The following is a 115,343-nucleotide window of genomic DNA, read 5'->3' as shown; positions in this document are numbered from 1 at the left end:
ATCCACATCAAAAGGATGAGCAAAATATCTACTTTGTGCAAACTCAAATGTTAAATATCCTGCATAACCGTTATCATGTAATCTTGATATATCCTCTAAAACATCTCTTTTACCTTCTCCCCAAGAAAGATGACCAGTAGGATTACCATCAACAAAATGGCAATGTCTAATACTATCTGGAAATATTCGATAATAATCGTCAATTGTTTCGTTAGCTCGAGACATCGCTCCAAAATCTATATTAATAAAAACATTATCACTACCCACTCCTTGTATGTATCGTTGTAAATCAGCCAACGAATTAACTATGTTTGATTCTTCTGGCTGAAGAGCTTCAAAAACAATTGCTACATCAAACTTTTTAGCAAAATATGCTAAATAACTCATGTTCGACATAGATCTTTTAAAAGCCTCATCTATATTTTCATTATAAAAATTCCATCCTGAATTCATTGATATGTAAGGACTTTCCAATTCAGAAGCTACCCGAATCGTATTTTCAAAGTAACTAATGGCTTTTTTTTGCAGTAATTCATCTTTCGCTGCAAGATTGTACGGCTTTGGGTTACTCTGTTCTGGCGTCACACATATAGTTTTTAAACCATATTTTTTCTGTTTTTTTAAAAATCGTTTGGTATCTTGGTAAGTAAATTGATTAATATCAAAATGCTGAGTACATGTCCATAATTCTAATTGTGTAATGCCATTTTTATTAAGCGACTCGTAAAAATATTCTATAGGGTAATAACGATAATAATAATTCATACCTGCTATCCTTGAAAACCAATCAAATTCACTCATTTTAAATAACATCACTTGCCATTATTTTTTTATCAGATGGAACTTGTCTTATTTCTACTTCAACATTGTTAGCTAATAATTCATGTATTAAATCTTTCTCATGCGGTGTGACGTTTACTGCTTTAGAAATATTTTCCTTATCTGCGCTGGCCTTAGTTCCTCCTAAATTAATTTGCTTAATATCTGGATAAGCTTTAGCTAATTTATAAGCATCTTCTATCGATTCAACAACAATGAACAATTTATACTTATCAGTTACCCCACTTTTTAGTGCTTTAATTGAGTCCTCTATATTTTTTATAACTAACTTAACTCCTTGTGGTTTAGCTAACTTTATTGTCGTTTTTCTTAAATCGTTATTAGGGACATCATCATTAGCTATTAAAATGCAATCTGTTCCTAAATCTTGTGTCCACGTAAAAGCCACTTGCCCGTGTAATAAACGGTGATCAACTCTTGTCAGTAATATCATGTAAATCCCTCCTAAAATTCTTCTTCTTTACCTTGTAATTCATTTTTTAAAATGTTATTACAAAATTGAATAGATACTTTACTATTTGATAATGCTTCATTTATGCAGTCTTCTAATGAGTGAACAAATTCAATTTGTGTGACTAATTCAACAAGAAAAGGGAGATTCATCCCTGCCACTAAAAAGAAATGTGAATTATGGATATATTGCAAAAATTCATTATTCACACTACCGCCAAAGATATCTGTAACTACGATAATTTCTTTTTCTTGATTATTATTTATTATCTCACTTACTTCACTAGCTAAATCAAATGACTCTTCTGTATAACAATCCAATGCTTCAATATTTGTTTGTTTACCACAAATCAATTCTAAAGATGATAAAATACCTGAAGCAAAGGACCCATGAGATGCTAGAATAATTCTTCTTTCCAATGTTCCACCTCCTTACATAAAAATAAAAGCAAATAGCATGCCAAAAATAATCGGCAAACTATTTGCTTTTTAAAAATCAGATTCAATCATTGATATATCAGATTTTTTGAAAATAATATCATAAACGTAGGCTACTTCTGAATTTGGTACATTGACACTATAATCACTTTCTATGACACTAAAGGCTTTTTTAATCAAAGATAACTCTCTTTGATGACACTGAGCTAATTCATCATATTGACTATATGTTTCTATAGGAATATTTCTAATTAACCTTTCAATCAAACAACTAATATGAACATACAATGCTATTTTTACATTATTACCTAATAATAGATTAAAAAGAAACTCTATTTCTCTAAAGAAATCTTCTATTTCATGAATCACTTTATCCGTATCTAAAATTGTTACAGACTGAATCACCTTCTCTAAAGAAAATGAGCGAATAATTCGTTTATTGAACAAGTCTTTTTCTTCTTTCGTCATAACAGAGGATAAACCATCCATCAATCGATTTGTATCTTGACCTGAGATCAATTCCTCAAGTGAGACATACATTAAATTTTCTATGTTTGGATTTTCTGTTCCTACAATACCTAAGACATCGTAGACTGAAAAAATAGTGTCGTCTTTTTTGTTTACATGTAGGGATTCATAGGAATAAGGCATAATCTTCAAGTCGCATGATACTGGTAAGCTCTTTTCTAATAGTTGATTAATTTGTTTAGCTGTACCTATACCCGTTTGACATACAGTTAACAGTACTTTTTTTCTATTTTCTTGAGGATAGATAATTTCCCAATCTAATTTTGCTGAATCAACAGATTGTTCAATCATTTCCTCAAAAGATAATTTTTTCTGTATATTTTCTCCTATAGACAATGCTAATGGTGTACTAACGTTATTTACGACAACAATAGGTGTCTCAATTTGTTTGGGAAAATACTGATATAATTCCTTTAATGATCCCATATCAACAAGAATAATCAATCCATTGGATAAATCATTTTGCGTACAATAATCTATAATTTCTTCTGAAATTTGCTTCGCAGTAGTTTCAAGTGGCATGTCAAATGCTTCAAAAATTTCTTTCTCCAACAAACGATTCACAACATTTGAAATACTACTTGCTGTCGCATAACCATGGGCAACTATAATTGCTTTAGGTATTCCTTGTTCTTTTTTCCAATCAATTTTTTTAAAATATAGCGTTAAAATAATATAATCCATTAAAGTAATATCCAAATCAATAAGAGGCTGACAAATATTTAGAATACGACTAACATAATGATAACTGTCAGGATATAACACTTTAATTTCTTGATTAAGATGTGTAATCATTTCCGATAATTCATCATTTTCTGCATACCATTTAGTTGAACCTCTTTGTAATAAATAGTAACTTAAAGCGTATACACTGTTACCGTTAAACTGGATACCATAAGCTGTTCTCATTTGACGAAATGTTTCTCTAATATATTGTGTAACATATACTAGTAACTCATACTGTGAATAACGTTGTTTTGAAAAAAACAATTCATCAAATAATTTATTGATATGTTTCTTTATCTCTTCTTCACAGATTGATAAATCTTGATGATTTTCGCGATAGATTAGAAGTACTTTTTCAAACGTCTCAATAACACTTTTTTGAGTTAATTGATTTATTTTTATCATTTGTTGCAAAGTAGTATCTGACTTAATTAATATCTTGTTTTCATCAATATTATAAACTAATTGCTCTGTATCCCTTAACAAATAACTTGGTAAGTAATGTATAGAAATATTAACAACTTGCTCTGATTTTTGTTCCATAAATGCTTTTGCAACTGTTACTTTAACGCAATTTTTCAACTCACCTATATTCCCTTTAAAATGATTTCCAGCTAAAAGATTTATTACTTGAGACGAAATACTAATATCTTTTTGAATAATATGTCTTTCTGAGATAAAAAAAGAATAGATTAATTCGATTCGTTCATTTCGGCTTCTTTCTTTAATGGATGGTAAAGTTATTTGAATAGGAATTCGTCGTATAAAGGTTGTTAAAAAATTACTTTCAAGATCTTCTGTAGTAGCAAAAAATAATCGTGTATTAACATGAAGTGGATGGCTATTATCCCCTAATCTATATATAATATGTTGATCTAGATATGTAAATAATTTCTCTTGTGCTTCCGCATTTAACCGATGAACCTCATCCAAAAATAATATCCCCTCGTTTGCTGATTCAAATATTCCTTGTTGCGTTTCATTAGCTCCTGTAAATGCCCCTTTAACATAGCCAAATAAATTACTTGTTAGAAGTTCTGGATTATTCGCGTATTGAGCACAATTCAATGTAATAAACGGTGCATCTTCTTTAAGAATATCATTTTCAATACAATATTCATAAACCAATCTGACCAGATAACTTTTCCCAGTACCACTCTCTCCTGTAATAAGAACAGGTAAGCCATTATTAGGATAAGCTAATGACATTTTGATTTGGTCTATCGCTCTATTTAGGCTTTGATTATGTCCAATCATTAATGAAAAGAAATCTCTCTCTTTTTTAAAATAAGGCTTCTCATTTAATATCTCTTGAAAAGAAGAATAAATATTCTTCTTCAGCTTAAAATTTTCTTCTTCAAACGTTTTTTTACTCAAATAAAAAACTGGTCTAGAGTTAACTTTGATAAGTTTCCCCTCTGAAGTTAATTGATTTAGATAGTGACTAATTGTGTTTCTTTTCACATGAAATATTTCAGCAATTTTTGATGCAGTGAATACATCACTTACATAATCAAAACTAAAAAATGAGGTTTGATTATCTAAATAAACTATTATTTTTTTTTTCATCAGCTTACCTCCCGATAATAATCATACAATAAAAAAGTATAGAAATCAGTTTAAAATAACTAATTTCTATACTAAATCTTCATTAAAAATCTTGTTTTCTTGCTTTGCGTTTGCTTCTATTTGATTGACGTTGCTCAATTTTACGTTTTTGTTTTTGATCATCAGCAATTGCGTAACGAATTTTTTTCTTGTAACCTGGTTTGACTTTTTTCTTCTGTTTTTTCACCATACCAATCATCGTTGGGTCTAATTGTTTTTGCGTACGTGAACGTTGCTCACGACGATTGCGATCATAATGATCCACAATTTCCCCTTTTTTGATGGTTTTTGGTTCAAATCTAATACCAAGTTTTTCCAATTCAGCCAATGCCGCTTCATCTTTTGGCTCATATAATGTAATCGCAATACCTGGAAGTCCATTACGACCAGTACGCCCCACACGATGAATAAAGAATTCTAGATCTTTTGGAATTTCCGCGTTAATCACATGAGAAACTCCCTCAATATCAATCCCTCTTGCAGCTAAATCTGTCGCCACGACAAATTGATAATCTAAGTTTTGAATGCTTTTCATCACACGTTTACGTTCACGTGGTGGAATATCCCCATGAATTTTCGCCACTTTTAAGCCTTTTTCTTTTAAGAAATCAGTGATTTCATCGACTTTTTGTTTCGTGTTCGCAAACACCATTGCTAAAAATGGGTGGCCAATCGTTAATAAATCATACACGACTTGCTCCACGTCTTTACTTTTTGTCGAGATAACCCAGTTGTCAATCGTATCAGAAATAACAGATGTGGGTTTGATATGTTCCACAACAGGATTGTCCATGTATTTTTTCAAGAATGGTTTTAATTTCACTGGAATTGTCGCTGAGAAGACTAACATTTGTAAGTTACCAGGTAATGTTGCGGCAATTTTATCGACATCTTCTAAAAATCCCATGTCAAGTGTCATATCCGCTTCATCCACGACAAAAGCAAATGCTGTATGTGTTTTTAGTGCACCACTTTCGATTAAATCTAAAATACGACCAGGCGTTCCAATCACAACATGAGGTTGTTGGTTTGCTAACTTGTCCATTTGGCGTTTTTTATCTGTTCCACCAACATAGTTGCTCACACGTAGCTCATCATCATAGTGACCAGCCAATTGATTGGCTGCTTGATAGATTTGTTCTGCTAACTCACGACTTGGTGCTGTGATAATGACTTGAACTTCTTCTTTTTTGGTATCTATTTTATTCATCAGTGGTAATAAAAACGTGTGTGTCTTTCCTGAACCTGTCTGTGATTGTCCAACAACACTTTTTCCTTTATTTATCACTGGAATCAATGTCTCTTGAACTTCTGTTGCTTCTTTAAATCCTATTTCGTCTAATGCTTGGATTAAGTTATCGTTTAATCCGAATTGGTTAAATTTTGTCATTGTATTCACCTTCCTTTACGTTCCTTTGGCATTATAGCACAGTTTCAACTAAAAAAATAATGTTAAAATGACGAATATAAAGGCAGTATATAAAATGATGGAATAAGTTAATGATGTTGTCGCAAATTCTGCATCTGCTCCGTAACCTTTTGCTAAAATGGGTAACGCATTTTGAACTGGCATGGCAGATTGTAAAATAAAGACTTTTAACATCAAACTAGGTACAGGAATAATAAAAGATAACCCATATACCACAAGCGGTGAAATAATATAGCGACCAAGCATCACACCCGCGACATCTTTATCCATTTTTAAATTTTTAAATCCTGTTTGATAAATGATAATGCCAATCACAAAAAGAGACAGAGCGGTTGTCATCCCACCAACATAAGAAGAAAAATCAATCATCGGTTTTGGCACGGCCATATCAGTCAACATCCATAAAATTCCAACAAAAAACCCTAAAATAGCCGGTGACAATAATTGCTTCAATAATTTTTCAAAACTAAAATTGGCTTTTTCTAAACGGTTATCTGGGTTATCTCGACTAATCAACATAATACCAACTGTAAAGAAAAACGTGGTATTACAAATATAGTAAAGCAATGCATAAGGAATGGCTTTTTCACCAAAAATAGCCATATTGACAGGTAATCCCATGAAAATAGTATTAGCCGCCGTAAACATGGTACGAAACGATCCCTTACGCGTATCTGGTACACGTGTAAAACGAGAATACACCATACTAATCAAAAACGTCACAATAATTGAGACAAATGGTAATGCTAATCCTGTGAATAGTTCTAAAAATTCTGCTCGAGTAAATTTTTGGGTCATATTTAAAAACATACTTAAAGGTAACGTGATATTTAACACTAATTTTGAAAATACATTAGCGATATGATTATCAAACCATTGTTTTTTAGTCAGCATATAGCCTAAAAAGATCATCGCAAATACCACTAAAATATTTAAATACGCCGTAATCATCTAATTGTTTATCCTTTCATTTAGATAATAACGTGGCAATCGATCCGTTAAGCCACACACGATTTCATAATTAATCGTGTCAATAAATTCAGCAGCGTCATCTAATGTGTTTTCTAGCTCACCATTTTTTCCAAAAATAGTCACCGGTGTCCCAACAGCGTATCTTTTTGACAAACGAATCATACATTGATCCATACACACGCGTCCCACTATTTCAGCATATTCTCCATCAATAATCACCTTATAACCTTGGAATTTACGAATCAATCCATCCGCATAACCAATGGGAAGTGTGCCAATCCATTCTTCCTTTTCAGCAGTATAAGTCGCACCATACCCAATTTTTTCTCCGGCAGACACTTGTTTAACATGGATTAGCTCGGTTGTAAGAGACAACGCTGGTTTTAACTCATAAGGCAGATCAAGGACTTTCCCTGAAGGATTTAAGCCATATAATGCATCACCAAAACGAATCAAATTACTATTCCACGCATCATGCCATAAAGCTGTCGCCGAGTTTGATGTGTGAATGTAGCGAATGTCTAAATCAGAGAAAATATCCATTGCACGAGTAAATCGTTGTTGTTGCAATTCAAAATACGTCGTGTCTTTCGTATCTGCACAAGAAAAATGCGTGAAAATACCATCTAACGTCATGTGATTGGATAAAACAAATAATTCTTTTGCTTGAACCATTTCATCTTCATCTCTTAATCCAATGCGTCCCATCCCTGTATCAATTTTTAAATGCACACTTAATGGATTCATCATAGGTTTTTCTGCTAGAGTCTCTTCAACTTGTTTTAGCCATTCAAGTGAAGGAGCAGTTAAAGAAATGCTTTGTGAGATAGCTAAATCGATATAGTTTGGCGACACATAACTCAATACTAAAATCGGTAACGTGATGCCGGCTTCTCTTAATTCCAGTGCTTCATCCAAATTTGACACGCAAAAACCTGTTGCACCGGCTTTTTCGGCTGCTTGTGCGACTTTGATTGCACCATGACCGTATGCATTGGCTTTAACGACTGCAAATAAGACTTGCTCATCATTTAATCTAGCTAATTCTTGTTTAATATTGTATTCAATGGCAGATAAATCCACCACAACTTGACTTGGTCTATGTGTACTTTCTATCATTATTCTTCACTCTTTTCCATTAAATTTATTAAAAAAGAAGGATAATTTAAATTATCCTCCTACCATGTCACTATTTTTTAGGAATAACACCTATCCCGATTGATTTTTCCCCCAGATGGGTCCCAATAACTGGACCGAAATCACATAAAATGACTTCTAATTGGCTATCTCTTTTTAGCATGTCTTCTTTTACGTGTTCTGCTACCTCTATGTTATTGCAATGGATCACATAAAACATACTGTCATGTGGTTTACTTGGCACTTCCTCAAGCACAATATCAATCACGCGAGACAAGGCTTTTTTCTGAGAACGAATTTTTTCTGATAAAATAATGTCACCGTCTTGGAAACGTAAAATAGGTTTGATTTTTAATAAGGTTCCAATAATTGCTGCCCCATTTTTTAACCGTCCACCACGAACTAAGTGATTTAAATCATCCACGACAATATACCCTTCTGCAAATCGTCTCATTTCTTCTAAATGTTGAATCATCTCTTTAGGGTTTGCTTCCTTATGTTCAGTCATCTCCAAAGCGACTTCAACCATTCGACCCATTGGACCACTTGTAATATAAGAATCAAATGGATAAATATCGATGTCAGAAAAATCTTTTGAAATACCATTTAATGTCGTAATAAATCCAGATATCCCAGTTGATAGATGAATACTAATTACTGCATCATATCCTGACTTAGCTAATGTTTCGTAAAGTTCATAAACTTCACCCAGTGCAGGTTGGCTAGTTTTAGGAAATTCTTTGGCTACTTTTAATTTTTCATAAAATGCTTCGTCTGTAATATCAATTCCTTCTTGATAAACCACATCATCAATGATTAATGGAACAGATAAGACAAATAAATTTTTATGATTTTGGTACTGCTCTTGTATATAAGCGGTGCTATCCGTCACTATTGCAATCTTCATTGTATTTCCTCAATTCTATTTACTACGCTAAGTTCACAACTTACATTATAGGTTTCTTAGAGTTTAAAGTAAAGTCTGAAAACTATTTTATTTACTGAAAAATTTCTGTATGGCTTGCTTATTCATTTCTTCATTGATTTCCAAGACACTTCCGGCGTAGTCATAGTAGCCATTGTTCCATGAACCTTCGACTGGAACTGTTAAGATTTCAAGTGATTTATGTGAACTGAATAAATAACTACTTCCAACCGACAGATAAGTAGACATTGGTACGTCCGTTTGCGTGTAGCCAACAACCGCTCCTAACATCTCTGGTAACTTCCATGCATGAAGTGGATTTGTTGCTTGTTTCGTGATAGCACTCATGACTTGTTGCTGACGTCTCACGCGACCAAAGTCTCCTTCAGCATCTTTTCTAAAACGAGCATATTGCAAGGCTTCATGACCACTTAAATTAGTCTGCCCTTTTTTAATCACTGTTCCTTCAACTTCTAAATCTTTTTCAGCTGTAATTGGCAAGCCACGTGGTGCTAACACGTCAATCATTTTAGGAAACGAATCAAAATTAACGACCGCATAATATTGAATCGGGATACCAAAATTAGTTTCAATCGTTTGTCTCACCATCTCTGGTCCACCATATGAATACGCTGCATTGATTTTATTGTATTCAAGTCCATCATGTGTCGGTATCCCAACAAACGTATCTCTCATAATTGATACAATTTGAGGTTGCTTCGTTTTTCGATTATAATGGGCAATCATAATCGAATCCGAACGACCTTGGTCTTCTCCACGCGAGTCACTACCTAGTAATAAAATATTGATGCTATCGTCGTGACTTTTTTGACCATTAAAAGCTGTCATGTTAAACTCTTTATTATCTTTATCTACCTTAGCTGTAAAATACCCTTTAGCATACCCCACACCAGATAACCCAATTAATGCAACGAGTACGATTAATACCTTGAAAAGAAACGATTTTTTCTTCTTTGGTTTCTTTTTCGGCGTAACGTCTTGGCTCGTGGGTCGTTGTGTGTCACTAGGTTGTCGTCTGTCACTTTTTTTATCTTTTGGTGCATATTTTTTGGCTTCCTCTTGTCTTCTTTTATCCATCCGAGACATTCCAGGCATAAGACTCTCCCCTTATCATAAAGAAAAGATACCCTCTATCTAGTTGATAGGATATCTTTTCACGTTTCTTTCTTATCCTTCTATTTGATTTTCTTCTAAATCTTGAAAACCAAAGAAATCATTCATTTCAATTGTAATTACTTTATCTAAACCCATCGTGATGGATTCGACAAAATGAGGTTGGTTCATTAATTTCGCTGTGGCGTCGGTTAACTTAAACATAATAGGCGAAAATTCACCAAACTGTGTCTTCAAACAAATAATTGAAACAAATTCATCATTTGTCATTAAGGTAAAATAATCCGCATACTTATTATCAAATACAATGTTCCAATCGTGCATTGTGTGCCATTTCATACTGAATTACCTCCACTTTTTCATCTATTATAGCACATATAGCACAAAAAAAATCAACAGTCTGTTAGATTACAGACTGTTGATTCATTGATTATTTCGCACGTTTCATGTAGTTTCCTTCAGACGTGTTAATTTCTAATTTATCGCCTACTTCGATAAAATCAGGAACGTTTACTACTAAGCCTGTTTCCATTGTCGCTGGTTTACCAGAACCTGAAACAGTTGCCCCTTTAATAGAAGGTTGAGTTTCTGCTACTGTTAACACAACAGATGATGGTAAAGATACCCCAACAACTTCTGTATCGTAAAATTGGATTGATACCTCCATGTTGTCTAACAAGTAGTTTAATTCATGTTCAATCACTGATACGGGAATTTCATATTGTTCATATGTTTCTAAATCCATAAACACTGCCATATCATCTTGGATATATAAGTATTGTACAGCTTTTGTATCAATATGTGCTTTTTTTACTTTTTCATCAGGACGCATCGTTGTTTCAACGGTTGAACCTGAACGTAAATCTTTTAGTTTCATACGCATAACCGTATTACCTTTACCAGGTTTATGATGGCTTGCTTCTAAAACTTTGATTAATTTACCATCTTTTTCAAATGTGTTTCCTGCTCTTAAATCAACTGCTGATATCATTTTTCAATCTCCCTTAATAGTTACTAATCGTATCATAGCATAAAATGAGCCATAATAAAATATTCTTGTGGTAAAAACGACTAAAAAACACGTCCTAGACACGTTTATAAACTGACTATAAACCAAACTTAGATTATTCATGAACCAAATATACGATTATAAAACGAGATGCCTTCTGTCATCTCTGGCTTTAATTTTTTCATCAGCAAGTACTCACTTGGCACGTCAAGTGGAATCCTCACATGAGAATTCTTAGCTGATACATAACCAAATCGACTATAAAAGGATGGATCACCTAAAATCGTAATAAAGGTATGTTCCGTTTCTTTTGCTCGTTTTTCTAACTCTAATAACACGTGGCTACCAATTCCTTGATTTTGATAATCAGGTACTACTGAAAGAGGTGCTAATACCAAACCTTTCAAGTCATTTGTATCATTTTTAACCACTGCCTCACTTAACAAACCATGTCCCACAATATCACTATCTACAAGAGCCACCACTTCCAACTCTTGGTTGTAAGTTGGTAGTTCTCTAATTGTTTCGACTAATGTTGCTTCACCATTATGACCATGATCACTTTGCTCAAAAGCCTTAGTAATCACTTCTTTAACGTGTTTATCATCTTCAGTTTGGATTGTTCTTAACTTCATTGGTTTAACACCTTGATTTAAAAACAAATCTTTTTTGAAATGATGCCATTCATTTTATTTGCTGACGAATTTGACCACAAAAATACAACTTTAGTTGGATATCCTCACATAAATTTAAGTATAAAATAGATAATGTAAGAACAATATAACCAAAGGAGATTGATCACATGCTTATTACAACAACAGAAAATATCCCTGGAAAAAACTATGAAATCATTGGCGAAGTATTTGGTTTAACAACAAATTCTAAAAACGTGGTTCGCAATATCGGTGCCGGCCTTAAAAATATTGTCGGTGGAGAAATCAAAGCCTACACTGAAATGCAAGAAGAATCTCGTGAATTAGCAATTCAACGATTAAAAGAGAACGCAAAAAATATGGGAGCTGATGCGATTGTGATGATGCGTTTTGATTCAGGCTCTATTGGAACTGATATGCAATCAGTTGCTGCTTATGGTACAGCGGTCAAATTTATATAACCATTCCCACTATGACAATAAACACAAAAAAACTTGCAACCAGTTTGGCTGCAAGTTTTCTTTTTTTAATACATTTCTAAATATTGCTCGCGTTCCCATTCAGAAACTGATTGACGGTAAGCATCCCACTCCATACGTTTTGCTTCAATAAAGTTATTGAAGATATGACTTCCTAATGCTTCTTTAACCATTTCATCGTCTTTCATTGCCTTAATAGCATTATGTAAAGTAGATGGTAAGTCAGTGATATGTGCGGCTTCGCGTTCTTCTTCCGTCATCACATAAATATTACGATCCACAGCTTTAGGTGGATTAAGTTTACGTTTAATCCCATCTAAACCAGCTTGTAATAACACTGCCATTGCTAAATAGGGATTAGCCGTTGGATCAACTGAACGTAATTCTAAACGGGTTGATAAGCCACGAGAACTTGGGACACGTACTAATGGCGAACGGTTTTTACCACTCCATGCCACATAAACAGGTGCTTCATAACCAGGTACGAGACGTTTGTATGAGTTAACAATTGGGTTACATACGGCTGTATACCCTCTAGCATGTTCTAACAAACCACCTAAGAAATGATAAGCAGTTTCACTTAATTGATCGTCACCATTTTCGTCAAAGAAGGCATTTCCTTGCTCGTTAAATAAAGACATGTTGATGTGCATGCCACTACCAGCAATGCCATGCAATGGTTTTGGCATAAATGTAGCGTGTAAGCCATGTTTTCTAGCAATGGTGCGAACAACTAATTCAAATGTTTGGATATTGTCACACGCTTCCACTGCATCAGCGTATTTAAAATCAATTTCATGTTGTCCTGGTCCACATTCATGGTGAGACGCTTCTACTTCAAATCCTAAACTTTCTAATTCTAATACAATATCACGACGACAATTTTCACCTAAGTCAACTGGCGCATAGTCAAAGTAGCCACCTTGGTCATTTAATTTTTTCGTCGGGTTGCCATTTTCATCTAATTTAAATAAGAAAAATTCAGGTTCAGGTCCAATATTAAATCCAGTAAAACCTAATTCTTTCATTTATTTCATAATACGTTTTAAGTTACTACGAGGATCTCCAGCAAAAGGTTTGCCGTCTGTTCCATAAACATCACAAATCACACGGGCTACTTTTCCTTTTTCACTTTCCCATGGAAAAACCATCCATGTGGCAAGATCAGGATATAAATACATGTCACTTTCTTCGATACGCACAAATCCTTCGATGGAAGATCCGTCAAACATCATTTTGTTGTCTAAAACTTTATCTAATTGGCTAATTGGAACTTCTACGTTTTTAATTCTACCTAAAATGTCAGTAAACATTAGTCTTAAGAATCGAACATTTTCTTTTTCTACAACTGCTTTGATTTCTTCTTTTGTTGAATAATTTGCCATTGTTTTCCACCCTTTTAATTAAAGTTTTAACACCTAGTATCTGTTAAAGCGACTTTCTTTCATTAAATCATTGTATAAAGCAATCCGGATTTTTTCTTCTGATAATTTTTCCTGTTTTCTTTTTTCCTTATCAAAAGATGCTTTAATGTCTTTAATGGTATACCCATCGTCTAACATGTCTTTTATGTCCAGTAGAAGATCAATATCATTGAGAGAAAATAATCGATTGTTTCCTTCATTTCTTTCAGGATGAATTAATTGTTGTTCTTCATAGTAACGAATTTGCCTTGCAGTCAGTTCTGTTAGTAACATCACCGAGCCAATCGGAAACACAGATTTACTACGTTTTAAGTCTCTTTTATTCATTTTTCTTCTCCTTTCATAAAAGGTTAAAAACAGGATAACAATAAAAAAAAAGAAAGTCAATTAATCATGTTAGATTATCTAACACAATTAACTAACTTTCTAAAAACTTTAGAAATAGATACTATTGACTGCTTCACAGACGGCAATTTTAACATGTTCATACGTTAATCCACCTTGAACATACAATTGGTATGGTTCTCTTATTGGCCCATCAGCTGTTAGTTCCAAGCTACCACCTTGCACAAATGTTCCAGCAGCCATAATCACATCATCCTCGTATCCCGGCATATATGAAGGGATTGGCAAAACATGTGCGTCAATTGGTGAACATGTTTGAATGGATTGACAAAAGGCAATCATTTTTTCCTTATCATTTAATTCAATCATTTGAATTAAATCCGTGCGTTTATCGTTCCATTTTGGTGTTGACTCTACATCAAACTTTTCTAATAATCGCGCGGTAAAAATCGCCCCCTGAATGGCTTGACTGACGGCATGTGGTGCTAAGAAAAATCCTTGTAGCATCTCATGTGTGCTATAAATCATCGCACCACCCTCACCACCAACTCCAGGCGTGGTTAAACGATACGATACTTTGTCAACTAAGTCTTCTTTTCCGACAATGTATCCACCCGTTTTGGCAATACCACCACCAGGATTTTTTATTAGAGAACCTGCCATAATATCTGCCCCAACATCAGTTGGCTCGATTTCTTCAGCAAATTCGCCGTAACAATTATCAACAAATACCACCAAATTCTCATCAATTTGCTTAACAAATCGAATCATCTCACCAATTTGTTCGACAGTAAATGATGGACGAGAATCATAACCACGTGAGCGTTGAATGGCGATAACTTTTGTTTTATCAGAAATAGCTTCTTTTATTTTTTCAAAGTCCACCAAGCCATTTTCTTTTAATGCCACTTCTTTATACTCAATGTTGTATTCTTTTAACGACCCAATGCCATCTCCAGCGACCCCTATCACTTCAAGCAATGTGTCATAAGGTGTGCCAGTAATGTAAATCAATTCATCATTTGGACGAAGCAAACCAAATAGAGTCATCGAAATCGCGTGCGTGCCTGAGACGATATGTGGTCTCACTAACGCTTTTTCTGCATGAAATACTGACGCGTAAACTGCTTCTAATGCATCTCTTCCAATATCATCATATCCATACCCCGTTGATGGGACAAAATGACTTTCTGATACGTGATGTTCTCTAAACGCATCTAACACTTTTGCTTGATTAGCTAATGCAACATCTTGCATTTTTTGACGTTCTTCTAATATATCTTTATCCACCTCTTCGATGGTTTCTACTAACTCTGGATGTAACTTACCACTCCAACTCATCTTCACTATCCCCTTTTCTCCAACGTGCCACATTTTTTGCGTACCCGATTAATTCATATTCATTCAAAGATTCATCATATTCATAACTTTCCAATAACGTCGCATCTTTTAATTGATTAAAATCTTTCATTTCTGCTGGTGAATAAAATAAATGGTACTTGGTTAAGTTTTCTTTTAAAAATGTCATAATATCTTGTGTTAATTTCTCTTTATCCTCTAAGCGTCTAGCTGATACTAAACAATTTGGAAAGAGTGTTGGCACAAATTCTGTTTCCAATAAATCCGCCTTATTGTAGACAGTCAGCACTGGAATATGGTCCATATCCAACTCATGCAACAATTTTAGTACGGTTTTTTCTTGCTGGTCACGATTAGTTGACGTCACATCGACTACATGAAGTAAAAAGTCCATGGCTTTACTTTCTTCAAGAGTTGATTGAAAAGCTTCAATTAATTGTGTCGGTAAATCTTGAATAAACCCAACTGTATCAGTCAATGTCACCTGTGTTCCTGTTGGCAATTCCCATTTTTTCGTTAATGGGTCAAGAGTCGCAAATAATTGATCTTCTGAATACGTATTTGCTTTCGTCAACAAATTCATAATGGTTGATTTTCCAGCATTGGTGTAACCAATCAAGCCCACTTGCATGGTGTCAGATTCTTGACGTTTTTTACGACTTCTTTCGCGATGTTTTTCAATTTCTTTTAACTCTTGTTTAATCTGTGTCATCTTAAATCTGATGTGACGTCGATCTGTTTCAAGTTTTGTCTCCCCTGGTCCACGTGTCCCAATACCCCCACCAAGACGTGACATACTGGCTCCTTGTCCACTTAATCTTGGTAAAAGATATGACAACTGCGCCAGTTCAACTTGCAACTGACCTTCTTTTGATTTTGCTCTTAAGGCAAAAATATCTAAAATTAATTGCACACGGTCAATCACTTTTACTTTCACGGCTTCTTCAATCACAGCTGTCTGTCTAGCAGTTAACTCATGATTAAAAATCACCATGTCCGCATCGGTTGATGCCACAAGTGCTTCAAGTTCAACTAATTTTCCTTTACCGACAATGGTTCTACGGTCAATTGTTGGTCTTTTTTGTGTCATTGTCCCAACGACTTCACCTTGTGCCGTCTGTGTTAGATTTTCTAATTCCTTCATTGATTCGTCAAAATAATAAAAATTTTCTTGGGTTTCAACCCCCACGGTTACAACGCGTTCTATCATGTCATTCCTTCTTTCATATCCAACCACTTAGAAACATCCTCTTCTAGTTTACTCATATTGGTCTCGTCTAAAACAATATCCCACCACTCAACAGGCATTCGATTTCTAAACCAAGTCAATTGGCGTTTAGCATACTGTCTTGAATGTTGTTTCACTTCCTCCACTGATTTTTCCAGTGAACACTTTCCTTCAAAATAAGGAAAAAATTCTTTGTAGCCAATGCCTTGACTTGCTTGTGGGCAATCTAACTCGTAGACCATCTTGGCTTCATCTAACAAACCTTCATCCATCATGATGTCAACTCGCTGATTGATTCTATTATACAAAACTTCTCGATCAGTGGTTAACCCAATCAGTTTCACATCAAACGAACTTTTTGACAAATCCATTAAATCAATCTGTTGTTGCTCACTGATACTTTTTCCCGTTAAATCAAATATTTCCAACGCACGTATCACACGTTTTCGGTTATTCGGGTGAATAGTATCTGCCCCTTTTTTATCCATTTTTTCTAATTCTTGCCATAATTCTTCATTAGATAAGTTTTCAGCAAACTCTTCCCACTTTTTACGGCTTTTCTTTTCCTCATCGCTTACCTCTGATGAGCCTAAATGAAAATCATAAAGGAGCGACTGAATGTAAAGACCTGTGCCACCTACTATAATAGGCAATTTATTTTGTAAGGCTAATTCATTTATACACTCTGTTGCATGACGTTTAAATTCATGAGCGGAATAGGTTTCTGTTGGTTCCTTAATGTCAATTAAATGATGTGGCACACCTTGCATCTCTTCTGTCGTTACTTTCGCTGTGCCAATATCTAATTGTTTGTAAACTTGTAGTGAATCCCCACTAATAACCTCGCCATTAAAGCGTTGACTTAGTTTGACTCCTAGAGCCGTTTTTCCAACTGCAGTCGGCCCAACGATAACAAGAACTTTTTGTTTATCCATTATCTCTTACCTCTAATGCTTTTTTAGGAAAATCTGTGAACATCCCTGCCAAATGGTGCTTCATACAAAATTGCATATCGGCTTCTTTATTCACTGTCCACGGTCTAATCGTTTCAATGTCTGTCGTTTGATCCATATGTCGTTTCAACCATCGAATATCTGGATGAAAACTATTTATCCCTCGTTGTTTATCTAACCATGCAACATCTCTTTGATTTCCAAATGAAATAAAGGCTGTTTCATAAGTATCATCCAGTGCTTTAAGTCGTCTCACTGTATCACGATTAAAACTAGATAACACAACTGTACAAGACAAGTCAGCTTGTTCCAAAGCTCGCAACACTTTTTGTTCGATACCTAAGTATTCTACTCTATCTGTTTTTAATTCGATATTCAACAACCCACTAAACCGATTATGTTTTAATAAATTTAAAACTTCTTCTAATGTTGGGATTCTTGTATCTTTGTATTCTTCAGCAAACCAAGATCCTGCATCTAGTTCTTTAATTTCTGCTAAAGTTAAATCCTTTACCCACCCTTTTGCATTCGTGGTTCGGTTTAATTTTTCATCATGAATCACAACCAACTTACCATCACATGTTAACTGAACATCTAATTCGATTCCATCTGCCTTTACATCAATGGCTTCTTGAAACGCCGGTAGTGTGTTTTCTGGATGCGTTCCTTTACTTCCTCTATGTGCGATTACTTTTATCATTTTATCACTTCCATTCACATACAATTTTACCATTTTAAAATGAAATTAATAGATGTTGTATGCCTTATCACTAGATTTTTATTATAAAATGCGTATAATAAAGGTATAAATTCAGATAAGGACGTGAGGTACTATGAAGAAATTTTCAAAAGGATTTTTAGTAGGAACTGCAACCACTTTAGCCGCTTTAACAGGTGTGGCTTTAGGCGTTAAAAAAGTTCTAATTGAACCAATCGAAGAAAAAGAAGAATTAATTGAAGATAACCGTAAAAAAGCAATGAGAAAAAGTAGAGCAAGATAGTATTATTTGACCAAAAAATAGCTAATGTTATTTTTTGGTTTTTTTATTACCACCGAAAGGAGTTTTTTACATGACTATTGAAGAAATCAAACAAGAAATCATCTCAGACCCAGAGAATAAAGAATTTACCGATAAAGGATGGCAACCCATCTTTATGGCTTATCCTGAAGCAAAAATTTTAATAATTGGACAAGCGCCTGGTATTAGAACGCAAGAAAAAGGACAAGTCTTTCGCGATAAAAGTGGTGCAAAACTACGTGAATGGATGGGTGTAACAGACGACATATTTTATAATTCAAAACAAATTGCCGTATTGCCACTTGATTTTTATTTTCCAGGAAAAGCAACTCATGGTGACTTACCACCTAGAAAGAATTTTACTGCAAAATGGCACCCAGCTTTAATTGACTGCATGCCAAACATTGAGTTAACTATTTTGATGGGGACATATGCTCAAAAGTATTATTTAAAAGATAAAGCGAAAAAAACATTAACCGAAACAGTTTTTGCTTATGAAGAATACTTACCAACCTATTTCCCTATTGTCCACTCATCTCCACTAAATTTTCGTTGGTTTGCCAAACATCCAGAATTTCAATCAGATATTGTTCCCGTTTTTAAAGAACACGTCCAACAATTAATAAAATAGTTAATAAATCTTCATAAAAAATTCATTGTTATAAATATTTTTAGCATTATACTCATAGTATATTTTATTTAGGAGATGACAATATGTGTACATCAGTTAGTTTTAATGGAAACCATCATTATTTTGGACGAAACCTTGATTTAGATTACACATTTAATCAAGAAGTCGTCATTACACCTAGAAATGTCGTGTTTGAATTAAGAAACGGGCAAACTTTATCCTCTCATTTTGCGATGATTGGCATGGCTGTAATTTCAGATAACTACCCACTTTATTTTGATGCGACCAATGAAAAAGGCTTGAGTATCGCTGGATTGAACTATCCTAAAAATGCTTTTTATCAACCAGACGAAAAGACAGAAAAAAGTATCGCATCTTTTGAGTTGATTCCTTATGTGTTGTCTCAATGTACCACCATTGATGAGGTTAAATCACTTTTAGATGATCTCATTATCACTGATGTGGCTTTCAGTCCTGAGTTTCCAAACTCTCCACTGCATTGGATCATTGCTGATAAACATGCTGCTATAACAGTTGAGTCTGATAGAGATGGTTTACATGTCTATGACAATCCTGTCGGTGTTTTGACAAACAATCCACCATTTCCCACTCAACTATTTAATTTAAACAACTACAGACATTTATCTTCTAAAACAAGTGCGAACTTATTTGCACCAGAACTAGATTTAGATATCTACAGTAATGGTATGGGAGCAATTGGTTTACCAGGAGATTTATCCTCTATGTCACGTTTTGTTCGTGCAACCTTCACTAAAGAACACAGCCTAAAATTTCAAACTGTGGAAGAAGATATCAATCAGTTTTTCCATATTTTATCTTCTGTGTGGCAAACAAAAGGGTTATGCGACGTTGGCGAGGAACACTATGAATATACTATCTATTCTTCTTGTTGTGATACAGATACAGGCATTTATTACTATAAAACCTATAATAATAGCCAAATTAGTGCCGTTTACTTGCATCATGAAGACCTTGACGCCTCAGATTTAATCCATTATCCATTAGTAACCAAAACAAGTATTCATTCAGTCAATTAAAAAAGATGTCGGACCTTTCCGACATCTTTTTTTAATTATTTTTTCTTTGTCTTACCTGTCCAATTCATATAGCCACCTTTTAAGATATAGATATCTTTGTATCCTTCTTTTTTTAGTAAACCAGCCATATAAATTGCCATACTAGTACGATTGTCATATAAATACACAGGAGCGTCTTTACGAATAGCCAATAAATATTCTTTATGAGCTCTAGCAATTGTATAAGGAACACTTCTTGCTCCTAAAATATGCCCACGATTGTAATCTTCTTTTTCTCTGACGTCAATCACTTGAGCTGTTCTCATCGTTTCTTGAAACTTGTCTTGTTCAATCCACTCAGCTGCTCTCTTTCGTTTAATAAAAAAGAATAATTTATATAAACCATAACCAATAATAACAATAAGTAATATAATATTTAACGTTGCAAAAAAACTCACAGGGCATTTACCTTTCTTTAATTAATTATTTTTCTTCTTTAAATTTTAACGCAAGAGATGCTGCACCAATCACACCAGCTGAGTTTCCTAACTCTGCTAATTTTATTGAAGTACTTTTTGTGACTTGTGGGAATGTAAACTCTTCAAAATAATCTTGAACTTTTTCTAATAAGAAATCTCCAGCTGCGGATACACCACCACCAATGACAATCTCTTGTGGGTTAAGCATATTTCCAATATTACCACAGGCTAAACCTAGATAGAAGCACACTTTATCCACAACTAATAAAGCAAAGTGATCATTGTCTTTAGCTAAGTCAAATACATCTTTACTTGTCACTTCTTGTCCATCATCAATCATTGTTTTTAATTTTGAATCACCAGAGTATTCTTCACTTAACTCTCTGGCTAAACGAACCACACCTGTAGCTGATGCCACAGTTTCAAGGCATCCTTTTTTTCCACATGTGCAATCAAATCCTGTTGGATCTACTGTTAAATGACCAATTTCTCCAGCTGCCCCTGCTACGCCATGTAATAATTGCCCTTCTGCGATAATCCCGCCACCTACACCTGTTCCAAGCGTAATGAATGTCACATCAGGTGCATTGTTTCCAGCACCTTTCCATCGTTCACCAAGTGCTGCAACGTTTGCATCATTGTCTAAATCAAACGGAATACCAAATGTTTCTTCCATTGGTTTTTTTATTTCTTGAAGCGTTGACCAGTTTAAATTATAGGCGCCAATCACCGTTCCTTTTTCTTTATCGACTGTTCCTGGTGTTCCCATACCAATTCCGATAAAATCAGATGCTGTCATGTTATATAAATCTAGTCTGTGTTTGATGGACTCAATAATATTTGGAACAATATGAGCTCCATCATCTTCAATATTTGTTTCCACACTCCATCGTTGTTGGATGTCACCATCTTCAGTTAAAATCGCTAATTTTGCTGTTGTTCCACCCAAATCAATTCCAATTAATTTATTTTTCATTATTGTCCCTCCTGATAATCTTCTTCAAGATGATGTTCATGTTTTAAAACAAGCATCGCCTTTACGTATTCCTGTTTATCAATTAATCCGGCTTCTTCAAGTTGTTTTAATTCAATCATCATTAATTCAATATCCCATAATCTATTTCCAACATAAATAAAGATACCAAATCGTTTAAATAACTGTTGTACATCATACATTGTTCTCAATTTTCACTACCGACCTTATTATACAGATAAGTACCAGATATTCCTAGTCTCGTCTGAATTTATTTTTATTTTATCTACTAAATCCTTTATAAAAACATCCTACGAACAATACGACGAAGAAAACAAGTGCTATCACACGCTTTTTCCAATCAATGTTTTCATTAAAACCTAATCGACTAGACGGTACGCCAACGACCATCATCACAAGTAATCCACCTAATGCACCACCAAAATGCCCCATAATATCCACACCTGAATCAAATAAATTCATAACTAAATTCATGAGTATAAGAAGAGTCATATTGCGTGACATGTATTTAATACCAGGATGATGTTTATAAATCTGACCTAGAATAATAAATGCCGCAAAAATTCCAAAAAGTGACGTACTCGCTCCTGCTGAAATAGAATTAGATGAACCAAAGGCAAAACTCCATAAATTACCAAAAATTCCACTTAACATATAAACAAGGAAAAATCGAGTGTGACCAATTAAAGGCTCTAAAATACGGCCTACAAAATATAGTCCCAACGAATTTAATAATAAATGGAAAAAACCAATGTGGACAAAAATAGGCGTCACAAGTCGCCAAAACTCGCCATCTAAAATAATGGCTGCATGGGTCATAGCACCAAATTGATATAATATTCCCACATCTTCTGATCCAGAATAAATCCCTTGTTTTATACCAACAAGTTCCATCAAAATAAACACCACTATTTGAATGGCTAAAAACGTATACGTAAAGTATGGGCCTCTTTTGAAATGCATCCAATAACTTGTATTATATTCCCTCATAAAGTTCCCCCTTATGTGCACAAATTAATGCATCAACTAACTTATCATGTTCTTCTATTTCTAATTCTTCTAATAACTGTTCATCAAAAACCAAACTAATGGTATGACCTTTAAAATCAGTTAAATATCGGTCATAAAATCCGCCGCCATAACCTATACGTTTGCCTTCTTGTGTAAATCCCACCCCTGGAACAATCATCAAATCAATTGATTTTTTATCATAGAGTTGACTGCCCACTGGCTCATACACGCCAAATGGTGTTAATTCTAACGCAACGTCATCATGATAGGCATAAAAATCCATCTCACCACGCTTTTTTGTTTTCGGAATAACAATCGTTTTTCCTTCTAAAAAAGCTTGATTCATCAATTTTATTGTATTAAATTCATGCGTCATTGGGTAAGTCGTGGCAATCACATTTGCTTGTCTCCACTGGTCAGTTTCATATAAACGAGACAGCATATCCTCTTCTAAGGCATGTTTTTTATCTTCTTGTGTTGCTAGATGCTTTAATTTAGCCAATATACCTTGTCTAATCGCTTGTTTCATCTCAACACCCCCTTAAACAATATACCAAAATATTATAACACAAGTTATTTGTAAACTTTATCTAAATAGTCTATTAAAAATATTTTGATGCAAACATTATAATTTTTTAAAAATTTTTAGTAAGACATCAAGACTCTCATTAAATTCTTTCATATCTTTTTGAGTTAAACGACGAGACAAGTCCTCTTTTAAATCTGTGGTATCGAATGGATTTTTTTGCAAATACATTCTACCGTTTTCTGTAATTGAAACATGCGTAACACGCTTATCTTGTTGGCTCACTACTTTTTCAACAAATCCGTGTTCGAGTAATTGATTAATAATGCGCGTGGTTTGTTGTTTCCCAAAATAAAAATCCGTCGCTATTTCTTTCATCGTAAGAGAGTTGACTTTTGTGAGTCCTAATAAACAATAATAACTTTCATACGTAATATTCAGTTCATTTTTTTGTTTGATTCGTCTTTCGACATTAAAATGCCAATATGGTAATAGTTTTAGTAATTTATTTGAAATATCATCCATTTTTCATCCTCCTAAATTGACTTTTTTATCCTCTTCATGATACCTTATTAGTACATATTTGTGTACTAATAAAATGGAGATGACTGATTCATGCTAACTAAACTAACCACACATATACAAAAAAATTTTCATAACAATTTGATTGATTATACGAGTAATTTACTTTTTATCTTACTATTTACACTGATTTTCGGTCAAGAAAATCTTCTTCCCATTGTTGCGTTAAGTGTTGGATTTTTAATGTTTCCAAAAATTAATTTTGGTGTAAAAGATAGCGTTCTGACACTCACCAACTTATTACTCTTTCCTTTAGGTGGGATCGTATCCCAATTGCCACATGATAGGCCACTTGGTTTATGTGTTATTTACGCTGGGTTTACGTTTCTGATTTTATTATTAACTGCTGAACCCATTGTTTTTCAGTATTCAATCCCTTATTTAATAAATTTTTTATTCTGTCAGGCAACACCTGTAGAGTCATCAAATGCACTAAACCGAATCATTTGTTTGCTTGTAGGAAGTATTGTACTAAGTGTATTAGCTACTAAATCAACTAAAAAACAACCTTTAAGCAACTCACAACTTACACTAAAAGAACAAATCACTCGCTCACTAACACATCCTTTTTATTTGTTCAAGATGACGTTAAGTGTCTCAATAGCGATGACAATTGCGATTTTACTCCATGCACCTAAGCCACTTTGGATTAGTATTGTGGCGATGTCATTGACTGAAATTCATTTCAGTGAAACGGTCAAAAAAACACGCGAACGCATTATTGGAACAACGTTTGGCGTGATTGTCTTTTATTTGTTTTTAGTTAAACTAATTCCAACACCTTATGCCATTGTCTTTATTTTAACAGTAGGATTCATCAGTTACTTTTTAGTTGACTATCAACACAAAACGGTTGTTAATTCGATTGCTGCCATGAATGCAGCACTCGTTATTTTCCCAAGTGGTATCTCGATTGCTAACCGATTTATCGGATTATTTATTGGAATCGTAATTGCTATGATAGTCGCGATGATAGGTCACGTGCTTCAAAAACTAATCATAAGATAGAGAAAAGCTACAGTCATTATCAAAATGGCGTAGCTTTTTTAGTTTATTTACTCTTCTCTTTTCTCATTTGCTTACTTCTAAGTTGACCACATGCTGCATCAATATCAGAGCCAAATTCTTGTCTGACCACACAATTAATGCCATTTTTCTTTAAGATATCATAAAAAGCCAATGTATCTTTTTTTGTACTTCGTTGATACAAGTCATGTTCTTCCACTGTATTATAAGGAATCAAGTTGACATAAGTGAGTTTTTTCTTATCTTTCAATAAGTCTGCCAATTGTTGGGCATGCTCTGGTGTGTCATTAACCCCTTGAAGCATAATGTATTCAAACGTGATACGACGATTGGTTTCTTTTAAGTAATAATCCACTGCATCCATTAAACGCTCTAATGGATACGCTCGATTAATTTGCATGATAGATGTGCGTGTGTCATTATTTGGCGCATGAAGTGAGATAGCCAAATTAACTTGTAAGCCATTTGTCGCAAACTCCTTGATTTTTGGTACAAGACCACTCGTTGAAACGGTCATATGTCTTGCTCCTATTTGTAACCCTTTTGGATCATTCATAATGTGTAAGAAGTTCATAACATTGTTATAATTATCAAACGGCTCACCAATTCCCATGACCACAATATGACTCACCCTCTCGCCTTGCCCTTGTTTGTCTAGGTAGTGCTGCACTTTCATAATTTGAGCAACAATTTCGCCTGTTGTTAAGTTACGTTGTTTTTTTAGTAACCCACTCGCACAAAACGTACAACCAATGTTGCACCCAATTTGTGTCGTCACACAGACAGACAAACCATACGCTTGACGCATCAACACTGTTTCAATCATATGATGGTCTGGTAACTCAAATAAATATTTTATCGTTCCATCTTGACCTTCTTGAACGACTACTTCTTTTAAAGGATCTAATACAAAATGTTCTTTTAATAATTCAATTGTTTGTTTTGATAGATTACTCATCTCTGAAAAATCAGTCACTCGTTTTTCATATAACCATTGCCACACTTGGGCTGCTCTAAATTTCTTTTCACCATTTTTCACAAACCAGTCAACAAGTTGAGGTTGTGTAAAATCATAGATTGATGGTTTCATTATTTATTCCTCTTTTCTACTTTGTACACTTAATCACTATATAGGATTTAAGTCTAATTTGCAATGACAAACTCACTATCCATGCACAACAAAAAAAGCAAAAGAACGAATTGTTCTCTTGCTTTTACTTTATTGATTTATAGCATGTAATGCTTGTTTACTTAATTGTTCTAATCTCTCTGATAATGCTTGAGCCGTTTCTTGTGAATACACAATCGTTTCAACTGGTGTTGAAACAAAATCAAGTAATTTCACAGCTTGCCATGTATCTCCTTGCTTTTCGATTGTGATCTGTGGGTGTACACTGGTTGCCCCACACGCATCCGCAACTAAAAAAGCAACCTCATAAGTAGTCTCATCTAATTTTCTTAAACGATAATACCCATCATGAATAAACTGTTTGTCTGCTGATAAATGTTGTGTCAACACATCCATTTCTTCTTGTGTCATATTCACACGCCTCCTTTATTAGCCTTGATTAGTTAGTAAAGTTATCAAAGTAGCCTTGAATAAAGACAATCGGTGTTCCTTTGTCTCCACTACCTGACGTTAAATCTGATAATGAACCGATTAAGTCAGTTAATTTTCTAGGTGTTGTTCCTTGTGCTTCCATTAATCCTGTTAAGTCATCTGCTTTTGAATCAATGTGTTTTTTGATGGCTTCTTCTAATGCTGCTCCACGTAAGTCAGAGAAGTTGTTGTCCGCAAGATATTTTAACTTCACTTCATTTGGTGTGCCTTCTAAACCTGATGTGTATGCAGGAGACACAACTGGGTCAGCTAATTCCCAAATTTTTCCAACTGGATCTTTAAACGCGCCATCACCATAAACCATGACTTCCACTTGTTTACCAGTCAACTCTTTTAGTTTACGTTGGATATTATCCACTGTTTCTTGCGAGTTTCTTGGAAATAATTTCACACCATCGTCTGTTGATTTGTTTGAACCAAGTAAGCCATATTGCTCGTTAAAGCCACTTCCATCAACCGATTCAGATAAGACATCGTCCAAGGTGTACACTTTTTCCGCACCATTTTGTTCTAAGATGCGTTTTGTACGGTAACGTGTGTGAATATCACATGTTAAGATATTTTTTGTATAAGATAAAATCGTTTTAGGCTTTTGAGAGAAAATGACTTCACACTCAGCACCTTCTGCTGCGATTAATTCTTTATAGTATTCAATATAGTCAACACCTGTAAAGGTATGTTTTTGATAACCAAATAGCTCTCTAAATTCTGTTTCAGTTAACGTATCTGTCCAAGGATTCACTCCTTTTTCATCTAATGCGTCAAGTGAAATCAAATGATTTCCCACTTCATCTGATGGATAACTTAACATTAAGACAATTTTTTTGCTTCCTCTAGCAATACCACGTAAACAGTTTGAAAAACGATTACGGCTAAAGATTGGGAAGATAACCCCAACTGTCTCATCATTAAATTTTTGACGAATATCTTCTGCAATTTGATCAATCGATGCATAATTTCCTTGAGCTCTAGCAACAATCGATTCTGTTACAGCCACAATATCTTTGTCTTGAATTGAGAAGTTTCCTTCTTTAGATGCTTCAATGACACTGTCAATAACGATTGATTCTAAATCATCACCTTCATTAATAATTGGACAACGTAATCCCCTTGATACAGTTCCAATGATTCTTGACATAATTTTACTCTCCCTCATGAATACAACTCATTTTTAATTTAGTTCCATAAGTACTATACAGTGTTTTAAGCGACAAGTAAAATTTAGACGCTAGAAAAAATAAAAAAAGATGATTAAACGGGTATTTAATCATCTTTTTTACTTTTAATTGATTAAGTCTTTAGCCAATACAAAAGTATAATCTTGGCTTTTTAAAAACTTAATGACATTTTCCAAACTATCTGCTGAGTCTTGATGGATGTCATGCATCAACACAATACTATGAGGCTGTAATTCTTTTTTAACTTCCCCTAGAATAGCTGTAGGATTATGTGTTTTCCAATCTAATGTATCGATATTCCACAACGCAATGGACATATTTGGCTCAACTTTTGTCACACGCTCATTATATGCCCCATATGGTGGACGAAGAAGCGTTGGTTTTTCACCTGTTAGTTTTTCTATTTTTTGATTGGTTGAATCAATTTCTTGCTTGATACTTGCTTCATCTAATTTCGTTAAATCCTTATGATCATAAGTATGGTTCCCAATATCATGTCCTGCTTCATGAATTTTTTTGACAACATCTGGGTAAGTGTCAACCATTGAACCCAACATAAAGAACGTAGCCTTAATATTGTATTTTTTTAACGTATCTAATATTTGCAATGAACTGGTATTGTTTGGTCCATCATCAAACGTTAACGCCACTTTTTTATCATCGTTTAAAAGAGTTGGATCATTTTTAATAACCTCTTGCTCTAGAAGTGATAACTGACTAGCATACGTTTTTTTGAGTTTATCATTTTTTAACTCGCTAACTGCTTTATCTAACTTTTTATATTCATCAGATGACGGAACAGTTTTAATCTTATCTTTTTGAATATAAGTTGCCATCTCTTTATCAAGGGTTGCTAACGCTTGATTTTGAGTCGTCACTTCTTTCAGTCCTTCTTCAAGAGCTGACTTTTGCTCATCTTTTGGTAAAGCACTTACCTGTGATGTTAAATCATCCTGTAAAGTAGAAGAAACACTTTTTGTCATGGCTAGATTTTTAACCAACGTATTTTTTCTAAAGGGTGTTGTACCAAAGATATCCCTCATCTCTTGAGAGACTTTTATTTTATGTTGAACCAATTGAATCGCTTTTGAATCTTTTTGCAATTCAGTTAACAACTGACTTTTTTGATGCTTTACTTTTCCAGAGATATTAGAAATCTCATCCACTTTTTTGATACTTGTTTCAACCTGTTCTTGCGCTTTATTGGATGTGGTTAATAAATCTTTGCTAGTAACATAGTTTTCTAACGTATTATGAGCAAGCGAATTTAGTGACTCATCAATCATCTTTTTTTCACTTGTCACACTAGCCAATGTTTGTGATGCTTTTTTATCTAACGTCATACGTCGAACTAAAAAAACGACCTCTACAACCAAAATAAGTAATAAAAAAATTAATATGAATTGCTTTTTTCTCTTTTCAGCCAATTTTAAAATCTACACCTTTCTAAATATACCAGTTCTATTCTAACAGTAATTCTAAAAATTGTTTATTATTTTCCCGACTTTCTTACAACAAAATACGTAGGTTTACTTTATTTTATCAAAATTACATAACATTTTATTACTTTTTGTTCATTTATTTAAATATTATCACTTTTCATTTTTTAATATTAACAATCAAGTGACCAGTTAAACAGTTATGTTTCTGGTTAAGATAACATGAATTATCCAACTATCAATACAAATAACGGCACTTTTTTTAAATAACTATGATAGAATAGTGAGGCATAAACTATCATGAGTAGGAGGAATTTATAATGGACATTCAAGATTATATGAAAGAATTTATTGATACTTTTTATGACAATATACATACCATCCAACAAGGAAAACCAATCGATATTATTCCAGAAAAAACAATCAAACAATTACAAACTTTAAACTTTACTGAAGAAGGACGAGACCTATCTAGTTTACTCACAACTTTAGAAGAAAGTGTCTATCCTTTTAGAAATGTTAGTGAACATAAACGAAATTTTGCTTTTATTCCTGCACCCGTTGTTGATATTTCAAAATTAGGTGACTTATTTGAATCATTTTATAACCCAAATGCTGCAGGATTTTATTCTAGCTCTGGAACAGCTGTCATCGAAGAAGAAATGATGGCTTATTTATGTGAAAAAGCTGGATATAATCCCAAAAAAGCAAGTGGCACATTTTTATCAGGTGGTTCAATGGCCAATCTAAATGCCACTATAGCTGCCAGAGATAAATATTTATCGTTAGATGACATCACAAGAGGTGTGGTTTATATTTCTGATCAGGCACATCATAGTGTCCATAAAGCACTTCACGTGATTGGTATTCCAGATGAAAGAATTCGTCGTGTAAAAACAGATGACCAATTAAAAATTGACCCAACAGTACTACAAGAAACAATCAAAGCTGATAAAAAGAATGCATTACATCCATTTATCGTCATTGCGACAGCTGGAACAACAAATGCGGGGGTGATTGATCCATTACCTGAATTGGCTAAAATTTGTAAAGAAGAAGATATATGGCTGCACGTGGACGGAGCATTTGGCGCATCGGTTTTATTATCAACAAGTCACACTCACTTACTTAAAGGGATTGAACAGGCTGATAGTATCACGTGGGACGCGCATAAATGGCTCTTCCAAAGTTACTCTTGTGCGATGTTATTAGTAAAAGATAAAACCGATTTATTGCGAAGTTTTAGTGAAACGCCTGAGTATTTAGAAGATGCTTCTGAAAACGAGCACATCAATACATGGGATTTAGGACTTGATTTATCTCGTCCAGCTCGTGGCGTGAAGCTATGGTTATCTATACAAGCACTTGGAACGAAAAAATTAGGTGACACGATTGATTACGGAATCAAACTAGCTGAATACACTGAGTCTGTCGTGCGAAACACACCAAAACTAGAGATTATCACACCAGCTCAAACAGCGATTCTGAACTTTAGATATCACCGTGAAGGCTTAAGTGAAGAAGAATTAAATTCATTCAATACAGCCCTTTCAAATATGATTGCTAATCAAGGTTTTGCTCAAATTTTGACAACAAAACTTCAAGGGAAAACGGTATTACGTATGTGTACCATATCGCCTGAAACGACACAAGAAGACATTGATAAAACAATCGAACACATTTCTTCTTGTATAGAAAAATTAGAAACTAACTAAAAAATAAGCCGAACACGATAACTTAAAACGTCGTGTCCGGCTTTTATTATTCAATTGATAAGAGTTGTAGATGATTGACTCCTGTTAATTTTTCTAGTTCTGCTAAGAGTTCATTCACTGACACTGATAGTTCTTTAATATCAATCCCCATCACAACGGTTGCTGTATCTTGAATGGGAATATTTTGATTAATAGTTAACACATTTCCACCTAACTCTGACAGACGGTTTAATACAGAAGACAACAAGCCTTTTTTATCGGTTAAGTTAAATGAAATGAGTGTTTTTCTGATTTGTGCCGTTTTATCAGCGACAAACACATGGTCTTTGTACTTGTAAAACGCACTTCGAGATAGGCCAACTTCATTGACAACCTCACTCACATGTTTAAAATCTCCTGAATTTAATAATTTTTTTGCTTCGATTACCTTTGAGAAAACCTCAGGTAATACGTCTTGATTGACGATTAAATAGTTCTGTGACATACTTCTGCTCCTTTATAGTCCACTGATAAATCAAGAGCCTTCCATTTATGTTTCAACGTGCTGAGTGATATGTTTAATCCTTTCAAGTCAACTTGTGACGTGAAAACGCCCATTAATGTTGAGCCACTACCAGAAATATAAAACCCTTTTGCTCCTGATTCTTTTGCGATATTTTCTACTATATCATATTCGTCAATTAATGTTTTGCGGTATGGCTGATGAATGCCATCATCTAAAAATTTATCCAAATTAGCCGCATCTCCTGTTTTTAATGCGTCTAATAAAAACAATAATTTTGCTTGATTGGCTACCACTGTTTTTAGTGGATAACTTTCAGGTAACGCTCCTCGTGCGACTGATGTTTCCAACGTAAAATCGGGAACAAAAGCTACAAATTGATACGACTCATCAACTGGATAATGTTGGAAAAAAATATCGTCATTCATTTGATAAGAGGCACTTAATCCCCCTAATAAAGCAGGTACCACATTATCAGGGTGCCCTTCAATTTGAGTACAATACTTCACCAACTCATCTTGGCTTAAATGAAGCTGATGCAACTCATTGGCTGCTAACACACCTGACACGATACACACTGCACTACTACCCAAACCGCGTGCAAATGGAATATCACTATCTATCTGTAATTTAATTGGTGTCACAGGTCGTTTTAAGTCATCTAGCACGTATTTGTATGACTGATAAATTAAATTATCTTCTGTCTGAAACGCCACAGGACACCCTGTAATCTCCAACTTGTCTGATAATTCAACCTCGCACTCACCATAAAACGTCACAGCTAGCCCTAATGTGTCAAACCCGACACCGACATTGGCAGATGTTGCCGGAACTTTAATACGAACCATTAGGACTCACCTACCTGTTTAATAATAATATCCTTCATCTCATCAATATCAATGACTTGATTATGTAAAATTGGCGCATTTTTTAAGTCTTTCAACTGACGTGGCGCATAGACGTTTGTTTTTTCTTCTAATTCATCAATTAGTTTGAATTCATCTTGCGCGCTATCAATCGCAAGTTCTGGAATGTCTTTACTCACTTCTTGGACAAATTTGTACGGAGAAGCTGTTGATAAAATCACGGTTTTTTCTTTCTTCTCATGACTATTTTCCAATACATAGGAAGCCACTGCTGTATGCGGATCAAGTAAATACCCTTTTTCGTTATACACTTTGTCAATTTGCTCAGCCACTTGTTTATCCGTTGCATATCCCGTTCCAAATGTTTCTTGGATCGTGTGTAATAAATCATCAGAAATTTTGAATTTCCCTGTCTTTTTTAATTGATTCATCAAGTCAGCAACGTAATTTGCATCCCCTCCACTTAAATGAAACAGCATTCTTTCTAAGTTTGATGAAATTAAAATATCCATACTTGGTGAGCTAGTCTTTTTAAACTCACGATTGGTGTCATATTCACCTGTTTTTAAGAAATCATATAACACGTTGTTTTCGTTTGAGGCACAAATGAGTTTATTGATTGGTAGCCCCATTTGTTGTGCGTAATATCCGGCTAAAATATTACCAAAGTTTCCTGTCGGCACAATGTAGTCGATCTTTTCACCTAGTTTAATCTCACCTATATTAACAAGTTCTACGTATGACGCAAAATAGTAAACCACTTGTGGAATCAAACGACCAATGTTTACTGAGTTCGCACTAGAGAATTCAATGTGATGCTCTTTTAGTAACGCCACTAATTCTTCATCATGAAATAAACGTTTCACATTACTTTGCGCATCATCAAAGTTTCCGTTAATTGACACAACTGACACGTTTCCTCCATCTTGTGTTTGCATTTGTTTTTCTTGAATGGTTGATACCCCGTTATTGGGGTAATACACAATCATATCCACCAATGGATCATTTTTAAACCCTTCTAAAGCCGCTTTACCAGTATCACCACTTGTAGCGGTTAAAATTAATCGTTTGTTGGTATTATGTTGTGTTTTCGCTGACAAATTTACTAATTTTGGCAACAGTGATAAGGCAACATCCTTAAATGAACATGTTGGCCCGTGGAATAATTCTAAAACATAATCATCGCCTACTTTTTTTAGTGGCGTGATTTTGTCATCGCTAAACGTGTTTGTATAAGCCTCTTTCACACATTTCTTAATGTCATTTTCTGAAAACTCATTGAAAAACTGAGTGATAACTAGTGAAGCAATCTCTTGATAATCTTTATCTAAAACAGTCGATACGTCTAAATTCACCTCATCTAAGTTAGGCAAAACAAACAACCCTCCATCAGGACTTAACCCTGCTAAAATCGCTTGACTAGCAGAAAATTGAATCGTGTTATTTCTTGTACTTTGATATTTTTTTTCCATCATAACACTCCTTGTCTTTCATTTTAGTCTATGATACAATGTTCACCATATAAAAACAAGTGTATTTTACAGGAGGACTTATTATGAAAATTGCCATACTTGGTTATGGGACTGTTGGTTCAGGTGTTTATGAAATTTTACAGAAAAAAAATTTAGCAAAAGCAATTAGTGTAAAAAAGATATGGTCACGACCCAAAAAAAATATCAATATTCCTAATTTTTGTCCAGATATCGACGACATTATAAACGATAAAGAAATCGAATTAGTCGTTGAAGTTTTAGGTGGCATTGATGTGCCGTTTGATTTAATCTCTCGCATGTTAAAAAGTAAAAAACATGTGGTCACTGCAAATAAAGCCGTTATCGCAAGACATTATGACGCATTAACGGATTTAGCAAAAGAAAATGGTGTGTCACTTAACTTTGAAGCAAGTGTTGGTGGTGGAATTCCATGGATTAAAAACGTGGAATTAGCTTCAAGAATCGATTCTATTTCAAAATGCTATGGTGTTTTAAATGGCACATCAAACTTTATCTTAGATACCATGTTAAAAGAAGACCAAGATTTTGATGATGTATTAAAAGAAGCCCAAGATTTAGGTTACGCAGAATCTGACCCAAGTGCAGATATTGATGGCTTTGATGTGTTAAATAAATTAATTATTTCTGCTAGAAAAGCATTCAATAAAAAACTCGATCCAGATGATTTCTTTGTTCACTCAATGAGACAAATCACAAAAAACGATATTCATTACTTCAAACAAAAAGGCCATATTGTAAAATACATCGGTGAAATTACGCATGACGAAGGGGTTATCTCGTTACATGCTGTACCAGAAACATTTGTTGAAGCAACCATTCCAAGTAACAATAATATCGCTAGCCTTGAAGGAAAAACAATTGGAACATTAAAATTCTACGGACAAGGTGCAGGTAAATTACCAACCGCTAATGCCGTTGTGCAAGATATTTTAGATATTTCAAAAAATATTTCTTATATTGATACTGACAACGTTGAAAATAATGATATAATTGAAAAAAAAATAAATCGCTATACATTCTTTATTCGAACAAACGAAACAATTGATGATGCGCTAATTAAAGAAAAAGATGGTGATTATTTAATTACTCATCCTATTACATTAGCTGACATCAAAAAACAAACACAATTAAATGATTCTCTGATTGTAAGAGTGATTACTCAGGAGGACTGGCATGATTAAAGTAACAAAATTCGGCGGAAGTAGTGTTGCGAATGCCACTCAGTTTAAAAAAGTTAAAAACATTATTGATAGTGATCCAACAAGAACAGTTGTGGTCACAAGTGCCAGTGGGAAAGAACAATCAGATGATCATAAAATGACTGACTTATTATATTTATGCTATGAACATAAACGATATGGGATGCCATTTGATGATTTATTTCAAATGATTCGTGATAAATTAACTAGAATTGAGAGCGAACTTGATTTAACCTCTAATATCTCTGAAGATTTAGACTTTTTATATGCTAAAATGCAAGATTCTATTGATATAGACTATTTAGTCAGTCGTGGTGAATATTTAACAGCTAAATTATTAAGCAATTATTTAGGATTTAAGTTTGTTGATGCAAAAGACATTATCATCTTTAAACCAAATGGCCAAATTGATGAAAAACGCTCATGCAAAGCCATTCAAAATCATTCTGATAAAATCGTCGTACCTGGTTTTTATGGGGCTTATCCTGATAAGTCCATTCACTTGATGTCTCGTGGTGGCAGTGATATTACGGGAAGCTTTTTAGCTAGCGCAATGGATGCTGTCTGTTATGAAAACTGGACAGATGTGTCTGGTATTTTAAAAGCCGATCCAAGAATCGTGAACAATCCAAAACAAATTGAAACCATTACCTATGAAGAATTACGTGAATTAGCCTACATGGGAGCTAATGTTATCCATGAAGAAGCGGTTAATCCTGTTAGAGAAAAAGGGGTTCCTATTCATATTTTAAATACAAATGATCCTGATAATCATGGGACAGTAATTACAGCTAAAGACGAACAAGAAAAGCGTCAAGCAATCACTGGTATTACAGGTAAAAAGGATTTTTCCATTATCACAGTAGTGAAATCCCATATGTCCAATGACTTTGGTACCATCAGAAAAGCATTAGAATGCATGGAAAAATACCGTATCATTGTTGAACATATTCCAACTGGTGTGGATTCATTTTCTTTAGTGGTTGAAACAGCAAAATTAAAACCATTTTATTATGAAGTTATCTCTGATTTAAAAGCGAGTACACAAGCAGATAAAGTCAGTGTCATTCACGATTTCGCCCTTATTGCGATTGTGTCTCGTTTTATGAAAAACAAAACAGGTATGAGTGGTCGTTTATTTAGCTCTCTTGGAGAGCAACACATCAATATCTCACTGATTTCTCAAACAAGTGATGAGTTGACCATTATTATTGGGGTCAAAAATGAAGATTACAATACAACCATTCAAACTATTTATTATGAATTTGAAGGAGACGATAGTTTATGAGCGAGTTAACTGTAGCAATTTTAGGAGCCACTGGCGAAGTTGGAAAAGAGATGTTAAATTCTCTGTTAGAACGCCAGATTCCCATTAAAGAATTAAGATTATTTGCCTCTAAACGAAGTACTGGACAAAAAGTTGCGTTTGGTGACAAAGAATTAGTAATCGAAACATTAACAACAGACTGTTTTGAAGGAATTGATGTTGTCTTATGTGCGTTAGATGACGATATTGCTCGTATCTACCTGCCTGAAGCCAAAAAACAAGGTTGTTTAATTATTGATAATTCAAGTATTTATCGACTAGATGAAGACGTACCTTTAGTTGTACCAGAAGTGAACCCTGATGATATTTTTACCAATCAAGGGATCATTGCAAACCCTAACTGTTCAACAATTATTGCACTTGTTGCCATTGCCCAACTACACAAAAAAGCCACTATCAATTCAATGATTGTGTCAACTTACCAAGCTGTTTCAGGTGCTGGTAAACAAGGGATTGAAGAACTTGAAACTCAAGTCGTTGATATTTCTGAAGGAAAAAGTGTGACTCCTCATGCCTTCCCTTATCAGATTGCCTATAATTTAATTCCGCAAATTGGTGGATTTAATGCTGAAGGGCATTCAAGCGAAGAAATGAAATTACAAAATGAAGGACGTAAAATCCTCCATCATCCAACACTTGATGTAACATGTACATGTGTGCGTGTTCCTGTCGTTCGTTCGCACTCAGAAGCGATCACTCTTTTCTTAGATAATGATTTGAGCGTTGAAGAAGCCCGTCAAATCATTAGCGAAACTGATGGCGTGAAGTTAGTCGATGACTTAGACAACCAAGGTTACCCAATGCCACTTGATACATCTAACCAAGATTTAGTTTATGTTGGGCGTATCAGAAAAAGTAAAGTCGGTAATCAATCAGTCATAACTCTGTGGTGTTGTGGGGACCAAGTAAGAAAAGGTGCTGCAACAAATGCCGTACAAATTTTAGAACACTACATAAAGCATTCTAACTAAACATACTGGCTTGTGCTTGTAAAGATAAAGAGGTTTGACTAATTCATGATTTTATTTTGCCGAGTTTGTACTATCATAATAAAAGAGGCTGTACACTAAATCGTATTGATAGATTAAATTCTATCAATGCGTTTTTTTATTTGAGGCATAGAAAAAGGGGCATTCTTATTGGTAAAATTAAGTCGTCTATAACTAACATTACAAAGGAGAATACTCCTATGGATAATAGTACAAGAAAACTACTCAATTTAACAGATGATTCTCTTATTTTTAATGAGGATTGGTTGTCTCGCGAAGCGAGAAACAACCGCTCTGTTAACATGATGACAGGAAGATTAGTGAATAAAGATAAGCAATGCCAGAAATGTGGATGTTATCAATCCGTTAAAAACGGAACGTATCAAACCATCAGTCAATTGCCTGAAGTTGAACGTCGCCCAACTTATCTGAAACTTCACAGAGAACGTTACCTTGCTTCTACTTCTCTAGTAGATGACTATTGTCACATTTCTAAACAGCTTAAATACTAAATTGCTTTTGACTTAAAAGAGAATCAATTATGTAAAAAAATCGCAGCATGCCACAGTGTCTTTGAAAATACTGTTAAACGTGTGTTAGTCTCATTTACGAACAATCAGCAACCGAATGTTAATTTCTTGCCCACGGCTCTTTGTGTAGATGAGTTTAGCTCTACTTTTGATTGTCATGCTGGAATGAGCTTTATTTGTGCTGATGCGACACCTAAAAAAATAATCAATATCTTACCTGATAAAAGATGACATAAATTGGTTTCTTACCTTATGAAGTATTCCAAAAAATCACGTTTAAAAGTAAGATTTTTGGTCATGGATATGAATGCAAGTTACGGTCAACTATTAAAAACAGTCTTTCCAAACGCCGCAATCGTCACAGATCGATTTCATATCATTCAACAGATTAACCGCTCTTTCAACACCTTAAGAATAAAAGAAATGAATCAACTAAAACACCACAATCAAGAGGAAGGAAAGCAGTATCGAAGATTAAAGCGTTATTGGAAACTCCTTTTAAAGGACAGCTCTGAATTAAACTATAAACACTTTTATTATCGTCCTTTATTCAAGAGAAATGTGTCATCTACCGAATTGGTAGATGAGTTACTTTCTTATAGTTCTCTATAAAAAAAGCGTATCATTTTATCCAAGAATTGAAGTATGCTTATAGAATCAACGATTATGTCTTATTTTTTGAGCGATGTTCAAAGATACCTGTTGAATTACCAAAGTATGTTAAAGATAAATTCAAGATATTTGGTAAGTTCTCCCAAGGAGTCATGAATACCTTTAAATACTCCTATTCAAATGGTTTCTTAGAAGGCATTAACAATAAAATTAACGTGATTAAACGTGTGACCTATGGCTATCGAAACTTTCTACTATTCAAACGACGTATCTTTTTGATTCAAAATGAAGTTTTTCAGGTTAATTAAAAAAGCGAGAGAATTTCTTCCCTCACTTCAATTAATTCTATTTCATTTTTGAGACTTTTTCATCAATATTATTGTCCATCAACACGATTTGACATAGAGCCGCAAAAACCACAACCTTAATTGATTGTGGTTTTCTCTTTAAAAGAAGGTTGAAACAAGTGCTAGAATGGCTAAACCACCTTGTGTTAAAATAATCTTTTTATCACTTGTTAAACTACCATATAAAGCAACTAAAATTATATAAACTAATAATACTCGACTAATTTCAAGTGAAGCCTTTGATAAAAATACACTATACAACAATCCTACACCAATTAGACCATTATATACCCCTTGATTTTTAAATAAGGTACTTACAGAATTTCTTTTCAATTCTTCTTTTGTCATATTAAAAACTCTACTCGTTACACCTGATGTAGTTGCAAAAGTCTCTAGATACATGATATAGAAAAATTCCAAAGCAACAAATACGATTAAAACAGTTGAAATTATAGACATCTCTATTCCTCATTTTCTGTGATAATTAATTCTGTTTTCTTCTCAGCATATTCTGACATTTTTCCAAATAAGTTTATTAATAGTGGATTTTGGTTATGTTTATCAATTGATTCTTGGTTTTTCCAATGTTCAATCATCACAAATTGATTTTTCTTTTCCACTGATTCATATAAATCATATAGCAAGCAGCCTTCTTCCAATCGTGTAGAAGCAATTAAAGGTACTATATCCGCTAAAAAATCTTCTCTTTTATCATTTTTTACATAAAAATTTGCTTGTATAATTTTCATTTTTCTCCCTCCTCTCATTTAAATTCAGTGATTTTTTCAGCAGCCAATCGAACAGAAGTATATCCAGCTTCTTTCTCTTTTCCGATAGATAAAATCATTACTGGTACATATCTCTCTTTATCTAACCCAAAAGCTTCTGCTAACTGGTCAGACTCGAATCCTCCAATTGGATTCGTTTCATATCCATGTGCCCGAGCAATGAGCATGAATTGCATCGCAACTAAACTTGAATCAATTTTTACTACATCATTCATTTGTTCTTTAGTAAAATTTTTGTAATATGGAATAATTGCAGCCAATTGTTGGTCTCTTACTTCAGCTGGCATTTTACCTTCTTCAACTGCTTGGTTGTAAATATCTTCCCCTAATTCATAGCATTGCATGTCACCAAAAATCAAAACCATTGCTGAGGAAGTATCATTTTGCTTTGTATTAAAACGAATTAATGGTTTTAGTTTAGATTTTTGTTCATCACTCTCAACAACGACAAAACGCCAAGGTTGCATATTCACTGATGATGGTGCAGTCGTTGCTTCTTGAATCATTTCAAGCATTTCTTCATGAGATATTTTTACTGTTTCATCATATCCACGAACAGACTTTCTTCCAAATATAATTTCTGAAAAATCATTGTTTACCAAATTTTTTGACATATTCTTTCCTCTTCCATTTCATATTTACAATTTTTAAAAACCAATTTATGCTATTACGCTTTTTATGAGTCTTCATTCTACTCATTTCTCTCTTTATTCGTAAAATCAACTACAATTTTCCTTTTCACACGTCCGCTGCTTATTTCTTTCATAGCAGTATTAATCTCTGAAATAGGGTAAATCTTTTGAATTGAAATAATCAATTTTTCCGATTCAACAAAAGAACGATTTTTTGATGCTTTTGCTATATCATTTTCACCAACAACAACGTATTCTTGGAAAGCCCCTGTCATCGGTGTTCTTCCGTATACAGAATCACCTACTCTAAATTGTGTAATTTTTGAATCCACAGCTTCTATATCGCCTGAAAAATCATGCCCCAGTGTCAAGCGCATTGAATAACGCAAAACAAATTTTGCATCACCATTGCGAATTCTGTAATCAACTGGATTCAAACTTGCTGAATGAACTTTGATTATTATACTATTCTTAGACAGTACAGGTTTTTGTATTTCATTCAAAAAAAGTTATTCTTGCTTTCCGTATTGCTTTATTTGATACGCAAACATCTGTCCTCTCCTTCATTCGCCAATCTAATTTCCTATATTTATTTCACTAATTTTGTTAATAAATTTAGTAGAGTATTTTCTTCTTCCTCATTCAATGGCGACATCATCGTTTTATTTGGATGACTAAATTCTCTTTCACAATGTTCCAGTTCTTTTGTTGCCTTCTCTGTAATTCTAACAACAACTTCTCGATTATTATTTTTGTTTCTTTCACGTATAACATAATTTTTTTCTTCTAAAATCTTTAAATGTCTAGTGACCGCAGCACTATCTATTTTCAACTCATTTTGCAAATTTGTTTGCGAACACTGTCCATTCTCTTTCAGAAACAACATTAATTCATAACGTGTAATACTAAATCCTGTTTCTTTTTCAAATTTAGTAGTCATTTCTTGATTGGCAAGTTTAAGTTGATATAATAGTTTGCTAAATTTTCTTAAATTCATCTATTACTCCTTTCATGTGTGATTAATCAATAGTTGACCAGTCAAATATAAATCATTTTTAATACTTTGAAAAGTAGTTTGCTTAAATTAACTCTAAAATTTATTCATTATTATCAAATCAAAACCTCCAGTGTGAACTGGAGGTTTGTTCTTCGGCTGAAAGCCTCTTTTCCCGGCCTAAGCCTAAAAGGCTTACCGAAGGGTTTCCCCTCGTGCACCACGTTTACTCGCTAATCCTAAAAAGATTAGCTATTATTTCTTTTTATTTTTTTCTCCAGTAAATGGATCACATTCTTCAAATAATGTAAGCTGATCTGCTACATAATCTTCTTGAATTTGATTTCTTATGTATTCTTCAATTTGCCTTTTATTTCTTCCAACCGTATCTACATAATAACCTCGACACCAAAATTTTCTGTTTCCATCACGATATTTTAGCTCTGCATGTCTATCAAAAATCATTAAACTACTTTTTCCTTTTAAATAACCTATAAAACCAAAAACACTAAGTTTAGGTGGAATGCTTACTAACATATGTATGTAATCCTTACAGGCATTAGCTTCTATGATTTCAACACTTTTATTATATTCTCCATAAATTATTTGGCGTCTATACTTCGATGCGAAAACTATGTGATACTTACATTTCCATGTTGTGTGTGATAAACTTTGAGTGTCCTTTTTCATAAGGAACCTCCTTGTGATTTGATAGTTTGTGGTCGGGAAAACAAGCCTATCTTATCATTTTAAGAGGATTTTTTAATGCCGCGCTGGAAGCTTTTTAGAACCACCCGCATAGCAGGTGGTTTTCAATACATATAAAAAAGATGATAAATCTGAGATTACCCTCAAATTCATCATCTTATAGATTTAACTCATCAGTCCTATTTGACAAAGAGCCGAAAAAACTGGTTGTCACGTCAAAAATAACAACCAGTTAAATAATTATTTATGTTCTTTAATCCATGATTCTACTGAATCAATTGCTGATTGTAACCCTTCTGGATTTTTACCACCCGCTTGAGCCATGTCAGGACGACCACCACCGCCACCGCCAACAAGTGGCGCGATTGCTTTGATTAAATCACCTGATTTTAATCCTTGATCATTCATCTCTTTTGTCATACTGACAAGTAAGTTAACTTTCTCGCCTTGTACTAATCCTAAGACTAAAATATCAGATAGTGATTTTTGTTTCCATTGGTCAGCTAATTGACGTAATTGGTTCATGTCTTTGACAGCGACTTTTGACGCAATATAAGTCACGCCATCTACTTCTTTGATGTCCTTAAACACATCTTCTGCTTCAGCGTTAGCTAATTTTGCACTTAATTGTTCTACTTCTTTTTGTGCTTGTTTTAATTGTTCTTGTAATTGTTCCACACGTTGAACAGTATCTTTTAGTTGAGGTGCTTTAACACATTTAGCTACTTGACGGAGTAATCCTTCTTCTTCTCTAAAGGCTTCATAGGCTTCTTTACTTGTCACAGCTTCGATACGTCGAACACCTGCACCAATTCCTGATTCAGAAACAATTTTGAAAACCCCAATATCAGAAGTGTTGCTTACATGAACCCCACCACATAATTCGATAGAGTAACCATCAACATTTACCACACGAACATTTTTACCATATTTTTCACCGAATAGTGCCATCGCGCCCATCTCTTTTGCTGAATCAATATCTGTTTCAACTGTGACAACTGGTAAGTGTGCCCAAATTTTTTCGTTCACGATTTCTTCCATTTGTTTTAACTCGTCAGGAGTCACTTGTTCAAAATGAGTAAAGTCAAAACGTAAATAACCTGGTGCAACAAGTGACCCTGCTTGATTAGCATGCTCTCCCAATACATCTTTTAACGCACGATGTAATAAGTGAGTCGCTGTATGATTTTTTGTGATGCGTTGACGTAATTCTTTATCAATCACTAATTGATATGTGTCGTCTGTTTTTAATTCACCAAACACTTCCACTTGATGTAATGATTGGCCATTTGGTGCTTTTTTAACGTTTACCACATTGGCAACCAAATCACCTGCTGCATTATAAATTGCCCCTTTATCAGCCACTTGTCCACCCATCTCAGCATAGAAAGGTGTTTGACCAAAAATTAATTGCGCATTACCTTCAGTTGTCGCCTCTTTAATCTCATCATCTTGGATAATCACCATTAATTTAGCATCCACTGTGTCTTCCGTATAGCCCACAAATTCACTCACTACTTTAATATCAGTTAATAGAGAAGATTGAACAGACATTGACTCTTCTTTCGAACGAGCCGCACGAGCACGATCTCTTTGAGCCGTCATTTCGACTTCAAATCCTTCGTGATCCACACTTAATCCTTCGTCTTGAGCCATCTCTTCCGTCAATTCTACTGGGAAGCCATAGGTATCATATAGTTTAAAGATATCTTTACCAGATAAAACAGTTTGATTAGCTGCTTTCATGTCTTTGATTAAGTCGCTGATAATGGATAAACCATCATTAATTGTTTCGTGGAATCTTTCTTCCTCTGTTTTGATGACTTTTTGAATAAAGTCTTGTTTTTCGACAATTTCTGGGTAATAACTTTCCATAATTTGTCCAACAACAGGCACTAAATCAACTAAAAAGGCTTTATCAATTCCTAGTTTTTTACCATGCATCACCGCACGACGAATTAATCGACGTAAGACATAACCACGCCCTTCATTTGATGGCAACGCCCCATCGCCAATTGCAAATGATACCGCACGAATATGATCAGCAATGACTTTGAAAGACGTATCTGTTGCGCTATCTTTACCATATTCTTTGCCATCAGACATCTTTTGAGTTGCTTCAATGATTGGAATAAATAAATCTGTTTCAAAGTTTGTTTTAGCATCTTGGAAAATAGACACCATACGTTCTAATCCCATCCCCGTATCAATGTTTTTATGTGGCAATGGTAAATACTCATTGTTTTCAGTATGATTAAATTCTGAGAATACTAAGTTCCAAATTTCTAAATAGCGTTCATTTTCGCCACCTGGGTAATTTTCTGGGTCATCTTCTGCCACATCATTGTATTCTTGTCCTCTATCAAAAAATATTTCAGAGTTTGGACCACATGGACCAGCCCCAATATCCCAGAAGTTCTCTTCTAATTTAACAATAGACTCTTTTGGTAAACCGACTTCTTCATGCCAAATACGAAATGCTTCTTCATCATCAGGATGAACCGTCACATATAATTTATCTTTGTCCAAACCAAACCATTTTTCACCTGTTAATAATTCCCAAGCCCAATGGATCGCTTCGTTTTTAAAGTAGTCTCCTACTGAGAAGTTTCCTAACATTTCAAACATCGTATGATGACGCGCTGTTTTCCCAACGTTTTCAATATCATTAGTACGAATACTTTTTTGAGCGTTGGTAATTCTTGGATTTTCAGGTACAACAGACCCATCAAAATATTTTTTTAATGTCGCCACACCAGAGTTAATCCATAACAATGTTGGATCATCAATTGGGACAAGAGAGGCACTTGGTTCAATTTTATGCCCTTTTGTTTCAAAAAAATCTAAAAATAATTGTCTAACCTGACTACTTGATAATTGTTTCATTCATATTCCTCCTAAAAATAATAAAAAAGCACCCATGCAGTCAAGGACGTTTACCGCGGTACCACCTTGATTGCAATGATGCTTTGACAGTCATTACCTCTTTTACTTTCTTAACGCGAAAACACGTGATAGGTTACTATCAAAGTCATAAGGGAGCATTTTTAAATTAGTTGCACTCTCTCACCAAACAAGCGCTCTCTGATTCATTTAATCATTTAAAAATATGTCCTTAAGTTGCATATAAATTATAATGAAAAAACCTCTACCTGTCAATGCGTCTTACCTATTTTGGCAGATACTTCGCTAAAAAAGTTTCGATTGTTTTTTTGTATTCTTCCGGGTGTTTTTTTAACGAATCTGCATGTTTTGCTCCTTCGAAAATAACTAATTCTTTCGGTCCTTTTGTGGCATTATATACCTCATAAACCATTTCTTTGGGAACAAAATCATCTTGATCTCCATGGATAAATAACATTGGTAATCTATTTTTTTCTAATTGTTTGACAGCACTCGCTTCACTAAATGAATACCCAGCACGAAGTTTCGTGTAACCAGAAGCTAGTGGAATCATTGGAAAAGATGGCAGATGAAACATATCGTTTAACTGAAAAGCCAACTCATTGTTTACTGAATCATACCCACAATCTTCAATGATGACCTTCACTTGCTCTGGTAACTTCTCACCACTTGTCATCATAACAGTTGCTGCTCCCATGCTTAAACCATACAGAACAATGTCAACCTGTTCACCATATTCTTTTATCACTGTGTTAATCCACTTCACATAATCGTTTCGATCTAACCAGCCAAATCCCACATATTTTCCTTCACTCTTCCCATGAGCACGATTATCTGGCACCAATACATCAAACCCATCATCATAAAACAGTTGAGCATATTGCCCCATAAGATCACTTTTCCCCATATAGCCATGAGCTACAATCGCAACTTTTTTACTTGGTGTATCATGTGTGACTTTTTTAGCGACTAACTTTAATCCATCATCACTGTTTATTGTCCATTCACTTAAATGATTTGCTGAAAACTGCCAATCTTTGTCAATTTTTTCTTGTTTTACGTCATTAATAAAATCTTTTTTCCCTGCTACAACTGCATAGTTAAATAAATAATTAACTCCTGCACCTAGCCCTATAATAATTACAACAACTAGAATCACTAGTCCATAAATTAATACCTTTTTCATACTTACCTCCAACATTCAGATAGTAGTATGATACACTGAAACTATCTATTTGAAAAGGAGAGAATCATATGATTCAAATTGTCTTTAATAACGCCCCTTGGAACAAAGCTGCTGCATTTTATTTAAGAACACTGGTCTTCGTCCAGGAACAAGGCATATCCTTAAAATCTGAATTTGATGACCTCGATATCGATAGCACCTTTTATCTAGTCATCTATCATGATAAAAGTCCTGTTGGAACGATTAGATACCAACAAGATGACGAGACTACTTTACGTCCAGATAGGTTATGTGTCCACAAAATGATGCGTAAACAAGGACTTGGTAGGCGACTCATTTTAGAGCTAGAACAAATTGGTAAAAAACAACACTGTACGCTGTCTCGGGTTCATGGTGAAAAGCAAGCCATTGGTTTTTATCAAAAATTAGGTTACCAAGTGGTCTCTGATGAATTCATCGAAGATGGTATTATCTGTGTGTTACTAGAAAAAGAACTCAACTAAACACCCCTTCAGTTACTAAATAGCTGAGGATGTCGTATTATTCTTTTACTCTATGTTACTTCACATACCAGATAACTATCGCACTAATCATAAGGATAACTAATTCACTTATAAAAGTAGAATATCATTCTTTTCACCAGTGTTTGGTAGACTATTATGGGACTTATTATTTAAAGTATTGGTAATAATGATGTGACCAATATTCGTGTCATTCACACTTGTTGTATAACCTGGTACTTTCCTTATTTCTTTCACTGTATAATCAATTGTTTTTCCATTTACTTTTTTGACGAATTTGTTCCATGTACATGTCCAACGATTACCCTCATTCAATTCAACAGCTTCATCACTTTTCTTACCATCTGCATAGAGTTGAACTTTAATGCTCGTTGGGCGTGTATTGTGTTTATCTTGATTATCTTTCCAATATTTTGTCACACTAATATCAATATAATAAAGGTATTTGCGTGTTTTTTAATTATTTTTTCGTGCATTTTTTTAGAGTTCCTTGTGAATTTAAAAACATAAAAAAGAGTTATGTCAAAGTGACATAACTCTTTAACTAAACATAATTTAATTTTATAAAAATTCTCCATAAACCTCATCAACTGATTTTTTTTCATCAATAACAATATATAAATGACCATTTTTAGATATTTTTGTTGTTTGATGAACATTATCTAATCCTTCTTGACCAGGTGTCTCTTTATCTTTATATGGGAAGTAAATTAAATCACTTGTTCCATCATCAAAAACAATATCCATTTTTTCAATATCTTGATATTTTGTCGCACGTTCAAACATACCTGACTCTAATCCACCTAAGTTAATGTCATCTGTTTGGACATGATCTGCTTCACTTAAAATCTCAATTTTAAACCCTTCACATGGTCTAATTTTTTGAAAATCACTTCCATTGATACGTCCATAACTTGTTGATACTTTACTAATCCATAAATCGCCAATGCATTCACGGTCTATTGTCCATGTTTCACCATTTCTGAAATAAAATTTAAAACCTGTCATTGTTTTTGCCATAAATGATCTCCTCTTTCCAATTAGAAACTTATCATCTTTCTTACACATTTATTGTAACATGATTAATAAAAAAAATAAACAACTTTATTAATCTTTTCACAAATTATATCTATTACTATTTAATACGTTCCATAAATGTCATGGTATTTACTTTAACACGAGTATGCTTTCCTGTAGCTATCAACCTATCTTGGTCATATGCTTTATAAGTAAAATGAAAAGATTTTTCATCAGATTCTTTCAATGTCGCAATGATTTTAATTAATGCCCCTGTTATGGAAGGTCGCATATGATTAATGTCAATTGAAGAGCCCACAGAGGTATATCCTGTTTCTAAATCTTTTTCAATAGCATTCATGCAAACATTCTCAACCATTGCAATAAGACCAGGGGTGCCTAATACATTCAATGTTCCTGATCCTAATTCTTTTGCTGTGTATCGTTTTGTGACTTCAAATATCATGTCATAATCCATCTAATCCACCACCATTTCGTTGATATTTTTTAATAACGTGGCTTTATCATTTTCCCAATGGCCATTCAACACTTGTTTTTCACTAAATGATAAAACATTTCCTAACCAAGGTCCTGGCTTTTTATTAGTAAATGATAAAATATCACGACCTGAAATACTCAAATCAGTCATTGATTTAATAGGTAATTGATCATATGTTTCTAAATACAATGTTTCATCATTTGACAAGCTAAAGAAGGCTCTTGCTTGTTCAACTAAAGAAATAACTTCTACCCCTGCATCATATAAAGATTGAGCATCCCAGTCTTTTTCCAAACGATGATTATAATACGTGACTACTTGACTAACTACGTTAGATAAGTGTTTTGATGCTTTCCATTTTGTAAAAAATGATTTAATCTTTGTCTCTTTTAATGCAATTAATAGGCAACTCCAAGCTAATTCTTCACTTGTTAACAACATCGTAGGGTTAATATCTGAAAAACTCATCAACTCATCTTTTTTATTCGATAATTCTGGGCAACATTTATAACAATTTGTTTCAACGAAAGGACGTAATCCTTTTTTCCGATGGGACCCCATTAACAATTTAACCCACTCGATATAAATGCGTTCAATGGCAATTTTTTCGAGTAATAAATGATTTTTGGCTATCGCCTCTTCCGTTTTCACTTCAATATTAAAATCCAATTGACTAGCAAATCTCAAGGCGCGCATCATTCGAAGAGCATCTTCACTAAACCGTTCATCAGGATTTCCGACTGCTTTAATCTCTTTTTCATGAATGGATTCGATGCCTTCAAATAAATCGACAATCTCTCCATCAAGTGTCATAGCTAAGGCATTCATGGTGAAATCACGTCGTTTTAAATCTTCTTCAAGAGTTCTAACAAACGTCACCTTATCTGGTCGTCGATAATCCTGATAGGTTGACTCCGTACGAAATGTGGTAATTTCATATTGATCTTGATGATATAAAACAAGGACTGTACCATGTTCAATACCAACATCAATTGTTCGTGGAAATATCTCTTTAATTTCTTCTGGAAACGCACTGGTTGCAATATCGACATCATGAATGGTCTGATGTAGAATCACATCTCTGACACTTCCACCAACAAAATAGGCTTCATAACCATGACGATTAAGTTCTTTTAAAACCGGTAAAGCATGTTTAAATTCGATTGGTAACTCATTTATTTTCATTTTTATCAACTTTCTACTTCATACTTTTTCCCTCATCCACTCGTTCAAAGCGATGACTATCTCTAGCATAAAACTTTTTCATGTTATCTTCAAATACTTTTGTTAAATCAATGTCTAAAGAATTCGCCATGATTAACAGAACAATGAAAACATCGCCTAATTCTTCTTCTACTGTTTTTGGCTTCTCAGTTAATTTTTTTGGTTTTTCTCCGTAGTAATGATTAATCTCTCTAGCTAATTCTCCCATTTCTTCGGTTAATCTTGCCATTTGAGCAAGAGGGGAAAAATAGCCTGTTTTAAATTGTTGGATGTAATCATCCACTTCTTTTTGCATTTGAGTTAACTTCTCTATTTTTTCCATGACAAACTCCTTTTAAAAATATTCCAAAATACACCTAGTTTTTATTATCTGTTGCCCTTGTTGCCCTCCTTAGACAATAATGATAAGATGAAACTAAATGATGTAAATATGGTTTTTGGGGGCAAACTATGCGTATAAACAGGCAATTTTTTATTAATTGTATCATGATTTTTATTGGAGCGAGTATTTTTAGCTTTGGTTTGGTTAATTTTAATATAGCAAACAAGTTAGCTGAAGGCGGGATGACGGGAATTGCATTGATTGTCTATAATCTTTTTCATGTTGACCCTGCACTGACTACCCTTATTTTAAATATTCCGCTTATTTTGGTTGGACTAAAGTTACTCGGATTAGAACCACTTATTTTAACATTAGTCGGTTCCTTATCCTTGTCATTAAACTTGTGGGTTTGGCAAAAAATACCTTTAAACATTTCTGTTGATAACGATATTTTAATTGCCGCACTTCTTGCAGGGATTTGCGGTGGAATTGGTAGTGGAATCGTGTATAAATATGGTGGGACAACTGGTGGAACAGACATTATTGCTCGTATCATCGAGAGACGTTTAGGTATGACGATTGGACGATCGTTGTTTACATTAGATATATGTGTCTTACTGTTGTCTCTAAGCTATTTATCACTTAAAGAAATGATGTACACGCTGATTGCTGTCTTTGTATTCAGCCGAGTGGTGGATTTTGTACAAGATGCGTCCTATGGTGCTAAGGCCGTTTTTATTGTCTCAGACCATGATAGACAAATAGGCGATACCATTATGAAAGAATTAGATCGCGGTGTAACCTATATTAATAGCGAAGGTGGCTTTTCAAAAGAAAGTAGACAAATGGTTTATTGTGTTGCAAGCATTATTGAGATGAGTCGTATCAAAGAAATTTGTTATGAGATTGATCCGCGTGCCTTTATGACTTTTTTCAACATCAATGAAGTCTCAGGAGAAGGCTTTACTTATAAAGAATTGCAAGAGTTACATGAACAAGCAAAAAAACAAAAGTAAGGGAGATTATCCACCACTTTTGTTTTTTCTTTTTTGGTATTCATCTGACCAATAAATAAACTCTTGTTGATTGTTTGAGTCAATCGCATCATTTATTTTGGTTAATAAATATTCCTCTTCTTTTTCGGATTGTTTTTGTTTAAAATCGTTTTCTATACGATGAAACATCTCTGTTGGAATCAAATCAAACGCACTAAGAAACGGATTATCTTCTGTGACTGTTTGATACAATTGATTGAATTCACGATGTTCGAAATAAACTTCGATGTATAAGGTATCTTTATAATTCATTCTAATCTCATGAAATATTTGTTGGGCATCAGTAAAAGGCTGGGTTTCTTTAAATAAAACGAGTCCATCCTGATTTTCCCTTGTAGCGGCTATCACAAGACCTCTAGGCGTTTTATCTGCTTGTTCAACAAACACGACGCGATTAAGTATGGCATCATGATTAAGTAAATAATTTAAAATCCAATAAGCTTCTTTTTCTTTTAGCGTAATAGTTTCCAATAGCCAGGTGATAAAGGCTCGTTTGTCCTCTAAATTAATCATATTCTTCACTACTCTTCCAACATTGTAACAATCATCAAATCATCTGGAACCATTGTCAAATAGGCTTGTAATACCTCTTTTGATTTGTCTAATTGTCCTTCTTCTCGTAAAAAGATACCATAATCTTTTAAGAAATCAGCGTCAATATCCATATATGGATGAGCTAACTCATAATATTTTTTCGCATCTGCATACTCTTCTAAACCATTATAAGCTTGTGCTAAGTACCAATAGGCTTCACCTTGATCTAAAATATCTAATGTCGAAACTAAATGGATGGCTTCTTCATATTCTTCCTCTTTCAATAACAGTTCAGCTAGTTTTAGTTTTGAAATATCACTATCTAATTCCAATGAGATAACTTCTTCTAAATACATTTTTGCCTGGTCTTTTTGATTTAGTTGATAAGATGCTTCTGACGCTAAATGATAGACAGACACATCATAAGGATTAACATGAATTCCTTTTTCAGCTACTTCTAATGCGTCATCATATCGTCCTTCATCAAACAGGATTTGTGCCAATGGGTAATAAACTTGATTAAATTCAGGATTCATCTCGCTAACTTTTGTTAAAAGTTGAATACTGCGTTCATTTTCTCTAATTTGATAGTAACAAAGAGCCAACTGAAACAATCGCTCCACTGTTTCAGATTGTTTAATAGCAGATTCTAAAAAGGTCACTGCTTCTTCATACTCCCCAATTCTTGACAAAGATACTCCTATACGCTCATCTAAATCAATTGGCGACTCAAAGGTTGGGTACGTTTCTTTTATCATCTCATACGTTGTAATAGCATTTTGATAGCTTTCAGTTGAGAAATATAATTCTCCTAGTGCTAAATCAATCAATGGCTCATTTGGCAGTATCGTTTTAGCTTCTTTTAATTTTTGTTCGCTCACTTCAGGAATGTCCATCATTTGATAAATATCGGCTAACGTCAATAAGCTTTGTGCGTATAATTCGCTGCTTGGCTTAATTTGTTCTAACCATTCAAACGCTTCTTCTAGCTTATCTTCTTCAATCGCAATTTCTCCTAAAGATATTTTCAAACTATCCTCATCAGGATAAAGACTCAACAAATCTTTAAACAACGTGCTCGCTTCTTCAAGAAAGCCTAGTTGATACAAATTATCTGCTAATTGTAATTTTTCTTCTGGTAAATCCTGTGACAAAGCTTCATTAAAATAAACCGTCGCTTGAGCTAAGTCTCCAGATGATAATGCTTCTAACATTTGTTTACTATATGACATATTTTTTCTCCTTCATCTGTGATGTTCTATTTTTTTTGGAAAATAGAAGCAATGGCAACAATAATAATGGCTCCTAAAATAGAAGGAACCAACGCCATACCAGCTAATTGTCCTCCCCAATCATCACCAAACATTTTTTGTCCGATTGCAGAGCCTAATAACCCTGCCACAAGGTTAAATAAGCAACCTTGTGAGTCTTTTTTTCCTGTTATTAATGTTGCAACTGCACCAATAATACTTCCTACGATTAATACTGAAATCCAATGCATCATAATCACCCTCATTCTATTTGTCTAATCCATTCTATCTGATTTCTATGTTTTTTCCTAGAAATTCGTTTAACTTTATAAAAAAAAGCAAGTATCAAAAATTCGATACTTGCTTTAACAGTTTTATTTAACTGCATCTTTTAACGCTTTACCTGGTTTAAATGCAGGTACTTTACTTGCAGCGATTTGAATTTCTTCACCTGTTTGTGGGTTACGTCCTTTACGGGCAGCTCTTTCACGTACTTCGAAGTTTCCGAATCCGATTAATTGAACTTTTTCACCTTCAGATAAAAATTCTTGAATTGAAGTAAATACAGCGTCTACTGATGCTGTCGCATCTTTTTTAGTTAATCCAGTTGCTTCTGCAACTTTTTCGATTAATTCTGCTTTATTTGCCATTATTAATTTCACCTCCTCGAAAAAGATTCGATGTTTTATGTGACATCATGTTTTCTAAATCATACTTTTGAATCACTCAATAGGCATGAGTAGAAATATTCGATTACAATATTTCTTAAACAAAGATACCATAAGAACATTGATTTAGCAAGGTTAATCAAAGAAATGATTGATATTTTAGCTTTTTTAATTTTTTTTGCAAAAATAAAAATAGTATGTTAAAATAATCTATTTTCTTCGTCTTGTAAGGATTCGAATAGGCGTTCCTTCAAACTCGAAAGCACGTCTTATTTGATTTTCTAAAAATCTTGAGTAAGAGAAATGCATTAATTCTTCTTCATTAACAAACACAACAAAGGTGGGTGGTTTGATGGCAACTTGTGTCGCATAAAATATCTTCAAACGTTTCCCTTTGTCAGTCGGTGTTGGGTTGATTGCCACTGCATCCATAATCACATCATTTAAAATAGATGATGGAATACGTAATGTTTGATTTTGACTCACGGTCTCAATGATTTCAGGTAATTGATGCAAACGTTGTTTTGTCTTAGCTGATACATAGACTATTGGGGCATAATCAAGGTATCTGAATTCAGAGCGAATGTCTTCTTCAAATTCTTTCATCGTATGATTGTCTTTATCTAATGTATCCCATTTATTGACAACAATCACAATACCTTTCCCTGCATCATGAGCAAATCCGGCAATTCGTTTGTCATACTCACGGATTCCTTCTTCTGCGTTCAATACAACTAATACCACATCAGAGCGGTCAATCGCACGCATTGCACGCATCGCACTATATTTTTCCGTATTTTCATAGACTTTACCTTTTTTTCTCATACCAGCAGTATCAATCATGATAAACTCTTGGCCAGTATTTGAGACAAAAGACGTATCAATCGCATCACGTGTCGTTCCAGCAACGTTAGAAACAATTACTCTATCTTCACCTAGCATGGCATTAATAAGAGATGATTTCCCAACATTTGGTCGACCAATCAAACTAAAACGAATAATATCGTCTTCTTCCTCAGCTTCAACTGGTTTAAAATGTTTGATGGCTTCATCTAACACGTCCCCTAAGCCAATACCGTGACTTCCTGAAACAGGGATTGGTTCGCCTAATCCAAGTGAATAGAATTCATAAATATCACTACGCATTTCAGGATTATCTACTTTATTTACTGCTAAAATGACTGGTTTATCACTTTTATATAATATCTTAGCCACATATTCATCCGCATCAGTGACTCCTTCACGACCACTTGTCACTAAAATAATCACATCTGCTTCTTCAATAGCTATTTGAGCTTGGTGTTTAATTTGATCCATAAAAGGCTCATCACTCATCTCGATTCCACCAGTATCAATAATGCTAAATTCACGTCCCAACCATTCAGAATGGGCATAAATTCTATCACGAGTGACACCAGGAACATCTTCCACGATAGAAATTCTCTCTCCAGCCATACGATTGAACAGGGTTGATTTTCCAACGTTTGGACGTCCAACAATCGCTAGTGTAGGGATTGACATAGTCATTCCTCCTTTATCCTTTTACTTTTTTATCCTTATGTAGTTTAACCCGAAGCCACGGTTGGTGCAAGGTAAATGTCAAATAATTCATAAAAAAAGTCAGCTCGTAAGCTGACGTTTTTTTATTTACCTGTTAAATCTTCACCTAACACATCACCTAATGTAAAGCCTGTTGACTCTTCTGGCATAACATAATCGTCTTCTTCTACGACTACTTCGTCTTCTTTTTCTTGTAGGGCTTTAATACTTAGTCCAATACGTCTATTTTCTTCAGACACATCAAGTACTTTCACTTGGACTACGTCACCTTCATTTAATTCTTCATGAGGTGTTGCAATATGTTTGTGTGAGATTTGAGAAATATGAACCAATCCTTCAACGCCTGGTAATACCTCAACGAATGCCCCAAACGTTGTCAATCGTTTCACTGTTCCTTCCAAGACTGAACCAACACTTGCTTTTGATTCAATATCATCCCATGGTCCAGGCAATGTTTCTTTAATTGACAATGACACACGTTCTTTTTCTGGGTCAACGCTTAATACTTTTACGGTCACTTCTTCACCAGAAGTTAAAACATCGGATGGTTTTGACACATGAGCATGTGAAATTTCAGACACATGAACTAATCCGTCCACTCCACCTAAATCAACAAAAGCTCCAAAGTCTGTTAAACGAGCCACTTTACCAGTCACCACGTCACCGGCAACTAATTTACCAAAAACTTCTTCTTTTGCGTTTGCTTTTTCTGCTTCTAATACGGCTCTATGAGAAAGGATTAGACGGTTTTCTGATGGTTCAATTTCAACAATTTTAAACGTTAAGGTTTGACCTTTGTATTCAGAAAAATCTGATACAAAGTGATCAGATACCATTGATGCAGGAACAAATCCTCTCACACCAACATCAACAACTAACCCACCTTTAACAACATCTGTGACAGGTCCTTCGATTAGTTCACCATCTTTAAATTTATCTTCAATTTCTTGCCATACTTTACGTGCATCTAAGCGACGTTTAGACAATAGATAGCTACCATTTTCTTTGTCTTTTCCGATTTCAGAAATAACAACTAAATCCATAATATCACCAATTGAAACAACGTCTGTGACGTTTTCCACTGGAATCGTTGATAATTCTTTTAAAGGAATGACACCTTCAACTCCAGCACCGATAATGCCAACAACAGCTTGCTTATTATCATCAACGGCTAAAATTTCACCTTGTACTAAATCACCAACTCTTACATCTTGAACACTTTCAATTGCATCTAACATTGTTTCATCTGCCATAATATCCTTATCCTCCTAAGCAACACTTACTTGATTTTTACTACTTACTTATATTCTACATAAAATAAAAAGACTTTACTAGTATTATCTATTATTTTGAGATGAAATTACCTTTTTAAGTTCATTTTCTATAACTTTTACAACTTCTTCTATAGATAATCCTGTTGTATCCACTTTTATTGCATCATTTGCTTGAACTAAAGGAGACTCTTTCCGATGTGAGTCGTAATAATCCCTATCTTCTATTTCTTTTTGTAGTTCGTCTAGGCTTGTCATAATGCCTTTTGTTCTATTTTCTTTATAGCGACGTTCCGCTCTTTCTTTAACACTTGCAACTAAAAATATTTTTAAATCCGCATCCGGTAATACAACCGTTCCAATATCTCGACCATCCATCACAATATTTTGCGAAGCTGATATATTTTTTTGACGATTAACTAATTCGTGTCTGACTTCTTTAATAGCCGCCACTTCAGACACATGGTTTGTTACGTCTGGCATACGAATCGCATCTGTTACATCCACTCCATTAGCATAAACATGTTGAATGCCTTCAACATAATCAAAAGAAATGTTTAGATGAGATAAAGCATTCATTAATTCGTCAGTGTTTTTTAAATTAATTTTATGTTCTAAAGCATGATACGTCACAACGCGATACATTGCGCCTGTATCACAATAAATATATCCCATTTTTTTGGCTAAAATTTTTGCTACCGTACTTTTTCCAGCAGATGCTGGTCCATCAATTGCCACTTGAATCTGTTTACTCATCGACGTCTTTCCTCTTCCTTTTTACACTAATCAAAAAGCCGCCCTAAGACGACTTAAATGATTATTATTTCACTCTAATTGCTTGCCCTGGTTGGACATTTTCAGCTGTCACACCTGGATTTAATTGATAAAGTTGGTCTAAAGTAATACCAGCTTCTTGAGAAATTTTCCATAATGATCTTGTGCTATCTCCTTGACCATATGACACAGTTCCACCACCAGGGGTTTGAGATGCTGGTTGACCTTGATTTTGTGTATTAGTTTGATCATTTTGATTTTGCTCTGTTTCATTTTGAGTAACTTGACCTCTTGTTGATGGGTCATTTTTAGGTACTTCCACATCACTAAATGTTTCAGAAGTGCTTTCTACAGTAGTAGATGAAGATTCTGTCATTTCAGTACTAGATTTTGCTGACTCGGTTGATTTTGTTTCAGATTCTTTTGTAGTACTACTACTAACAACACTCGTTGAACTAGTTGGTGATGCCGTTTTCCCACTATTTAAGTTTCCACTCATTTGAGAATAAATAATGGCACCAGTAGGAATTAAGACAATCAAAAATAATATCACAATAATACTGACTACAAACCAGGTTCTTTTTTCAGATTTAGAACGTCTATTAGTTCTTGAACCATCATCTTCATATATTTCTTGATCCCAAGATTCTTGCTCGTTTAATTCTTCTTTTTTATCTTCTGTTAAATTATTCTTATCCTTACTCAAAAATACTACCTCCTCAAAATATCTGAAACCATTTTATCATAATTAGCACAATATGTCGCTCTAAAACCTTAAAAAAAACATTTTTTCTAATTTATCTTGTGAATTTATGAATGTTCCTACTTTTTTTTCTTCTGTTCTAAACACATTGATATCAGGTTGTTCATGTTGGCAATTATCACAACAATTCTGCTGTCCATTATCTTGGTATTCACCAAAATAATGTTGTATTAACTCACGCCTACAATGGTTGCTCTGACAATATTCTATCATGTTATAAAGGTTTAATTCATGTTGTCTCTTCTTTCTCATTAAGTTTTCTTTATAAAAAAGCCACCCTTGATGGGTCATGTCAATTTGATTCAACCATTTTTTTTGTCCTTCAGTCATAGCTAACTCAAATAGTTTTCGTTCTTCAACAGATTTATTTTCTAAAAATAATAAATCCTCTTTTTCTTGATATGTTTGCTCCTGCAAGAAAAAATGGATCTGTTCATCACCAGGTTGGTATAAAATTAAAGATAAACTTTGGTGACCATCTCGACCCGCACGACCTGATTCTTGAACAAAATTTTCTAAGCTATTTGGCAAATGATAATGAATCACAAATCGAATATTCACCTTATTAATTCCCATACCAAATGCACTCGTTGCACACAATACACGTACCTCGTCATAAATAAATTGCTCCTGAATTCGAATACGATCATCATTAGACAAATCAGCATGGTAGCTTTGTACGGTATAGGGAAGCTTTTGGTTGAGCCATTCAGCCACTCTATCTGCTTCTTTTTTACTAGAAAAATAAATGATTCCCGGTACTTGTTTATCTGCCAAAAAAGACTCTAAGTAAAGGAGTTTATCATCTGTTTCAACTACTTGGTAATAAATATTTTCACGATTCACCGACTCACAAATCTCGACATACTGATTTTCTTCAAATAATTGCTCACAAATATCTTTTTTCACTTCAGCAGTCGCCGTAGCAGTCAATGCTAAAATCAAAGGATTTCCCAATTGATTTTTAATCGTTTTTAACGCCAAATAACTTGGTCTAAAATCATGACCCCATTGGGAAATACAATGTGCTTCATCAACAACAAGTAAGCTGATATGTAATAATTTAAAATACGCGAGTATATCAGGTTGGCTTAAGGATTCTGGACTGATAAAAATAAAACGATAGTGATTGAGATGAGTTAATACATATTTTTTTGACCGTTTTTCTAATAAACTATTTATTGCTATAACTGATTTTTCACCTTGTTTTCTTAAAAGGGATACCTGATCTTCCATTAAAGAAATTAGAGGAGACACAACAATCGTTTGTCCATTATTTTGATAGTAACTTGGAAATTGATAACACAAAGATTTTCCAGCCCCTGTTGGCAAAATAGATAGAGTTGATTGTCCATTTAAGATAGACTCAATAGTTTCTTTTTGTCCCTGATGAAACAGGTCAAATCCAAATCTTTGTTTTAAAAATTTATCTAATGCCACTACTTATCCCCCCTTTTTTTTCCCACAAATAAAATTGATAAAACTTAAACTCATAAAATGTTAAGGTCGGTATCTTTGAGACGACTTGCGAATACTTCCAACTCTTATAATTGGGGTATTCTTTAAGATAATCTTCTAAGTGTTGACACACTTCTTTTGGTATGTAAGACATGTATTCATCAGACGGCTTACTCATATTTATTTCAATAAAATGATCCATAATAGTGCTTTCCTTCAGACGTCTCATATGTGCCACTTGTTTAATAGTATGCCCTTTTGATAGTAAATAATCCGTTAAATCAACTGTATCTTGCTCTTTTTCTTTTTCTACCATATCAACTAGCGAGTTCATCAATATATAATAATCACAAGAGTCATTTATCTGTATCAACATTTTATGAAGTGCACTTTTATAAAGTAGATACGCATATACTTTATCATAATTTTTTTGTAAAGCTAACTGGGACAGCGTATAACCAACCACCTCATGGCCAACTAATTGTCCTACCAACATATCTTGCTCCTCTTCAGTTAAGTGTTTGATTAATTGCTCCCATTCGCTAAAAAATTCTTTTACTAGCTGATCACTATTATGTTGAAATAACCATTGTTTGACTTGTAACTGGTGTATAGGATCATTATCAATTGGTAAATAATCTGCGTTCTGATAGCTTTTATAAGAAATAACCTGTGACACGAACAATAAACGTTGCCAAAAGACGTCATCATATTTATAAAAATGAAATCCTTTGATAGAAAGTTGAGACAATACGTTATATTTTAATATGTCTTTACCCTGATTCGTTATCTTAGCCAATTGACTATCCATTTGCTGTAGATGACCCTTTTGAATCAGCGAATGAATACTTGAATTAAATTGCGGCTTAGATAATTTAGGAAACAAACAAAAATAATCTAGTAGAGTGTATAATTTTCCGTAACTCAAAACAGAGGTTGTTTTCTTACCTTTTAAAAGATGGTACAATGTAGAGTAGCGCATCACCTCACCTGATTTAAAACAATATAATATCACATCTTCTATGAACAAAAACTATCACCTCAAAGGAGTTTTTTTATGCTATGTAAAATTATACCAGAAAAATGCATTGCTTGTGGCTTGTGTCAATTAAAAGCACCAGATGTTTTTGATTACTATGACAATGGCATCGTACGATTCAAAGACAGCGATCAATTAGACATTAATTTTAAAGATCCATTACCTGAAGAAATATTATCTGCTTATCAAAACTGCCCTACTCGTGCTATTGAATTAAAAAAATAAACCTACCAGCTTTCTGAAATGAAAGCTGTAGGTTTTTTTAATTCGGTAATACTTTTAATACTTCTGTTGCTACTAGTTCACTAAAATATTCCCCACCATTTGGAACCAAATGAATACCATCTTCATCAAACCACTCTCTATGACCTTCTGCATAAGATTTCCAATCAATCAAATGGGCATTATCATATTTAGCAGCAGCCTTAGCTAACGTATCATTTACAGATGCTTGCCAAGGTCTATCAACTAACGTATTGACAAAAAAGACTGGCCTATTACCAATTTGCTGCATCATTTTATCAATATCACTTTCTTTAAAACTACCATTTGTACCTAAAACGACTAATACCACGTCACCAAGCTGTTTATTTTTATTTAACTTTTCAAAAATCTCTTGACTATCAACTAATTGACGACCAACTTCTGCGTCAATATGACTCTTTGGAAAATAAGTTTGTAACTCTGGTGCAGCGCTTAGTAACACAGAATCTCCTACAGCCCCCAGAGAAACTTTAGCAATTTTCTCTTTTTGAACGGAACTAAGACCTGAAGGTGAGTTTGTTTCTGAACTATCAGACGTTTCTGTTGTACTTGTTTGTTCACTACTCGATGTATTGGTCTTTGACGCGGATTTTTTTTCACTCGATTGAGATAATTCTTTGTTATGTTGCTCAACAGCCTGTTTATTTTGCTCTAATTTCCTTTGAAGCGCAACAGCAGAATCCATTTTACCTGATGGCGAAACAGCGACGCCATATACAAAGGTTCCTAAAAATAATACTAGTACCACTAAAACAGGAACATTTTTTTTGAAAAGTGATTCAATTAACCCAATCAACTCTTTCATACTACCAATCCGTCTTAAACGACCGACTAAACGATACGTTAACTCAGATAAGATACCAATGATCACTAACTGAATCACGCCATGCATGAGAGCATTTGTTCCATCCCATTTTAGTTGATCTGTATACACAACCATAACAGGTAATTGCCATAAATAAATTTCATAACTTCTAGAGCCTATCCAACGAATGATTGGATTAGTTAACGCGTTACTAAATCCTTCTATTTCGACAATTAATCCTAAAACAATCATTGCAATCACACTAAATAACAACATACCACCACGATAAACAAAAGCATTATTATCAGAAAAAAGAACAAACGACCCTATTATTAAAATAAGTCCAGTGATAAAAACTAATAGTTTTTTTCCAAAATGAAGTGAGGTTATTCTTTCTTCTTGCGTTCTTAATAAAAAAGCTAAGGATGACCCTAACATGACCGAAAAAAGTCGCGTATCTGTTCCATAATAAATGCGATTAATGGATTCTGGTGTATAAAATGCCATCATCAACACAGCCGATAACCCAGTGATAAATAAAATAAATTGATTTATTTTTTTATAATCTTTTACTTTATACAATAAAATCGCTAAAATAATTGGCCAAAATAAATAAAACTGCCCCTCAATCGATAGAGACCACAAATGTGTAAAAGGTGACTCATTCGAAAAACGATCGAAATAAGAAAAACCATTCGCTATCTGCCAAAAATTATTAACATTAAATAAACTCGAGGCAATAATTGCTTTAAAATTTAATAAGTATTTGCGAGAAATAAATGCAAATACGCTTCCTGTTACAATAAAGAGAACAATTAGGGAAGGATAAATTCGCTTGACTCGTCTAAAATAAAAATCGCTAATTTTAATTTTTTGTCTACTTTCCCACTCAAATAGGAGTATGTCTGTCATTAAATAGCCTGAAATGACAAAAAATAAAGGAACTCCTAAAAAACCTCCTGATACCGATTGGGGCATCAAATGGTATAGGATGACCCCGATGACTGCGATTGCCCTTAAGCCATCAATCCCTTTGATATATTTTCTTTTGCGCATGTTCATACTCCTCTATAAAAAAACGATATATAACATATATTAAATTAAGTTTACAAATATTTCAAACATATTTGTCTAATTTTTATATTTTCTTATAAACTATTTTAGCGATAACAAAAAAACAACCATCATCTGGTTGTTTAATAACTTAATTTCTAACTTTTTTTGCGAGTCTTTTTTCAAGTACTGGTATGACTTTTTTGTAAACAACAAAGAATGCGACTCCAACGGCTGTTCCTTTAATAAGGTTAAAAGGAATAATCCCGTAAAGAATCATGGTTGCAATAGACATACCAAAATCCATTCCCAATACATTTAGATAAAATGGTGTAATAACAAAATAGTTTGCTACACTCATGAAAATTGTCATTAAAACTGTGGCATACATAATACCTTGAATTAAATTTTTGTTTGAATGTTTTTTCTTCATCATGCTATAAATTGGCAACAAGTAGCATACTGTTGCTAAAAATCCAGCTCCGTTACCGATTAAAGCTCCTAGATTTCCACCACTTGTGATGAAATTTAGCGTTGAACGAATAAATGCTACTAAAATACCACTAACTGGACCATATAAAAATGTGCCAATTAAAATTGGAATGTCACTAAAATCTAATTTTAGCCACCCAAATACTGGTAAAATTGGTATCTCAAGAAACATCAAAAGATACGCAATCCCCGCCAATAATGACAGTGTCACCATTTTTTCTGTCTTACCTGTGTTCATAAGAAAATCCCCCTATTCAGGACCATCCCCGGAAAAGACTTGGATCAAGTACACAAAAAAACTGCTTTCTTGCCGTTTACGCGCGCAAAAAAACAGTGGTTTACTTGATTGTATACTCAAATAAGCCCTATCTTCTTTACTCCAGACTCTAACTGTCGGTATTGGAATTTCACCAAATCGGCCATTCATCATAAGATAAATGGTTCGTGGACTTTAACCACCGGTCGGGAATTACACCCTGCCCGTGAAGACGACCTTTAATATTTTTATAAGTTTATTATATCTTAATTATTTAAAAAATCAATAAAAACTTACTCTTTATTAGCCAAAACATATAACTGACTCACTTCTTTTCTAGTTAACTCTCTGTAATCACCAGGATTTAACCCAACTAAATCAAGCGTTCCAACTTTTTCACGTTTTAATTTCATAACAGGTAAATTAACTGCAGCTAACATATTTTTTACCTGATGATTACGACCTTCATGAATAATCAATTCCACAACTGACGTTCCTTTTCTATGATCAGTTGATAGCACTTTAAATCTAGCTGGCGCCGTTTTTCGCCCTTCAATACGAATACCATTGCGTAATGGTTTTAATGCCTCTTTTGTTGCAATACCTTTTACTTTTGCTACGTAAACTTTATCAATCTCATGTTTTGGATGCGTCAATAAATTAGCAAACTCGCCATCATTAGTCATTAATAATAAACCAGATGTATCATAATCTAAACGACCTACTGGGAAAATACGTTCAGGTACTCTTGTAAAGTAGTCATTAACAACTGGGCGATCTTTATCATCTGAAACAGCTGAAATGACATTTTTTGGTTTGTAAAATAAATAATAAACTGGCTGTTCTTGATAAATTGGGACTCCATCAACTTCAATTTTATCAGATGGGGTCACTTTAATACCTAATTCTGTTACTTTCTTTCCATTAACTGTTACACGCCCTGCTTGGATTAATTCTTCTGATTTCCTTCTTGACGCCACACCACAATGTGCCATCACTTTTTGTAATCGTTCCATTCTTTTCACTCTTCTTTCTTCTCATCAAATTGCTCTTTAAATCGGTCAAAAAATAAATTGGTTGACTCATTATCTTCATCTAATTCTTCACCCAACTCATGAATATCTGGTAAATCATCCATACTTTTTAATCCAAAATAATCAAAAAAGTAAGCCGTTGTTCCGTATAAAATTGCTCGTCCAGGACCTTCTACTCGTCCCTTTTCTTCAATCAACTGTTTATGTACTAATCGTTGGATTGATCCAGAACTTTGAACCCCTCTAATCTGTTCAATTTCTGAACGAGTAATGGGTTGCTTATAAGCAATAATAGCTAACGTTTCTAAAGCTATTCTTGATAATTTTTGATTAACAGATGACTGTGCGTAATGTTTTAATAATTCTGCCATTTTCTTTTTAGTTGTCATCATAAATCGGTCGCCGACTTCTAAAATAGTCAACGCACTGCTAGTATCTATATCATATTTTTCTTTTAATTCTTCTACAGCTTGATAAACGTTTGCCGTTGTTTCTTGTGTTAGATGACTTAATTCGTTCATACGAATGCCTTCTTCACCTGAAACAAATAATAGTGCTTCAATTTTCTGAACTAACATCTGTTGTACCTTCTTTTTTATAAATCTTAATCATATCATCGCTACTTGATTGTTTCACAACCAATTCTCTATTTTTTATTAACTCTAATATAGCTAAAAATGTCATGACAATTTCTGAGCGTATATAATGAGTAAATAAATCTGTAAATAACACAGACTCTCCACTAGATAACTTCTCTATCTTAGACATCACAAAACCAATGCGATCATCAATTGTATAATCTTCCATGACTATATTTGTCTCAAGTGGTTCCATCTCTTTAGCTCGCCTCATCACATCATGTATCGCTAAAAATAAATCAATGGTTGTTATTTCATTTGGTTCAAGTGGCACTGCTTCTTTTTGATACATGGATAAATCAGTGACTTCTTTCGTAAAATAATCCCCACGTTCTGTTTCCATTTCTTTAAGCACGGTGGCAACATACTTAAATTTTTTATAATCAAGTAATTGCTGAACCAACGCTTCTCTTGGATCAACTGCTTCGAATTCATTATCTTCGTCCATCTCTATGACTTCTTGCGGTAATAACATCTTACTTTTTATCGACATCAAAGTAGCTGCCATTACTAAAAATTCCCCTGCAATCTCCAAATCAAGCGTACGCATCGTTTGAATGTATGTCATATATTGCTCTGTAATCTCAGCAATTGGAATATCATAAATATCTATTTCCAAAGTTTTAATCAAATGAAGCAGCAAATCAAGTGGCCCTTCAAAAATATCCAATTTTACCTGTAATTCTTCCATTTTGTCCCCTCACGCTCTTGGAAAGTGCTCTTTATACACGTCTGCCAAACGTTGTTTGCTAATATGTGTATAAATTTGTGTGGTTGAAATATCTGCATGTCCCAACAATTCCTGAACAATACGTAAATCAGCTCCATTTTCTAATAAATGAGTGGCAAAACTATGACGTAACGTGTGTGGTGTTACATCTTTAGTAATACCTGCCTGACTCACGTAGACTTTTAAATTCTTCCAAATACCTTGTCTGGAAAAACCTTTCCCTTGATAATTTAAAAATAAAAAATCATTTGAAAGATCTGTTTTATTTTTAATTGACAGCTCAGGTCTAGATTCCTCTAAATACCTATTAATCCAATGAATTGCTTGATCCCCTAAAGGAACAATTCGCTCTTTATCCCCTTTTCCTAACGTTTTTAACAACCCGATAGATAAATGCAAATCACTCAATGTTAATGTAATCAACTCTGTTACACGAAGCCCAGTCGCATACATCACTTCTAAAATTGCTCTGTCTCTTATGCCTAATACCGTTGTCGTATCAGGGGATTCTATAATTTTTTCGACTTCTTCTATGGATAATGTTTTAGGCAACGTTTGTCTTTTTTTCGGCGTATCAATATATTGCATAGGATCTGATTCAGTGTAGCGTTCTTGACGAAGAAATTGATGAAATTTTCTCAAACTTGAAACCATGCGAATGATTGTCGTAGATGACTTTCCAGACTCTTTTAAATAAGTCAAAAAATCCATAATCACAAACCGATCAACCTCATCTATTGAAGAAATATTTTTTTCAATTAAGTATGCTTGATACTGGTTTAAATCCCGTTGATAACTCACAATGGTATTTTGTGACAAGCCACGTTCAATTTTTAAAAAATATAAATAGTCTTCAATGTATGTTTTCATAACGAGCCTCCAGTCAATAGTAATTATTTTAACAGTTTTTAATGGCAAATACTATCTTTAAAATATCATGCAAATTTTTTTATTTTACATAGACATTTCAATCGTTAAATTATACAATAAACATATTGGTCAAATGGAAGGAGGATCAGAGGTGTTTCCAAAGAAAGAAACATATAAAAACATTGAACTATTAGATTTTTTAAACATAAATAGTCAAAATTATACAGATGAATTTGAACTTATTTATCAACATAAAAAAACATACTTTTATCTGTCATTAATTTTTGTCATACCTGTTTCTCTCATTCTCACAATATTTGTTATGGTTGACTTCCCATTTCCTTGGTGGTCTGCTCCGATATTCCTAATCCTTTTTTCTATTATGGGATTTTTCTTTATATCAATGCCTATCTACCAATCATTTATAAAAGAATGTCAAGAGGCAGAAAAATACGTTGGTCAAAAAGTTGATGAACATTTATCTGAACTTGCTAAACAAGAATTTTTCAGTAAAGACGCTAAGGTAAAACGTTTATTAAATCAAGAGTTTGAACTTATTGCGTTAACAAGTGCCACAAGAGATGATCTCAATATCATCTTAGAAAACCAATCGCTTACTACAGCAACCTGCCCAATCATCAACAAAAACAATCCAGAATACAAACAATCTAAACGAATTTTCTATGAAAAAAGGCCATTAAATCCTGTTATTATGGTGAAACTTAATCTAATAAACAGAACAACCAAAAAACTAACAAAACAAATTATTTTACCAATAGAGTTTGAGTTAGTCAGAGGATTGGTCAGTGAGCAAATTATTTTTTTTGAAAAAGAAAATTACCTAGTTAACCCATCGATTCATATTGATGCTGACAATTTTAAATTTCTCTATGTTCCTAATAGAGAGGATTTTTTAAGAAGGGAGCATCCGCCACTTTATATAGAATAAAAAAAACAAGTGATCTATTTATTAGAATCACTTGTTTTTTTTTGGCAAGCCTGACAGATACCATGAAAGGTTAGGCGATGATCTGTTACTTTAAAAAAGTAACGATTTTCGACTATCTTTTCAACCTCACCTAATAAATCCTCTTCAATTTCATCGATATTTCCACATTCTAAACAAAGAAGATGATGATGAAAATGTTTGGCACCTTCTTTTCGCATATCATACCTTGCTAGACCATCATTAAAATTCACTTTATCTAAAATACTTAATTCTGTCAACATTTCAAGCGTACGGTAAACAGTCGCTAAACCAATATCAGGTGTTTTTAATTTCACGAGCATATAGATTTCTTCAGCCGATAAATGATCTTTCTCATTTTCTAACAACACTTGTACTGTGGCTTCACGTTGTGGTGTTAGTTTATAGTTTGCTTCATACAATTGATCTTTTATCCGTTGTAACGCAAGGCTTTGCTGTTCCATAGTAGCTTGCACATCCTTATTTATAATTATTATCATTTAAAAACCAAATGACCTTATATAGATTATAATTTATCTAATGTACAAAATCAACCTATTCTCAATTAGATGTTTCATCTTTTATTAGGTATGTCTTACCATCTTTTTGAGTAATTCTTTTTTCTTTCATCAATGAGCCTAACGCTCGTTTAAATTGACCTTTACTGATAGCAAAAGTTTGTTTGATTTCCTCTGGTGTTGATTTATCACTAAATGGAATCATGCCATCTTTAGAACGTTCTAAAAATGTTAAAATCATTTGTGCATCATCAGAAATAACTTCATACGCTCTTGGTTTTAAAGACATATTTAGCATGCCATCTGGACGAACACCAATCACTCGGCCTTCAACAATTTGTCCAAGTCTAGGTTCTTCGTATCTCTCAGATGGATGAATAAAGGCCACATAATGGTCATCTGTCAAGACAAACGTTCCCACCATTTTTAAGCGATACACCACCCCCGTAATATTTTTATTTTTCATTGTTTCTTCATCCGCTGCTTTTGACATAGCTAAAAATGTCATATCATCTGCTAAATTAGCCCAAAGTCTTGCTTTTTCATCAACTGATAATCTCACTAATAATTTATCGCCTTTTTTAGGCCATAATGGTTTCATCTCTGGTAATTCATCAAGCGACACCACGACTTCTTTATCTGGCAATCCAATATCAACAAACACGCCTAAGTCACGTCTTGAATCAACTACTTCAGCAAATCCAAATTTATGTTGTTGAATATCTGGAATATTAGTCGTAAAAATTCGATCATGTTTTTGATTTTCATATCCAAACCCTTCTACTATGTCTCCTATTTTAAACTCGCCTTCAGATTTATTTAAATGAAATGTCACACCATTTTTTTGCACAAAAAACAACTGATCGTTTTCATCAATAATTAATCCGCTCCACACACTACCTATTAATTCTTTCATGTATTCTGTTCATCCTTTCGTTGTTCTCACATTATATCATAATTTATTCATTAGTTTATTAAAAATTCCAATCAAACTTTTTCTTCAATCGATTTAATCTGTTTATTAATACTGTAATAGAGTAAATAATCCCTACCATGAGCTATTTGATTTCATCATATGTTATAACGTACATAACAAAAGAGATAACTGAGTCACTGCTCAATTATCTCTTATTTTTCTGGTAATTCTTTTTTCCACATTAATGATAAAAAACTAGTTATTAATAAAACAATTGCTGACACATAATATGGATAAAAATGATTGATATCAAATAACATCCCTGAAGCCATTGGTCCTAATATATTTCCAAAACTGGTAAAGGTTGAATTTAATCCATTCACTGTCCCTTGTCTATCTCCTGCATGTTTAGATAGGTACGTTGTAATACCTGGTCGCAATAAATCAAACGCTAAAAACACAACAAAAGTTGATAATACAACAACCCATTTACTATCGGTGAAAGCTATAACACCAACGAATATAGCGCTCGCAAAAAATGACACTCGAATTAATCCGACCTCACCAATTTTCTTGATAATGCCATCAAAGAAAACGACCTGACAAATTAAGGCTAATACCCCACTAACTGTAATAATCGCAGCAATTTCTGATGTACTAAAATTAAAATTGATTGTTGCCATAATACTATAGATGGACTCAAATGATTGTAAACCAAATGATGAAATTAAAATCACGATGAACGGAAATGTAAAAATAGGATCTTTTAAAATATCCATAACAGAACCTTTTTCTGCAACTTGACCATGTACTAATTGCTTCTTAGGCTCTTTTAAAATTAACATTGTCATAATAAACCCGATAAAAGATAAGAGAGCTGCCGCAAAAAATGGCACTCGCATTCCAAAATGAGCTAGAAATCCACCAACCCCAGGACCAATAATAAATCCACCACTAATGGCGGCAGATACTAACCCCATAGCTTTTGGACGTTCTTCAAATGTTGTGACGTCTGCTACGTACGCGGTAACAGATGGCATGATTAGTGCCGCAGCAATCCCACCAAGTCCACGAGAGATATACAACCAACTAACAACTTGGCCTAAGCCAAAAATTAATTCAGATATTGCAAAGATTAACATGCCAGCTGCAATGATTAATTTTCGACCGACTTTATCTGATAAACTACCCGCAATAGGTGACACAATTAACTGTAGAACAGCAAAAACAGAAATCATCAATCCCATTGTTGAGCCAGATAAATGCATATCTTCTTTTAACATTGGCATAACCGGAATAACTAAGCCAGCTCCTAAAAACACTAAAAATAGATTGGAAATGGCTAAATACATCATATTTTTTTTATTTGTCATATGTTTTCTCCCTTCTAAAAGTCTAATCTAAACCATTCTACACACCACTAAAAAAAAAAGCCATAGTTATTTAAAATATTTTTTTAACCCGCTTTTTATACACGTAGACAAATAAAGAGCAGGAGCTAACCACTCCCACTCTTATTGTGTCAAACACTCATCATTTACTCATTAAATAGTTGTTTCGCCTGCATAGATAAATCCTTGGCGTGAATCAACTGTTAACACAGTACCACTTGAGATAAGTGATGTTGCATTTTCAACTCCAACAACAACTGGAATATTTTCCGCAATTGCCACAACCGCTGCATGGCTTGTTAATCCACCTTCTTCAACAACAAGAGCTGAAGCTTTTTTAATTGCTGGCATATACTCTTTATCGGTTGTTTTTACAACTAAGATTGCATCTTCTTCCATAGCATCATTTGCTTCTTGAGCTGAAGTTGCTACAACTGCTTTAGCAGAAACGGCTGTGTCGCCAATTCCTTGTCCATCACATAATTTAGAACCAATTAACTGAATTTTCATTAAGTTAGTTGTTCCTTTTTCACCAATAGGCGCACCAGCAGTAATGATAATCAACTCTCCTTCTTTAGAGAATCCAGTTTCTTTAGCAATTTTAGTTGCTAAACTAAACATCTCATCAGTTGAATCTGGTTTAGTTGTAACAGTTGGGAATACGCCCCAGTTTAATGCTAAACTTCTGGCCACACGGTCAGTAAATGTTGCGGCTACAATATGAGCTTTTGGACGATATTTAGAAATCATACGTGCAGTATGTCCAGATTGAGTTGCCGCTACAATTGTTTGGATATCTAAGTTTTTCGCTGTATGTCCAACTGCTTGACCAATTGATTCAGTCATATCAGTTTTTTTATGTAATTTAAGAGCATAAGCATCACGATCTGTTAAATCAGCTTCTGTACGTACTGCAATATTTCTCATTGTTTTAACTGCTTCAATTGGGTATTCCCCAGCAGCTGTTTCACCAGATAACATAACAGCGTCAGTTCCATCATAAATTGCATTCGCCACATCACTTGCTTCTGCACGTGTTGGACGAGGATTTTTTTGCATAGAGTCTAACATTTGTGTTGCTGTAACAACTGGTTTACCTAAAGCATTACATTTTCTAATCATTTCTTTTTGTACAACTGGTACATTTTCAGTTGGAATTTCAACACCCATGTCACCACGTGCAACCATTAAACCACTAGATACTTTTAAGATATCATCTAAGTTATCAATACCTTCTTGGTTTTCGATTTTAGAAATAATTTGAATATGTGTCGCATTTTCTTGTTCTAAGATTTCAGTAATTTCTAATACGTCACTTGGGCGACGAACGAAACTTGCTGCGATGAAGTCAACATCGTTTTCAATACCGAAACGAATATCAGCCGCATCTTTTTCAGTGATACCAGGTAAGTTAATACTTACATTTGGTACGTTAACACCTTTTTTATTTTTCAATACACCTTCGTTTAATACTTTTGTGACGATTTCTTTGTTAACTAAATCAATTTCGATTACTTCTAAGTCAATTAATCCATCATCTAAAAGGATGTGGCTTCCTACATGAACATCATCAATTAAACCTGGATATGTAATTGAGAATTTTTCTTTTGTTCCTTCCACTTCGCTCATTGCAATACGAACAATATCCCCAGTAGTTAATTCAACAATGCCATCTTTCATATTATGCGTACGAATTTCTGGACCTTTTGTATCTAGTAAAATTGCAATTGTTTTACCAGTAATTTTTGCTGCTTCACGAATGTTTTTAATACGTGCTCCATGTTCTTCAAAGTCTCCATGTGAGAAGTTTAAACGAGCAACGTTCATCCCTGAGTTCATTAATTCAACTAATGTGTCTACAGATTCACTTGCTGGACCGATTGTACAAACAATTTTTGTTTTTTTCATGTAAAAAACGCTCCTTAGTATTTTTTATTTGTATTAGAAAGAGATTTGATGATTTAGATCATACAAACTCAAATCTGGCTGATGTTTCTTTTGTTCTAATGTTTCAATGATATCATTTGCTACAACTTCATTGTTTACAGAACCAATACATAATCCACCTTGACCATTTTTTAGTAAGTCAACCGCAAATCCACCGAATTTACTTGCTAAAACACGATCACGTGCTGATGGAGATCCTCCACGAACAACATGTCCCAACACCGAAACACGTGCATGAAAATCACCATACTCTGCTAATTGATCAGCGAATTTATGACCAGACATCACACCTTCAGCTAAAACAATTAAACAATGTTTTTTACCGCGGTCACGACCTTCACGAATTTTTTTAGCAACTTGTGCCATATCAAAATCATGTTCTGGGATAATGATATCATCTGCTCCACCGGCAACTCCTGCCCATAAAGCGATATCGCCAGCATCACGTCCCATTACTTCAATAATAAATGTACGTACGTGAGATGTTGCAGTATCACGGATTTTATCCATTGCATCTAATACTGTATTAATTGCTGTATCAAATCCAATAGTGTAATCAGTCATTGGAATATCGTTGTCAATTGTTCCTGGAATACCAACAGCTGGGAATCCACGTTTTGTTAATGCTAACGCACCATGATAACTACCGTCACCACCGATAACAACTAAACCTTCGATACCGAATTTGTTGAGTTGTTCAATTCCTTTAAGTTGTCCTTCTTCTGTTGCAAACTCTGGGTAACGTGCTGAATACAACACAGTTCCTCCACGTTGGATGATATCCCCCACATCTGGAACATCTAATTTACGAATATCACCAGCGACTAAACCAGCAAATCCATAGTTTATACCATAAACTTCCATACCTTCATGAATAGCTTTACGTGTTACCGCACGAATAGCTGCATTCATACCAGGTGCATCTCCACCACTCGTCAAAATAGCGATGCGTTTCATAGTCATAACCACCTTTACTAAGTTGTACTTACTTTTGTATTTTTTATTATGTAAAAAATACTTAAATCCAAAGACTATTCTACCATTATTTTTATGAAATGTCTTCGCCTATCCTGTAAAAATTGAAAAAAAATTGAAAATACATTTTTTCTTCTAATGTTTTTTTAAGAAACAGGTTACTTAAATATGATCATTCCTTCACCTAATAAAGAATGGACTTCTTTCATTAAGTCTGGTGTATTATTTACCCAATATGCTTGGTTTAGCAAGGTGTTTTTCCCTTTATGACGAAATACTAAAATAACAGGATTTTCACCATGATGTGATAATAACACACTTTGTAAATCTGCTAACAATTGGTTTTTGTCATTTTCAGGTGTTATATTTATGAAACATTTCATAATGCCTTCCATATCCTTAGCTAATTCAACTGTATTGGCTATAATTTGCCATTCTTGATTATACTTACTTTTTTCTACCTTACCACGAACAACATACACCTCATGTTCACTAAGGATAGATTGTACACTTCGATAAATAGCCGGAAACAATGTAACAGATAATTTTCCAGTTTGATCAGTTCCTTCTAAAAATGCCATGGATTCACCTTTTTTGGTACGTATCTTTTTAATACTAGATGAATAAAGTAATACTGTCACTTCTTGATTTGCCAACAAATCTTTAGCTTTTACTATAGGAAGATTAACTAATTTACTTGTATAAAAATCAACCGGATGAGCAGACACATAGGTACCTAAATAGTCAACTTCTTGCTCTAATTTTTCTTCCACAGTAAAATCTTCACATATTTCCTTCTTCAAGGTTAACACATCTAATAAATCTGCGCTACCACCACTGTATTCAATATTTTGTATCATACTATCTAGGTCAATCATTAATTGTTTACGATTTTGATGTAATCTGTCAAATGCCCCAATATAGATTAATGGTAAAATATTCGCTTTCTTTAACCACTTGCCATTCAAACGCATTAAAAAATTTTCTAATGATTTAAACGGGCCATCTTCTTTTCTGACTGTCAACATGTGTTGAATGAAATCTTTACGAATCCCTTTAACTGAAGAAAAACCATAGATGATTGACCCTTTATAAAAGGTAAAACTGTATTCACTTTTATTAATATCTGGAGGAATAATGATTAAACCAGCCTCTTTTGCTTCTACGATGTATTCAGTCATTTTTGCTGGATTATTTTTTACTGAGTGCAAAATAGCTTGGAAAAATGCGGTTGGGTAATGCACTTTTAAATAAGCCATCTGATAGGCAATAACTGAATAAACTACCGCATGGGACCGATTAAACCCATAATTAGCAAAACGTTCAATGTAATCGTACACTTGCATTGCGACGTCTTTTGTATAGCCTTGTCCCACTGCCCCACTGACAAAATGCTCTCGCTCAGTATCAAGTACGTCTTTACTCTTTTTACTAATCGCTCGGCGTAGAATGTCTGCCTCTCCCAAACTAAATCCTGCCATTTTTGAAGCTACTTGCATCACCTGTTCTTGGTAAACAATCACGCCATATGTATAGCCTAATATGTCTTTCAAGCTATCATGTGGGTAATGAATTGCTTCAATACCTTTTTTTCTCTTAACAAACGTCTCAATGTTTTCCATTGGTCCAGGACGATAGAGGGCATTCACTGACGCGATATCTTCAATAGATGTCGGTCCTAATTTACGCAGGACATTCTTAATTCCTTTTGATTCAAATTGAAACACACCAACAGTATTTCCTTGTCTAAATAGTTCCAACGTTTTGTCATCGTCTAAAGGGATATCTTCTAAAGACAAGGGCCTACCTGTCTGATATTCGATAGATGACAAGGCGTTTCCAATAATAGATAAATTTCTCAATCCTAGAAAATCCATTTTTAATAAACCAATTTCTTCTACTTCTCCCATAGCAAATTGCGTTAATGGAATACCATTGTTTCCTTCTTGTAATGGAATTAAGTTTGTTAAATCTTGATCACTAATCACGACTCCTGCCGCATGAGTCGATACATGCCTAGGTAACCCTTCAATCCGTTTTGCCGTATCAAATAATAATTTGTTTTTGTAGGAATACCCTACTAATTCGCGTAACGTCTTTGATTTATCATATGCTTCACTTAATGTAATCTTCAAATCTTTTGGAATAGCATTTGCCCATTTGTTCGCTTCATTTTGTGACAAACCAAAAACTCGACTCACATCTCTAACAGCCATTTTTGCTGCTAAAGTACCAAACGTAGCGATTTGCGCAACACGGTTTTTACCGTATTTATGATTAACATATTGAAGTAATTCTTCCCGTCTATTATCAGGTATGTCCATATCAATGTCAGGCATGGTGTAACGTTCTTTGTTTAAAAATCGTTCGAATAATAACTGATACTGAATCGGATCAACATTGGTTATTTGTAATACATAAGACACAAGAGATCCTGCAGCTGATCCACGACAGGCAGTCACGATATGATGATCTCTAGCATATTTCATCACGTCCCACACAATTAAAAAATAATCATCGTATCCCATCTCATGAATGACGTCTAACTCCATATTCAAACGTGCTTGATACGTTTCATTCACTTGACCATTTAAGCGACATGATAACCCCTCTTGGCATAATCTACGTAAATAGGTATCAGCCTTTTCATTATTTGGAACTGGAAAACTTGGCAATAATTTCTGTTGTAGTGGGATCTGTAAATCAATGGATGACACAATCGTTTCAATATTTGACAAAGCCTCATCTAAATTTTTTTCATGATACCATTTAGTAAAATCTGTTGCTTGAGGTAAATAATAATCACCAGATAATTGTTCAAAATCAAGCGATATCAGCTCTCCACTGTCAATGTGTTCTAACACTGCGACAGAGAAATCATCACTAGGATTTAAATACCGAACATCTTGTAAAGCAACTGGCGGTAGATTATATTTTTTATAATAATAACCCCAAAAATCTCGTTCTTCCTCCTTCAATCGCGAAACATTTATACCACCATAAACATCACAGTGCTTTAATAGTTCTAGTAATTCTATGGTTCTTTTCTCCATTTGCTCACTACTTGTCGCTTGTTGCAATTGATATAACTCATTCTTTTGCCAAGGTAGAATAGCAATCAAGTCATTTAAATCATGAAATGCATCCCTTAACGAAAAGGATTCTCGCCTTTCAGTCATCGACTTTTTTGTTGCAATTTTCATTAAATGATGATATCCAGACAGATTTTTAGCTAGAAGTATGATCTCTGCTTCCGTTTCTTCTGTTGTTTTATAGGTTAACGTCATTCCAATAATAGGTTTGATGTGTTGTTTTAAACATTCTTGATAAAAAATAACGACACCATGAAGGGTATCAATATCTGTTATTGCTAAACTTGTATAGCCACGATTTTTAGCTTCATACACAAGTTCTTCAATGCGATTGGTACTAGATAATAATGAATACTCTGTTCTAACTTGTAACTGTCCCAAATTCATGAAACCCCTCCATTAATTTTCTTATTTTAGTATACCATAATAATCCGTTCCCTCTTTATAAACTAATCTAGGAATCCTTTACTTTTAAAGTAAAGATTGGTAAACTAATTCTTGAAAAGAGGTGCATTAAACATGGGAAGAATTGTTGTTTTTATCTGGGCAATTTTATTAGGACAAGTGGTTAGTTATATTGGTGGCGCACTTCATGGTGTGACTGATTATAACTTCACTGGAACTGTGATTGTATCTTTAATTGCTTGTGCCATTGTTATGCTTATTGGTGAAGTGGCAGCACCAAGCAATACAAAAAAATCTAAAAAATAAAAACATGTAGGAGAATTTTTCTCTTACATGTTTTTTATTTAACGCTTAAATTCATTAATCAACTCACGTATTGATAATTGATGCTTAAAATTAAAAAAACTAATTGTAATATTCATTAAAATCAATAAACTTGTTGCAATGAAGACCGAACGATAACCAAATCCATTAGCAACAAAGGAACCAACCATTGGTCCTGCAACTTGTCCCATACTGGTAAACATTTGGTTAAAACTAAAGATACGTCCAACTCCATTCATCGGTGTAATTTTACTAATTAAGGTATTCACAGACGGCATCAATGCACCTGTTGAAAAACCTAACAGAAAACGACATACCCCTAACTGAAAGGGCGACTGAACAAATGACATAGGAAAAATAAATAAAAATGATAAGATCAATCCACCTAACAAGACATATTGACTCCCAATTCTATCTCCTAATTTCCCTAAAAATGGTGCCGAGAAAAATTCAGATACACCTGCTACAGACACTATTAAACCACTAACGAACAAAATATTACCTGTCTTTCCACCAAGTTCTCTGACATATAGTGTTAAAATAGGACTGATACTTGTCATCCCTATTTGAATAATGGCAGTTGTAATAAATAAACCAATTAATACTTTAGGATGCTTAATGCTTTTAAAAACTTCTTTGGTAGATACCATGTCTTTTTTTTCAACTGGCTCAAAGTCTTCATGGATAAAAAAGATAGTTAATAAAGTCGTCATAAATAAAATACTTCCTGTTACTAAGAAAACATTTTTTATCCCCACTGTTTGTGCTAATAAGCCACCAAGTGATGGGCCAATCAAACTACCTGCTACAGCACCAGTAGCAAGAGTTCCCAAAGCCATACCATTTTTGTCCTTTGGTGCTTGGGAGGCAATCATTGCCGTAGCATTTGGAACATAACCAGATAATAAGCCATTACAAAACCTCATAAATAACAACCAAAAAACATTTGGAACAAACGCCAATGAGCCCATAGTAACGGTCATTCCTGCTGCAGCTCTTATCATCATTAACTTACGCCCTTTTCTATCTGCTAGACTCCCCCACAGTGGAGAAACCATTGCAGCCGATAACGCCGTTAAACTAATAGATAATCCTGCATAAAATTCCACTTTATTACTAGGTGCACCTAATTGTTCAATGTATATTGAAATAAATGGCATCACCAAACTATAACTTGCGCCTGTAAAGAAACAACCAATCCATGCAATATACATGTTTCGCTTCCAGTCAACTTTCATCGAAATTATATTCACCCTTTCATTTATGCATATACATTATACTCCAATGTTCTCTAAATGAAAGTACATCGTTCATTTATTATTTATTTTATCAAAAAAAATTTACTATTTAAACATAACTTAAATAATGATTAATTTATCCTATTTTTTATCTATCATATCAAGTTGAATAGATTGTATTGATTTCTCAATTTCTTTTAATTCTTTTTTTATTTTTTTCAGGTGATCCATTTTCATTTGTTGTTTGTATTGATCATACAATTTAGCTTCTGTTTTTGTCATGTCATTATAAAATTTTTTTCTTGTTAAAGCCATTTTTCTCATCACCTCACCCATATCATACGATACTCACTATAGTTAATCTATATAATAAACTCACATTTTATATTAAATATTGGTTAAAAAACCTCTAAAAATTATTAGAGGTTTTGTTTATTTTTAAATGTCTTAATAACAAAGAAACTACTGACAAGTAACAAAACAAATAGAGAAATTAATGCTACTTTCGATCCAGTACTTGTTCCTTGAATAAAATTGCTTTTTCCTGATTGGAATAACCCAACCACAATAGCCACAAATGAGGTTGAAATAGCCCCCATAAATTGTTGTAATGTACTAAAAACAGCATTCCCATCATCTTGTAAGTCTTCTTTTATAGAAGATAATCCAACTGTCATGACATTACTATAAGACAACCCAACACCAATCATAAAAGTGACATGAGATAAAATAATTAAGGCAATGTTTCCTGTTTGAATGACCATAATTAACATTAACCAACCTAAAATTGCAAATAATACTCCCACACCTATTGGCTTTTTAAAGCCTAATTTATCTAATATTTTTCCTGAAATCGGTGCAAATAACGCACCGACTAACGCACCTGGAAACATCATCATTCCCGCCTTAGATGCTGGAACCCCTTGAACGATTTGAATAAAGTTTGGTAAAACAAACGATACACCGAGTAACAGAATTTGATAAACCAAAAATGACATCAAATAAATAGTGAACCGTGCATTTTTAAAGACAACTAAATTAAGCAATGTTTTTTGTTTATTTGTTTTATAGAATAACCATGCACTAATTAATCCAACCACTAATGCTACCCATCCTAATGGTTGTTCTAAATAACTAAAGAACATCAATAATCCAGTAAACATCACAGATAAATAAAGAACGGCTTTAGCATTAATTGAATCACTCACTGATGTGTCTTCTTCTGGAATAGCATATAAACCAACCAATGTAGATACAATTAAAACCGGGATCAACAACTTATAAATATAAGTCCAATCTAGCGTTGTTGTTAGGACTCCACCATATGTGGGTCCCATCGCTGGGGCAATTGATGTTGTTAAATTACCAATTCCTATCATCATTCCTCTTTTTTCCATTGGAACTTTTGTTAAAATGATATTAAACATTAATGGCAATGCAATCCCTGTGGCAATCCCTTGAAGTACTCGCCCAACAAGTAGCGTGATAAACCCACCAGCAAAAGCATCAACCACAACACCAACTAAAAATAATATACTTGAAACCGTAAACAACTTACGACGACTGATATTTTTAATTAAATAAGATGATAGTGGTACAACGATTGAGATCATCAACAGATAAATGGTTGTCACCCATTGTACTTGTGATGTTGAAATACTAAAATCTTCCATTAACGTTGGAAACGTCACGTTCATTGCTGTTTCAATTAACACTCCCGAAAAAGCCATCATACCAGTTGCTAGAACAGCTAAATTAACATGAAATTTCTTTTCTGACATAAAAATTCCCTCCATTTTTCCATAAAAAAAGCGAAACTTATCCTTAAAGATAAATTTCGCCTCTCTATCGACACAAGTTAACCTTGTGTTATCTGTACGATTTATTCCGTTATCAGTTTAAAAAAAAAAACGTCACTTGTCAACTAATAAAAGTAAAATAAACTTAAAATGAATTGACAATAAAATCAAATACACCTTTTTCTTTATCATTTACATTATATGAAAAATCTGGATGCCACTGTACACCTAGTATTTTATGATTATCGGAAGATGATTCGATTGATTCTACCACACCATCTTCGCTGACTGCTGTTATTTTCAAATCATTGCCAATTTTGTTGATACTTTGAAAATGAAACGAATTAACTGTGGCTTTTGCACCATAAATGGGTGTTAAAACACTATCCTTCTCAAAGAAGATATCATGTGTAGCAATCCATCGTTCAATAGGGGCTTGCATATGGCGGATTGGTTCTGGTTGACGCAAACTTAAATCTTGATGCAAAGTTCCGCCTAAGTAGACATTCAATAACTGCATGCCACGGCACACACCAAAAATAGGTTTTTTCTGCTTAATCGCTTCTTCTATAAGAGCTATTTCAAATAAATCTCTTTCTAATAAAGAAAAGGCCTCACTCGATTGATTAGAGGAATAAAGCGATGGTGAGACATTTTGTCCTCCAGTCAAAATTAATTTATCAACCAAATCAATATAAGTTTTAGCTTCTTTAGGTTGACTAATTGGTAAAACAAGGGGAGTTCCTCCGACCTCTTGAACTGCACGAACATAGCCGGCCGGTAAATACGAAATTGGTAAATGATGCAATGTTTCTCCTGCATCAACCACTTCATTAGCTGAAATCCCTATAATCTTTTTCATAATATTCCCCCATTTATGTGTATTTCTGTTATTTTAGGGAATTTAATGGACATTGTCAATTAAAATTGTTTTGACTATAGATTGGTGTGAAAGATTCCAAGTCTTGTGGCAAAATAGTTTCATCAATTTTTGTCACAATTTTTTTCTTTTTAACACTATAATAAAAGTACTCATCATTAGAATCTAACTTAATCACTCCAACATAACGACCTTTTATATTATAAATAGCCAAAGGTAAGTCATCGAGTGATTTTTTATCTAAACCGTATTCCTCTTTCACTTCTTTTTTCTTCTCATCATCATATGAATCTATTTTACTAGTTAAGGCACTTTTAACTTCACCATATAATGCTTTATCTCCTGTTGCTTTATGACCACATCCTGCTAAAAGAAATAACCCAAATAACACAATCATTAAATAATATTTTTTCATAATTACATCCAATAATGAACATTTTATTAAATCATAACACAAAATCGATTAAGCAAAAAGATATCGTTTTATTTTATTAAAATAATGACTAAAGTTTAGCTATTTATAACATATTGATTAAATAAGTCAGTGAGCTATAATAAATGGTGGAATTAAAAAGGAAAAAGTTTAGTATATTGGAGGACAAAAAGATCAAAGAACAAATTATCAAAAAAATTAGCCAAATTTAATTTTGAAAAAGATTGGAGGCCGACAATTTTAAATTCATTTTTATTTTCTCCTATGCTTACATTCAAAATAACTTGAACATTGTATTTTTTAACGATTCACTACTATTTTAATGATAACATTTTCCATTTTTTAAATGAGTAATATTTCTATTTAAATAAAAAAGAAGAAAGTCCAGCTCTTAAACATTCTGTTAAAACAAATCCTACTTTCAAAACTTTTCAAACAAACCGTATTCAAAACCATATTCACTCGATAAAATTAAGCATAAAAAATAGCTAGAACCCTTACTACAAAAGGTTTCTAGCTCATAATTCAAAAAATTATTTTGTTTCACGGTGTAACGTCACTTTACGTTCACGTGGACAATATTTTTTAACTTCTAAACGTTCAGGATTGTTACGTTTGTTTTTGTTTGAAAGATAATTTCTTTCTTTACATTCTGTACATTCTAAAGTAATATTTACGCGCATTATGTTTCCCTCCGAAATAAATTAGATATTCAAGTATCACACTTGACACTTGAATATCATATCATGTTTTATTTAAAATTTCTAGTCTTTTTCACAAATTCGTTAAGGATTTCTCCTTTACAGTTTTAAATACATAAAATTCACTTATTGTTTATTATACTCTTCATTATAGGCATTTATGACTTCTTTTAATATCAAACGATTAGTTGCCATGTTATCATCACTAATTTGGGGAATCATCACACTAACCGCCACTTTTGGATCATTATAAGGTGCGTAACCCACAATCGTACTATTTATAACGGATACTGCTTGATTTGTTTTCGGATCAACTGCAAATGTTTCAGCTGTCCCTGTTTTTGCTGCAATTGGAAGACTCGCTCCTTGTAGTTCATTCCCAGTTCCCATTGATCCATTGACAACTTGATACATTCCTTCTTGAATAATATCAAATTCCTCTTCTCTACCTTCAATTTTACTCATTACTTTTGGTTGAATCAATTCTTTCTCTTTTCCCAATTCACCATTCTCACTATTACCATAAATTCCTTTTACTACATGAGGCGCGTATCGTGTTCCACCATTAGCGACTGTTGACACATATTGTGCCAATTGAATAGGTGTATATGCTTCATAGTTACCAAAAGATAAATCCAATGCACTGGCCATAATACCAGGAATATACTTCCCATCTTTATCTTTATAATTTTTATTCAACACACCCACAGATTCTTGGGGAATATCGATCCCTGTTTTTGTTCCTAAACCAAATTCTTCGTAGGTTTTTCGTAATTTATCAAAAATACTAGTATCGACAGGTAAAGACATCCCTGGTACGTACTCAACTCCCATCATACCTAATGCAATTTTCATCATATAGACATTCGAAGAGACTTCAAGTGCTTGTTGTGTTGTTAACGCAATAGATGAATACTGATTGAAAAGAGACGTTTTTCTCGTTCCATCACTAAAAACTAATGGTTCATCAATAAAGGTTTGATTGCCTTTAATGACCCCATTTTCATAACCAGCCATTACAGTAGCCGCCTTGATAGAAGAACCTGGCACAAAAGCTTTATTGATGGTTCCTAATGTATCATCTACCAATTCCCCAGTTTCTGGATCTTTACTAAGACCTACCATTGATAACACTTCACCATTGTTTGGATTAGTAACTACCACATATACTCCGGGAGAATACTGAGTTTTTCCTGCCTGTTGAAGTGATTCAAAGTGACGTTTAGCAATTTCTTCTACCTTATGTTGAAAATCAAGGTTAATTGTCAACATTAAATTATCGCCTTTTTCACTTGCTTTCATTTCTTTTTTCGACACAATTTTTTGATCTTTATCAGTCACAACTTCGGCTTGCCCTTTTTTACCTTTTAACGTGTCTTCATATGATTTTTCAAGATAACTTAACCCTACACGATCATTTCGTTGATAGCCTTTTTTCAAATATTCATCAATCTCATCTTCAGGTAACCCTTGTTTCTCAGTTGATACCGTTCCAAGAATGGAACGAATTTGATCTTTTTCAGGATAGTCTCTCTCCCAATCTGTTCCAGCAGATAGTCCAGAAATAGCCGCTGTATTTTCCCCAACTTTTGCAATTTCTTCAGGTGTCACATTATCATTTTTTATTGTGACAGGTTCCAAGGCTGCCGCACCATTGATTCGTTTGAAAATAGAGGCTTCTTTCATTTCTTCTTGATTAAACTTAATCTCACTATCTTTCACCTTATCAACGGTTTTCGTATATAAATCACTATTAGACAACTCTTGCCCATTTGCGTTTACTTTGTCAGAAACAGTCAATCGTTTTTGTGCCTCAACTAGATTTTCTGGCTTAGATAACCAATAATCTTTTTTATCTCTATCCGTTAACTTATCTGGTTCGATATCAATTAATTTGACAATATCTTGACTCACTTTACGAATGTCATTTGCATTCATTCCTGCTGATCGAGTAAACAGAATTGCTTGTGTGGCTTTATTTCCAACTAAAACATTTCCTTTTGAATCATATATATACCCTCTAGGTGCTTTTTCTTCAATAATTTTCTTTTGACCATTTGAGACAATTGCTTTATATTTTTCTTGATTTTTAATTTGTAAATCAGATAATTTCACAATTAACATAGTGAATAATATAAACACAATAAAAAACAAAATATCTAGTCTGATGGGGACATGAGATTTCGTTTTTTTTCCTCGTTTGTTTTTACTGAATAAAAAATTCCCTTTATTTCTTTGGCTCATTGATTGATTCTCCTCATTAATGGTCGCATAAAATACCCCCATTATTATACTATCAAAATAAAGTATCTCACTGTTAATTATTTTTTTCAATGAAAAAAAGACGCTTTGTAAAATTTTTAATAATTCTTTTTTGTTCTAAAGAAAAAGACTGGTGAACAAGATCATTCATCAGTCCCTTTGGTGGTGTTACGATTGATGGCGTTGGTATGTCTCAAAATCATGTGGGTATGGATTATCATCGTTAACAGTGCCTTCGCTGGTACTAACAATATTCCACTCTCCCCAATCAATATAAGGAAAATAAGTATCTCCTTCAAATGTTGATTGAATCAACGTACGATATAATACATCAGTGTAAGGCAAAAATGTTTTATAAATCTCACCACCACCAGTGATAAAAGTAATCCCGTCAAATTCTTCGGCATATTTCAATACATCATCTACCGAATGCATGACAATCGCACCATTCCCATCATAAGATTGGTCTGATGTTAACACAATGGTTTGACGATTAGGCAATAGATTTTTACCCATTCCTTCAAACGTTTTCCTTCCCATCACAATCGTATTATTTTCCGTCATTTGTTTGAAAAATTGTAAGTCATCTGGTAAATACCACGGTAATTTATCATCTTTCCCAATTAAACCATTTTCATCTTGAGCCCATATTGCTGCTATCATATTTCTTTATTTCCTCCCAAATTTCCCCTACACCGCAATCGGTGCCTTAATACTCGGATGTGGCTGGTATCCTTCAATCTTGATGTCATCCATATCAAAATCAAACACTGATTGTTTTTCTTTATTTAACCAAAGTGTTGGTAACTCTCGTTGTTGTCTTGAAAGTTGTTCTGTCATTTGCTCGATATGATTACTGTACAGATGAGCATCCCCTAATGTATGAACAAACTCTCCCACTTCAAGATTCGTTTCATGTGCAATTAAATGTGTTAATAAAGCATAACTTGCAATATTAAACGGAACACCTAAAAAGACGTCTGCACTACGTTGATACAATTGGCAACTTAATTTTCCATCTGCTACATAAAATTGAAATAACGTGTGACATGGTGGTAAAGCCATCGATGGCACATCTTCTGGATTCCATGCTGACACGATTAACCGTCTAGAGTCTGGAGTGTGTCGAATCATATCAATCACATCTTGTAATTGGTCGATGGTGTCTCCTGTTGACGTTTTCCAACGACGCCACTGAGAACCATAAATATTTCCTAATTCGCCATATTTTTCAGCAAATTCATCATCCATTAACATTTTTTCTCTAAAAGAAGTCATCTCTTTTTGATACGCTTGATTGAATTCTTCATCTACTAAACATCGACGACCAAAGTCGGTCATGTCAGGTCCTTTGTAGTCTTCACTTTTGACATATCTCTCAAAAGCCCATTCATCCCAAATATGGTTGTTATTTTCTAACAAATATTTAATGTTTGTATCACCTTTAAGGAACCATAACAATTCACTTTTCACTAAAGAAAATGGAATACGTTTGGTTGTCAACAGAGGAAATCCTTGACTTAAATCAAAACGCATCTGGTAACCAAAAAGACTTTTTGTCCCAGTACCTGTACGATCAGTCTTTTCATGACCTTTATTTAATATCTCTCGGCCTAATTCTAAATATGCTTCTTCCATAATTACCCCTCAAACAATGATTTATTAATCAGCAAATTCACTAAGATATTCCCATCTCTCAAGTTTGTCTTCAAGAGTTTGTTCGGTAGTTGTTAGTGTCGCTTGCAAATCTTGTAATTTTATAGCATCACTACTATTGTCTAACATTTGTTCGTTCAATGACTCAATATTCTCTTCTAATTGGGCAATATCTTCTTCAATTGTATCCCATTCAATTTTTTCTTTATAAGTCAATTTCTTTTTCTCACCATCATTAGAGACTACTTTATCAACTTTTTTAGTTGTAGTTGATTTAGTAGTTTTCTCAACTGACTCTTGCTCACCTGTCTGCTCAACATAATCACTCATTGAGCCATAAAAAGTTGTCATGTCACCTTGTCCTTTAAAAATGAGTAACTTGTCCATTGTTTTATCTAAAAAATAACGATCATGACTAACAGCAATAACTGCACCCGGAAAATCAGACAGATAATCTTCCAAAATAGTTAATGTTTCGACATCTAGATCATTCGTTGGCTCATCTAATAGTAACACATTTGGTTGTTGGATTAAAATGCTAAGTAAGTACAGACGGCGTTTCTCGCCACCTGACAATTTACTAATCAATGTCCCGTGCACATTTCTTGGAAATAAAAATCGCTCTAACATCTCTGTGACACTAATCACTGTACCATCTTGTTGTTTTACTTCTTCAGCAATTTCTTGTAAATAAGAAATAATGCGTTTGCTTTCATCTAATGTATCATTCGTTTGGGTATAATACCCGATATTGACTGTTTCTCCTAACTCAATCACACCACTATCCAACGTTAAATTCCCAGCAATAAGATTTAGCAAGGTTGATTTTCCAGAACCATTTTCTCCTGTAATGCCTAATCGTTCATTAGCTTGGACTAACAACTCAAAGTCTTTTAAAATAACTTGATTAGCTATTTGAAAATTAGCATGTTCTATTTCAATGACTTTTTTACCTAATCGTTTTGTACCAACTGAAAATTCTAAGTTTCCCTTATCACTTGAACCACTTACTTTATCTTTCAAATCATTAAAGCGATTAATTCTAGCTTGTTGTTTCGTGCCACGAGCTTTTACACCAGCTCGCATCCAAGCAAGTTCTTGCTTAAATAGCTGTTTATTTTTGTGTAAGCTTTTCTTTTCTTGTTCTTCACGTTCTGCTCGTTGCACTAAATAAGCTTGATAATTTCCTGTGTATTCGTGTAATGTTCCGTTAGCTAATTCAAATATTCGATTCGTCACACGATCTAAAAAGTAGCGATCATGCGTTATCACGATGAGTGACCCTTGATAATGATTCAGATAATCTTCTAGCCATTGAATGGTTTCATAATCTAAATGGTTGGTTGGTTCATCTAAAAGAAGTAAATCAGGTGATTGGATTAAGACTTGTGCCAATCCTAGTCTTTTTTGTTGGCCTCCAGATAGCTCTGATACTTTTTTATCTAAAAATAAAATGCCTAATTTATTTAAAATGGTTTTAGCACTTGTCTCAGCTAACCAAGCATCTTCTTTATTCATTGCTTCTTCAGCTTTTTCGTAAGCTTTTTGTACTGCTGGATTTTCTCCATCTTGTGCCAAATCAACCAATGCTTTCTCATACGAACGAATAGCTTTCATAACAGGTGTATCATCATCAAAGACAGCATCTAATACTGAAATATCTTCAGAAAAGATGGTATCTTGCGAAAGATAACCAATTTTATAATCATTTGGGTAATCAATCGATCCCTTTTCTGCATGATCTTTTCCTGATAAAATCTTAATCAACGTTGATTTACCTGTTCCATTAATTCCGATTAACCCAATACGATCTTTTTCTTTTATTAAAAAAGAAACATTATCTAATAATTGCTTTGTTCCATAATTTTTATCTAAATTATCTGCTCGTAAAAGCTTCATCTGATCACCCGTCTCTATTTAATCCTAATCAGTTTATCAGATTTATCTTCCCTTCACAAGTTGATATCGTATGGGGTACTTGATAATATAAATGATAAAAACACTTCGTAGAAAGTATTTTATGACTTTCTACGAAGTGTTTTTATTTATTAATTTGTTTCAATTAAACCATATTTACCATCTTTACGTTTGTAAACAATGCTTGTTCCATTTGTTTCTGCATCTTCAAAAATAAAGAAGTTATGACCTAACATGTTCATTTGTAAGACTGCTTCTTCACTATCCATAGGTTTTAATGATAAACGTTTTGTTCGAACAATTTCTAAATCTGGTTCGTCATGTTGTTCTGTAGAATTATTGGGAGAAAATACCATTTCTTTGGTTACATCTAAGGCAGTCTCTCTTGATTTACGATTAATTTTTGTTTTGTACTTTCTAATTTGTCGCTCCAACTTGTCGACCACTAAGTCAATGCTTCCGTATAAATCTGGAGAAGTTTCTTCAGCTCTAAGTACTAAGTATGGTAATGGAATGGTTACTTCCACTTTAGCATTTTTATCAGAATACACTTTTAAATTAACATGTGCTGTTGATTCCGGCACATTTGTAAAATATTTTTCTAATTTGCCAATTTTTTTCTCTACATATTCTCTTATGGCTTGAGTAACTTCAATGTTCTCGCCTCTTACATTGTATCTAAACATAACTATTACCCCTTTCATCTATCACTAAAACTAAAAAGATAAGAACGTTTAAGACTTAATTTAATCCCCTTATCTTCCCACCTTTATTATATCGAACTTATCATAAAATGACAAACACTTTGATAGAAAACGCTTCATTATTTTCACCTTGCTAAGGAAAACGTTATGACTTTTTTAGCATGTTTACTCAAAAGATAACGTTTTGCCTGCAATATCGTACTTCCTGTTGTGTAAACATCATCAACTAAAATAATCGTTTTTTGATAGATAATATCTTGGTCAGATTGATTTAAGTAAAACGGATGAATCGTTTTAAGTCGTTCTTCTTTTGTTTTGCCTGATTGTTTTCTCGTGTGTCTTCTTTTTTTTAATATCGACTCATAATCAACATATGCATCTTCCAACAGTGTTTCCACTTGATGAAACCCACGATCAGCTAATCGTTTTTTAGATAAAGGAATAGGGATAACCATATCATAAGTCAACTGTTTAAACACTTGATTAATATCAGAACTAAAAGCTTTTGCTAGTGTACGATTTCCTTGAAATTTATAACTGGTCATAAATTCACTCATAGACTCATTGTACTCATATAAGGCATGATGTGGCTCTAAGATTATTTGGTTTTTTTCCCAATATAAACAATCTTCGCATACAGTTTCTCGTGACACTTTCCGACAATAGATACATCTCTTTTCAAGCAACGGATTAATTGGCTGAAATTGACTATGGCATTTATCGCAACAATGATTTTTAATCTGACTACCTAATAACAGTTCTCGAAATGTTACTTGGTTCTTTAATACCCCGTGACACAACACACACTTCATCTCTTAGCCTCTTTATTCATTTGTTTTATTTCTTTTATAGCTGATACCATGGCCTGATTTTTTCCTTCATGCAAAAAGATGACGTGTCCGGTCGGATAATCCACACTTCGGCCCACTCGTCCTGCAATTTGAACTAAACTCGCACGATTAAATACTCGGTGATCCGCACACACTACCATGACGGAAATATTTTTAAATGTAACCCCTCGTTCTAAAATCGTTGTACTTAGTAACAGATCAATCTTCCCTTCTCTCATTTGTTTCACCACTTGTTCCCTAGTATCAGATGATGCATGTACCATTGCGACCTTTTTTTTCTGCCATGTTTTCTTAACAACAGGATAAACCATAGACATTAAAGCAATATCCGGAAAGAAAAGAATATAAGATTGATCACTTGCTTCTATTTCCATCCTCATTTTTTTAGGCAATTTTCCTTTTCGTAAATTTATGGCTAAATTCCGACAATAGATTGTTTTAGGAACAGGTAAGTCTTGTCCATGAAACCGTTTAGCTAGCATACTTTTTTCCGTATTAGAATAATGTTCTAGTCTTGGATTACTCGTAGCAGTTAGAAAAACAAAACATCCCTTTTTTTCTAATGACTGTTTTGCTACATACTGTAATTCATCAGAATGAACATAAGGAAACGCATCGGCTTCATCTATAACCAATACATCAAAATAACGATAAAAACGCATAAGTTGATGTGTCGTACAAATAATGAAAGATGCGCCATTATATGTTTGAGAAGAATGGCCATATAACAAATTGATTGTCGTATCTTGAAATGCCTCTTTCATTCTGGGATACAATTCTAAACACACATCAATGCGTGGAGTGGCTATTCCAATAACTTTTCCATCTGTCAACACTTGTTCTATTAAAGGAAATAGCATCTCTGTTTTACCAGCCCCTGTCACTGCATGAACAAAATGATGTCGTTTACGACGGTAAGAATCTAATATTTCTTGAGAGATGCATGCTTGCTGTTTAGTTAGTTCTCCTTGCCAAAAACAATGTGTTTTTTGTGACGTTTTTCGAGGGCTTTTTGGGATACGATATAAAACATCTTCACTTGTCACCCTTCCCATATTAAGACAATAATCACAATAAAAGCCACCATTTATCTGACAAGAATCTTGATTATTGACATGTCCACAACGACGACAGGTAATATCTTTTTTACTATACGTCATCGCTTTAACTTTTTTTATGCTGTTATCCTTTTTTAAGTATTTTCTTAATGGATGAGGTATTTCTTGTTTTAATAACTGACGTCCCTGCAATGTTTTATACAATATTATCTCCTCCTATAAATAATCTACGCATTATACTAGTGACTCACTTTTAAATAGACTATAATAAGGATAAATTGGATTATAGAAAGGGTATAATTATGAAGAAAAAATTTGTTATTGAATCTTTAGATGGTAATACAGATTTAAATGGTATTATCTGGCATAATTCCACTAAAAAACCAAAAGCAATCTTACAAGTCGTACACGGTATGGCAGAGTACGTCGAACGATATGACCCATTAGCGCGCTATTTATCTGCTCATGACATCCTAGTCATTGGACACGATCACCTAGGTCATGGTGAATCAGTGGATATGGATAATCCTCTACATGGTTTTTTCTGTGAAGGTGATAGTGCCTCTATTATAGTGGAGGATACTTTTCAAATTACCCAATATGCAAAAAGTCGTTATCCGGATACTCCTTTGTTTATTTTAGGTCATAGTATGGGATCTTTTGTGGTGAGAAACTATTTAAAGAAATACTCACATCTTGTTAAAGGCGCTATTTTAATGGGATCAACTAACCGACGCAAAGAGATAAGTTTTGGGGTTAAAATGGCGAAAGGATTGAATATAGTCTCTCCTAAGACAAAAAATCCTGCCATGGATAAATTATTGTTTGGTTCATTTAATCAAAAGTTTAAACCAGCTCATTCTCCTTTTAGTTGGCTCTCTAAAAACCCTGATAACGTCGAATCTTACGAACAAGATGAACAGTGTGGGTTTATTTTTACAAATAATGGATTCTATACACTTCTTTCTCTTATGGATGACGCCACAAAAAAACATTGGTTTATCACCATCCAACGTGATTTGCCAGTGTTAATTATTAGCGGCGAAAAAGATCCTGTTGGAAACTATGGAAAAGGCCCTAGAAAATTAGCTCTAGAATTGAGTGACAATTACTTTAAGGATGTCACGCTTCGCTTATATAATGATTTAAGACATGAAATATTAAATGAAAAAGAATCGTTAGATGTCACATTAGATATTTATGATTGGATACGTCACCGACTATAGAAAAAAGCATGACTTTTCTATTATTGAAAAGTCATGCTTTTATTCTAATCTTTTTCTTTAAAGGTTGATAAAATATCATCTAGACCTTGAATAGTTGCTTCTTTTGGATTCTCTTCACTTGTCCATGCACCAAGGTTAATAAAATAATCAGGTGTTTCTACCAAATAAATTCGATAGGTTAAGACACGATTTTTATTATCTTTCATTTCAACACCAAGATAATAGGCATTCCACCCATTTAGTTCTTTTTTTTCTGGTTCAATCACAACAGTCGCGTTAGCATCATTTAATTTTTTTAAATAGTCTGTTTTATAATCCTCTAACGTCTTATTTCCTTTTTCTTCAAATCCCGCAGACATAAATGACTTAGAATCTTTGTTTCCCAATAAAAAAGCAATCGACTTATCACTGTTTGGAAATTTACGCCAACCATCAAGCATGTTAAACTGATATTGATGATGATCATATTCTAAGGTATAAACAAGTTTATCTTTTTTATTAATGTCACTTGTCATATCTGTACTTGAATCATGTGTGGTGTCATTCTTTGTAGATGTACAGGCACTTAAGACGAATACCATGACTAACACTAACAACCCTATTCGTTTTTTTTGCATAATCATTCTCCTTTTAAAACATTTTACTAAATTAATTTTTTGGGGGTTACCTATATGCTATTAAATTACTATACCATAAAACAAGATGGCGATTATGAAATCGTCATAAAAAAATCGTCTTTTATCTGCCACTTAAGGCGAATAGAAACAGAAGATGAAGCAAAAGAAATCATTCAACAAATCAAAAAAAAACATTGGAAAGCTAATCATAATTGTGTCGCTTACGTTCTTGGAGATAAACAAGAAATCCAACGTTCAAGCGATGACGGTGAACCAAGTGGAACAGCAGGTGTCCCGATGCTTGAAGTGTTAAAGGTAAAAAAACTACGAAATGTTTTAGCTGTTGTGACAAGATACTTTGGTGGTACAAAACTTGGTGCTGGTGGCTTGATTCGTGCTTATAGTTCATCTGTTTCTGAAGCCATTGAGCACATCGGGTTAGTCGAAGGAAAATTGCAACAAGAGATGATTGTGACAGTGGACTATTCCATCCATGGTAAGTTAGAACATTTTCTAACTAATCACCCCGAATACACCCTTAGCGACACTGAATTTAGCGATACAGTTACCTTACACATTATGGTAGATGAAGTCAGTGTGACAACTTTTGAAGAAAGTATTACAAACCTACTGAATGCTCAATTTTCATTAAAAAAAGGGGCGTTAGACTACTGTGAGGTTCCAATAAATAAATCCTAGAGCACTACTGCTCCAGGATTTATTTTTTATTTTTCTAAGTAAAACTCAAAACGCTCACCTGCGTATTGACTTCTAACGTATTCAAACGGTGTGCCATTATCAAAATAAGATACTTGTCGTAAACGTAAGACTGCATCGCCTTTTTTCAATTCTAAATAATGTGCGATTTTTTCAGACGCATTTAGCGCAGATATCGTTTGAGAAGATTTTCCAATCACTCCATGTCCTTGACTAACCATTACGTTATATAAAGAACGTGTGATTTCCTCTTTACTAAAATCTTCAATCAAATGATGAGGAATGCTTGCTACTTCAAAACAAATTGGTATATCATCTGAATAACGTATTCGTTCCATTTTTAAAATCTTTTGATCTTTTGTCAATCGTAGTTTTTCCATTTCACTGGAGCTTGGTGCAGTCACAAAGTAAGACAATGTTTTACTAGAAGGTTGGCTTCCCTGAGAACGAATAATATCTGAAAAACTAGTCGTTCCTATCATCGTCTCTTGTACTTTTTGCCTTGCAATATATGTACCGGAACCAATTTTTCTCTCCAGTATTCCCTCATCTGCTAACGTTTGAATAGCCTGTCTTAGTGTCATACGACTCACGCCAAATACTTCAGACAATTCCCTTTCAGAAGGTAACCTGTCACCAATCTTCCAGATACCATCTTCTATTTCTTGTTTTATCTTATCGTGTATCTGAATATAAACAGGTAACTTTGGAGTCATTTATTCACGTCCTTTTAAATGTCATTATCTATATTATAGCTATTTTTATAATCAATGACAACATTATATATCATAACGAAATAAAATAGAAAAAAGGAGTAGTTCCCTACTCCTAATAACTTAATGACTAATTAATAATGATTTTTTGCACGCCATTTACGTTGATTTTGCTTCAATTTTTTAGTTTTAGTTGGTGCATCGTATTCTTTTGTTGGAAATACCATTTGAGCTTTGTCTTTGATAGTTTCCATTACTTCATTGCTCGATAAAATGTCACGATATTCTAGAATTTGAGATACTAATTTTTCAGATAATTCGCCCATGTGATTAAATCTCCTTTATAGTTAAGTTAATACACCTCTATCATACCACAAAAGAAAATAAAAAAAAATCTAACACCGATTTCAGTGTTAGATAATACTGGGCTAGCTGGATTCGAACCAACGAGTGACGGAGTCAAAGTCCGTTGCCTTACCGCTTGGCTATAGCCCAATAAGAAATGGAGGGGGGCAGATTCGAACTGCCGAACCCGAAGGAGCGGATTTACAGTCCGCCGCGTTTAGCCACTTCGCTACCCCTCCGTATCAATCAAGTTTATCAACCCGACTTCCATATAATAACTAATTTCAAAAAAAAAATCAAGTACTTTTTTAAATTTTTTTAATTATTTAAATTCCAATATTTTAATGCTTCTTCGTAGGCATCGTCTTGTGTTTTGTATATACCTAAAATACCATCTGTTGTTTCAACTTCAAATTTTTTATCTGACAATTTTGTTACTTTTCCAATGACTTTTTTTCCAATTAACAATTCATCATGAGTTGATAATTCTTTAATTTCAACTTCAACTGGTTTATTTTTTTTCATCTGTAATATTTCAGTCCTTTCATGCATCGAACTCATATAGGATACCATATATTTTTGCCTTTGTTAAGAGAAAAAGAAGCTTTTTAGCTTCTTTCAGTCTCTAAACACATAATAACATCATACTGATTGTCAATTAGTGATTTTTCTAATTTAGTGGCATTTTTTTCGACAACTTGTATCACGATAATAACATTCTTTGTTTGACGATACACAATAATCTGAACGATATTAAATTTATCTTGAGCTAATACTTTCGTTAAATCAGCCAACACACCAGGATGATCGTCTTTAATTGAAATCGCAACACGCGTCCCATTCTCTCCATAACCAGTAATAGCTAAAAAGGCACCAAATGCATCTGTACTAGTGATAATACCTTGAATAGTCCTGTTAACATCCACAACAGGCAACACACCAATATTATACTCACGCATAATCTTGATGGCTTCTTCAATAAATTCATCGGCCTTGATAGTATGAACGTCTTTAATCATCACATCGGCTACAGTCATTTTATTTAACAAATAATTCACTTCATACACGCTTAAGCTGGTTGCTTTTGACGGCATCGCTTCTTGAATTGTTCCTTCAGTGACCAATCCAACTAATTGATCGTCTTTTACAACTGGCAAACGGTGAATATTTTTTTGTTTCATTAAGTCCATTGCTTGAAAAACAGGTGTTTCAGGGGAAGTCGTAATCACTTCTGTTGACATATAGTCTTTTACTAACATAACTCTATCCTCCTAAATAAGCTTTCTGTACTTCTTCACTTTCTAATAACTCTTTACCGCTTCCTTTAAGCACCACTTGACCTGTTTCTAATACATATCCTCTATCAGAAAGTTTCAACGCCATATTGGCATTTTGTTCGATTAAAAGAATGGTTGTTCCTTGTTTGTTAATCCGTTCGATAATATGAAAAATCTCACGAATAAAGATAGGTGCAAGTCCCATTGATGGTTCATCCAGTAATAATAAATCTGGTTTGGTCATCAACGCTCGCCCCATAGCAAGCATTTGTTGTTCTCCACCTGAAAGTGTTGCGGCATCTTGTTTTAATCTTTCTTTCAACACAGGGAATGTTTCAAAAATATAATCTAAAATTTCTTTTTTCTCATCATGATTATTATGAATAAAGCCACCAAGTTCCAAGTTCTCCATAACCGTCATTCCTGCAAAAATATGACGACCTTCTGGCACTTGAACTAAACCGCTTTTTACAATAGTCGGAGCTGATTTTTTTGTTAGATCTTCATTATTAAATGTCATCGAACCACCTGAAGACTTTACTAAGCCTGATAAACTTTTTAAAATAGTCGTTTTACCAGCTCCGTTAGCCCCAATTAAACTGACAATTTCTCCCTTATTTACTTCAAAAGACACATCTTTTACTGCCTGAATCATGCCATAATGCACAGATAAATTTTCAACTTTTAACATTACTGTTCACCACCTAAATACGCCTGAATAACGCGTTTATCTTGCTTAATTTCTTCTGGTGTCCCTGAGGCAATCAATGCCCCATACTCTAATACATAAAGTCTCTCACAGACTTCCATAACTAACGACATATCATGTTCAATCAAGACAATCGTCAATCCAAATTCTTTTTGAATTCGTTTGATTAATTGGGTTAATTCTTCTGTTTCCTGTGGGTTCATCCCAGCTGCCGGTTCATCTAAAAATAAAATGCTCGGTTTTGTTGCTAAAGCTCGGACAATTTCTAAACGGCGTTGCTCCCCGTAAGGCAAATTTTTCGCTAAATTATCTTTTTTGTCCTCTAATTCAAATAGACCTAATAATTTCGTTGCTTCTTCTCTCATTTTATCTTCTTTTTTATAAAAAGATGGTAAACGTAACATGCCAGACAATACACTTTCTTTAGTATTTGCGGTCATTGCAATTAATACATTATCAAGAACTGTTAGGTCTTTAAACAAGCGAATATTTTGAAACGTTCGACTAATACCTAATTGCGCAATTTTAAACGGAGAAATACCATTTAACGTTATTGTCTTACTATCATGTGTTAATTCAATACTTCCAGAACTTGGCTCATATACACCTGTAATCAAGTTAAAAAGCGTCGTTTTTCCCGCTCCATTTGGGCCGATTAAACCAATCAACTCATTATCACCAAAATGTAAATTTAAATCCTGAATGGCAGCTAATCCACCAAAATTCTTTGTCAAATGACTAATGTTTAACTCAGACATGTTGTTTACCTCCTTTACTCAATAATTTTTTCACTGAAAATTCTTTTGTTCCTAATAAGCCAGAAGGTTTGAAAATCATGATGATAACTAGAGCAAACGCATAAATTATCATACGAATGGCACCAAAATCTTGTAAATACATATTCAATACACCAAGTAAAACGGCTGCTACAACAGTTCCTGTCATGCTTCCAACTCCACCAAATACTACGATGATTAGAATATCAATTGATTTCATAAAATCAAAGTTCCCTGGCACAATCGTTTGAACATAGCTTGAATACATTCCCCCAGCAACGGCTGCGGTCATGGCACCAATCACAAAAGCAACCACTTTATACTTTGTCACATTCACACCCATAGATTCTGCTGCGATTAGATTCTCTCGAACAGATAACGTCGCACGTCCTGCTGCGCTATGAATATAATTTGTCATCAAAATCAATGTGATACAAACAAATAAATAAACCATTGACCAGGTTACAAAAGGAGGAATACCAAATAATCCGGCTGGACCATTAGTGATTTGATCCATATTCATAATCAATGAGCGAATAATTTCAGATACACCTAATGTTGCAATGGCTAAATAGTCACCAGAAAGACGCAGAGTTGGAATACCAACTAAAAGTGCCACAATTCCTGAAAGAATACAACCTAAAACTAATCCAATTAAAAACCCAACAATTGACGGTATCTTTATTGTCATAATTGCCGTTGTATAAGCTCCAATCGCCATAAATCCTGCATGTCCCAAAGAAAATTGACCAGAAATACCAATAACCAAGTTAAGTCCAGCTGCTAGAATAATGTTGATACCAATCATTACTAATGTTGTTTCGACAACAGGTGACATCAATCCAGTCGAGTAAGTGATTGCCAGCATCGCAAAAATAACGACCATTATCGCTAACCAAATCCCATTTATTTTCAATCGTTCTTTCATTGTTATCACCTACACTTTTTCCTTAATATTTTTACCTAATAATCCAGATGGTTTAACAAGTAATACAATAATTAAAATCAAGTAAACGGCTGCATCTCGATAAGCTGTAAACCCTAAAGCACTCACGACCGTTTCGATGATACCGATCGCAAACCCACCAAGTGCGGCACCTGGAATAATCCCTATTCCACCAAACACGGCAGCGATAAACGCTTTAAGACCAGGAGCAACACCCATCATTGGGTCTATACTATTATAGTAAAGACCAATTAATACACCACCTGCAGCAGCTAATGACGAGCCAAGTGCAAAAGTAAATGAAATGGTATAATTTACATTTATCCCCATTAATTGAGCTGCTTCGGGATCAACACTTGCTGCACGCATGGCACGCCCCATTTTTGTTTGTTGCACGATAAATTGTAATAACAGCATTAAAAAAATTGACATTGCGATAATCACGAGTTGAATTTTACTAATTTGGCATATGCCTAAATCATAAGTTATATTTTTCATTAATTGAGGATAAGGTTTTGTATCTGCTCCCACGAAATAGATCATTAATGATTGTAGTAAGAATGATACCCCTATTGCTGTAATAAGCGCTGCAATACGTGTTGAATTTTTAAGTGGACGATAAGCTAAAAATTCAATCAACATCCCTAAAATCGCACAGATAATCATAGATGTTAAAAGTGTTAAAACTAAGCCAAAACCAAAGTTATTAGCCACATAGTACCCAATAAAAGCACCAATCATATATATTTCACCATGAGCAAAATTGATTAACTTTATAATTCCATACACCATTGTATACCCTAGGGCTAATAGTGCGTAAATACTTCCTAATGAGAGTCCATTGACTAATTGTTGAAGGACATTCATTGTTTCTCCTCCTTTTGAAAAACCAAGGAACTCTTGTCCAGTCCCTTGGTTTTCATGATTTTTTACGGATTTACCACTTCTGCTGTGTTTTCTTCGCCTTTTTCAAGTCCGATTACAACAGCTGGTTTTTTCGGATTATGATTTTTATCCATTGTCATGGTACCTGTCACACCTTCAAAGTCTGTTAATGTTGCTAAACCTTTTGTTAATGCTTCACTTGTATTTTCTTTTTCAGCTTCTAAAGCAGCTTTAACCATGTAAACAGAATCATATGCTAACGCATTAAATGAGCTTGGTGTTTTACCATACTCTTTTTTAAATGTCTCAATAAATGTTTTTACTTTATCTGAAGCAGGTGCTTTTTCAGAAAAATGAGCCGTATAGTAGATATTACTCATATTTTCATCACCAGCAATATCAATTAATTTAGAATCTGAGAATCCATCAGCCCCGATAATTGGCTGTTCAATTCCCATTTCACGTGCCTGTTTGATGATTAAACCAGCTTCTTCGTAATAGCCTGGTAAGTAAATAAAATCAAAATCTTTGTCTTTTATTTTTGTTAGAATGGCTTTAAAATCTTTATCTTTCGCATTAAATTTTTCATCAGCCACAATGTCACCTTTAAATGTCTCTTTAAATGATTTAGTTAATCCTTTTGCATAATCACTTGATACGTCTCCAATGATCACTGCTTTTTTCGCTTTCAAATTATCAGTTGCATAGTTAGCTAAGATAACCCCTTGGAAAGAATCTTGAAAGCATGTTCTAAAAATATATTCTTGAACTGTTCCATTATTTACTGTAATAGAATCATCGGTCCCAGATGGTGTGATAATTGGGACTTTGGCTTTTGTTGCGTTTGGACTAGCTGCTTTTGTCGCACCGGATGTTGCTGGACCGATCATTCCAATGACATTGTCGCTTGTTGTTAAACTCGTTGCAATTGTTGCTGCTTCGGCCGTATCACTTTTATTATCTTTGACAACTAAATCAATTTTCTTACCGTTAATCCCACCGGCTTTATTGATTTCTTTCACTGCAAGTTCGGCACCTTCTTTTTCTTGGTTACCATACCCAGCAGCTGCACCAGATAATTCCATGTTTAAACCAATTTTGACTGTATCAGCATCTTTTTGTGATTTCGTATTTTGAGCAGTTCCTCCACCCGGTGTTCCACAAGCAGATAACAATAACGTTGCACCCATAAGCATTCCTAGAATTTTTTTCATTTTACTTTCCTCACTTCTTTATTAGAATTAAATAAGTTATTTATTAATATAAGTTAATATTAAATATAAGTCAACAGAATTTTCAGACAATTCTAAAATAAAAAAATAGACCGTTAATAAAAAAGGTCTAAGTTAACTTTTAAGTCATTTATTTTTTTTCTCTTTTATATGGTCCACGATATGTCTCATCTGGATTTTTCCTGATGCTAAATGTTGGTGGTACATAGTCAATGCCACCTTTAACAAAAGGGTGACATCTTAAAATACGAGCCGTACCCATGATAAATCCTTTAATCGCTCCATGATAATTTACCGCATCAATCATATACTGAGAACACGTTGGATGATAACGACAACTTTTAGGAAATAAAGGAGAAATAAATTTTTGATAAAAACGAACAGGTAAAATGATAATTTTTTTCATCATATCTTCCTAACAATTTAAAAAATAACCACCAACATAAGAGTTGATGGTCATTAGTTATTTTACAAAATCTAGTATATGGTGCCATGTCGATGGATTAAAGGCATCACTTGATTGCCCTTTTCCAACATAGACATACCCTATAAAAATACCTAGGAAAAATAATCCAATCAATAATAGAATCACAAAAATAACTAGCATCAATTGTATGACTACTCTTTTAGTTATTGAACTCAATTAAATTTCCTCCTTCATTATAGAGCTTAACTTACTACTTCTGCCATTGATTCATGAGCAACATCTTCATCAACTCTTTCGATTGTTGCACCAAGGTTGGCTAATTTTTCATGGAATTTATAGTATCCACGGTCTAAATGCTCTAATCTAGTCACTCGTGTTTCATCTGTTGCAACTAATCCAGCAATAATCAGAGCTGCTGCTGCACGTAAATCTGTTGCACTAACTTGTGCTCCTTGAAGCTTTGGAACACCACTAATATAAGCCACACTATTGGAAATACGGTATTTAGCACCCATACGTTGTAATTCGTCTAAATGTTGGAATCGATTTTCAAAAACAGTTTCTGTTAACACACTATCCCCTGAGGCTAATACCATCAAGACACTCATTTGTGCTTGCATATCTGTTGGAAACCCAGGATGTGGTAGTGTTTTAATATCCGTTGGTTTCAAATATTTTGGTCCAATGACACGAATCCCATTTTGTTCATTAATAATATCTACACCCATTTCCACTAATTTAGAAATCAGCGGACTATTATGTTCTGCCACAGCATCTTCAATAAAAACATTTCCTTGCGTTGCAGCTGCTGCTACCATAAAGGTCCCGGCTTCAATACGATCCTGCACCACGCTATGCTCTGTCCCGTATAAATCAGTTACCCCTTCAATGCGAATCGTTTCTGTCCCAGCACCAACGATTTTAGCTCCCATTTTATTTAAATAGATGGCTAAATCGACGATTTCAGGTTCTCTTGCAACATTCTCAATCACTGTTGTCCCTTTTGCACGGACAGCAGCCATCATAATATTTTGAGTGGCACCCACACTTGGAAAGTCTAAATAAATTCTGGCACCAACTAATTCATCAGCAACAGCTTCAATGTATCCATTTTGTTGCGTAATTTTAGCTCCTAATGCTTGAAACCCTTTCAAATGTAAATCAATTGGTCGTGTTCCAATTGCACAACCACCAGGCATGGCAACTTTAGCTCGACCAGTACGAGCTAAAAGTGGTCCCATCACAACAATAGAGGCTCTCATTTGGCTAACATATTCAAATGGGGCTTCTGTTTCTAATTCTTTTGTTGCATCGATTTTAATCGTGTTTTCTTCTTCAATAAATTCGATATCTGTATTTAAATACTTAATGACATTATTCATTGTAAATACATCAGACAAAATTGGCGCATTGGTAATAGTTGTTTTTCCTTTATTAGCAAGTAATGCTCCCGCTAAAATAGGCAATACAGCATTTTTTGCTCCTTCGATTTTAACGCTTCCTTCTAGGCGATTTCCACCGCGAACTGCTATATATTCCATTAATTTTTCCCTCCATAAATATAAGGAACTTATTACAAATCCTAATCAGTATACCATGATTTTATGGAAAAAGAAATTCATTCATATTTTCCTAATAATTTTCTTAGAGAACCATTCCCTCAAAAAAATTTCGCACTAGAAAAATTACTTCTAAAAAGAAGTTACTCACTTGAAACCCAATTGCTACAGATAAAAAAACATATGCTAAACGGATTTGTCTATCATACTGTACTCCTTTTTTAAATAGAACATCAAGTCGCAACGAATTTAACGTCCAAAAGGTTAAGTAAATAAAAATAAAATGGCTCAAGATCCTAACTAACGCATCAATTCCAAAAACTGACATATCCTCACCTCCACTTTCATTATAAAAGAGAAGAAGGTAAAGAAACAAATGTTTCTTTACCTTCTTTTATTCGCCACATTAAGCCGATTTAACGCTCGATAGAGTGCTATTTCAGCCCTAGCCATATCAATCGATTGATTTTGCTCGTTTTTAGCAGCTTCAATTTTTTGTTCTGCACGCTTCTTAGCTTGTTCAGCTCGTGAGATATCAATATTTTCTCCTGTTTCAGCACTGTTAGCAACAATTGAAACCACGTTGTCACGCACTTCAATAACGCCACCATTTACTGCAACCCAGTCGTTAACATTTTCTTCTCTATCAATCCGTACAGCATCAATTTTTAAAGGGGCAATCAACGGGCAATGTTTGGGCAAAATACCAAGCGAACCTGCTTGAGTATTTGCAACCAAAAATTTTGCTTCGTGCTCATAAATCAATCCATCTGGCGTAACAATATTAACCATAAAGGTACTCATAATGACTTTCCCTCCTTGTTAGTAGCCCATTTTTTCTGCTTTTTCAACTGCTTCTTCAATGCGCCCAACACTTCTGAAGGCTTCTTCAGGTAAGTGGTCATATTCGCCGTCTAAGATTGCTCTAAATCCTTTAATTGTTTCATTCAATGGTACATAGCTACCAGGTTGTCCTGTAAATTGCTCAGCCACGTGGAAATTTTGTGATAAGAAGAATTGGACACGTCTAGCACGTCCTACTACTACTTTTTCTTCATCACTTAACTCATCCATACCAAGTATCGCAATAATGTCTTGCAATTCTTTATAGCGTTGTAATAAACGTTGCACTTCTGTGGCCACTTTATAATGTTCTTCACCAACAATATCTGGCTCTAAGGCACTTGAAGATGATGCCAACGGATCTACCGCTGGATAAATCCCTTGTTCTGTCAAACGACGTTCCAAGTTAGTTGTTGCATCCAAATGCGCAAAGGCTGTTGCTGGAGCCGGGTCAGTATAGTCATCGGCAGGAACATAAATCGCTTGAATTGATGTGATTGATCCATCTTTTGTCGAAGTGATACGTTCTTGTAACTGTCCCATTTCAGTTGCTAACGTTGGTTGGTAACCAACGGCTGAAGGCATACGTCCTAAAAGAGCTGACACTTCAGAACCTGCTTGAGTAAAACGGAAAATGTTATCAATAAATAGTAACACATCTTGTTTTTCTTCATCACGGAAATATTCTGCCATAGTCAAACCAGTTAAAGCTACACGCATTCTGGCACCAGGTGGCTCGTTCATTTGTCCAAACACCATGGCTGTTTTCTTGATAACACCAGATTCCTTCATTTCAAAGTAAAGGTCGTTACCTTCACGCGTACGTTCACCAACACCGGCAAACACTGATAATCCACCTAATTCTTGAGCGATATTGTTAATCAACTCTTGAATTAACACTGTTTTACCTACTCCGGCACCACCGAACAGTCCAATTTTACCACCTTTTAAGTAAGGCGCTAGTAAATCGATAACTTTAATTCCTGTTTCTAATATTTCAGAGTTTGTACTTAATTCATCAAAAGCAGGTGCTTTTGCATGAATACTATCTCTTTCAATTTCGTCTCCAATAGGTTCACCTAAGTCAATAGTTTCACCTAATACGTTAAAGACTCTACCCAATGTTTCAGGACCAACTGGAACACTGATAGGACCTCCTGTATGAAGAACTTCCATTCCTCTTTGTAGTCCGTCTGTAGATTCCATTGCAATTGTTCGAACGATTCCATCACCAATTTCAAGAGTTGTTTCTAACACAACTTTATCTTTACTTCCAGCTTTATAAACGATTAACGCATCATTTATATCAGGTAATGCTTGGTCTAATGGAAAAGCCACGTCAACAACGGGACCAATGACTTGGGCTATTTTTCCTACTTTCATCTCAACAATTCCTCCCCGTCATTATTCTAAAGCAGCTGCTCCACCAACAATTTCTGTGATTTCTTCTGTAATGGCTGCTTGACGTGCTCGGTTATAAGAAATGGTCAAATCATCAATGATATTTGTCGCATTTTCTGTGGCACTCTTCATAGCAGTCATGCGGGCAGCGTGCTCTGCAGTTTTAGAATCTAAAACTGCTCCATATATTAAACTTTCAGCGTAAAGGGGCAGTAACGTATTTAAAATAGCGTCTGCTGAAGGTTCAAGAGTATACTCTTGTTCGTACGTTTCAGCTTCTTTAGCATCTAAGTCAACGATTGGTAAGATTTTTTCTGCTCTAAACGATGAGGATAGTGTATTAACATGATGGTTATAACATACATACAATTCATCAAACATCTCACTATTATACATTTGTAAAGCAGAGTTTACGATACGTCTTACCTCACTATAACTTGGGTAGTCGCTTAATCCTCTTAATTCATAAGCGACTGGTAAATCACGATGCTTGAAGAAATCTGAACCTGTTCCTCCAATAGCCATTAACACCACATTCATGCCGTCTTCTTCGTCTTTTTTGATAATTTCTAACATGTTTTTTAAAATTGAACTGTTATAACCACCTGCTAAACCTTTATCAGAAGTTACTACAATATATCCAACTGTTTTAACTGGTCGAGCAATAAGCATTTGCTGATACATTTCCATCTCTTGCTCAAAACCAGAAAAATCAGAATTATCTATCGCAGTTAACTGTGAAGAAGCCAAATGAGTTGTCATACTTCTTACTTTAGAAGCATACTCTTGAAAGCGTCTTGATGATTGTTCAGATTTCGTCAATTTAGAAGCTGCGACCATTTGCATGGCACTTGTAATTTGACTGGTCTTTTTTGTTGAAGCTATTCTCTTCTTAATATCAATAAGTGAGCCGCCCATGTTCAATCACCACTTTCTAAGATTGTTTTACTTCATCTGCAACAGAGAATTCACTAGAACTAAAAATTCCTTTAAATTCATCGATTGCTTTATCCATATCTTCTGGATTTGGTAATCCTTTTGTTGTACGGATCGTATCAAAGATTGCTGGATAGTTATTATCCACGTATTCAAATAATTCACGCTCAAAACGTAAAATATCTACTACAGGAATAGTATCCAAAAATCCATGAGTCAAGGCATAAAGAATTAAGACTTGTTTTTCAACAGCCAATGGTTCATGCACATTTTGTTTTAGTACTTCAACAGTTCGTTTACCACGGTTTAATTTAGATTGAGTTGCCTCATCCAAATCAGAACCAAATTGAGTAAAGGCTTCTAACTCACGGTAACTTGCCAAATCAAGACGAAGTGTACCTGCAACTTTTTTCATTGCTTTGATTTGAGCAGATCCCCCAACACGTGATACTGATAACCCAGCATCAATCGCAGGACGAACACCTGAGTAGAACAAATCACTTTCTAAGAAGATTTGTCCATCAGTAATAGAAATAACGTTTGTTGGAATATAAGCAGAGATATCTCCCGCTTGTGTTTCAACAAATGGTAAGGCAGTCATTGATCCGCCACCTAATTCATCACTCAATTTCGCTGCTCTTTCAAGTAAACGAGAATGTAAGTAGAATACATCTCCAGGGAACGCTTCACGACCTGGTGGACGACGTAATAGTAATGAGATTTCACGATAAGCTGCTGCTTGTTTTGATAAATCATCATATACGACTAATACGTGTTTTCCATTATACATAAACTCTTCACCCATACTTGCTCCAGCATAAGGTGCTAAATAAAGTAATGGGGCTGGTTGTGATGCACTGGCAGACACAACAATTGTGTAGTCCATTGCACCATATCTTTTCAAGATTTCAACTTGGTTACGTACAGTTGATTCTTTTTGACCAATTGCAACGTAAATACAAATCATGTCTTGATCTTTTTGATTTAAGATTGTGTCAATCGCAATGGTAGTTTTACCAGTTTTACGGTCACCAATGATTAACTCACGTTGTCCACGTCCAATAGGTACTAATGCATCAATTGCTTTCCATCCTGTTTGTAGTGGTTCTGATACTGATTTACGAGCCATAACACCAGGAGCTGCTGCTTCAATTGGTCGTGTTTTGGTTGTAGCGATTTCGCCCATACCATCAATAGGTTGTCCTAAAGGATTAACCACGCGTCCAATTAATGCTTCACCAACAGGTACTTCCATAATACGTCGTGTACGTTTTACTTTGTCGCCTTCACGTATTTGTTCAAAATCCCCTAAAATGATAATACCGACACTATCATTTTCTAAGTTTTGAGCCATACCATAAACACCATTATCAAATTCCAATAATTCTCCCGACATGGCATTTTCTAATCCGTAAGCACGAGCAATACCGTCACCAACATAGGAAACTGTTCCAACTTCATCTACTGTTAACGATTCTTCGTATTTAGCAAGTTGTTGTTTAATATGCGAACTAATTTCTTCCGCTTTTATACTCATGTATCTCACCTCTCACCTTGTCGTTAAACATAAACATCAAGCCAATAATTTAGCATGAATATTATTTAATTCTGTTCTCACACTTTGATCAATGATTCGATGTTCTGATTCGACAATCATTCCACCCATTATGCTTGGGTCTAATTTTGGTCGTAAAACAACTTTATTTGCATGAAATTGTTTTGCCAAACGTTTTTCTAAGTCATGTCTTTGTTCAAGTGATAATGCAACAGCTGTGGTTACATTTACTACAATGATACCAAATTGATCATAATAAAGATGCTCATACTCATCAATAATATCAAGCATTTCATTCATACGACCATAATCATAAACCGTATGGATAAATTTGGCCAATGTATCACTAAAACTATTTTCTAAATCTTTTACAATATTCACTTTTTCAAAAATGGATAAACGATCATCTGATAGTATATCACCTAAATCTGGTACTTCATGATAAATTTCTCTAAGTTGTAATAATTCTTGGTAGATTTCATTTATCATATTTAATTGAGTTGCTTCGGTAAATAACGCTTTACCATAAGTTCTTGCGACACTAAATTTCTTATTCATTGTCATCAACTCCTAGCTTATCAATACTTGATTGAACCAACTCTTGATGAGCACTAGCTGACAATTCCTTTTTAAGTATTTTAGAAGCAATTTCAATAGATAAGTCTGCGACTTCTTTTTTAGCATCCGCCAATAAACGTTCTCTTTCAAGACGTAAATCTTCTTGGGCTTGTTTTTTCATTCTTGTTGCATGTTCTTGAGCTTCTACAATAATCGCATGAGCATTATTCTCAGCAACATCTTTTGCTTGAGCAATAATACTTTGTGCTTCAGTACGAGCTTCTTTTAATTCCACTTCTCTTTGTTTGGCTAAATTAGCAGCGTCTATTTTTGATTGTTCTGCACTATCAATATCGCCAGCTATTTTGTTTTCTCGTTCGTCTAACATCTTTGTTAGAGGTCCCCAAGCAAATTTCTTTAACGCTAATAACAATACAAGAAATGAAACAGAGACAAATAAAATGGTACTAAACGTTGTTTGTCCAGAACTTGCAATCACTAATTGATTCATCATGTGATTACGACACATCCTTCCCTGACTTTCATTTAATTACAACTTTTTAACCCTTGCTTGTATATGTTATTTAAATAATAATAATAAGGCAATAACGACACCAATGATAGGAATCGCTTCAATTAAGGCAACCCCAATAAACATAGTACTTCTTAATTGACCTGATAATTCTGGTTGACGTGCCATTGATTCTAATGTTTTAGAGATAACTTTACCATTACCATAACCTGCTCCGATAGAAGCTCCTAAAACTGCGATAGCTGCTGCAATATATTGCATAACAATTCTCCTCCTAAAAATGTTTTTATACGTTTACTTATACTTCTTCTACTTCTACTTTATGTGAGATATAAACCATCAATAAAGTAGCGAAAATAAATGCTTGAATTCCACCAATGAAAAGCGAGAAGGCTTGCCATATCACTTCAAGTGGCAGAGCCAAAATAAATTTCGTTGGACTACTTGATCCTAACCCTGCAATTAACGATAGTAACACTTCACCTGCAAAAATATTACCGTAAAGACGTAAACCAAGTGTTAATACATTAGTAAATTCTTCTATTAACTTGATTGGTAATAAAAAGCCGACTGGTTTCATATAACTATTAACAAAGTAACCTTTAACACCTTGTTTTTTGACCCCATAATAATTAGCCAAAATAATCGCAATAAATGCGAGTGTCAAAGTTACGGTTGGATCAGCGGTTGGGCTCTTCCATAATGATACATCACTTGGGAATAAAGTCACTTTTGTAATGAGTCCTAAAGTATTTGATACTAGCACAAACATGAAAAAAGTAAATGCCAATAAATGGTACTCTTTTACTTCGTTCTTCTCAACGTTATCACCTACGATACCACGAACAAAGTCAACAAGTGCTTCCATGACATTTTGTTTACCAGTAGGTTTAAGCTTTAAGTTTCGTGTACAAAAATACACTAATCCAAAGACAATCAAACAAGTTAATATAGTCATACTTACGACCGTTCCATCAAATGTTAAACCTCCAATGGTAAACAACCAGGATTTTTCTTCCACCACATTTCACCCCTTTTCTTCTCAATATTAAAACAAATTCAGAAGTTTTTTAGCTTCTGTAACAGTGTATGAAAAAATGTTTTTTGATACATACATTTTTCCACATAGGAATACATCGATAGACTGTTACTATCGAAACTATAATACCACCAAATGATAAATAACACAAAGTAAATCAGTAGAATTCTCACAACTTTCATACAAAAAAATTGACAAATGAAAACTTGGTTAAAACATACTCAAAATAATGAAATTTAACCTCTTTGTTAATCCAGTTGTTTTTAAAAAGTCTTACTTTACCCCCCTAATTAGTCACCTCCATAAAAAAAGTATAAAGACACCTTCCAAAATGATTATCTTTACACAAAGAATTAAACTTTGATCGTTTGATAATCCACTTTAGCAAGTGTCATCAGCTCAGAAATGCCGAGCCTGTATAAGGAACAACATCCTTATGTCTCCCCATGCTAACATGCTTAGTAAAAAAAAGACAAACAACGACTAAAATGTACGTTGTTTGTCTCTCAAAGCTCGGTTAATTTCACGGTTCATATCTTTTCGTTTTAAATCTTCTCGTTTATCATATTGCTTTTTCCCTTTTGCTAACCCTAGTAACACTTTAGCAAAACCATCTTTAATGTATAGCTTCAACGGAATCAACGTCACACCAGGATTTTTCATTTCTGTTTCAATTTTGATGATTTGTTTTTTATGAAGTAATAATTTCCGTGTTCTTAATGGGTCATGATTAAAAATATTCCCTTGTTCATAAGGACTGATATGAACATTCATTAAATAGGCTTCACCATTACGAACTCTAGCAAAACCATCTTTTAAGTTAACACGGCGTTGTCTAATGGATTTTATTTCGGTTCCTTGAAGCACAATACCAGCCTCAAAAGTCTCAAATACTGCATAATCATGACGAGCCTTACGATTTTGAGCAATTAAATTTCCTTCACCTTTAGGCATGAGTCATCCCTCACTTTTTCTTTTTCTTCGGTTTTTTATTCACAGATTTATAAAAAGGTTTTTTACCATTCTTGCCTTTTTTTCCTTTTTTAGAATCATCTGATTTGCCAAATGATTTTTTTGGATCTTTGCGTCGATTTGATGAAGATGACTTTTTATTTTTTTTCGGTAATTCAATTTTTTCGGTCAATGGTTCAGCTGATAACAAGTCAAAATCAATTTCTCGTGTGTCAACATCCGCTTTAGTTAATTTCACAAGAACTTTTTGACCGATTTTATATACTTTACCTGTTCGCTCACCAACAAACGCCATATGAGTTTCAATAAAATGATAATAATCATCTTTCAACTGATTAACATGAACTAATCCTTCTATTGTATTAGGTAATTCTATGAACATACCAAATTTAGTAATAGATGTGATAATACCATCAAATTCTTCATCAACTTTATCTTGCATAAATTCTGTTTTCTTCAGTTTATCGGTTTCACGCTCAGCTTCAACTGCTCGTCGCTCCATTTTAGAACTATGATCCGCAATATCTGGAATTAACTCATCCCATTTTTGCTTGATTTTATCTGTTACTTTTTCTTTTTCATATGACTTAATTAATCGATGAACAATTAAATCAGGGTAACGTCTAATTGGTGAAGTAAAATGGGTATAGTCATCTGCGGCTAATCCGTAATGACCCACTGGATCTTCCGAATATTTTGCTTGTTGCATACTGCGAAGTAACATCATACTCACAACCGGTTCTTCTGGTCGTCCATTCACTTGGTCTAACACTCGTTGCAGCTCTTTTGGTGATACCGCATCTTTTTTCCCTTTTACCATGATACCAAAATTTGTCATAAACTCTAAGAAACGCTGAACTTTTTCTTCTTTTGGATGCTCATGAATACGATAAATAAATGGCAATTGTTTATCCGTATAAGTCTTCGCGACTGTTTCATTTGCAGCTAACATAAAGGACTCAATTAGTCTTTCAGCTGCTTTTCTTGTACGTAATTTTATATCTACCGGATGACCTTCTGCATCTACCACAATATAGGCTTCTCTATCTTCAAACGAGATTGCCCCACGATTTGCTCGTTTGCTCTCTAGAATTTCGTGTAACTCATTCATCAAATGAAACATTGGAACAAGTTTACTATATTGTTTGATTGTGTCATCATTCGTTCCTTCAATAATATCATTCACTTCATCATAGGTCATTCTAGCCGTTGAATGAATCACTGTTTCAAAAATATCATGTGAGACGACATCCCCCTCACCATTTATTTCCATTTCACATGCCATGGCTAAGCGATCTACATTTGGATTAAGTGAACAAATACCATTTGATAATTTTCTAGGTAACATTGGAATCACACGATCAGTCAAATACACACTCGTTGCGCGATCACTTGCCTCAGCATCTAACGGGCTATTTTCTGTCACATAGTGTGACACGTCTGCAATATACACACCTAAAAAGTAATTGCCATTGTCTAATTTCTCAACCCGAACGGCGTCATCTAAATCTTTTGCTTCCGCTCCATCAATTGTCACAACTACTTCTTTTCTTAAATCCACCCGATGCTGTAACTCACTTTCTAATACTTCATCTGGTAATTCTTCTGCTTGTTTTAATGTGGCTTCATCAAAGTCAGTAGGAATTCCTAGCTGTAACACAATCGACAAAATATCCATTCCTGGATCATTTTTGTGGCCAACCACTTGTTTTACTAATCCTTCAAAACTATTAGTATAGCCAACTTCAGGATAGTGCGTCACTTCGACAGCCACGACACTCCCATCTTCAGGTAAAATCCCTTCCGAAGCGATAAACACTTTGTAACGACTTAGTTTTTTATCTTTTGGTGTTACCACACCATAAAGACCCGTTTCTTGCTGCTCACTTTCTGTAAAGAGTGTAAAAATACCTACTATTTGGCTGATGCCTCGCTCAATAATTTTAACTACTTTTCCTTCTGGTGCTTGGTCTTCCAATGGATTACCTGCTTTTAATATCTCGATTTCAACTTTATCTCCTTCAAGAGCATAACCAGTCTCATCTCGACTAATAAAGACATCTGAATCCTCTCCCTCAACCGTAACAAAGCCAAATCCTCGTTCATTTGAACGAAACACGCCTTCAAGAACCGTTTCTTTTGTGACTAATTTTATTTTTCCTTTTTGATTAAACGTCACAAGTTGCTCTCTTTCCATCTGAGCGATAGCTTGAACTAATTCTTTAAAATCATTGCTTTTTTGTAAATCCAGCATTTCTGCTAATTGTTCGACTGAAAATGACTTTTTTTTACTAGAGGTCATTGTCTCTAAAATTGTTTCTTTTAATGTTTTTCTCATACTTCCTCCTATTCCCATGATAGTTTTTGAATAAATTGAACCACATCTTGTTCAAATTGAATTTTATCATGGCTCACTGTGATGACATGAGTGCTATTTGGATACCAATGGACTTCAACAAACGCCTTTTTCATACCTCTTGCTGCATCATAAACGCCTTCTGCACGCACCATTTCATCTTTGGCTGATTGTGCGAGAAAAATTGGTTTTTCTACATCAGATAATCCGTCATAAACGGTTTGGACTGTTCCACTGATATCCTTTAGTTGAGTATCTAAAGGCTCTTTTATCGTATCAATTTTTTGTGTTTTTTCTTCTACTGAAAGATTTAATTGATCATAACGGTATTCACAATATTTCAAAAAATTAGGGTAAATATTGGTTGTATCCGTTGGGTCAAGTGGAGAAGAAAATGCTCCTCCACCAACAAATAAATCAGGATAAGTTTCAAGCAACTTCATTGCAAATAATCCACCCATTGATAAACCAAATACAGCAAATTGTGTATGTCCTTCTTCTTTTAAAAAGTCTATCGCACGCTTAGCATCTTGCCACCATACATCAGACGTTTGTTCTAAAATATCCATTGGATCATTTGTCCCATGACCTGTAAACATTGGAGCATAAACAGAATAACCTGCTCTTTCAACTCTTCTAGCTAATGCTCTGACATCATTTGAACTCCCTGTATAAGCATGGAATAATAACACAGCTTTATTGCTTACTTTTGAATAAAATGGTTCTATTTTCATTTATTTAACTCCCTTCAAACATATCTGCTAAGTTATTATAACAATAAAAAAATCTCCTGTCATAACAGGAGATACATTAACATTATTTTGATGACAAATACGCAAGCGCAATAGCCACTGCAACCCATGCAATACCCATAACCGTTGTTGCACGTTTCATAAATGCTTCAAACCCACGAGCTTTTGTTTTACCAAATAATTCAGTTGCACCACCTGAAAACGCACTAGCAGCACTATTTTGCTTACTTGGTTGCATCATCACAGCAATAATAATTAAAATGGATAAAACTAACATTAGGGTTAATAGAAATTGATACATATTAACTCTCCTTATCTTGATCTCTAATCATCTGTTCAATTTTATCATACCTTTTTCAATAATACCAGTGCGAAACAAACAGAAGATTATGCCATCTTACCGCCTACCGCATAGTTTCCTTTTGTCATATCAGAAATAACAATATGCACATTTTCAGTTTTGGCTCCAGTATTTTTAACAATGGCTTCAGTCACATCTTTTACTAATGCTTCTTTTTGTTCTAGTGATCTTCCTTCTAATAATTCAATATGGACAAGTGGCATATTAAAACACTCCTCTTATTCTTTTACCCTATTATAACAAATTTCCTTATGATAAGTCTAAAATTTCAAAAGGACAATATTGTTTCTATTTTCGACCTATTAACCTTATTTTTAACTAAAAGTAATGATAGTAAGCCAAACAAATAGATTTTAACGTTAACTCTCACTATACTCATACGTGCATTAAACATCAAAAGGAGAGACACCATGAAAAAAACATTACTTATTTTATCTACATCTTTATTACTTATTTTAGGTGGTTGTACAGGCGAAAAGAAAGCAACTGAATCAAACAAGAAACAATCAGATGAATTAGTGGTTGCCACATCTGGCACACTATTTCCAAGTTCATACTACAATGATAAAAATGAACTCACTGGTTATGACATAGAAGTAACAAAAGAAATTGGGAAACGACTAAATAAAAAAGTAACCTTTAAAGAATTTAACGTTGATGGGATGCTATCAGCTGTTCAAACCAATAAAGCTGATGTGGCAGCAAATGATTTTTCAATCAATAAAAAACGTGAAGAAAAATTTAGCTTATCAGAACCCATCAAGTATTCATTCGGTAGCATGGTTGTTAGAAAAGAAGATAATTCAGGTATTGCCTCGTTAGACGACATAAAAGGAAAAAAAGCAGCCGGCGAAGCGTCTACTACCTACATGAAAGTTGCTGAGTCTTTAGGTGCTACCTTAGTGAATTACGACAACGCAACAAATGATCAATACATGACTGACTTAGTTAAAGGGCGTACAGATGTCATCTTAAACGATTATTATTTACAAAAAATGGCTGTTGCTGCCCTACCTGATATGCCTGTCAAAATTTTAGAAGATGTTTATTTTAATCCGTCATCTTCAGGACTTGTTATAAACAAAGACAATGCAGCATTAAAAAAAGACATTGATTCAGCAATTTCTGACATGAAAAAAGATGGAACTTTAGCAAAAATTGCCACATCTTTTTATGGTGAAGATATTTCTAAAAAGCCATCTGTCACCATTTCAAAAACAATTGAGGTTGAATAACCATGATAATTGATACAAAATTAATGGTTGAGTCTATCCCCTTTGTATTAAAAGGATTACCTTATACTTTATTAATCAGTATCGCCTCATTTTTTCTAGGGAATATTCTAGCGAGTGTGATTTATTTATTACGATTACTCAATCACAAAGTAATCAACCAATTTCTAATTATTTACTCGTCATTTTTTAGGGGTATTCCTGCTATTGTCTTACTTTTTGCCTTATATTTCGGTTTACCTATGCAACTAAATCCTATTATAGCAAGTATTCTGTGTTTTGGTTTGACGAGTAGCGCTTTTTTATCTGAAATTTTTCGTAGTGCCATGAGTAGTGTCAATCAAGGGCAATGGGAAGCATCAAAAGCTCTAGGTATGAAAAAATTGTTAATCATTCGAGAAATCATTATGCCTCAAGCCATCAGAATTGCCATTGGTCCTATGAGCAACGTCGCGATTGATTTAGTGAAAGGCTCTTCTCTAGCAGCAATGATTACGGTATCTGAAATTTTTCAGCAAGCAAAAATCATTGGTGGAAGAGAGTTCAATTTCTTATCCATGTACTTTTTAGTCGCCTGTATTTATTGGCTACTTTGTATATTAATTGAAAAAATACAATATGCTTTAGAAAAAAGATTTCCTATACTTTCTTAATTCTCTTAGCTATCGTAAAAAGCATGTCCTAAAAACTAGGGCATGCTTCAGACTGTAGACAAAGTATTGATAAATTTCGATACTTTGTCTTTTTTTGGTAAAATAGAGAAAAGGAGTGACTATTAATGTTGAAAAAGCAAGATATGAGTAAACGTAATCAAATAGGTTTTTATTCATTAGAAGACTTAGTTCCACAGGAACATCTTCTAAGAGATATAGATAAATATGTCGATTTTAGTTTTATTTATCAACTTGTTGAGGATAAATATGATCAGTCTAATGGACGCCCTAGTTTAGACCCAGTTATGTTAATCAAACTTCCTTTGATTCAATACTTATACGGAATTAAGAGTATGAGACAAACGATTAAAGAAGTCGAAGTAAATATGGCTTACAGATGGTTTTTAGGTTTAGATATCCAAGATTCAGTCCCTCACTTTTCAACTTTTGGTAAAAATTACTCAAGAAGATTCAAAGGAACAGATATCTTTGAACAAATTTTTTATGGTATTTTAGCGCAGTGTATAGAAGCTCATTTAGTTGATACGTCTGAGATATTTATTGATGGGACTCATATCAAAGCACATGCAAATAATAAAA

127 protein-coding genes, 2 tRNA genes, 1 pseudogene and 1 riboswitch (1 of these 131 running past the window's edge) are annotated in these 115,343 nt (G+C 34.1%); of the genes and pseudogenes, 22 read left to right on the top strand and 108 right to left on the bottom strand.

Annotation, left to right across the window (positions count from 1 at the left end; genetic code table 11):
• The 12 genes from MN581_RS00645 to MN581_RS00590 all read right to left on the bottom strand — a co-directional run.
• Positions 1-801 carry the 5' portion of a sugar phosphate isomerase/epimerase family protein gene (locus MN581_RS00645; protein ID WP_241698937.1) on the bottom strand. Its footprint begins 39 nt before the window's first position, so 801 of the gene's 840 nt are visible here — the first part of the coding sequence; its start codon is at positions 799-801; its stop codon lies beyond the left edge, outside the window.
• Position 802: 1 nt separating this feature from the next.
• Entirely contained in the window at positions 803-1,273 is a 471-nt protein-coding gene (locus tag MN581_RS00640; RefSeq protein ID WP_117972191.1) for a PTS sugar transporter subunit IIB, read from the bottom strand.
• An 11-nt stretch (positions 1,274-1,284) separates the two neighbouring features.
• A complete protein-coding gene (locus MN581_RS00635) occupies positions 1,285-1,710 on the bottom strand; it encodes a PTS mannose transporter subunit IIA (RefSeq protein WP_117972190.1) in 426 nt (141 codons plus the stop codon).
• A gap of 69 nt (positions 1,711-1,779) precedes the next feature.
• On the bottom strand, positions 1,780-4,551 hold the full coding sequence (locus MN581_RS00630) for a sigma-54-dependent transcriptional regulator (RefSeq protein WP_241698936.1): 2,772 nt from the start codon (positions 4,549-4,551) through the stop codon (positions 1,780-1,782).
• 82 nt (positions 4,552-4,633) lie between these two features.
• On the bottom strand, positions 4,634-5,980 hold the full coding sequence (locus tag MN581_RS00625; protein ID WP_117972188.1) for a DEAD/DEAH box helicase: 1,347 nt from the start codon (positions 5,978-5,980) through the stop codon (positions 4,634-4,636).
• Between the two features lie 48 nt (positions 5,981-6,028).
• Positions 6,029-6,970 (bottom strand): AEC family transporter, encoded by a 942-nt coding sequence (locus MN581_RS00620; protein WP_241698935.1) that lies wholly within the window; start codon positions 6,968-6,970, stop codon positions 6,029-6,031.
• Positions 6,971-8,110, bottom strand: coding sequence for an alanine racemase (gene alr, locus MN581_RS00615; protein WP_241698934.1), 1,140 nt, complete (start codon positions 8,108-8,110; stop codon positions 6,971-6,973). It abuts the gene before it with no gap.
• 70 nt (positions 8,111-8,180) lie between these two features.
• Positions 8,181-9,035 carry a DegV family protein gene (locus MN581_RS00610; protein WP_241698933.1) on the bottom strand — a complete coding sequence of 285 codons (855 nt, stop codon included), beginning with the start codon at positions 9,033-9,035 and terminating at the stop codon, positions 8,181-8,183.
• Positions 9,036-9,122: 87 nt separating this feature from the next.
• Entirely contained in the window at positions 9,123-10,169 is a 1,047-nt protein-coding gene (locus MN581_RS00605; protein ID WP_241698932.1) for an LCP family protein, read from the bottom strand.
• 72 nt (positions 10,170-10,241) lie between these two features.
• Positions 10,242-10,526: a hypothetical protein gene (locus MN581_RS00600; protein ID WP_241698931.1), complete on the bottom strand. Its 285-nt coding sequence runs from the start codon at positions 10,524-10,526 to the stop codon at positions 10,242-10,244.
• 91 nt (positions 10,527-10,617) lie between these two features.
• Positions 10,618-11,178, bottom strand: a complete 561-nt coding sequence (gene efp / locus MN581_RS00595; RefSeq protein ID WP_079344734.1) for an elongation factor P — start codon at positions 11,176-11,178, stop codon at positions 10,618-10,620.
• Between the two features lie 137 nt (positions 11,179-11,315).
• Complete coding sequence (locus tag MN581_RS00590) at positions 11,316-11,831, bottom strand: N-acetyltransferase (protein ID WP_241698930.1); 516 nt, start codon at positions 11,829-11,831, stop codon at positions 11,316-11,318.
• 167 nt (positions 11,832-11,998) lie between these two features.
• On the opposite strand from MN581_RS00590, the gene MN581_RS00585 reads away from it, so the two are divergent.
• Positions 11,999-12,310, top strand: coding sequence for a heavy metal-binding domain-containing protein (locus MN581_RS00585; protein WP_117972182.1), 312 nt, complete (start codon positions 11,999-12,001; stop codon positions 12,308-12,310).
• A gap of 65 nt (positions 12,311-12,375) precedes the next feature.
• Here MN581_RS00585 and glnA read toward each other — a convergent pair.
• The 6 genes and pseudogenes from glnA to MN581_RS00555 form a co-directional block, all read right to left on the bottom strand.
• A pseudogene (gene glnA, locus MN581_RS00580) lies at positions 12,376-13,713 on the bottom strand (type I glutamate--ammonia ligase).
• A gap of 33 nt (positions 13,714-13,746) precedes the next feature.
• Positions 13,747-14,079: a MerR family transcriptional regulator gene (locus MN581_RS00575; RefSeq protein WP_117972180.1), complete on the bottom strand. Its 333-nt coding sequence runs from the start codon at positions 14,077-14,079 to the stop codon at positions 13,747-13,749.
• 108 nt (positions 14,080-14,187) lie between these two features.
• On the bottom strand, positions 14,188-15,438 hold the full coding sequence (locus MN581_RS00570; protein WP_241698929.1) for a methionine gamma-lyase family protein: 1,251 nt from the start codon (positions 15,436-15,438) through the stop codon (positions 14,188-14,190).
• The gene (gene hflX / locus MN581_RS00565) at positions 15,422-16,666 is read right to left on the bottom strand and encodes a GTPase HflX (RefSeq protein ID WP_241698928.1); all 1,245 of its coding nucleotides are present in this window, start codon (positions 16,664-16,666) and stop codon (positions 15,422-15,424) included. The genes MN581_RS00570 and hflX overlap by 17 nt, the downstream gene beginning before the upstream one ends.
• Positions 16,663-17,619 carry a tRNA (adenosine(37)-N6)-dimethylallyltransferase MiaA gene (gene miaA / locus MN581_RS00560; protein ID WP_241698927.1) on the bottom strand — a complete coding sequence of 319 codons (957 nt, stop codon included), beginning with the start codon at positions 17,617-17,619 and terminating at the stop codon, positions 16,663-16,665. The genes hflX and miaA overlap by 4 nt, the downstream gene beginning before the upstream one ends.
• Positions 17,612-18,337 carry a glycerophosphodiester phosphodiesterase gene (locus MN581_RS00555; protein ID WP_241698926.1) on the bottom strand — a complete coding sequence of 242 codons (726 nt, stop codon included), beginning with the start codon at positions 18,335-18,337 and terminating at the stop codon, positions 17,612-17,614. The genes miaA and MN581_RS00555 overlap by 8 nt, the downstream gene beginning before the upstream one ends.
• A gap of 133 nt (positions 18,338-18,470) precedes the next feature.
• Between MN581_RS00555 and MN581_RS00550 the strand changes: the two genes are divergently transcribed.
• The 3 genes from MN581_RS00550 (at position 18,471) to bsh (ending at position 20,345) form a co-directional block, all read left to right on the top strand.
• Positions 18,471-18,638, top strand: coding sequence for a DUF3042 family protein (locus MN581_RS00550; protein ID WP_117972175.1), 168 nt, complete (start codon positions 18,471-18,473; stop codon positions 18,636-18,638).
• A 70-nt stretch (positions 18,639-18,708) separates the two neighbouring features.
• Positions 18,709-19,287 carry a uracil-DNA glycosylase family protein gene (locus MN581_RS00545; protein ID WP_241698925.1) on the top strand — a complete coding sequence of 193 codons (579 nt, stop codon included), beginning with the start codon at positions 18,709-18,711 and terminating at the stop codon, positions 19,285-19,287.
• Positions 19,288-19,370: 83 nt separating this feature from the next.
• A complete protein-coding gene (bsh, locus tag MN581_RS00540; protein WP_241698924.1) occupies positions 19,371-20,345 on the top strand; it encodes a choloylglycine hydrolase in 975 nt (324 codons plus the stop codon).
• A 35-nt stretch (positions 20,346-20,380) separates the two neighbouring features.
• Here bsh and MN581_RS00535 read toward each other — a convergent pair whose 3' ends face one another.
• The 6 genes from MN581_RS00535 to MN581_RS00510 form a co-directional block, all read right to left on the bottom strand.
• Positions 20,381-20,782, bottom strand: coding sequence for a rhodanese-like domain-containing protein (locus MN581_RS00535; RefSeq protein ID WP_117972172.1), 402 nt, complete (start codon positions 20,780-20,782; stop codon positions 20,381-20,383).
• A gap of 25 nt (positions 20,783-20,807) precedes the next feature.
• The gene (locus tag MN581_RS00530; RefSeq protein WP_117972171.1) at positions 20,808-21,779 is read right to left on the bottom strand and encodes an ROK family glucokinase; all 972 of its coding nucleotides are present in this window, start codon (positions 21,777-21,779) and stop codon (positions 20,808-20,810) included.
• On the bottom strand, positions 21,779-21,988 hold the full coding sequence (locus MN581_RS00525; RefSeq protein ID WP_117972170.1) for a YqgQ family protein: 210 nt from the start codon (positions 21,986-21,988) through the stop codon (positions 21,779-21,781). The genes MN581_RS00530 and MN581_RS00525 overlap by 1 nt, the downstream gene beginning before the upstream one ends.
• Positions 21,989-22,058: 70 nt before the next feature.
• Positions 22,059-22,787, bottom strand: a complete 729-nt coding sequence (locus MN581_RS00520) for a rhomboid family intramembrane serine protease (RefSeq protein WP_233519144.1) — start codon at positions 22,785-22,787, stop codon at positions 22,059-22,061.
• Complete coding sequence (locus MN581_RS00515; RefSeq protein WP_117972169.1) at positions 22,774-23,337, bottom strand: 5-formyltetrahydrofolate cyclo-ligase; 564 nt, start codon at positions 23,335-23,337, stop codon at positions 22,774-22,776. The genes MN581_RS00520 and MN581_RS00515 overlap by 14 nt, the downstream gene beginning before the upstream one ends.
• Positions 23,338-23,433: 96 nt before the next feature.
• On the bottom strand, positions 23,434-23,859 hold the full coding sequence (locus MN581_RS00510; RefSeq protein WP_117972168.1) for a MarR family transcriptional regulator: 426 nt from the start codon (positions 23,857-23,859) through the stop codon (positions 23,434-23,436).
• A gap of 90 nt (positions 23,860-23,949) precedes the next feature.
• Here MN581_RS00510 and MN581_RS00505 point away from each other — a divergent pair, with 90 nt between their 5' ends.
• Positions 23,950-24,924, top strand: a complete 975-nt coding sequence (locus tag MN581_RS00505) for an FUSC family protein (protein WP_117972167.1) — start codon at positions 23,950-23,952, stop codon at positions 24,922-24,924.
• A gap of 43 nt (positions 24,925-24,967) precedes the next feature.
• On the opposite strand, the gene rlmN is transcribed toward MN581_RS00505, so the two are convergent.
• From rlmN to MN581_RS00485, 4 genes are all read right to left on the bottom strand, one after another.
• Positions 24,968-26,035, bottom strand: coding sequence for a 23S rRNA (adenine(2503)-C(2))-methyltransferase RlmN (gene rlmN / locus MN581_RS00500; protein ID WP_117972166.1), 1,068 nt, complete (start codon positions 26,033-26,035; stop codon positions 24,968-24,970).
• 126 nt (positions 26,036-26,161) lie between these two features.
• The gene (locus tag MN581_RS00495; protein ID WP_117972165.1) at positions 26,162-26,482 is read right to left on the bottom strand and encodes a hypothetical protein; all 321 of its coding nucleotides are present in this window, start codon (positions 26,480-26,482) and stop codon (positions 26,162-26,164) included.
• Between the two features lie 28 nt (positions 26,483-26,510).
• Positions 26,511-27,701 (bottom strand): coenzyme F420-0:L-glutamate ligase, encoded by a 1,191-nt coding sequence (locus tag MN581_RS00490; RefSeq protein WP_117972164.1) that lies wholly within the window; start codon positions 27,699-27,701, stop codon positions 26,511-26,513.
• Between the two features lie 144 nt (positions 27,702-27,845).
• Complete coding sequence (locus MN581_RS00485; RefSeq protein WP_117972163.1) at positions 27,846-29,168, bottom strand: polysaccharide deacetylase family protein; 1,323 nt, start codon at positions 29,166-29,168, stop codon at positions 27,846-27,848.
• A gap of 332 nt (positions 29,169-29,500) precedes the next feature.
• Here MN581_RS00485 and MN581_RS00480 point away from each other — a divergent pair, with 332 nt between their 5' ends.
• On the top strand, positions 29,501-30,895 hold the full coding sequence (locus tag MN581_RS00480) for an aminotransferase class V-fold PLP-dependent enzyme (protein WP_117972162.1): 1,395 nt from the start codon (positions 29,501-29,503) through the stop codon (positions 30,893-30,895).
• A 46-nt stretch (positions 30,896-30,941) separates the two neighbouring features.
• On the opposite strand, the gene MN581_RS00475 is transcribed toward MN581_RS00480, so the two are convergent.
• From MN581_RS00475 to thrC, 3 genes are read right to left on the bottom strand one after another with little or no spacing between them, the layout of a single operon-like run.
• Positions 30,942-31,379 (bottom strand): ACT domain-containing protein, encoded by a 438-nt coding sequence (locus tag MN581_RS00475; RefSeq protein ID WP_117972161.1) that lies wholly within the window; start codon positions 31,377-31,379, stop codon positions 30,942-30,944.
• Positions 31,361-32,245: a homoserine kinase gene (thrB, locus tag MN581_RS00470; RefSeq protein WP_117972160.1), complete on the bottom strand. Its 885-nt coding sequence runs from the start codon at positions 32,243-32,245 to the stop codon at positions 31,361-31,363. The genes MN581_RS00475 and thrB overlap by 19 nt, the downstream gene beginning before the upstream one ends.
• On the bottom strand, positions 32,245-33,735 hold the full coding sequence (gene thrC / locus MN581_RS00465; protein ID WP_241698923.1) for a threonine synthase: 1,491 nt from the start codon (positions 33,733-33,735) through the stop codon (positions 32,245-32,247). Before thrC ends, thrB begins: the two co-directional genes overlap by 1 nt.
• 83 nt (positions 33,736-33,818) lie before the next feature.
• On the opposite strand from thrC, the gene MN581_RS00460 reads away from it, so the two are divergent.
• The 6 genes from MN581_RS00460 (at position 33,819) to MN581_RS10040 (ending at position 38,742) form a co-directional block, all read left to right on the top strand.
• Entirely contained in the window at positions 33,819-34,958 is a 1,140-nt protein-coding gene (locus MN581_RS00460; protein WP_241698922.1) for a homoserine dehydrogenase, read from the top strand.
• The gene (locus tag MN581_RS00455) at positions 34,951-36,264 is read left to right on the top strand and encodes an aspartate kinase (RefSeq protein ID WP_241698921.1); all 1,314 of its coding nucleotides are present in this window, start codon (positions 34,951-34,953) and stop codon (positions 36,262-36,264) included. The genes MN581_RS00460 and MN581_RS00455 overlap by 8 nt, the downstream gene beginning before the upstream one ends.
• Positions 36,261-37,274 carry an aspartate-semialdehyde dehydrogenase gene (locus MN581_RS00450; protein WP_241698920.1) on the top strand — a complete coding sequence of 338 codons (1,014 nt, stop codon included), beginning with the start codon at positions 36,261-36,263 and terminating at the stop codon, positions 37,272-37,274. Before MN581_RS00455 ends, MN581_RS00450 begins: the two co-directional genes overlap by 4 nt.
• A gap of 218 nt (positions 37,275-37,492) precedes the next feature.
• Positions 37,493-37,804, top strand: coding sequence for a hypothetical protein (locus MN581_RS00445; RefSeq protein ID WP_241698919.1), 312 nt, complete (start codon positions 37,493-37,495; stop codon positions 37,802-37,804).
• 255 nt (positions 37,805-38,059) lie between these two features.
• On the top strand, positions 38,060-38,434 hold the full coding sequence (locus MN581_RS10045; protein WP_277756516.1) for a transposase: 375 nt from the start codon (positions 38,060-38,062) through the stop codon (positions 38,432-38,434).
• 26 nt (positions 38,435-38,460) lie between these two features.
• Positions 38,461-38,742, top strand: coding sequence for a transposase (locus MN581_RS10040; RefSeq protein ID WP_277756515.1), 282 nt, complete (start codon positions 38,461-38,463; stop codon positions 38,740-38,742).
• 138 nt (positions 38,743-38,880) lie between these two features.
• Here the strand turns inward: MN581_RS10040 and MN581_RS00435 are convergent, their stop codons facing one another.
• The 8 genes from MN581_RS00435 to MN581_RS00400 all read right to left on the bottom strand — a co-directional run bounded on the left by MN581_RS00435 (position 38,881) and on the right by MN581_RS00400 (position 45,993).
• Positions 38,881-39,240: a DUF1304 domain-containing protein gene (locus tag MN581_RS00435; RefSeq protein WP_117972155.1), complete on the bottom strand. Its 360-nt coding sequence runs from the start codon at positions 39,238-39,240 to the stop codon at positions 38,881-38,883.
• A 2-nt stretch (positions 39,241-39,242) separates the two neighbouring features.
• A complete protein-coding gene (locus MN581_RS00430; protein ID WP_071456996.1) occupies positions 39,243-39,530 on the bottom strand; it encodes a putative quinol monooxygenase in 288 nt (95 codons plus the stop codon).
• Positions 39,531-39,544: 14 nt separating this feature from the next.
• Positions 39,545-40,183 carry a nitroreductase family protein gene (locus MN581_RS00425; RefSeq protein WP_071456997.1) on the bottom strand — a complete coding sequence of 213 codons (639 nt, stop codon included), beginning with the start codon at positions 40,181-40,183 and terminating at the stop codon, positions 39,545-39,547.
• Positions 40,184-40,260: 77 nt separating this feature from the next.
• Entirely contained in the window at positions 40,261-40,704 is a 444-nt protein-coding gene (locus tag MN581_RS00420) for an alcohol dehydrogenase catalytic domain-containing protein (protein WP_117972154.1), read from the bottom strand.
• A gap of 86 nt (positions 40,705-40,790) precedes the next feature.
• Positions 40,791-41,198, bottom strand: a complete 408-nt coding sequence (locus MN581_RS00415; protein ID WP_117972153.1) for a MarR family transcriptional regulator — start codon at positions 41,196-41,198, stop codon at positions 40,791-40,793.
• Positions 41,199-41,450: 252 nt separating this feature from the next.
• The gene (tnpA, locus tag MN581_RS00410; RefSeq protein WP_117972152.1) at positions 41,451-41,885 is read right to left on the bottom strand and encodes an IS200/IS605 family transposase; all 435 of its coding nucleotides are present in this window, start codon (positions 41,883-41,885) and stop codon (positions 41,451-41,453) included.
• Positions 41,886-42,143: 258 nt separating this feature from the next.
• The gene (gene alaS / locus MN581_RS00405) at positions 42,144-44,789 is read right to left on the bottom strand and encodes an alanine--tRNA ligase (RefSeq protein ID WP_241698918.1); all 2,646 of its coding nucleotides are present in this window, start codon (positions 44,787-44,789) and stop codon (positions 42,144-42,146) included.
• 283 nt (positions 44,790-45,072) lie between these two features.
• Entirely contained in the window at positions 45,073-45,993 is a 921-nt protein-coding gene (locus MN581_RS00400; protein WP_241698917.1) for an alpha/beta hydrolase, read from the bottom strand.
• 68 nt (positions 45,994-46,061) lie between these two features.
• Here MN581_RS00400 and MN581_RS00395 point away from each other — a divergent pair, with 68 nt between their 5' ends.
• Complete coding sequence (locus MN581_RS00395) at positions 46,062-46,496, top strand: GNAT family N-acetyltransferase (RefSeq protein WP_117972149.1); 435 nt, start codon at positions 46,062-46,064, stop codon at positions 46,494-46,496.
• A 108-nt stretch (positions 46,497-46,604) separates the two neighbouring features.
• On the opposite strand, the gene MN581_RS00390 is transcribed toward MN581_RS00395, so the two are convergent.
• From MN581_RS00390 to MN581_RS00370, 5 genes are all read right to left on the bottom strand, one after another.
• On the bottom strand, positions 46,605-46,934 hold the full coding sequence (locus MN581_RS00390) for a Cna B-type domain-containing protein (RefSeq protein WP_241698916.1): 330 nt from the start codon (positions 46,932-46,934) through the stop codon (positions 46,605-46,607).
• 141 nt (positions 46,935-47,075) lie between these two features.
• On the bottom strand, positions 47,076-47,534 hold the full coding sequence (locus MN581_RS00385) for a hypothetical protein (protein ID WP_117972147.1): 459 nt from the start codon (positions 47,532-47,534) through the stop codon (positions 47,076-47,078).
• 115 nt (positions 47,535-47,649) lie between these two features.
• On the bottom strand, positions 47,650-48,009 hold the full coding sequence (locus MN581_RS00380; RefSeq protein ID WP_117972146.1) for a hotdog domain-containing protein: 360 nt from the start codon (positions 48,007-48,009) through the stop codon (positions 47,650-47,652).
• A complete protein-coding gene (locus MN581_RS00375) occupies positions 48,010-49,215 on the bottom strand; it encodes a CCA tRNA nucleotidyltransferase (protein WP_241698915.1) in 1,206 nt (401 codons plus the stop codon).
• A 13-nt stretch (positions 49,216-49,228) separates the two neighbouring features.
• Positions 49,229-49,576 (bottom strand): nucleotide pyrophosphohydrolase, encoded by a 348-nt coding sequence (locus tag MN581_RS00370; RefSeq protein WP_117972144.1) that lies wholly within the window; start codon positions 49,574-49,576, stop codon positions 49,229-49,231.
• 128 nt (positions 49,577-49,704) lie between these two features.
• On the opposite strand from MN581_RS00370, the gene MN581_RS00365 reads away from it, so the two are divergent.
• Complete coding sequence (locus tag MN581_RS00365) at positions 49,705-50,592, top strand: YitT family protein (protein WP_117972143.1); 888 nt, start codon at positions 49,705-49,707, stop codon at positions 50,590-50,592.
• A gap of 6 nt (positions 50,593-50,598) precedes the next feature.
• Here the strand turns inward: MN581_RS00365 and MN581_RS00360 are convergent, their stop codons facing one another.
• The 10 genes from MN581_RS00360 to MN581_RS00315 all read right to left on the bottom strand — a co-directional run bounded on the left by MN581_RS00360 (position 50,599) and on the right by MN581_RS00315 (position 59,891).
• Complete coding sequence (locus MN581_RS00360) at positions 50,599-51,144, bottom strand: YpiB family protein (RefSeq protein ID WP_117972142.1); 546 nt, start codon at positions 51,142-51,144, stop codon at positions 50,599-50,601.
• Between the two features lie 8 nt (positions 51,145-51,152).
• Positions 51,153-52,397, bottom strand: coding sequence for a tetratricopeptide repeat protein (locus MN581_RS00355; RefSeq protein WP_117972141.1), 1,245 nt, complete (start codon positions 52,395-52,397; stop codon positions 51,153-51,155).
• 26 nt (positions 52,398-52,423) lie between these two features.
• Positions 52,424-52,666, bottom strand: coding sequence for a GlsB/YeaQ/YmgE family stress response membrane protein (locus MN581_RS00350; protein ID WP_117972759.1), 243 nt, complete (start codon positions 52,664-52,666; stop codon positions 52,424-52,426).
• 123 nt (positions 52,667-52,789) lie between these two features.
• A complete protein-coding gene (locus tag MN581_RS00345; RefSeq protein WP_071457044.1) occupies positions 52,790-53,065 on the bottom strand; it encodes an HU family DNA-binding protein in 276 nt (91 codons plus the stop codon).
• Positions 53,066-53,293: 228 nt separating this feature from the next.
• Complete coding sequence (gene der, locus MN581_RS00340; RefSeq protein WP_117972140.1) at positions 53,294-54,604, bottom strand: ribosome biogenesis GTPase Der; 1,311 nt, start codon at positions 54,602-54,604, stop codon at positions 53,294-53,296.
• 122 nt (positions 54,605-54,726) lie between these two features.
• Complete coding sequence (rpsA, locus tag MN581_RS00335) at positions 54,727-55,896, bottom strand: 30S ribosomal protein S1 (RefSeq protein WP_117972139.1); 1,170 nt, start codon at positions 55,894-55,896, stop codon at positions 54,727-54,729.
• Between the two features lie 84 nt (positions 55,897-55,980).
• The gene (cmk, locus tag MN581_RS00330; protein ID WP_117972138.1) at positions 55,981-56,670 is read right to left on the bottom strand and encodes a (d)CMP kinase; all 690 of its coding nucleotides are present in this window, start codon (positions 56,668-56,670) and stop codon (positions 55,981-55,983) included.
• A 64-nt stretch (positions 56,671-56,734) separates the two neighbouring features.
• A complete protein-coding gene (locus tag MN581_RS00325; protein WP_241698914.1) occupies positions 56,735-57,394 on the bottom strand; it encodes a LysM domain-containing protein in 660 nt (219 codons plus the stop codon).
• 60 nt (positions 57,395-57,454) lie between these two features.
• Positions 57,455-58,891, bottom strand: a complete 1,437-nt coding sequence (locus tag MN581_RS00320; protein ID WP_241698913.1) for an ATP-dependent DNA helicase RecQ — start codon at positions 58,889-58,891, stop codon at positions 57,455-57,457.
• Entirely contained in the window at positions 58,878-59,891 is a 1,014-nt protein-coding gene (locus MN581_RS00315; RefSeq protein WP_241698912.1) for a helix-turn-helix domain-containing protein, read from the bottom strand. The genes MN581_RS00320 and MN581_RS00315 overlap by 14 nt, the downstream gene beginning before the upstream one ends.
• A gap of 75 nt (positions 59,892-59,966) precedes the next feature.
• Between MN581_RS00315 and MN581_RS00310 the strand changes: the two genes are divergently transcribed.
• Positions 59,967-60,173 (top strand): ferredoxin, encoded by a 207-nt coding sequence (locus MN581_RS00310; RefSeq protein ID WP_241698911.1) that lies wholly within the window; start codon positions 59,967-59,969, stop codon positions 60,171-60,173.
• Positions 60,174-60,210: 37 nt separating this feature from the next.
• On the opposite strand, the gene MN581_RS00305 is transcribed toward MN581_RS00310, so the two are convergent.
• The 6 genes from MN581_RS00305 to xerD form a co-directional block, all read right to left on the bottom strand.
• Positions 60,211-62,073 (bottom strand): acyltransferase family protein, encoded by a 1,863-nt coding sequence (locus tag MN581_RS00305; protein WP_241698910.1) that lies wholly within the window; start codon positions 62,071-62,073, stop codon positions 60,211-60,213.
• Between the two features lie 148 nt (positions 62,074-62,221).
• The gene (locus MN581_RS00300; RefSeq protein ID WP_117972132.1) at positions 62,222-62,800 is read right to left on the bottom strand and encodes an ECF transporter S component; all 579 of its coding nucleotides are present in this window, start codon (positions 62,798-62,800) and stop codon (positions 62,222-62,224) included.
• 125 nt (positions 62,801-62,925) lie between these two features.
• Positions 62,926-63,056: riboswitch (FMN riboswitch) on the bottom strand.
• Between the two features lie 55 nt (positions 63,057-63,111).
• Entirely contained in the window at positions 63,112-63,834 is a 723-nt protein-coding gene (locus tag MN581_RS00295) for a pseudouridine synthase (RefSeq protein ID WP_117972131.1), read from the bottom strand.
• Positions 63,835-63,839: 5 nt separating this feature from the next.
• The gene (scpB, locus tag MN581_RS00290; RefSeq protein WP_117972130.1) at positions 63,840-64,430 is read right to left on the bottom strand and encodes an SMC-Scp complex subunit ScpB; all 591 of its coding nucleotides are present in this window, start codon (positions 64,428-64,430) and stop codon (positions 63,840-63,842) included.
• Positions 64,411-65,181 (bottom strand): segregation/condensation protein A, encoded by a 771-nt coding sequence (locus MN581_RS00285; protein ID WP_117972129.1) that lies wholly within the window; start codon positions 65,179-65,181, stop codon positions 64,411-64,413. Before MN581_RS00285 ends, scpB begins: the two co-directional genes overlap by 20 nt.
• Positions 65,182-65,190: 9 nt before the next feature.
• On the bottom strand, positions 65,191-66,090 hold the full coding sequence (xerD, locus tag MN581_RS00280) for a site-specific tyrosine recombinase XerD (protein WP_241698909.1): 900 nt from the start codon (positions 66,088-66,090) through the stop codon (positions 65,191-65,193).
• A 151-nt stretch (positions 66,091-66,241) separates the two neighbouring features.
• On the opposite strand from xerD, the gene MN581_RS00275 reads away from it, so the two are divergent.
• A complete protein-coding gene (locus tag MN581_RS00275; RefSeq protein WP_117972127.1) occupies positions 66,242-67,039 on the top strand; it encodes a hypothetical protein in 798 nt (265 codons plus the stop codon).
• A 14-nt stretch (positions 67,040-67,053) separates the two neighbouring features.
• On the opposite strand, the gene MN581_RS00270 is transcribed toward MN581_RS00275, so the two are convergent.
• The 6 genes from MN581_RS00270 to dnaE form a co-directional block, all read right to left on the bottom strand.
• Positions 67,054-67,521, bottom strand: coding sequence for a Fur family transcriptional regulator (locus MN581_RS00270; RefSeq protein WP_117972126.1), 468 nt, complete (start codon positions 67,519-67,521; stop codon positions 67,054-67,056).
• Positions 67,522-67,618: 97 nt separating this feature from the next.
• The gene (locus MN581_RS00265) at positions 67,619-68,491 is read right to left on the bottom strand and encodes a S1-like domain-containing RNA-binding protein (protein ID WP_117972125.1); all 873 of its coding nucleotides are present in this window, start codon (positions 68,489-68,491) and stop codon (positions 67,619-67,621) included.
• A gap of 212 nt (positions 68,492-68,703) precedes the next feature.
• A complete protein-coding gene (locus tag MN581_RS00260; RefSeq protein ID WP_241698908.1) occupies positions 68,704-69,864 on the bottom strand; it encodes an MFS transporter in 1,161 nt (386 codons plus the stop codon).
• A gap of 171 nt (positions 69,865-70,035) precedes the next feature.
• The gene (gene pyk / locus MN581_RS00255) at positions 70,036-71,790 is read right to left on the bottom strand and encodes a pyruvate kinase (protein ID WP_241698907.1); all 1,755 of its coding nucleotides are present in this window, start codon (positions 71,788-71,790) and stop codon (positions 70,036-70,038) included.
• A 33-nt stretch (positions 71,791-71,823) separates the two neighbouring features.
• A complete protein-coding gene (gene pfkA / locus MN581_RS00250; protein ID WP_117972122.1) occupies positions 71,824-72,786 on the bottom strand; it encodes a 6-phosphofructokinase in 963 nt (320 codons plus the stop codon).
• A 176-nt stretch (positions 72,787-72,962) separates the two neighbouring features.
• Positions 72,963-76,283 carry a DNA polymerase III subunit alpha gene (gene dnaE, locus MN581_RS00245; protein WP_241698906.1) on the bottom strand — a complete coding sequence of 1,107 codons (3,321 nt, stop codon included), beginning with the start codon at positions 76,281-76,283 and terminating at the stop codon, positions 72,963-72,965.
• 132 nt (positions 76,284-76,415) lie between these two features.
• On the opposite strand from dnaE, the gene MN581_RS00240 reads away from it, so the two are divergent.
• On the top strand, positions 76,416-76,607 hold the full coding sequence (locus MN581_RS00240; RefSeq protein ID WP_117972120.1) for a YjzD family protein: 192 nt from the start codon (positions 76,416-76,418) through the stop codon (positions 76,605-76,607).
• 38 nt (positions 76,608-76,645) lie between these two features.
• Here the strand turns inward: MN581_RS00240 and MN581_RS00235 are convergent, their stop codons facing one another.
• From MN581_RS00235 to MN581_RS00175, 13 genes are all read right to left on the bottom strand, one after another.
• A complete protein-coding gene (locus tag MN581_RS00235) occupies positions 76,646-77,863 on the bottom strand; it encodes a multidrug efflux MFS transporter (RefSeq protein WP_241698905.1) in 1,218 nt (405 codons plus the stop codon).
• Between the two features lie 141 nt (positions 77,864-78,004).
• A complete protein-coding gene (locus MN581_RS00230; RefSeq protein ID WP_158559330.1) occupies positions 78,005-78,178 on the bottom strand; it encodes a hypothetical protein in 174 nt (57 codons plus the stop codon).
• A gap of 104 nt (positions 78,179-78,282) precedes the next feature.
• Positions 78,283-79,644 (bottom strand): MFS transporter, encoded by a 1,362-nt coding sequence (locus MN581_RS00225; protein WP_241698904.1) that lies wholly within the window; start codon positions 79,642-79,644, stop codon positions 78,283-78,285.
• A 163-nt stretch (positions 79,645-79,807) separates the two neighbouring features.
• Positions 79,808-80,527, bottom strand: coding sequence for a gamma-glutamyl-gamma-aminobutyrate hydrolase family protein (locus tag MN581_RS00220; protein WP_117972117.1), 720 nt, complete (start codon positions 80,525-80,527; stop codon positions 79,808-79,810).
• 52 nt (positions 80,528-80,579) lie between these two features.
• Complete coding sequence (locus tag MN581_RS00215; protein WP_117972116.1) at positions 80,580-80,957, bottom strand: hypothetical protein; 378 nt, start codon at positions 80,955-80,957, stop codon at positions 80,580-80,582.
• A gap of 551 nt (positions 80,958-81,508) precedes the next feature.
• Positions 81,509-81,658, bottom strand: a complete 150-nt coding sequence (rpmG, locus tag MN581_RS00210; protein WP_071457069.1) for a 50S ribosomal protein L33 — start codon at positions 81,656-81,658, stop codon at positions 81,509-81,511.
• Positions 81,659-81,802: 144 nt separating this feature from the next.
• Complete coding sequence (locus MN581_RS00205) at positions 81,803-83,920, bottom strand: penicillin-binding protein 2 (protein WP_241698903.1); 2,118 nt, start codon at positions 83,918-83,920, stop codon at positions 81,803-81,805.
• A 186-nt stretch (positions 83,921-84,106) separates the two neighbouring features.
• Positions 84,107-84,601, bottom strand: coding sequence for a dihydrofolate reductase (locus tag MN581_RS00200; protein ID WP_117972114.1), 495 nt, complete (start codon positions 84,599-84,601; stop codon positions 84,107-84,109).
• Positions 84,602-84,628: 27 nt separating this feature from the next.
• Positions 84,629-85,576, bottom strand: a complete 948-nt coding sequence (locus MN581_RS00195) for a thymidylate synthase (RefSeq protein WP_117972113.1) — start codon at positions 85,574-85,576, stop codon at positions 84,629-84,631.
• Positions 85,577-85,600: 24 nt separating this feature from the next.
• Positions 85,601-87,493 carry an ABC-F family ATP-binding cassette domain-containing protein gene (locus MN581_RS00190; protein WP_241698902.1) on the bottom strand — a complete coding sequence of 631 codons (1,893 nt, stop codon included), beginning with the start codon at positions 87,491-87,493 and terminating at the stop codon, positions 85,601-85,603.
• A gap of 149 nt (positions 87,494-87,642) precedes the next feature.
• Positions 87,643-88,197, bottom strand: a complete 555-nt coding sequence (gene raiA, locus MN581_RS00185) for a ribosome-associated translation inhibitor RaiA (RefSeq protein WP_117972111.1) — start codon at positions 88,195-88,197, stop codon at positions 87,643-87,645.
• Between the two features lie 143 nt (positions 88,198-88,340).
• Positions 88,341-89,027 carry a ComF family protein gene (locus MN581_RS00180; RefSeq protein ID WP_117972110.1) on the bottom strand — a complete coding sequence of 229 codons (687 nt, stop codon included), beginning with the start codon at positions 89,025-89,027 and terminating at the stop codon, positions 88,341-88,343.
• Positions 89,024-90,328, bottom strand: coding sequence for a DEAD/DEAH box helicase (locus tag MN581_RS00175; RefSeq protein WP_241698901.1), 1,305 nt, complete (start codon positions 90,326-90,328; stop codon positions 89,024-89,026). The genes MN581_RS00180 and MN581_RS00175 overlap by 4 nt, the downstream gene beginning before the upstream one ends.
• Before the next feature lie 98 nt (positions 90,329-90,426).
• On the opposite strand from MN581_RS00175, the gene MN581_RS00170 reads away from it, so the two are divergent.
• Positions 90,427-91,350 (top strand): alpha/beta fold hydrolase, encoded by a 924-nt coding sequence (locus MN581_RS00170; protein WP_241698900.1) that lies wholly within the window; start codon positions 90,427-90,429, stop codon positions 91,348-91,350.
• 44 nt (positions 91,351-91,394) lie between these two features.
• On the opposite strand, the gene MN581_RS00165 is transcribed toward MN581_RS00170, so the two are convergent.
• A complete protein-coding gene (locus MN581_RS00165; RefSeq protein WP_241698899.1) occupies positions 91,395-91,967 on the bottom strand; it encodes a hypothetical protein in 573 nt (190 codons plus the stop codon).
• Between the two features lie 54 nt (positions 91,968-92,021).
• On the opposite strand from MN581_RS00165, the gene MN581_RS00160 reads away from it, so the two are divergent.
• The gene (locus MN581_RS00160; protein ID WP_117972106.1) at positions 92,022-92,666 is read left to right on the top strand and encodes a YigZ family protein; all 645 of its coding nucleotides are present in this window, start codon (positions 92,022-92,024) and stop codon (positions 92,664-92,666) included.
• A 26-nt stretch (positions 92,667-92,692) separates the two neighbouring features.
• Here the strand turns inward: MN581_RS00160 and MN581_RS00155 are convergent, their stop codons facing one another.
• The 28 genes from MN581_RS00155 to MN581_RS00020 all read right to left on the bottom strand — a co-directional run bounded on the left by MN581_RS00155 (position 92,693) and on the right by MN581_RS00020 (position 113,061).
• On the bottom strand, positions 92,693-93,400 hold the full coding sequence (locus MN581_RS00155) for a GntR family transcriptional regulator (RefSeq protein WP_117972105.1): 708 nt from the start codon (positions 93,398-93,400) through the stop codon (positions 92,693-92,695).
• A 131-nt stretch (positions 93,401-93,531) separates the two neighbouring features.
• Positions 93,532-93,723, bottom strand: coding sequence for a hypothetical protein (locus MN581_RS00150; protein ID WP_117972104.1), 192 nt, complete (start codon positions 93,721-93,723; stop codon positions 93,532-93,534).
• Positions 93,724-93,820: 97 nt separating this feature from the next.
• Positions 93,821-93,892: transfer RNA gene (locus MN581_RS00145), tRNA-Gln, on the bottom strand.
• An 8-nt stretch (positions 93,893-93,900) separates the two neighbouring features.
• Positions 93,901-93,981: transfer RNA gene (locus MN581_RS00140), tRNA-Tyr, on the bottom strand.
• A gap of 79 nt (positions 93,982-94,060) precedes the next feature.
• Entirely contained in the window at positions 94,061-94,267 is a 207-nt protein-coding gene (locus tag MN581_RS00135) for a DUF2969 family protein (protein ID WP_241698898.1), read from the bottom strand.
• A gap of 83 nt (positions 94,268-94,350) precedes the next feature.
• Positions 94,351-95,001, bottom strand: a complete 651-nt coding sequence (locus MN581_RS00130; protein WP_241698897.1) for a CBS and ACT domain-containing protein — start codon at positions 94,999-95,001, stop codon at positions 94,351-94,353.
• A gap of 4 nt (positions 95,002-95,005) precedes the next feature.
• A complete protein-coding gene (locus MN581_RS00125; RefSeq protein WP_117972101.1) occupies positions 95,006-95,710 on the bottom strand; it encodes an ABC transporter ATP-binding protein in 705 nt (234 codons plus the stop codon).
• Positions 95,710-96,486 carry an ABC transporter ATP-binding protein gene (locus MN581_RS00120; RefSeq protein ID WP_241698896.1) on the bottom strand — a complete coding sequence of 259 codons (777 nt, stop codon included), beginning with the start codon at positions 96,484-96,486 and terminating at the stop codon, positions 95,710-95,712. The genes MN581_RS00125 and MN581_RS00120 overlap by 1 nt, the downstream gene beginning before the upstream one ends.
• Positions 96,479-97,432 (bottom strand): branched-chain amino acid ABC transporter permease, encoded by a 954-nt coding sequence (locus MN581_RS00115; RefSeq protein ID WP_241698895.1) that lies wholly within the window; start codon positions 97,430-97,432, stop codon positions 96,479-96,481. Before MN581_RS00115 ends, MN581_RS00120 begins: the two co-directional genes overlap by 8 nt.
• Positions 97,433-97,441: 9 nt before the next feature.
• Positions 97,442-98,317, bottom strand: coding sequence for a branched-chain amino acid ABC transporter permease (locus MN581_RS00110; protein ID WP_241698894.1), 876 nt, complete (start codon positions 98,315-98,317; stop codon positions 97,442-97,444).
• 62 nt (positions 98,318-98,379) lie between these two features.
• Positions 98,380-99,549, bottom strand: coding sequence for an ABC transporter substrate-binding protein (locus MN581_RS00105; protein ID WP_117972098.1), 1,170 nt, complete (start codon positions 99,547-99,549; stop codon positions 98,380-98,382).
• A 148-nt stretch (positions 99,550-99,697) separates the two neighbouring features.
• Positions 99,698-99,973, bottom strand: a complete 276-nt coding sequence (gene yidD / locus MN581_RS00100) for a membrane protein insertion efficiency factor YidD (RefSeq protein ID WP_241698893.1) — start codon at positions 99,971-99,973, stop codon at positions 99,698-99,700.
• 57 nt (positions 99,974-100,030) lie between these two features.
• A complete protein-coding gene (locus tag MN581_RS00095; RefSeq protein ID WP_117972096.1) occupies positions 100,031-100,210 on the bottom strand; it encodes a DNA-directed RNA polymerase subunit beta in 180 nt (59 codons plus the stop codon).
• A gap of 26 nt (positions 100,211-100,236) precedes the next feature.
• Positions 100,237-101,535 (bottom strand): UDP-N-acetylglucosamine 1-carboxyvinyltransferase, encoded by a 1,299-nt coding sequence (gene murA / locus MN581_RS00090; protein ID WP_117972095.1) that lies wholly within the window; start codon positions 101,533-101,535, stop codon positions 100,237-100,239.
• 103 nt (positions 101,536-101,638) lie between these two features.
• On the bottom strand, positions 101,639-101,881 hold the full coding sequence (locus MN581_RS00085) for a DUF1146 family protein (protein ID WP_117972094.1): 243 nt from the start codon (positions 101,879-101,881) through the stop codon (positions 101,639-101,641).
• Positions 101,882-101,937: 56 nt separating this feature from the next.
• Positions 101,938-102,357: a F0F1 ATP synthase subunit epsilon gene (locus MN581_RS00080; RefSeq protein ID WP_117972093.1), complete on the bottom strand. Its 420-nt coding sequence runs from the start codon at positions 102,355-102,357 to the stop codon at positions 101,938-101,940.
• An 18-nt stretch (positions 102,358-102,375) separates the two neighbouring features.
• Entirely contained in the window at positions 102,376-103,779 is a 1,404-nt protein-coding gene (atpD, locus tag MN581_RS00075) for a F0F1 ATP synthase subunit beta (RefSeq protein ID WP_117972092.1), read from the bottom strand.
• 21 nt (positions 103,780-103,800) lie between these two features.
• Positions 103,801-104,715, bottom strand: a complete 915-nt coding sequence (locus MN581_RS00070; protein WP_117972091.1) for a F0F1 ATP synthase subunit gamma — start codon at positions 104,713-104,715, stop codon at positions 103,801-103,803.
• Between the two features lie 16 nt (positions 104,716-104,731).
• Positions 104,732-106,270: a F0F1 ATP synthase subunit alpha gene (gene atpA / locus MN581_RS00065; protein ID WP_241698892.1), complete on the bottom strand. Its 1,539-nt coding sequence runs from the start codon at positions 106,268-106,270 to the stop codon at positions 104,732-104,734.
• A 36-nt stretch (positions 106,271-106,306) separates the two neighbouring features.
• The gene (gene atpH, locus MN581_RS00060) at positions 106,307-106,846 is read right to left on the bottom strand and encodes an ATP synthase F1 subunit delta (RefSeq protein ID WP_241698891.1); all 540 of its coding nucleotides are present in this window, start codon (positions 106,844-106,846) and stop codon (positions 106,307-106,309) included.
• Positions 106,839-107,360 carry a F0F1 ATP synthase subunit B gene (gene atpF, locus MN581_RS00055; protein ID WP_241698890.1) on the bottom strand — a complete coding sequence of 174 codons (522 nt, stop codon included), beginning with the start codon at positions 107,358-107,360 and terminating at the stop codon, positions 106,839-106,841. The genes atpH and atpF overlap by 8 nt, the downstream gene beginning before the upstream one ends.
• A 66-nt stretch (positions 107,361-107,426) precedes the next feature.
• On the bottom strand, positions 107,427-107,639 hold the full coding sequence (gene atpE / locus MN581_RS00050; RefSeq protein ID WP_071456694.1) for an ATP synthase F0 subunit C: 213 nt from the start codon (positions 107,637-107,639) through the stop codon (positions 107,427-107,429).
• Positions 107,640-107,676: 37 nt separating this feature from the next.
• A complete protein-coding gene (gene atpB, locus MN581_RS00045) occupies positions 107,677-108,399 on the bottom strand; it encodes a F0F1 ATP synthase subunit A (RefSeq protein ID WP_117972757.1) in 723 nt (240 codons plus the stop codon).
• A 501-nt stretch (positions 108,400-108,900) separates the two neighbouring features.
• Positions 108,901-109,371: an SsrA-binding protein SmpB gene (smpB, locus tag MN581_RS00040; protein WP_117972087.1), complete on the bottom strand. Its 471-nt coding sequence runs from the start codon at positions 109,369-109,371 to the stop codon at positions 108,901-108,903.
• A 10-nt stretch (positions 109,372-109,381) separates the two neighbouring features.
• Positions 109,382-111,727: a ribonuclease R gene (gene rnr, locus MN581_RS00035; protein WP_241698889.1), complete on the bottom strand. Its 2,346-nt coding sequence runs from the start codon at positions 111,725-111,727 to the stop codon at positions 109,382-109,384.
• A gap of 8 nt (positions 111,728-111,735) precedes the next feature.
• Complete coding sequence (locus tag MN581_RS00030; protein WP_117972085.1) at positions 111,736-112,479, bottom strand: alpha/beta fold hydrolase; 744 nt, start codon at positions 112,477-112,479, stop codon at positions 111,736-111,738.
• A gap of 82 nt (positions 112,480-112,561) precedes the next feature.
• Entirely contained in the window at positions 112,562-112,798 is a 237-nt protein-coding gene (secG, locus tag MN581_RS00025; protein ID WP_117972084.1) for a preprotein translocase subunit SecG, read from the bottom strand.
• Between the two features lie 86 nt (positions 112,799-112,884).
• Entirely contained in the window at positions 112,885-113,061 is a 177-nt protein-coding gene (locus MN581_RS00020) for a 2-hydroxymuconate tautomerase (protein ID WP_117972083.1), read from the bottom strand.
• A gap of 207 nt (positions 113,062-113,268) precedes the next feature.
• Between MN581_RS00020 and MN581_RS00015 the strand changes: the two genes are divergently transcribed.
• The 3 genes from MN581_RS00015 to MN581_RS00005 all read left to right on the top strand — a co-directional run.
• On the top strand, positions 113,269-114,093 hold the full coding sequence (locus MN581_RS00015; protein WP_117972082.1) for a transporter substrate-binding domain-containing protein: 825 nt from the start codon (positions 113,269-113,271) through the stop codon (positions 114,091-114,093).
• Between the two features lie 2 nt (positions 114,094-114,095).
• A complete protein-coding gene (locus tag MN581_RS00010) occupies positions 114,096-114,743 on the top strand; it encodes an amino acid ABC transporter permease (RefSeq protein ID WP_117972081.1) in 648 nt (215 codons plus the stop codon).
• A gap of 125 nt (positions 114,744-114,868) precedes the next feature.
• Positions 114,869-115,343: transposase (locus tag MN581_RS00005; RefSeq protein ID WP_241698888.1), on the top strand; the 475-nt coding region annotated here is incomplete at its 3' end.

It is taken from the genome of Vagococcus sp. CY53-2 (assembly GCF_022604695.1).
Lineage (GTDB): Bacteria > Bacillota > Bacilli > Lactobacillales > Vagococcaceae > Vagococcus.
This window is presented reverse-complemented; position numbering and strand designations above follow the sequence as displayed.

What these genes read in the sequence shown, in the direction of transcription:
- MN581_RS00640 (WP_117972191.1), bottom strand. Translation starts at nt 1,273, where the DNA reads ATGATATTACTGACAAGAGTTGATCACCGTTTATTACACGGGCAAGTG.
- MN581_RS00630 (WP_241698936.1), bottom strand. Translation starts at nt 4,551, where the DNA reads ATGAAAAAAAAAATAATAGTTTATTTAGATAATCAAACCTCATTTTTT.
- MN581_RS00625 (WP_117972188.1), bottom strand. Translation starts at nt 5,980, where the DNA reads ATGACAAAATTTAACCAATTCGGATTAAACGATAACTTAATCCAAGCA.
- MN581_RS00620 (WP_241698935.1), bottom strand. Translation starts at nt 6,970, where the DNA reads ATGATTACGGCGTATTTAAATATTTTAGTGGTATTTGCGATGATCTTT.
- alr (WP_241698934.1), bottom strand. Translation starts at nt 8,110, where the DNA reads ATGATAGAAAGTACACATAGACCAAGTCAAGTTGTGGTGGATTTATCT.
- MN581_RS00610 (WP_241698933.1), bottom strand. Translation starts at nt 9,035, where the DNA reads ATGAAGATTGCAATAGTGACGGATAGCACCGCTTATATACAAGAGCAG.
- MN581_RS00605 (WP_241698932.1), bottom strand. Translation starts at nt 10,169, where the DNA reads ATGCCTGGAATGTCTCGGATGGATAAAAGAAGACAAGAGGAAGCCAAA.
- MN581_RS00600 (WP_241698931.1), bottom strand. Translation starts at nt 10,526, where the DNA reads ATGAAATGGCACACAATGCACGATTGGAACATTGTATTTGATAATAAG.
- efp (WP_079344734.1), bottom strand. Translation starts at nt 11,178, where the DNA reads ATGATATCAGCAGTTGATTTAAGAGCAGGAAACACATTTGAAAAAGAT.
- MN581_RS00590 (WP_241698930.1), bottom strand. Translation starts at nt 11,831, where the DNA reads ATGAAGTTAAGAACAATCCAAACTGAAGATGATAAACACGTTAAAGAA.
- MN581_RS00585 (WP_117972182.1), top strand. Translation starts at nt 11,999, where the DNA reads ATGCTTATTACAACAACAGAAAATATCCCTGGAAAAAACTATGAAATC.
- MN581_RS00575 (WP_117972180.1), bottom strand. Translation starts at nt 14,079, where the DNA reads ATGAATAAAAGAGACTTAAAACGTAGTAAATCTGTGTTTCCGATTGGC.
- MN581_RS00570 (WP_241698929.1), bottom strand. Translation starts at nt 15,438, where the DNA reads ATGAGTTGGAGTGGTAAGTTACATCCAGAGTTAGTAGAAACCATCGAA.
- hflX (WP_241698928.1), bottom strand. Translation starts at nt 16,666, where the DNA reads ATGATAGAACGCGTTGTAACCGTGGGGGTTGAAACCCAAGAAAATTTT.
- miaA (WP_241698927.1), bottom strand. Translation starts at nt 17,619, where the DNA reads ATGGATAAACAAAAAGTTCTTGTTATCGTTGGGCCGACTGCAGTTGGA.
- MN581_RS00555 (WP_241698926.1), bottom strand. Translation starts at nt 18,337, where the DNA reads ATGATAAAAGTAATCGCACATAGAGGAAGTAAAGGAACGCATCCAGAA.
- MN581_RS00550 (WP_117972175.1), top strand. Translation starts at nt 18,471, where the DNA reads ATGAAGAAATTTTCAAAAGGATTTTTAGTAGGAACTGCAACCACTTTA.
- MN581_RS00545 (WP_241698925.1), top strand. Translation starts at nt 18,709, where the DNA reads ATGACTATTGAAGAAATCAAACAAGAAATCATCTCAGACCCAGAGAAT.
- bsh (WP_241698924.1), top strand. Translation starts at nt 19,371, where the DNA reads ATGTGTACATCAGTTAGTTTTAATGGAAACCATCATTATTTTGGACGA.
- MN581_RS00530 (WP_117972171.1), bottom strand. Translation starts at nt 21,779, where the DNA reads ATGAAAAATAAATTAATTGGAATTGATTTGGGTGGAACAACAGCAAAA.
- MN581_RS00520 (WP_233519144.1), bottom strand. Translation starts at nt 22,787, where the DNA reads ATGAGGGAATATAATACAAGTTATTGGATGCATTTCAAAAGAGGCCCA.
- MN581_RS00515 (WP_117972169.1), bottom strand. Translation starts at nt 23,337, where the DNA reads ATGAAACAAGCGATTAGACAAGGTATATTGGCTAAATTAAAGCATCTA.
- MN581_RS00510 (WP_117972168.1), bottom strand. Translation starts at nt 23,859, where the DNA reads ATGGATGATATTTCAAATAAATTACTAAAACTATTACCATATTGGCAT.
- MN581_RS00505 (WP_117972167.1), top strand. Translation starts at nt 23,950, where the DNA reads ATGCTAACTAAACTAACCACACATATACAAAAAAATTTTCATAACAAT.
- MN581_RS00495 (WP_117972165.1), bottom strand. Translation starts at nt 26,482, where the DNA reads ATGACACAAGAAGAAATGGATGTGTTGACACAACATTTATCAGCAGAC.
- MN581_RS00490 (WP_117972164.1), bottom strand. Translation starts at nt 27,701, where the DNA reads ATGTCAAGAATCATTGGAACTGTATCAAGGGGATTACGTTGTCCAATT.
- MN581_RS00480 (WP_117972162.1), top strand. Translation starts at nt 29,501, where the DNA reads ATGGACATTCAAGATTATATGAAAGAATTTATTGATACTTTTTATGAC.
- MN581_RS00475 (WP_117972161.1), bottom strand. Translation starts at nt 31,379, where the DNA reads ATGTCACAGAACTATTTAATCGTCAATCAAGACGTATTACCTGAGGTT.
- thrB (WP_117972160.1), bottom strand. Translation starts at nt 32,245, where the DNA reads ATGGTTCGTATTAAAGTTCCGGCAACATCTGCCAATGTCGGTGTCGGG.
- thrC (WP_241698923.1), bottom strand. Translation starts at nt 33,735, where the DNA reads ATGGAAAAAAAATATCAAAGTACAAGAAATAACACGATTCAATTTTCT.
- MN581_RS00460 (WP_241698922.1), top strand. Translation starts at nt 33,819, where the DNA reads ATGAAAATTGCCATACTTGGTTATGGGACTGTTGGTTCAGGTGTTTAT.
- MN581_RS00455 (WP_241698921.1), top strand. Translation starts at nt 34,951, where the DNA reads ATGATTAAAGTAACAAAATTCGGCGGAAGTAGTGTTGCGAATGCCACT.
- MN581_RS00450 (WP_241698920.1), top strand. Translation starts at nt 36,261, where the DNA reads ATGAGCGAGTTAACTGTAGCAATTTTAGGAGCCACTGGCGAAGTTGGA.
- MN581_RS00445 (WP_241698919.1), top strand. Translation starts at nt 37,493, where the DNA reads ATGGATAATAGTACAAGAAAACTACTCAATTTAACAGATGATTCTCTT.
- MN581_RS00435 (WP_117972155.1), bottom strand. Translation starts at nt 39,240, where the DNA reads ATGTCTATAATTTCAACTGTTTTAATCGTATTTGTTGCTTTGGAATTT.
- MN581_RS00430 (WP_071456996.1), bottom strand. Translation starts at nt 39,530, where the DNA reads ATGAAAATTATACAAGCAAATTTTTATGTAAAAAATGATAAAAGAGAA.
- MN581_RS00425 (WP_071456997.1), bottom strand. Translation starts at nt 40,183, where the DNA reads ATGTCAAAAAATTTGGTAAACAATGATTTTTCAGAAATTATATTTGGA.
- MN581_RS00415 (WP_117972153.1), bottom strand. Translation starts at nt 41,198, where the DNA reads ATGAATTTAAGAAAATTTAGCAAACTATTATATCAACTTAAACTTGCC.
- tnpA (WP_117972152.1), bottom strand. Translation starts at nt 41,885, where the DNA reads ATGAAAAAGGACACTCAAAGTTTATCACACACAACATGGAAATGTAAG.
- alaS (WP_241698918.1), bottom strand. Translation starts at nt 44,789, where the DNA reads ATGAAACAATTATCAAGTAGTCAGGTTAGACAATTATTTTTAGATTTT.
- MN581_RS00400 (WP_241698917.1), bottom strand. Translation starts at nt 45,993, where the DNA reads ATGAAAAAGGTATTAATTTATGGACTAGTGATTCTAGTTGTTGTAATT.
- MN581_RS00395 (WP_117972149.1), top strand. Translation starts at nt 46,062, where the DNA reads ATGATTCAAATTGTCTTTAATAACGCCCCTTGGAACAAAGCTGCTGCA.
- MN581_RS00385 (WP_117972147.1), bottom strand. Translation starts at nt 47,534, where the DNA reads ATGGCAAAAACAATGACAGGTTTTAAATTTTATTTCAGAAATGGTGAA.
- MN581_RS00380 (WP_117972146.1), bottom strand. Translation starts at nt 48,009, where the DNA reads ATGGATTATGACATGATATTTGAAGTCACAAAACGATACACAGCAAAA.
- MN581_RS00375 (WP_241698915.1), bottom strand. Translation starts at nt 49,215, where the DNA reads ATGAAAATAAATGAGTTACCAATCGAATTTAAACATGCTTTACCGGTT.
- MN581_RS00370 (WP_117972144.1), bottom strand. Translation starts at nt 49,576, where the DNA reads ATGGAAAAAATAGAGAAGTTAACTCAAATGCAAAAAGAAGTGGATGAT.
- MN581_RS00365 (WP_117972143.1), top strand. Translation starts at nt 49,705, where the DNA reads ATGCGTATAAACAGGCAATTTTTTATTAATTGTATCATGATTTTTATT.
- MN581_RS00360 (WP_117972142.1), bottom strand. Translation starts at nt 51,144, where the DNA reads ATGATTAATTTAGAGGACAAACGAGCCTTTATCACCTGGCTATTGGAA.
- MN581_RS00355 (WP_117972141.1), bottom strand. Translation starts at nt 52,397, where the DNA reads ATGTCATATAGTAAACAAATGTTAGAAGCATTATCATCTGGAGACTTA.
- MN581_RS00350 (WP_117972759.1), bottom strand. Translation starts at nt 52,666, where the DNA reads ATGCATTGGATTTCAGTATTAATCGTAGGAAGTATTATTGGTGCAGTT.
- MN581_RS00345 (WP_071457044.1), bottom strand. Translation starts at nt 53,065, where the DNA reads ATGGCAAATAAAGCAGAATTAATCGAAAAAGTTGCAGAAGCAACTGGA.
- der (WP_117972140.1), bottom strand. Translation starts at nt 54,604, where the DNA reads ATGTCAATCCCTACACTAGCGATTGTTGGACGTCCAAACGTTGGAAAA.
- rpsA (WP_117972139.1), bottom strand. Translation starts at nt 55,896, where the DNA reads ATGGCAGATGAAACAATGTTAGATGCAATTGAAAGTGTTCAAGATGTA.
- cmk (WP_117972138.1), bottom strand. Translation starts at nt 56,670, where the DNA reads ATGAGTAAACAGATTCAAGTGGCAATTGATGGACCAGCATCTGCTGGA.
- MN581_RS00315 (WP_241698912.1), bottom strand. Translation starts at nt 59,891, where the DNA reads ATGCGCTACTCTACATTGTACCATCTTTTAAAAGGTAAGAAAACAACC.
- MN581_RS00310 (WP_241698911.1), top strand. Translation starts at nt 59,967, where the DNA reads ATGCTATGTAAAATTATACCAGAAAAATGCATTGCTTGTGGCTTGTGT.
- MN581_RS00305 (WP_241698910.1), bottom strand. Translation starts at nt 62,073, where the DNA reads ATGCGCAAAAGAAAATATATCAAAGGGATTGATGGCTTAAGGGCAATC.
- MN581_RS00300 (WP_117972132.1), bottom strand. Translation starts at nt 62,800, where the DNA reads ATGAACACAGGTAAGACAGAAAAAATGGTGACACTGTCATTATTGGCG.
- MN581_RS00295 (WP_117972131.1), bottom strand. Translation starts at nt 63,834, where the DNA reads ATGGAACGATTACAAAAAGTGATGGCACATTGTGGTGTGGCGTCAAGA.
- scpB (WP_117972130.1), bottom strand. Translation starts at nt 64,430, where the DNA reads ATGTTAGTTCAGAAAATTGAAGCACTATTATTTGTTTCAGGTGAAGAA.
- MN581_RS00285 (WP_117972129.1), bottom strand. Translation starts at nt 65,181, where the DNA reads ATGGAAGAATTACAGGTAAAATTGGATATTTTTGAAGGGCCACTTGAT.
- xerD (WP_241698909.1), bottom strand. Translation starts at nt 66,090, where the DNA reads ATGAAAACATACATTGAAGACTATTTATATTTTTTAAAAATTGAACGT.
- MN581_RS00270 (WP_117972126.1), bottom strand. Translation starts at nt 67,521, where the DNA reads ATGGAACAGCAAAGCCTTGCGTTACAACGGATAAAAGATCAATTGTAT.
- MN581_RS00265 (WP_117972125.1), bottom strand. Translation starts at nt 68,491, where the DNA reads ATGAAAGAATTAATAGGTAGTGTGTGGAGCGGATTAATTATTGATGAA.
- MN581_RS00260 (WP_241698908.1), bottom strand. Translation starts at nt 69,864, where the DNA reads ATGACAAATAAAAAAAATATGATGTATTTAGCCATTTCCAATCTATTT.
- pyk (WP_241698907.1), bottom strand. Translation starts at nt 71,790, where the DNA reads ATGAAAAAAACAAAAATTGTTTGTACAATCGGTCCAGCAAGTGAATCT.
- pfkA (WP_117972122.1), bottom strand. Translation starts at nt 72,786, where the DNA reads ATGAAACGCATCGCTATTTTGACGAGTGGTGGAGATGCACCTGGTATG.
- dnaE (WP_241698906.1), bottom strand. Translation starts at nt 76,283, where the DNA reads ATGAATTTGGGACAGTTACAAGTTAGAACAGAGTATTCATTATTATCT.
- MN581_RS00240 (WP_117972120.1), top strand. Translation starts at nt 76,416, where the DNA reads ATGGGAAGAATTGTTGTTTTTATCTGGGCAATTTTATTAGGACAAGTG.
- MN581_RS00235 (WP_241698905.1), bottom strand. Translation starts at nt 77,863, where the DNA reads ATGAAAGTTGACTGGAAGCGAAACATGTATATTGCATGGATTGGTTGT.
- MN581_RS00230 (WP_158559330.1), bottom strand. Translation starts at nt 78,178, where the DNA reads ATGGCTTTAACAAGAAAAAAATTTTATAATGACATGACAAAAACAGAA.
- MN581_RS00225 (WP_241698904.1), bottom strand. Translation starts at nt 79,644, where the DNA reads ATGTCAGAAAAGAAATTTCATGTTAATTTAGCTGTTCTAGCAACTGGT.
- MN581_RS00215 (WP_117972116.1), bottom strand. Translation starts at nt 80,957, where the DNA reads ATGAAAAAATATTATTTAATGATTGTGTTATTTGGGTTATTTCTTTTA.
- rpmG (WP_071457069.1), bottom strand. Translation starts at nt 81,658, where the DNA reads ATGCGCGTAAATATTACTTTAGAATGTACAGAATGTAAAGAAAGAAAT.
- MN581_RS00205 (WP_241698903.1), bottom strand. Translation starts at nt 83,920, where the DNA reads ATGAGCCAAAGAAATAAAGGGAATTTTTTATTCAGTAAAAACAAACGA.
- MN581_RS00200 (WP_117972114.1), bottom strand. Translation starts at nt 84,601, where the DNA reads ATGATAGCAGCAATATGGGCTCAAGATGAAAATGGTTTAATTGGGAAA.
- MN581_RS00195 (WP_117972113.1), bottom strand. Translation starts at nt 85,576, where the DNA reads ATGGAAGAAGCATATTTAGAATTAGGCCGAGAGATATTAAATAAAGGT.
- MN581_RS00190 (WP_241698902.1), bottom strand. Translation starts at nt 87,493, where the DNA reads ATGAAGCTTTTACGAGCAGATAATTTAGATAAAAATTATGGAACAAAG.
- raiA (WP_117972111.1), bottom strand. Translation starts at nt 88,197, where the DNA reads ATGTTTAGATACAATGTAAGAGGCGAGAACATTGAAGTTACTCAAGCC.
- MN581_RS00180 (WP_117972110.1), bottom strand. Translation starts at nt 89,027, where the DNA reads ATGAAGTGTGTGTTGTGTCACGGGGTATTAAAGAACCAAGTAACATTT.
- MN581_RS00170 (WP_241698900.1), top strand. Translation starts at nt 90,427, where the DNA reads ATGAAGAAAAAATTTGTTATTGAATCTTTAGATGGTAATACAGATTTA.
- MN581_RS00165 (WP_241698899.1), bottom strand. Translation starts at nt 91,967, where the DNA reads ATGCAAAAAAAACGAATAGGGTTGTTAGTGTTAGTCATGGTATTCGTC.
- MN581_RS00160 (WP_117972106.1), top strand. Translation starts at nt 92,022, where the DNA reads ATGCTATTAAATTACTATACCATAAAACAAGATGGCGATTATGAAATC.
- MN581_RS00155 (WP_117972105.1), bottom strand. Translation starts at nt 93,400, where the DNA reads ATGACTCCAAAGTTACCTGTTTATATTCAGATACACGATAAGATAAAA.
- MN581_RS00150 (WP_117972104.1), bottom strand. Translation starts at nt 93,723, where the DNA reads ATGGGCGAATTATCTGAAAAATTAGTATCTCAAATTCTAGAATATCGT.
- MN581_RS00135 (WP_241698898.1), bottom strand. Translation starts at nt 94,267, where the DNA reads ATGAAAAAAAATAAACCAGTTGAAGTTGAAATTAAAGAATTATCAACT.
- MN581_RS00130 (WP_241698897.1), bottom strand. Translation starts at nt 95,001, where the DNA reads ATGTTAGTAAAAGACTATATGTCAACAGAAGTGATTACGACTTCCCCT.
- MN581_RS00125 (WP_117972101.1), bottom strand. Translation starts at nt 95,710, where the DNA reads ATGTTAAAAGTTGAAAATTTATCTGTGCATTATGGCATGATTCAGGCA.
- MN581_RS00120 (WP_241698896.1), bottom strand. Translation starts at nt 96,486, where the DNA reads ATGTCTGAGTTAAACATTAGTCATTTGACAAAGAATTTTGGTGGATTA.
- MN581_RS00115 (WP_241698895.1), bottom strand. Translation starts at nt 97,432, where the DNA reads ATGAAAGAACGATTGAAAATAAATGGGATTTGGTTAGCGATAATGGTC.
- MN581_RS00110 (WP_241698894.1), bottom strand. Translation starts at nt 98,317, where the DNA reads ATGAATGTCCTTCAACAATTAGTCAATGGACTCTCATTAGGAAGTATT.
- MN581_RS00105 (WP_117972098.1), bottom strand. Translation starts at nt 99,549, where the DNA reads ATGAAAAAAATTCTAGGAATGCTTATGGGTGCAACGTTATTGTTATCT.
- yidD (WP_241698893.1), bottom strand. Translation starts at nt 99,973, where the DNA reads ATGAAAAAAATTATCATTTTACCTGTTCGTTTTTATCAAAAATTTATT.
- murA (WP_117972095.1), bottom strand. Translation starts at nt 101,535, where the DNA reads ATGGAATATATAGCAGTTCGCGGTGGAAATCGCCTAGAAGGAAGCGTT.
- MN581_RS00085 (WP_117972094.1), bottom strand. Translation starts at nt 101,881, where the DNA reads ATGTCAGTTTTTGGAATTGATGCGTTAGTTAGGATCTTGAGCCATTTT.
- MN581_RS00080 (WP_117972093.1), bottom strand. Translation starts at nt 102,357, where the DNA reads ATGAGTACCTTTATGGTTAATATTGTTACGCCAGATGGATTGATTTAT.
- atpD (WP_117972092.1), bottom strand. Translation starts at nt 103,779, where the DNA reads ATGAAAGTAGGAAAAATAGCCCAAGTCATTGGTCCCGTTGTTGACGTG.
- MN581_RS00070 (WP_117972091.1), bottom strand. Translation starts at nt 104,715, where the DNA reads ATGGGCGGCTCACTTATTGATATTAAGAAGAGAATAGCTTCAACAAAA.
- atpA (WP_241698892.1), bottom strand. Translation starts at nt 106,270, where the DNA reads ATGAGTATAAAAGCGGAAGAAATTAGTTCGCATATTAAACAACAACTT.
- atpH (WP_241698891.1), bottom strand. Translation starts at nt 106,846, where the DNA reads ATGAATAAGAAATTTAGTGTCGCAAGAACTTATGGTAAAGCGTTATTT.
- atpF (WP_241698890.1), bottom strand. Translation starts at nt 107,360, where the DNA reads ATGATGAATCAATTAGTGATTGCAAGTTCTGGACAAACAACGTTTAGT.
- atpE (WP_071456694.1), bottom strand. Translation starts at nt 107,639, where the DNA reads ATGCAATATATTGCAGCAGCTATCGCAGTTTTAGGAGCTTCTATCGGA.
- smpB (WP_117972087.1), bottom strand. Translation starts at nt 109,371, where the DNA reads ATGCCTAAAGGTGAAGGAAATTTAATTGCTCAAAATCGTAAGGCTCGT.
- rnr (WP_241698889.1), bottom strand. Translation starts at nt 111,727, where the DNA reads ATGAGAAAAACATTAAAAGAAACAATTTTAGAGACAATGACCTCTAGT.
- MN581_RS00030 (WP_117972085.1), bottom strand. Translation starts at nt 112,479, where the DNA reads ATGAAAATAGAACCATTTTATTCAAAAGTAAGCAATAAAGCTGTGTTA.
- secG (WP_117972084.1), bottom strand. Translation starts at nt 112,798, where the DNA reads ATGTATCAATTTCTATTAACCCTAATGTTAGTTTTATCCATTTTAATT.
- MN581_RS00020 (WP_117972083.1), bottom strand. Translation starts at nt 113,061, where the DNA reads ATGCCACTTGTCCATATTGAATTATTAGAAGGAAGATCACTAGAACAA.
- MN581_RS00015 (WP_117972082.1), top strand. Translation starts at nt 113,269, where the DNA reads ATGAAAAAAACATTACTTATTTTATCTACATCTTTATTACTTATTTTA.
- MN581_RS00010 (WP_117972081.1), top strand. Translation starts at nt 114,096, where the DNA reads ATGATAATTGATACAAAATTAATGGTTGAGTCTATCCCCTTTGTATTA.